Annotated in this window: 63 protein-coding genes and 1 CRISPR repeat array (1 of these 64 running past the window's edge); of the genes, 37 read left to right on the forward strand and 26 right to left on the reverse strand. The window is 57.9% G+C overall.

Features of this window, described 5'->3' with window-relative positions; genetic code table 11:
* Positions 1-401 precede the first annotated feature (401 nt).
* A complete protein-coding gene (locus tag BV034_RS10190) occupies positions 402-1,202 on the reverse strand; it encodes an LptA/OstA family protein (RefSeq protein WP_050026660.1) in 801 nt (266 codons plus the stop codon).
* 658 nt (positions 1,203-1,860) lie between these two features.
* Here BV034_RS10190 and BV034_RS35920 point away from each other — a divergent pair.
* The 7 genes from BV034_RS35920 (at position 1,861) to BV034_RS10225 (ending at position 47,707) form a co-directional block, all read left to right on the forward strand.
* Entirely contained in the window at positions 1,861-25,134 is a 23,274-nt protein-coding gene (locus tag BV034_RS35920; RefSeq protein ID WP_050026662.1) for an autotransporter-associated beta strand repeat-containing protein, read from the forward strand.
* A 272-nt stretch (positions 25,135-25,406) separates the two neighbouring features.
* Positions 25,407-30,386, forward strand: coding sequence for a Verru_Chthon cassette protein A (gene vccA, locus BV034_RS10200; protein ID WP_050026664.1), 4,980 nt, complete (start codon positions 25,407-25,409; stop codon positions 30,384-30,386).
* A 38-nt stretch (positions 30,387-30,424) separates the two neighbouring features.
* Complete coding sequence (gene vccB / locus BV034_RS10205) at positions 30,425-30,976, forward strand: Verru_Chthon cassette protein B (RefSeq protein ID WP_050026667.1); 552 nt, start codon at positions 30,425-30,427, stop codon at positions 30,974-30,976.
* A gap of 48 nt (positions 30,977-31,024) precedes the next feature.
* Positions 31,025-32,107, forward strand: a complete 1,083-nt coding sequence (gene vccC / locus BV034_RS34660) for a Verru_Chthon cassette protein C (RefSeq protein ID WP_081887707.1) — start codon at positions 31,025-31,027, stop codon at positions 32,105-32,107.
* A 33-nt stretch (positions 32,108-32,140) separates the two neighbouring features.
* Entirely contained in the window at positions 32,141-32,884 is a 744-nt protein-coding gene (gene vccD, locus BV034_RS10215) for a Verru_Chthon cassette protein D (protein ID WP_050026670.1), read from the forward strand.
* A 181-nt stretch (positions 32,885-33,065) separates the two neighbouring features.
* The gene (locus BV034_RS10220) at positions 33,066-44,390 is read left to right on the forward strand and encodes an autotransporter-associated beta strand repeat-containing protein (protein ID WP_265592841.1); all 11,325 of its coding nucleotides are present in this window, start codon (positions 33,066-33,068) and stop codon (positions 44,388-44,390) included.
* A gap of 143 nt (positions 44,391-44,533) precedes the next feature.
* Complete coding sequence (locus BV034_RS10225; RefSeq protein WP_050026675.1) at positions 44,534-47,707, forward strand: efflux RND transporter permease subunit; 3,174 nt, start codon at positions 44,534-44,536, stop codon at positions 47,705-47,707.
* A 48-nt stretch (positions 47,708-47,755) separates the two neighbouring features.
* Here the strand turns inward: BV034_RS10225 and BV034_RS10230 are convergent, their stop codons facing one another.
* Positions 47,756-50,473 carry a DUF6797 domain-containing protein gene (locus tag BV034_RS10230; protein ID WP_050026850.1) on the reverse strand — a complete coding sequence of 906 codons (2,718 nt, stop codon included), beginning with the start codon at positions 50,471-50,473 and terminating at the stop codon, positions 47,756-47,758.
* A 180-nt stretch (positions 50,474-50,653) separates the two neighbouring features.
* On the opposite strand from BV034_RS10230, the gene BV034_RS10235 reads away from it, so the two are divergent.
* Entirely contained in the window at positions 50,654-51,931 is a 1,278-nt protein-coding gene (locus BV034_RS10235; RefSeq protein ID WP_050026677.1) for a PQQ-binding-like beta-propeller repeat protein, read from the forward strand.
* 15 nt (positions 51,932-51,946) lie between these two features.
* Here BV034_RS10235 and BV034_RS10240 read toward each other — a convergent pair whose 3' ends face one another.
* From BV034_RS10240 to BV034_RS10250, 3 genes are all read right to left on the reverse strand, one after another.
* Positions 51,947-53,425 carry a hypothetical protein gene (locus tag BV034_RS10240; RefSeq protein WP_050026852.1) on the reverse strand — a complete coding sequence of 493 codons (1,479 nt, stop codon included), beginning with the start codon at positions 53,423-53,425 and terminating at the stop codon, positions 51,947-51,949.
* A gap of 213 nt (positions 53,426-53,638) precedes the next feature.
* Positions 53,639-55,648, reverse strand: coding sequence for an NAD-dependent DNA ligase LigA (gene ligA / locus BV034_RS10245; protein WP_081887709.1), 2,010 nt, complete (start codon positions 55,646-55,648; stop codon positions 53,639-53,641).
* A gap of 11 nt (positions 55,649-55,659) precedes the next feature.
* A complete protein-coding gene (locus tag BV034_RS10250) occupies positions 55,660-56,070 on the reverse strand; it encodes a VanZ family protein (protein WP_063768737.1) in 411 nt (136 codons plus the stop codon).
* Positions 56,071-56,224: 154 nt separating this feature from the next.
* Here BV034_RS10250 and BV034_RS10255 point away from each other — a divergent pair, with 154 nt between their 5' ends.
* Positions 56,225-56,719, forward strand: a complete 495-nt coding sequence (locus tag BV034_RS10255) for a RidA family protein (protein WP_050026680.1) — start codon at positions 56,225-56,227, stop codon at positions 56,717-56,719.
* 94 nt (positions 56,720-56,813) lie between these two features.
* On the opposite strand, the gene BV034_RS10260 is transcribed toward BV034_RS10255, so the two are convergent.
* The 3 genes from BV034_RS10260 to proB form a co-directional block, all read right to left on the reverse strand.
* Entirely contained in the window at positions 56,814-58,256 is a 1,443-nt protein-coding gene (locus BV034_RS10260; RefSeq protein ID WP_050026682.1) for a sulfatase, read from the reverse strand.
* A 73-nt stretch (positions 58,257-58,329) separates the two neighbouring features.
* Positions 58,330-59,598 (reverse strand): glutamate-5-semialdehyde dehydrogenase, encoded by a 1,269-nt coding sequence (locus BV034_RS10265; protein WP_050026683.1) that lies wholly within the window; start codon positions 59,596-59,598, stop codon positions 58,330-58,332.
* 81 nt (positions 59,599-59,679) lie between these two features.
* Entirely contained in the window at positions 59,680-60,462 is a 783-nt protein-coding gene (gene proB, locus BV034_RS10270) for a glutamate 5-kinase (RefSeq protein WP_038171117.1), read from the reverse strand.
* Positions 60,463-60,714: 252 nt separating this feature from the next.
* On the opposite strand from proB, the gene BV034_RS10275 reads away from it, so the two are divergent.
* The 8 genes from BV034_RS10275 to BV034_RS10310 all read left to right on the forward strand — a co-directional run bounded on the left by BV034_RS10275 (position 60,715) and on the right by BV034_RS10310 (position 71,340).
* Positions 60,715-63,729, forward strand: coding sequence for a tetratricopeptide repeat protein (locus tag BV034_RS10275; protein WP_265592842.1), 3,015 nt, complete (start codon positions 60,715-60,717; stop codon positions 63,727-63,729).
* Positions 63,730-63,744: 15 nt separating this feature from the next.
* Positions 63,745-64,647 (forward strand): hypothetical protein, encoded by a 903-nt coding sequence (locus BV034_RS10280; RefSeq protein WP_050026687.1) that lies wholly within the window; start codon positions 63,745-63,747, stop codon positions 64,645-64,647.
* A gap of 29 nt (positions 64,648-64,676) precedes the next feature.
* Positions 64,677-65,540 (forward strand): MotA/TolQ/ExbB proton channel family protein, encoded by an 864-nt coding sequence (locus BV034_RS10285; RefSeq protein ID WP_265592843.1) that lies wholly within the window; start codon positions 64,677-64,679, stop codon positions 65,538-65,540.
* Positions 65,541-65,653: 113 nt separating this feature from the next.
* Complete coding sequence (locus tag BV034_RS10290) at positions 65,654-66,067, forward strand: biopolymer transporter ExbD (protein ID WP_265592844.1); 414 nt, start codon at positions 65,654-65,656, stop codon at positions 66,065-66,067.
* A gap of 28 nt (positions 66,068-66,095) precedes the next feature.
* Positions 66,096-66,566, forward strand: coding sequence for a biopolymer transporter ExbD (locus BV034_RS10295; protein ID WP_050026693.1), 471 nt, complete (start codon positions 66,096-66,098; stop codon positions 66,564-66,566).
* A 252-nt stretch (positions 66,567-66,818) separates the two neighbouring features.
* A complete protein-coding gene (locus BV034_RS10300) occupies positions 66,819-67,277 on the forward strand; it encodes a biopolymer transporter ExbD (protein ID WP_050026695.1) in 459 nt (152 codons plus the stop codon).
* Between the two features lie 354 nt (positions 67,278-67,631).
* Positions 67,632-69,395, forward strand: a complete 1,764-nt coding sequence (locus BV034_RS10305; RefSeq protein WP_050026696.1) for a prenyltransferase/squalene oxidase repeat-containing protein — start codon at positions 67,632-67,634, stop codon at positions 69,393-69,395.
* A gap of 190 nt (positions 69,396-69,585) precedes the next feature.
* Positions 69,586-71,340 carry a prenyltransferase/squalene oxidase repeat-containing protein gene (locus BV034_RS10310; protein ID WP_081887723.1) on the forward strand — a complete coding sequence of 585 codons (1,755 nt, stop codon included), beginning with the start codon at positions 69,586-69,588 and terminating at the stop codon, positions 71,338-71,340.
* An 83-nt stretch (positions 71,341-71,423) separates the two neighbouring features.
* On the opposite strand, the gene BV034_RS10315 is transcribed toward BV034_RS10310, so the two are convergent.
* From BV034_RS10315 to BV034_RS10330, 4 genes are all read right to left on the reverse strand, one after another.
* Positions 71,424-73,193 (reverse strand): ABC transporter ATP-binding protein/permease, encoded by a 1,770-nt coding sequence (locus BV034_RS10315; protein WP_081887711.1) that lies wholly within the window; start codon positions 73,191-73,193, stop codon positions 71,424-71,426.
* A gap of 116 nt (positions 73,194-73,309) precedes the next feature.
* Positions 73,310-74,218, reverse strand: coding sequence for a shikimate dehydrogenase (gene aroE / locus BV034_RS10320; RefSeq protein ID WP_050026700.1), 909 nt, complete (start codon positions 74,216-74,218; stop codon positions 73,310-73,312).
* An 8-nt stretch (positions 74,219-74,226) separates the two neighbouring features.
* On the reverse strand, positions 74,227-75,096 hold the full coding sequence (locus tag BV034_RS10325) for a polysaccharide lyase (RefSeq protein ID WP_050026701.1): 870 nt from the start codon (positions 75,094-75,096) through the stop codon (positions 74,227-74,229).
* Positions 75,097-75,112: 16 nt separating this feature from the next.
* On the reverse strand, positions 75,113-76,429 hold the full coding sequence (locus BV034_RS10330) for a glutamate--tRNA ligase family protein (RefSeq protein ID WP_050026702.1): 1,317 nt from the start codon (positions 76,427-76,429) through the stop codon (positions 75,113-75,115).
* A 92-nt stretch (positions 76,430-76,521) separates the two neighbouring features.
* Between BV034_RS10330 and BV034_RS10335 the strand changes: the two genes are divergently transcribed.
* Entirely contained in the window at positions 76,522-77,988 is a 1,467-nt protein-coding gene (locus BV034_RS10335) for a hypothetical protein (RefSeq protein WP_050026704.1), read from the forward strand.
* Positions 77,989-78,022: 34 nt separating this feature from the next.
* On the opposite strand, the gene BV034_RS10340 is transcribed toward BV034_RS10335, so the two are convergent.
* Positions 78,023-79,126 carry a hypothetical protein gene (locus tag BV034_RS10340; protein ID WP_050026706.1) on the reverse strand — a complete coding sequence of 368 codons (1,104 nt, stop codon included), beginning with the start codon at positions 79,124-79,126 and terminating at the stop codon, positions 78,023-78,025.
* A gap of 74 nt (positions 79,127-79,200) precedes the next feature.
* Positions 79,201-80,097: a hypothetical protein gene (locus BV034_RS10345; protein ID WP_050026708.1), complete on the reverse strand. Its 897-nt coding sequence runs from the start codon at positions 80,095-80,097 to the stop codon at positions 79,201-79,203.
* 207 nt (positions 80,098-80,304) lie between these two features.
* On the opposite strand from BV034_RS10345, the gene BV034_RS10350 reads away from it, so the two are divergent.
* The 7 genes from BV034_RS10350 to rpsD all read left to right on the forward strand — a co-directional run bounded on the left by BV034_RS10350 (position 80,305) and on the right by rpsD (position 87,125).
* The gene (locus tag BV034_RS10350) at positions 80,305-81,171 is read left to right on the forward strand and encodes an alpha/beta hydrolase (RefSeq protein WP_050026710.1); all 867 of its coding nucleotides are present in this window, start codon (positions 80,305-80,307) and stop codon (positions 81,169-81,171) included.
* Between the two features lie 82 nt (positions 81,172-81,253).
* A complete protein-coding gene (locus BV034_RS10355) occupies positions 81,254-81,838 on the forward strand; it encodes a hypothetical protein (RefSeq protein WP_050026712.1) in 585 nt (194 codons plus the stop codon).
* Between the two features lie 91 nt (positions 81,839-81,929).
* Positions 81,930-84,815, forward strand: a complete 2,886-nt coding sequence (locus tag BV034_RS10360; RefSeq protein ID WP_050026714.1) for an insulinase family protein — start codon at positions 81,930-81,932, stop codon at positions 84,813-84,815.
* A 511-nt stretch (positions 84,816-85,326) separates the two neighbouring features.
* Positions 85,327-85,440, forward strand: a complete 114-nt coding sequence (gene rpmJ, locus BV034_RS34665; RefSeq protein WP_009963702.1) for a 50S ribosomal protein L36 — start codon at positions 85,327-85,329, stop codon at positions 85,438-85,440.
* A gap of 29 nt (positions 85,441-85,469) precedes the next feature.
* Positions 85,470-85,865, forward strand: coding sequence for a 30S ribosomal protein S13 (gene rpsM / locus BV034_RS10365; protein ID WP_009963700.1), 396 nt, complete (start codon positions 85,470-85,472; stop codon positions 85,863-85,865).
* 33 nt (positions 85,866-85,898) lie between these two features.
* On the forward strand, positions 85,899-86,480 hold the full coding sequence (gene rpsK, locus BV034_RS35925; RefSeq protein WP_050026716.1) for a 30S ribosomal protein S11: 582 nt from the start codon (positions 85,899-85,901) through the stop codon (positions 86,478-86,480).
* A 33-nt stretch (positions 86,481-86,513) separates the two neighbouring features.
* On the forward strand, positions 86,514-87,125 hold the full coding sequence (gene rpsD / locus BV034_RS10375) for a 30S ribosomal protein S4 (RefSeq protein ID WP_009963698.1): 612 nt from the start codon (positions 86,514-86,516) through the stop codon (positions 87,123-87,125).
* A 726-nt stretch (positions 87,126-87,851) separates the two neighbouring features.
* Here rpsD and BV034_RS10380 read toward each other — a convergent pair.
* The 3 genes from BV034_RS10380 to BV034_RS10390 form a co-directional block, all read right to left on the reverse strand.
* The gene (locus tag BV034_RS10380; protein ID WP_050026717.1) at positions 87,852-88,874 is read right to left on the reverse strand and encodes a hypothetical protein; all 1,023 of its coding nucleotides are present in this window, start codon (positions 88,872-88,874) and stop codon (positions 87,852-87,854) included.
* 98 nt (positions 88,875-88,972) lie between these two features.
* Entirely contained in the window at positions 88,973-89,440 is a 468-nt protein-coding gene (locus BV034_RS10385; protein ID WP_050026723.1) for a flavodoxin domain-containing protein, read from the reverse strand.
* A gap of 241 nt (positions 89,441-89,681) precedes the next feature.
* Positions 89,682-90,671: a zinc-dependent alcohol dehydrogenase family protein gene (locus BV034_RS10390; protein ID WP_050026724.1), complete on the reverse strand. Its 990-nt coding sequence runs from the start codon at positions 90,669-90,671 to the stop codon at positions 89,682-89,684.
* Positions 90,672-90,758: 87 nt separating this feature from the next.
* On the opposite strand from BV034_RS10390, the gene BV034_RS10395 reads away from it, so the two are divergent.
* Positions 90,759-91,130, forward strand: coding sequence for a helix-turn-helix domain-containing protein (locus tag BV034_RS10395; protein WP_081887714.1), 372 nt, complete (start codon positions 90,759-90,761; stop codon positions 91,128-91,130).
* Between the two features lie 55 nt (positions 91,131-91,185).
* Here BV034_RS10395 and BV034_RS10400 read toward each other — a convergent pair whose 3' ends face one another.
* Positions 91,186-92,079, reverse strand: a complete 894-nt coding sequence (locus BV034_RS10400; protein WP_050026726.1) for a WYL domain-containing protein — start codon at positions 92,077-92,079, stop codon at positions 91,186-91,188.
* Between the two features lie 377 nt (positions 92,080-92,456).
* Between BV034_RS10400 and BV034_RS35930 the strand changes: the two genes are divergently transcribed.
* The 8 genes from BV034_RS35930 (at position 92,457) to cas2 (ending at position 104,899) form a co-directional block, all read left to right on the forward strand.
* On the forward strand, positions 92,457-94,088 hold the full coding sequence (locus BV034_RS35930; protein WP_265592845.1) for a hypothetical protein: 1,632 nt from the start codon (positions 92,457-92,459) through the stop codon (positions 94,086-94,088).
* Positions 94,089-94,139: 51 nt separating this feature from the next.
* A complete protein-coding gene (gene cas7u, locus BV034_RS10420) occupies positions 94,140-95,372 on the forward strand; it encodes a type I-U CRISPR-associated RAMP protein Csb1/Cas7u (protein ID WP_265592846.1) in 1,233 nt (410 codons plus the stop codon).
* Positions 95,372-96,847 (forward strand): type I-U CRISPR-associated protein Csb2, encoded by a 1,476-nt coding sequence (gene csb2 / locus BV034_RS10425; protein WP_050026738.1) that lies wholly within the window; start codon positions 95,372-95,374, stop codon positions 96,845-96,847. Before cas7u ends, csb2 begins: the two co-directional genes overlap by 1 nt.
* Positions 96,844-99,924, forward strand: coding sequence for a type I-U CRISPR-associated helicase/endonuclease Cas3 (gene cas3u / locus BV034_RS10430; RefSeq protein WP_050026740.1), 3,081 nt, complete (start codon positions 96,844-96,846; stop codon positions 99,922-99,924). Before csb2 ends, cas3u begins: the two co-directional genes overlap by 4 nt.
* Positions 99,921-101,018, forward strand: coding sequence for a hypothetical protein (locus tag BV034_RS10435; protein WP_265592847.1), 1,098 nt, complete (start codon positions 99,921-99,923; stop codon positions 101,016-101,018). Before cas3u ends, BV034_RS10435 begins: the two co-directional genes overlap by 4 nt.
* Positions 101,019-101,031: 13 nt before the next feature.
* Positions 101,032-101,706 (forward strand): hypothetical protein, encoded by a 675-nt coding sequence (locus BV034_RS10440; RefSeq protein WP_050026742.1) that lies wholly within the window; start codon positions 101,032-101,034, stop codon positions 101,704-101,706.
* A 165-nt stretch (positions 101,707-101,871) separates the two neighbouring features.
* A complete protein-coding gene (gene cas1 / locus BV034_RS10445; protein ID WP_063768735.1) occupies positions 101,872-104,466 on the forward strand; it encodes a CRISPR-associated endonuclease Cas1 in 2,595 nt (864 codons plus the stop codon).
* Positions 104,467-104,578: 112 nt separating this feature from the next.
* Entirely contained in the window at positions 104,579-104,899 is a 321-nt protein-coding gene (cas2, locus tag BV034_RS10450) for a CRISPR-associated endonuclease Cas2 (protein ID WP_009963684.1), read from the forward strand.
* Between the two features lie 252 nt (positions 104,900-105,151).
* Positions 105,152-106,073: a CRISPR direct-repeat array (repeat unit 37 nt; unit sequence GGTCTCCGCTCTCGCGAGAGAGCGGCTTCGTTGAAGC).
* Between the two features lie 100 nt (positions 106,074-106,173).
* Here the strand turns inward: cas2 and BV034_RS10455 are convergent.
* The 7 genes from BV034_RS10455 to BV034_RS10485 all read right to left on the reverse strand — a co-directional run bounded on the left by BV034_RS10455 (position 106,174) and on the right by BV034_RS10485 (position 113,254).
* The gene (locus BV034_RS10455; protein ID WP_050026744.1) at positions 106,174-106,758 is read right to left on the reverse strand and encodes a hypothetical protein; all 585 of its coding nucleotides are present in this window, start codon (positions 106,756-106,758) and stop codon (positions 106,174-106,176) included.
* A gap of 86 nt (positions 106,759-106,844) precedes the next feature.
* A complete protein-coding gene (locus tag BV034_RS10460; protein WP_050026746.1) occupies positions 106,845-107,441 on the reverse strand; it encodes a dual specificity protein phosphatase family protein in 597 nt (198 codons plus the stop codon).
* 21 nt (positions 107,442-107,462) lie between these two features.
* Positions 107,463-110,156, reverse strand: coding sequence for a PQQ-dependent sugar dehydrogenase (locus tag BV034_RS10465; RefSeq protein ID WP_050026748.1), 2,694 nt, complete (start codon positions 110,154-110,156; stop codon positions 107,463-107,465).
* A 119-nt stretch (positions 110,157-110,275) separates the two neighbouring features.
* Positions 110,276-110,542: a GNAT family N-acetyltransferase gene (locus BV034_RS10470; RefSeq protein ID WP_050026749.1), complete on the reverse strand. Its 267-nt coding sequence runs from the start codon at positions 110,540-110,542 to the stop codon at positions 110,276-110,278.
* Positions 110,543-110,656: 114 nt separating this feature from the next.
* Positions 110,657-111,187 (reverse strand): TlpA disulfide reductase family protein, encoded by a 531-nt coding sequence (locus BV034_RS10475; protein ID WP_050026750.1) that lies wholly within the window; start codon positions 111,185-111,187, stop codon positions 110,657-110,659.
* A 145-nt stretch (positions 111,188-111,332) separates the two neighbouring features.
* A complete protein-coding gene (locus BV034_RS10480) occupies positions 111,333-112,259 on the reverse strand; it encodes a sugar phosphate isomerase/epimerase family protein (RefSeq protein ID WP_050026752.1) in 927 nt (308 codons plus the stop codon).
* A 68-nt stretch (positions 112,260-112,327) separates the two neighbouring features.
* Positions 112,328-113,254, reverse strand: a complete 927-nt coding sequence (locus BV034_RS10485; protein WP_050026753.1) for a LamG-like jellyroll fold domain-containing protein — start codon at positions 113,252-113,254, stop codon at positions 112,328-112,330.
* A gap of 112 nt (positions 113,255-113,366) precedes the next feature.
* Between BV034_RS10485 and BV034_RS10490 the strand changes: the two genes are divergently transcribed.
* From BV034_RS10490 to BV034_RS10500, 3 genes are all read left to right on the forward strand, one after another.
* Entirely contained in the window at positions 113,367-113,666 is a 300-nt protein-coding gene (locus BV034_RS10490) for a hypothetical protein (RefSeq protein ID WP_050026755.1), read from the forward strand.
* A 274-nt stretch (positions 113,667-113,940) separates the two neighbouring features.
* Positions 113,941-114,555 (forward strand): sigma-70 family RNA polymerase sigma factor, encoded by a 615-nt coding sequence (locus tag BV034_RS10495; RefSeq protein WP_081887724.1) that lies wholly within the window; start codon positions 113,941-113,943, stop codon positions 114,553-114,555.
* Between the two features lie 306 nt (positions 114,556-114,861).
* Positions 114,862-115,305, forward strand: a complete 444-nt coding sequence (locus BV034_RS10500; protein WP_081887715.1) for a response regulator transcription factor — start codon at positions 114,862-114,864, stop codon at positions 115,303-115,305.
* 9 nt (positions 115,306-115,314) lie between these two features.
* Here the strand turns inward: BV034_RS10500 and BV034_RS10505 are convergent, their stop codons facing one another.
* A protein-coding gene (locus BV034_RS10505; protein ID WP_265592848.1) for a hypothetical protein crosses the window boundary here: on the reverse strand, positions 115,315-115,343 show its 3' portion. The gene runs 325 nt beyond the window's last position; only the last 29 of its 354 coding nucleotides appear in the window; its start codon lies beyond the right edge, outside the window; its stop codon occupies positions 115,315-115,317.

Here is a 115,343-nt window from a genome sequence, read left to right on the forward strand (position 1 = left end):
CAACGCCCCAGGGATAGATGGCCAAACTACCCTTGAGGGCTGTAGGCCCGGTGTCATCAAGTCTGCCTATGACGAGCATCCCTGAATGACGTCGGGCCTACAGCCCTCAACATCTAAAACGAGCGCCTGCCTTGGGCGTTGCCCAAGGCTGCAATGATGCCAGACCTTCGGCCCTCAATACTTTCACAAAAGGGAGATGCTCGACCTCTCCACTTTTCCCTCATGGCATTGCCCTATAGGCTGGACTCTTTGGGCCCTTCAAGCCCTGAATCATCATTTCAAACGCGGCCAGTATGAGCCCATCAGGGGCCACGCAGTAACGCAATGGAAGGCCTGGGATTGAGCAGACTTCAAAATGGTTCGCTCGCCTGACCTTCAGGCATGGGTCGGCTATCGCTGGCCTACTGGACTGGCGTTGCCTTGGGGGGTACCCCTTCGGCCATCAATTGTCTGGCGACGCGGGTTTGTGCGCGGCCTTCGGTCAGCATTTTCCCGGTCTTGGGGAACAGGGTGACCTTGGTACCTTGTTCAGCAGCAATGAGTTCCTGCCCTTGCCCCTGGATTTTTGGCCAACCTGTGAGCAGCAATGTCCCTTGCGAAGGGGTGTAGATGGCGGAATTCGATTGTCCGCGGTACTTTTTGTCATCCGGCACCCCGGTGAGCTGGACATTCACTTCGCCCTTGGCTTCGGCAAACTTGAAGGACTTTTTGTCTTTGCCGAGGTGCACTATCAACTGAGTGGCGGAAAGGTGGAACTGCGGGCTGGTCATTTTGACCTTGCCGTTGAACACCACCCGCTCGGCCTGGATATCCATCTTGGTGGCCTCATCTGCCGTGATGTGGAATCCAGAATCGCTCGGGACGGTCTGGAAGACGGAGGTGTCTTGATCAGGAGTGGGAATGTATCCAGGGATATTCTCAAGTGTCTTCCCCGTTGCCTTGACAGTGCTTGGTCCGGTCTGATCCAGCCAGGGGACTGCCGCGCCCGATTGTCTGGAGCCCAATGGACGACGTTGGATGTTGTCTCCCAATGTCGAGCCGCCTGCTGAGGGGTCTGTCTGCTCCCAGCCATAGCGCCCATGATCCATTCTTGCTCCAACTGCGGGTTCTGCATATTCGACCTTGTCAGGCAGAGGGGCGTGTCGCGCCACCTGCTGGATGTGGGCAGTGCGCGGAGAAGCCGCGAAACTGGTGTCCTGCATCCGGACTACCCAACCTGCTGCGGCAACAATGCCCAGCGGAACGGCAATAAGGTATGACGACGGTGACACGGCGTGGGCAATTTAGGGGCAATACTAAAGATATCCCAAATATTGTCAATGGTTAGATGATGTGCCTTTCAAAGTCTTGGCAAGCAGCGAATCGCGCGAAACGATCGCTCCGGCCCATCATAAAGATATTGCTTAGTGAGACAAAGGTATGGGTTTGCTAAAAATCAGAAAACCACTGTAGGAAAAGATGCTGGAATATTGATCTCGCTAGCAAAAAATTACCTTGCTCGTCGTTTCCGCATGTTGTCTGATCGCACGAAATCAAAAATCTCAATTTGAGACACAGCGGCAATACCATGTACATCTTTGCGCCTCAGCCTTGGACCAAGGTTAGGGGAGGCATTCTTATATTGGGGAATAGTCTCTTGAGATCATTTGGGGATGGGGGATGTGCGTGTCCTCGCCCGTTGGCAAGCCTCAACACTGAAGGCCTTCTCCTCAGCATGAATGGGTTGCCTTGTGTAGACATTGTCACTCCAACGCCGGCATCGATCCAGCAGATCGGTCGACAATTTTTCGTTATACCAGGGCGGTTGAGCCTAGCCATTGCTGTTCGGCGAATGGTCAAAGATCCCTAATCCAGTTTGTCATGAAATACTCCAGCCCTCTCCTTCGCGCCATGCGTCGCAGCTTGGTGGTTCCGGTGAACGCTGCCCTGTTGGTCTGTTTTGGGACTTGGAGTGCAAAGTCAATCGGCGGCGACACCACCTGGAACCAGGTTGCTGCGGGTGTCTACGACTGGAATATGGATGGCAACTGGGTGCCTGCTCCCTTTCCAAACTCTCCAGGTTCCATCGCCCGCCTTACCACGGCCACTGGCAGCCAGACTGTCGAGCTCGAGCAATCTATTACCCTTGGCAAGCTCGTTTTGGGGACGGCTGGATTCAGCACCGTGGCACCAGCCTACACTCTGGAACAAGGGGCTGCGGGAACTCTCGCCTTCGATCATTTTGGCGTGGGTGGTACTGCGACTCTGGAGAAGTCGGGGTTCAATACAGACTTCATCAACGTTCCAGTCACCCTGGTTGATTCCTTGCTGGCAAACATCAACGGAGGGGCTGTCAAGATCTCAGGTCCGGTCAGCGGCACCTTCGGCAGCGGTGTGACGGCCATAACCAAGGTTGGCAACGGAAATCTGATTCTCTCTGGAAGCAACACCTATACCGGTACTTCGCTAGTCAACGGAGGGCTTCTGACGATCACGCATGCAAATGCCCTCGGTGCCGGTGGTGCCGGGAATGGAACGGTGGTCATCAGTGGCGGCCAGTTGAAAATCGGTGGCAACATAACCGTAGCCAATGAACTTCTTACGCTCTCCAGCGAACGATCCCTCCTTGGAACAATCGTCAATCCTGAAGTCAATGGAGGTTTTGTAAGCGTTGGGGACAACTCGTGGTTGGGGGCGATTACTCTCGGAGGGGCCAGTCGAATTTACTCGAACTTTGGGATGCTTACGTTGGGCGATTTCGCAACTGGTGGTAATCAGCTGGTCTTGCGCGGAAGCGGGAACAAGACCTTTGGAGGTGCAGTGACGGGTAGTGGCTTCATCATCCACGAATCGGGCACGTTGCTCTTCAATCCCACGTCTGCGACTGGGTGGACCGGCAGACTGCGTGCATCGGGCGGCATAATCAGGATTGGTTCGGTGGCAGCGTTACCCAACAACGCAACACCCATTGAGATGAACAACGGCACGTTTCAGGTGTACGCGGATGCGGGCTTCACCACCGCGGGCAATATCGACTTTGCGAACAACAGCGGCACCTTGTATCTCGACAGGGCCTTGGGAGGAACTGGGCTCAACCAGATTTTCACGTTTGGAGAAATCTCCAGCATGAACAGTCGCACCTTTACAGTCAATGGGCGAAACGGCTACGGAGTTTCGTTTGCCGACAACCTGGACAATGGTGGTGTAGTTGCTGCAGGTGGGGATACAATGATCTTCACCAATAATGCGCAGGGTCTGTTGACGCTCTCTGGTGACATCAACTTGAATAACGCTGCTGCCCGCGCCATCACCTTCAATACCAACAACGGTAATGTGCTGGTCCAGGCGGGGGGCGGCGGGGTCGGGATCCTTGTTCAAGGTGGAGCCGGAGCGGTCAACCTTGTGAAGGCCGGCAATGGCACCCTGTTCATGACGGGGACCTTGCTTGCGTCGTCCATCACGGGTGGCACCTCAGTGAATGGTGGCGTCCTGGAAGTAAATACGTTGAACATCCTCGGCACCGGAACGATCAACATTGGCACAGGTACGACTGCGCCGACCAGCACGTCTGCTCCGACGCTGCGTTATGTGGGCACGGGAGACACCTTCACCCATGTGATCAACCTTGCCGGCTCCACGGGCAACGGCCGAATTGACGCCAGTGGCACTGGTGCGTTGGTGCTGAACGGAAACATCACCGCCGGGACGGCTGGTGCCAAGTCACTGGTGCTCGGTGGCACCAGCACGGCTGCCAACACCATCAATGGTACCATTGTCGATAGTTCAAGTGGTGCTACCGGGGTGATGAAAGTGGGCAAAGGCACCTGGGTTCTCGCTGGCAACAACACTTACACCGGCACCACTCAGATCATGAACGGTGTGCTGCGAATCAATGCGAATGCGACGGGAACCAGTGGCCTGGGCAATACAGCTTTGACCTTCGGAGCGGTTGCGACCGCTGAAAACACCATCCTTTCTCCAGGGCAGTCTGCGGGAGGGCGCTTTGAGTACAATGCCAATGCGGCAGGTACTCCGGAGGTTCTTGGGGCGCTGAATTTCGCCGCTGGTGAAGGCACTGTGGCGCTCATCAACAACGGAGGCACGTCGACGTTGACCTTTGCTTCCCTAACTGCGCCAACGATTGGCGCCACTGGCAACTTTACGACAAGCGGGGGTGCACTTGGCACGACGATTCGCATTGCATTCACTGCGGCTCCAGGAACTGCGCTCACCAACAACAATGCAATGTTGTTCTTCAATGGGGCTGACTACGCCTTTTACGATACCACCACTGTGGGCTCGGAACACATCCGTGCTTTAAACTACGGTACGGATTCGACCACGGCGGCTGCCGACACCTTCACGGCCAATCGCCACGTTTCGGTGACAACAGATGGAAACACCGGGGGCTCGATCACGCTGAATACTGTCAAGTTGTCCAACAATGCCACAGACCTTGTCGTTACGGGCACATTGACCCTGAATCAGGCTGCTGGCACTTCGGGCGGTATCCTCTCGACGGGGGCCACCCAAACCATCTCTGGTGGAGTGGGGATTACCACTGGCGGTGCTGGAGCACTTGTGATCCGCGTGGATGAAGCTTCGGACGATCTGGCTATCTCCACGGTGCTGACCAATGGCACCACTGGCGGGCTTGTTAAGAGCGGGTTGGGGCTCCTGGAATTGTCTGGTGCCAATGCCTACACTGGTACCACTTTTGTCAACCAGGGTACGGTTCGGCTTGCGGGATCGGGCACGCTTGGAGCGGCGGCAAATGGTCTGACGGTGCGGCAGGAGGGTACAGTGGATCTCAATGGTATCGCGCTGACGATCGGTGCCTTTAATGGTGCAGGCACGGTAACGAACGGATCTGGCACGTCAGCCGTGCTCACGATCGGTACGGGGTCTGCCACCGGTTTGTACACCGGCCTCATCTCTGGCAACCTTGGGTTGTCCAAAACGGGCACTGGCACCATCCGCATTACAGGTGCCCATACATACACTGGCGTCACCACCATTGGCGGCACTGGCACCACCAGCATCCTGGATGTTGTCAATCTTGCTGATGGTGGCGCGGCAAGCAGCATCGGCCAGTCAAGCAATGCGGCTGCTAATCTCGTCTTCAATGGGGGGATTCTCAACTACATCGGCTCCACCGTAAGTACGGATCGCAGCTTCACGTTGGGCGCAGGGGCCTCTGCCGGACGAATTAACAGTAACACGGGGGCGTATCTTTTGGGGGGCTCGTCGACTTTTGCTGGGTCACTGATCTTCTCTGGACCAGGGCCGATTGCTTTTTTGAACTCGGGTGCTCGTACTCTCACGCTGGGCGGGGCGTCAACCGGGGATAATGAAATTCGCCTGCAGTTGATCGACAACGGATCGGACAAGACCAGCCTCTCCAAGGAGGAAGCTGGACTCTGGATTCTGGGCAATGCTGGCAACTCCTACTCTGGAGACACCATCATTCGTGGAGGTGCTTTGCGGGCGTTGGATGGCACGACCCTTCCAACTGCCAGCAATCTCTTCCTCAATGGAACCACAACCGCTGCTGGTGGTGTGTTGGAAACCACCGGGGTATTTGACCGGGCTCTGGGAACAGGGGCTGATCAGTTGCGCTGGGGGGCGAACGCGGGTGGCTTCGGTGCCTGGTATGGCAGTCTTACCGTCAACATCAATGGAGATGGCGGCATGTTAACTTGGGGGACGACTGCCAATTTCCTGGCCGGAAATGCTGCGTTGATCTTTCAGAGTGCCACTTCCGAAGGAACGGTGGACTTCGTCAACGCTCTGAATCTGGGAACGGGTGCTGCACGTGTGGTGACCGTCAATGACAACGGCAACACGACTTTGGACTATGCGAAGCTGTCAGGCGTGATCTCAGGAGGATTTGTTGGGGCCGCGAATGATGCCTTCATCAAGAATGGAAGTGGCACTCTGGTTCTTGGTTCCAACAACACCTATGTGGGGAACACCCGCATTGATGCTGGCACTTTGGTTGTTTCCAAGATTGGCAGTGGTGCTGATGCATCATCCAGTTTGGGGGCGGGGCCAAGCGTGGCAGATGGAGGCTTTGTTCGCTTCAATGGTGGAACTCTTTTCTACATCGGTGAAGGTGAAATAACGGATCGGCAGTTTGTCATGGCTGCCAGCGGGACGCTCACGGCTGAAGGGACCGGGGCGTTGGTTATCACGTCAAACCTGGGTTTCTCGGGCGCAACTGGAACCCGTACGCTGACGTTGGGAGGCATAGGCGCGAACATCAACACTTTTGCAGGGATCATTGCCAACAATACTGCTGGCGGAGCCACCTCAGTCACTCATAACGGGTCTGGTACTTGGTTGCTCAGTGGTGCCAATACCTTCACTGGCACCCTCACCAACCAGCAGGGGACTTTGATGATCGCCAACAATGCGGCGCTCGGTGACATGACGGTGGCGCGCTCGTTTGTCATGAACGACAACGGCATCATCCACGCCCTGACGGATCTCTCAACACCCGGCACCGTGTCCTGGACTCTGCCTGGAAACATTGTCTATTTTACCGGTCCGGGCGGGGTCACCATCAACGGAACGTTCACTGCCAACCGCGCAGGGGACAACGAGATTCGGAACCAGCTCGATTTCGGAAAAGAACTGGTGTTTTCCAGTTCATCGACGTTGACTCTGTCCAACGACGCATCGGCCCGTATCTTGTCGATTAGCGGAACGGGCACCACCCGACTCAGTGGCATCATCAATGAGGCTGGCGGCGCAGCGGGTGATCAGCTCAGAATCACTGCGACCGGCGTGGTGATCATGGACGGTGCGGCCACCAACAGCTTTACCGGGGCCACCACCATCGGCCTCACCAACAGCGGCACTTCTGGAGGGACCCTTCGTCTCAATCGCACCACCTTGAATCCCTTGGGGACGGGGGCATTGCAGTTCGGTCAGGGCGGGATTCTTGAGGCGGCTGTCGATTTGAAGGGTGCCAATGCCCTCGGCAATAGTTCTGTCTCGATCATCGGTGGTACGACCTCTGCGGTAACCAGCACTGTGACTGGAAATCAGGATATTGATTTCAACGGCGCGTTCACCAACAACGGCAACAACAACACGTTTTTCAACAACCTTGACCCTTCCAAGAGGCTTCTCCTCTCCAATACGGTCAACTTGTCGAACGATGGCACAGCACGTAGGCTGACGATTCGTGGATTTGGTGAGACACAGATTACTGGCCAAATCGTCAATGGCAGCACATCCAACAGCGCGATCACCTACAACGGGGCGCTGACTGGCAAGCTGGTGCTGGGGGGGGCGACGGCCAACACCTTTACTGGTGGTGTCATTCACACGGGGGGCACGCTGGTGCTTGCCAAGGCCGATGCATTGTCCCCGTTGGGGACAACGGCGGCATTCCAGGCCCAAGGGGGCTGGCTGCAATCCACGGTCGTAGGCGGATCCACCATTGCAACGTCATTTACCCTTGGCGGAGCAGCAGGTCCCTTCTCGTACTTTGTCAACGGTGCCCAGAACATCACGTTCTCGGGAACTTCTACGAACAGCGCGGGCAACCACACCATCAACAGTGATATCACGGGTGCTGGAGTGTTGACGTTTTCAGGAACGGTGAACTTGAGCAACGATTCGACATCGCGGATCCTGACTGTGGGTGGTGCGGGCAACACGACCTTCTCTGGTGTCATCGCCAATGGCAACGGATCCACTGCGGGGGCATTCATCAAGGCCGGTTCAGGTACGGTCACGATGATCGCGGACAATACCTATTCTGGCAGTACCACGGTACTGGGTGGTGAGTTGGCCTTGAATTTCTCTTCGGTGACAGGAACGAAACTGTCGTCGTCTGCAGCGCTGGTGTTGGGATCAAACATCTTCCCGACCGCCTCCACGAATGCTGATTCCAACAACAGTTATGCCAATCCCACGGTGCGGCTCTTGGGCCACGCCTCCACCGCTGTGACGGAGACGGTCTCGGGCGTGACGTTGAATCAGGGTGGTTCGCGGATCATCCTGACTGGCGCGGGTGGTGCGTTGACTCTGGCTGCTGGAGCGATCACCCGCACCCAGTCGGGTGCGACCCTGGACGTTGCGATTACCGGGGCGGGTGTCAACATGTCCACCACGAACACGCTGGTCAATGGTATCCTCGGTGGGTATCTGACGTTGAATGGAACAGATTTTGCCGGCCTGAGCGGCTCCAATCTTGCGGTGGCGACCTACAGTACCAATAACGCAGTCAACACCTGGACATCTGGAATCAACGTCTCCAACAACGCCGTCTATGCGGGCACCTTGGGATCCTCACTCTCCGTCAACAGCATTCGATTTGGCTTCGCAGGCGGCTCGACCATCACCATTGGCAGCAACGTGAACCTCACAGTCGCGAGCGGTGGCGTACTCGTTAGCAGTGGCGTGGGCAACAATGCCAGCACCATCACTGGTGGCACCATTGATGGCGGTGCCGGTCTGGAGCTCATCTTCCACCAGCACAATACAGCCAACACGCTCACGGTTGCGTCACGGATTCTCGACTCCAACCGGGTGGTGAAGAGTGGCGACGGCACGCTCATCTTGAGCGGTGCAAATGCTTACTACGGTGAAACCATCATCAATGAAGGTCTGGTGCAGGCCGATGGCGGATCGGCCATTGGCGACTACTCGATGGTCACCCTCCGCAATGATGCGACGGCAGCCCTGCAGATCAATGGAAACGAAACCATTGGTTCCATTCAGGGGGGAGGCGCCGTCGGTGGTCATATCACGTTTGGCTCCAACAACATCACTGTGAATCAACTGGCCGTGACCAACTACGGCGGTGTTCTCACTGGTAGCGGAAACCTCTCGTTCCAAGGCAATGGCCAGTTTCGCTACTACGGTGCTTCCTCGGCCAGCTATACGGGTGCTGTCAGTCTTGACGGAAGCATGGCGGGCCTGATCCACCTCCTCGGAGATGGGGTTCAAAACCTGACTGGGGCCAGTTCTTTCACCATCAAGAATGGCTCCTTCTTGATTGACAACAATGGCAGCCGCCCCGTCAACCGCGTCGGTGACACGGCTGGAATCAGCCTTCAAAACGCCCGTGGACTGGTGGGTGGCGTGGCGAGCGGTCTGTGGATGCGCACGGATCAGGCTTCACAGGTTTACAACTGGAACCAGACGGCAAACACTGCGGACTACGTCAATCTAATCAGCGAATCCTTTGGAGCCCTCACTCTGGCCGGAGGGGACAACTATGCCCGCCTTGAGAGCACGGGCGGCGGGTTCCTGAGGCTGACGGCCGACAGTCTCGTTCGGAATGCGGGTGCCACGTTCAATGTCCGCGGCACCAATTTGGGGCTCGGGCCAAACATTGGGATCACCACCCAGCGGACCGCGTTGACTTTTACGAACGAACCCACTTCTTACCTCGTTGGGGGCGGCGGTGCCGCCAATACCACGACCATCAGCGTCATTCCATGGGCAGTGGGGCAGTCTGTCACTGGGGCAGTGGGAATCAACGACCGGGGTAACAGCTTCCTTACCTTTGACTCCGTAACCAAGTCGCTTCGCTCTCTCAATCTCGCCACGGAATATGGAACGAACTTTGAGACGCTCCTCACAAACGTCCGGATAGCCTCTTCGACGACCGCGTTTTCCAGTGCTCCGCTGGGTGCAGTCGGTGCCAATGTGCTGGTGCTTGATTCTTCCGCCGGCGGTGCGGTGGCTGTCATGGGAGATGGTTCAGGGGCGCTGACTCTCAACGCTGGCGGGTTGCTTTCCACTTCTCAGGGGGGAAGTGCCGCCACAAGCGTAGGTGGTTTTACCGACATCCTTACCAACACCTCCGAGTACGTGATTTTCACGCAGGGAGCCCACTCGTTGACCTTGAACAGCGGGCTGAACACGGCTGCGGCTTCCCTGATCAAGTCTGGTGACGGACGCCTCATCCTTGGTGCCGCCAGCAGTGTGGCGGGCACAGTTTATGTGAATGACGGCTTTCTTCAGCTCGACAACACCATTGCTGCAGGAAACATCATTGTGAATGGCGGCAGCTTGGTATCGAATTTTGTGGAAGCGCTGAACGACACGACATCCGTGAACCTGATGGATGCCAGTGTGTCCTATGTCGTTCTCAAGAGTGATACGATCAACAACATCAACGCCGTTTCCGGTGCGCGGGTGAACATCGCGGCCCCCGCTGTATTGACAATCAATGGGGCGCTGAACGCCCTCCTCACGGGTTCTGGCTCTTACGCCAAGGGAAGTGCTGGCACACAGGTCTTCGGTGCAGGGCACGGATACACGGGGGGCACTATCGTCAAGGTGGACACACTCCAACTGGACAACAGTGTGGTGGGCCTGGGCAAGATCTCCGATTACTCCGCGGTCACTGTGGAAACCGGTGCCACACTGGACTTCAACAGTGTTACGGAAACGGTTGGCTCACTGGCTGGAGGCGGCTCAGTCCTTCTTGGAACAGCCACGCTGACAATTGGTGCGGACAACACGAATACGAATTTCTCCGGGGGCATCAGCGGCTCCGGTGGCGTTACCAAGATCGGCACCGGCACCCAGATCTTCTCGGGCAGTAACCTTTTCACGGGACCGTTGACCATTCTTGGAGGCACCATGGCGCTGGACCAGGCAAGCGGTAATGCCCTTCCGGACAACCTTGTTATTGTATTGAACCGTGGTGGACGACTGGATGTGCGCACCAACGAGACGGTGGGGCAGATCACCGCAGCGAAAAACAGCAGCATCAACATTGCGGATGCTGGCGAGGTGTTGAACATCAACTACACCACGGCTGGACCCGTGACGCATACCCTGGACAGCAACTTCACCGGACTAGGCGGCGTCACCATCACCAACACGGGTGTGGGAGCGGCAGCGAATGCCATCACCCTAAACATGGGAGGATTTGCCACGCAGCAGGGTGCAATGACGATTGCGTCATCCGCTGCTTCCACGACGGAGTTCACGGTGAATATCGGGACGACCTCGCTTCCCCATCGCCACCTGAGTTCGGTAGCATTGCTTGACCTCCAGTCGGCCGTCAACAACACGCTCACAGTCAATGTGGGCCCGAACTCCGCCATCAACTTCTCCACCTATGAGGTGCTTGGAGGGCTTTCCTCTTCTGGAGCCGGCGTGGTGCGTGTCAACTTGGTCAACAACGGCAACATCTCCTCAGTCTCCGTAGGTGGTAACAACCAGAACACGACCTTCAACGGCGCGTTCGTCGGCAATAACGCACAGGCAGCGGTTTTCAAGACCGGCACTGGTGTGTTCACCATCACCAACAGCGCGATTGGTGACAAGAACGACGGTGTTTGGCGTGTTGATGACGGGACCTTGGCGCTCGGGGGCACTGCGGGGACGGATCGCCTGGACGGTGCGACCGTAGTGGTGCTTGGCAACAAAGGAGGGGCCACCGGCTCGACATTTGACATCACGACCGGAACCGAAACCATCGCCGCCATCCGTGGCGGTGGACGCGCCACAGGATTGTCCGGTGTGGGAAGTACGAACAACACAGACGCGAGCCTCGGAGGCAACGAAATTGGTGGCACTGGTGGCAACGTAAACCTCTCCGCAGGGACGACACTCTCAATCAATGCAGCGACTGTCACCAATGTCTTTGGCGGTGTGTTTACCGGGACTGGGACATTCCAGAAGCAGGGTTCAAGCAACTTGCTCCTCCTCGCGGAAGGTACAAGCGCTATGACTTACGCAGCAAACGCCGGAGTCACCCGCCTGCACTTCGCCAATCGTTCCGTGGCATTTGGCGAGGTGGCAAGCGCTGACGTGCGAGGTGGTTTGGCGGACGCCGCAACCCTGAACATGACGGCTGGCACTTTTGAAACAAGCGGCTTGAACGAAACAATCGGAACATTGATAGGCACTTCGGGGACGGTCAACTTGGGGACTTCCGCCTCCGCGTACGGCGCTGGCACAGGAAAGCTGACCATCAATAACTCCGGGAATGGGACCATTGCGGCAGTCATCGCTCAGAGTTCGGGTGGGCTCTTCAACGCGGCGGTTTCTGGCGCGCAACACGTGGGCGGACTGGTCAAAAATGGGCTTGGCAATGTCACCTTGTCTGCAACGAACACATTTGTTGGCGACCTTGCCATCAATCAAGGGACTATCACCCTTTCTGGCGGGAATGCGATAGCCGACACTGTGCGCGTGAGTGTGTCCAATGGAGCCACTTTGGCCTTGTCGAGCACAGAAGCGATCGGGTCCCTTAGTGGAGGTGGCAGTGTCAATCTCAACCTTGGGACTGCGAGAACATTGATCCTTTCCGACAACGGCAATACGACTTTTAGCGGTGTGATTTCAGGATCTGGAGACAGTGCTCTGTCGTTGCTTGGCGGCACTTTGACGTTGAGCAACAGCCAGACATATCTTGGAATCACAACGTTGCAGAACAGCGCCAAGTTGGTGCTCAATGGTGCCAACATACTGGCCGATACTGCTGTCAATGCGTCGGCAGGGACCTTGGTGCTTGGAGGGAGCAGTATTGTTATGGGCTTGGGCGCAACCGGCCTGGAAGTTCGTGGTGATGACACCGACCTAACTAGCGGATCGAACTACATCTACCAGCACATGGGGGGTACCGGTACTTTTCAATTGAACAGCCTTCTCCGGACCGTCAATACGGGTGCCACATTAAATGTTCACTTCGGAGCTGCCACCACGGATACAGCCAATACCTCTGCTGGAATCCTCGGCGGGTGGGCTATAGCTGACAATTCAACCTGGGCGCTGAATCAGACTGGGGGCCCGGATGGTGTGATCGTGGGTCTGGCGAATTCAGGGTACTCTGCAAATGTATTTGGTGGTTCCAATTCACATGTGGATGTCACCACCAGTTTCGGTGTCTCGACGGTCGTGGCGAATACGATTCGGTTCAATTCCGGTTGGAACAACACCATAACTGTTGGTGTGGGAGGCTCGATTCTGCTTCAGAGCGGAGGGATTCTGATCACAGAAGGGGTTGGGGCAGGCACTTCGACCATCACTGGAGGAACTTTGACTGCCTCCAACCTCGATGCGCAAGAGATCATCATCCATCAACACAACCGACAAGGGGCATTTGTGCTAGACAGCATCATCACGAATGCTCCGAATCCCACAGGCTTGACCAAGGTGGGACGGGGCACGGCGATCATCACCCAAAACAATACTGCGTCGGGTAACACTCGAATCTTTGAAGGGTTGATGGTGGTCGGGGATGGTGGGACCAATGGCCGGTTGACCTCGGGCAGCATCATTCTCCAAGGTATTTTGGAGTTCAATCTCAGTAGCACACTGCAGATTAACTCGGTGTTGGATAGCAGGACTTCAAACGGTGCGCTTAACTCCAGTCTGCCCCTATTCTCATTGGGTTGGCTCCGCCAGAATAATGCTGCGGGAACTTTGGTACTTGCGGCCGACAGTTTGGCCTACACCGGCAAGATAAGTGTGCTACAAGGCACGCTGGAAGCGAGGTCTAGCAACGCTCTGGGGGCGGCCAATACCACTTCAGGCGGGGTCTTCGTCGAGCAAGGGGCAAGGCTGCGTTTTGGAGGTGGACCCATCACTCTGGCGGCTAACAAGGTGATCGCACTTGAGGGGGCAACATTCGAGGCCCGTGACGCCAGTCACACATTTAATGGCATCCTTCAGGTGACGAAAGACAGCACCATCGACGTCGGATCCGGTCTGACCCTCACCTTCAGTGGCACCAATGACAATGCGATCTATGGTCTGGTGGAAAGCGATCACACATTTGCCGACCTCGCCTTTCAGGGCGCTGGGGGAGTGACCCAGCTCTCTCAGGCTGCGGTATTTGCGAACGCATGGGGGGACACCACCATCGGAACCGGGCATACCGTCCGCTTGGGCAACAACAACAACCTGGGGAGCTTGGGATACGGCAGCATTGTGAACAATGGAACGCTGGAGTTCCTCCGCAATGACACCGTCATTATTCTCGACAATGCTATCACTGGGACAGGGGACCTGATTTTCAGCCGCCCTGGGTCTGTCTTGCTGACCGGGGGCAGTACCTCAACCGGGAACATAGCTGTCGGCAACCCTTCGGTGGATCGGGCTCTTGTACAAATCGGCAACTTCGGCTTCGACGACTCTCTCAATACGGCCTCTGGGAAGACTGTCACCGTCACGTCTGTGGGATCCGGTCTGGATTCTCACTTCAGGTTTGGCACGCAGACCAACCTCCTCAATACCGACGCAAGTTTCGTGCTCGCCGTTGGTACAGGAAGGGATGCCTATCTGGTCAAACGTGGTTCAGGCGTAGTCCAGATCAACGGCACGATTACCACTTCGGGCGGTGCCGGTGGCAACCTGGGGACGATCAACATCGATTCCGGCACGCTTCGGTTTACCAATGGCATCGGGACTTCTACAAACCCGTTTGCCGGTGAAATCAACATGAGCGGCGGCGTTTTGGAACTCACTGGTACCGCCGACACCTACCTTGGGGGGGCAACGGGAGGCCTGCTGCAAGGTACAGGGGCAGTGTTTGCCTGGCGCAGTACTGGTACGCTCCACATCACGAGCGGTGGTCATACCTACTCCAACAACCGGGACAACCTCGCGGGTCTCTATGCTTACAACGGTACCATCAACTTGAACAACTCCGGTGGGAATGCCTGGTCCAACGACGGGTACATCTACCTGATGAACGGTGCCACGCTGCAGATCAACTCTGCTGGCGGGGAAACCATCGGGTCTGTTGGGATGATGAAGGGCTCCTCCATGGTGCTGAACACGACCTTGTCCCTCAACAATGGCGCTGGCGTGAACCGCATCTCCTTCCTCGCAGGGGACATTTCTGGAAGCGGTGGATTGGTCAAGATTGGCCGCAATGGCGGAAACAACGAAACCTCCCCCTCCATCGTACTTGCCAGCACCAACAACAGTTTCAGTGGGCAGGTTGTCATTCGTGTGGGTGGCATTGAAGTCTTGAACATCGCTGATGCAGGGGTGAACAGCTCCCTGGGATCAGGCGGAACCATCGTCATGGGAGACGACGGCACGGCCACCTCGACGGATCCCCAAATTCGCGCGTTCCTTGCGATTCACAACTCGACGGTGAATTCTTCGAACCGCGGATTCCTCATCACCGGCACTGCCACGCACAGTGCGGGTGGGGTGCGCGAGATTGGCGCATTTGGCAAGCAGTTGTTGCTTTCGGGAGATGTGACGAATGACGCCGGCACCACGGCGCGGGTGTTCCAACTCACGGGGAACAGCGAAGCCAACAACACCCTCTCCGGAAACATTCTTCAGGGTGCGGGAACTGGGGGCATGATCGTGCGCAAGGAGAGCACTGGCCGGTGGATTCTGTCCGGAACCAACACCTTCTCTGGCAACCTGGAAATCAACAACGGCTTCCTCGGCATCACCAGCGTGGCGGCCACGGGGGCCGCCGGAAACGAAATCCGGCTGGGTAGCGGTGGCAACACGGCTACTCTGGAGTGGATGGGAACCTCCACGGGGACGTTTGCCAAGAATCTGAATTTCAATGGAACAACTGGTACTGCCCGCATCAACGCGAACGGCACGGCCGCTGTCGTGTTCAATTCGGTCAGTATCACGAACAACAACAACCGCACCATTGCACTGGGCGGGACTTCCGCTCCGGGCGTTATCAATATCATCGCGGGCAATCTGGTGGACACCGGTACAGCGGCGCAATCGCTGACCAAAGACGGGCGTGCCACTTGGCGCCTCAGCGGGGCGAACACGATTGACGGGAGTTTCACCATCAACGCCGGCATCCTTCAGGTGCAGGGTTCACAGGCGATTGGTGACACCCGCACAGTGAACGTTGCGAACGGCCTCGTGCCTTTTGATGAAAACGGGAATCCTGTGGCAGCTCCTGCCACTTTGGAACTGCTCTCCAATGAGTCGATCGGGATGCTTCTAGGTGCCCGTGGTGGCATCGTGAATCTCAACGGCAACACCCTCACGATTCTCGGTAACACGACGGCCCAAAGCTTTCAGGGCAAGATCACTGGAACGGGTGGGGTGACGCTTGGCTCTTCCGGAAATGCCAATGCTTTTGGTCTGAACAATGTGGAAAACGCCAGCAGCGGTCTCCAAGGGCTGGCCAACTACTCTCAGTTCCTGAGTGACTACACAGGCGCGACGACCATCGTTAGCTCCCAGTGGCACACCGCCTATCTGGCTGATGTTGGCACTGCCAGCGGTATCGGGAAGGGTGACTCCACCAGCAACACGACGAACGCGGCGAGCCTTGTCCTCAACGGTGGAAGCACGAACTCCAGCAACAGCGGACTTCTCTATCAGGGCACGGCGAACGTGACCAATACCAACCGACTGTTCCGCCTGGGAGTTGCGGGTACTGGCACGGATGCCACTGGCATCTGGAACAGTGCAGGGATTGTTCACGGTATTTCCAACGGCACACTCAATTTCACGAACACCGCTGCGATCGAGTACACTGGTAGTGGTGCAAGAACGCTCACGCTCCGCGGCACGAACATCTCCAACAACACGTTCACTCCCATCATTGGGGATGGGGCTGGCGGTGCCACCTCCTTCCGCAAGGTCGAGGGGGGGACATGGATCCTGGCCGGTGCGAACACCTACACTGGGGTCACCAGCGTGACCAACGGCAAGCTCATCCTGCGCCATAATCTTGCGTTGGGAACTTCTGCAGGCGGTACGACTGTCTCTGGTGCATCGGGAATTGGTATCGAACTTCAGAACAACATCACGATCACCGGAGAGGCTCTCACTATCACGGGTGACGGCGGGTCACTCGGTTCCGGAGGAGCGAGCTCCAACATCTGGGCTGGCAATGTGGTGATGAACCAGAACGCTCGCATTTATGCCAGAGCTGGTTCGACCCTGGAGATCAGCGGAATCGTGAGCAGCGACACCAACGGCCGCGCCTTCAACAAATATGACATGGGTACGGTCGTGCTCTCCGGATCGAATACTTACTCTGGAGCCACCAGCCTCTTGGGAGGCACACTTCGCTTGAACTACGGTGCCAACAACAATAGCAAGCTCGCTGACGGCACTTCGCTGACGCTCGGCGGTACCGGTCTTGCCACGCTAAATGGAATGGCAGAGTACAACAACGCGATCACCCATCAGGTATGGGGACAGGGGGGCGTGCTTGAACTTGCCGGCGGCTCTCACACGGAGATTGTAAGCGCCACTGCGATCAATAACGGGGCCAGCAGAATCATCCGCAGTTCAGGAACTGCACGGATCGCTCTCAACGTCATCACCCGCAGCGTGGGCGGCACTTTGGACTTTGGCGAGGACAACATCGCGACGACCGACACCAACAACACCAACGGCATTCTTGGCGGATGGGCCACCGTGGGGCGCAATACCTGGGCCGTATCCGTCAATAGCGGAGCAGCAGACACACTGATCACAGGTCTGGTGGCGTACAACAACGACGCCTACGTTCCCACCTTCAATACCAATGTCGTGAGCTTCGCCGCGGCGGCGACCGACTTCACCACCAATACGATCCGATTCAATGCGGTCTCCGGTGGTGTACTCAACATGAGTGGCGCCAACAACTTCCTGCAAAGCGGCGGCATTCTCATGACAGCGGCCTCAGGTGCGGTCACCATTGAAGGGGGAAGTGCCGTGGTGCTTCGTCATGGGACGCAAGCGACTGCTGCGAACAGCCATGACCTTGTCATTCACCAGCACAGTGCCAGTGACTTGACCATTAATGTTGTGCTGGGTGAAAACATCACGGCCGGCAGTGCGAATACGCAGGGGCTCACGAAGACTGGTGCAGGCAAAGTGATCCTTACCCAGGACAATACGTTCCGCGGGACGATCAACATCTCTGAAGGCACATTGCAGGTCGGCAATGGGGGCAGTAGCGGCTCTCTCGGTGCTGGCGGCAGCACCTTCAATCCAGTGATCATGGGGGATGGGACCACGTTGATTCTCAACACCACGAAGGCGACGGAATACAACTTCCAGACGATTTCGGGGAATGGGCACATCATTCTTGCTGACACCAACACGCAGACTTTCCTGCTGGATGATGCTAATTCCAGCTGGTTGGGTCGTATCACCATTGACGGAGGCATCCTTCGGGTTCGTGGACAGAACACTGCGCTGGGCGATCAGCGGTCCATGGTCACTGTCAACGATGGGGGCACATTGGAAGCTTCAGGGTCAGGGCAGACGTTCAATACCCGCATTGTCTTCAATGAAGGCGCGGTTCTAGCCGCGCGGTCGGCTGTGATTTCGGCCGTGCTCACCAACACCACTGCCACGTTCAGTGGAAAAATGGAGTTCAACAACGCGACCACGGCGGGCATGTCGGTGGTCGTTGACAGTGCGCAGAGCTTGACCATCTCGGGTGTGATTCAGGGTGCCAAAGGGTTCACCAAGTCCGGCAACGGCACGTTGGTGCTTTCAAGTGTCAACTGGGTGGATGGTGCAGCCACCTTGTCGGGCCAGATTGTTGTCAGTGAAGGAACACTCCAGCTGGGTGGTGATGGTCAGCAGCGCAACCTTGGCGCAGTAGGCGTCAACAACGAGACGATCATTCTCCAGAATGGCCGCATCAACCTCAACAACGCTGACTTGAACTGGGCGGATCTCTCATCCCCGCAGCGTGAGATCGTCCGTATCAGCGGCACTGGCCTTGCAAGCGGTGCCACTGCCAACACAGGTGCCTTGATCAACACCTCCGGCACAGCCACCCTTGCCTTCCTGGAGTTGGGTGCAAATGCCACGGTGGGCGGCAACAGCCGTATCGACTTGGCGACCTACGACACAGACTCCTCCAGCCTGATCTCTGCCCAGCAGCCTCAGGTGGACGGCAACAACTTTGCCCTGAGCAAGGTGGGCACCAATGAACTGGTCTTCCGCGAAACGGCCTTTACCGAACTCGCGGCCCTCAACATCCGTGAAGGCACGCTTCGACTGGAAACCAATGCGCCCTTCATACCCATCCGCAATGAGGTGGGCAGCACCACCAACCCCACCTCCTCAGTTGGAAGCGGATTGGGAGCCATGTTGGCGGCAAACGTAGGCGTGGTGAATCTGAACTACGCGGGCACTCCCACGAATGATGCGGCATCTGGAGTTCAGAACGTCATGGCCATTCCCCGTCTGGACTTCTACAGACAGCATGGCGTGGTCCATACCACACCGATTAATTTCGGACGCGGCATCATCTCGCTCAACTCAGATACGCTGCCCTACGTCTATACGACACTGGCTGGCACCATGACTTTGACTGGGGCTGCCAACGGGACCGACTCGCTCTTTGTAATTGAAGGTGGTGGTGGCGGCACCAACGTCGAGGCTGGTGTCTACCGCAATCCGTTCTCCGCGCTGATCATTGATGCAGACGTGACGGGCACAGGTGGGTTCACCAAGCTGGGCACCCGTGAGTTGATCTTTACGAAGGACACCTCCTTCACTGGAGACGCCGTGGTCAACCGGTTCTCCAACAATGATTTCTACCTGGATCCGAAATACGGCAACCAGGGGGCCATGCAGATGATTGGCGTGGCCCTTGCTGGTGCAGGGACCTTCAACAACGCCAGCCGGATGGTGCTGGAGCGGGGCGGGGTGCTCCGCCTCGTCAACAACAGCAGCTATAACGACAAGCTGGGCATCGTGAATGCCAACAACAATGACCGTTTGAACAACAACGGCCAGTTGGTCATGCGCAATGGTTACTTGGTCTTCGACCTGGGGGCGACCGCCAACTCTGAGAACATCGGGAACGTCGTCATTGGCGAGAACACCGCCACCGGGCGCACCGCGAGCTACATTGATTTTGATCTTCAGAGTGGAGCCAACGTCACTCACAATATTGGTATTCAAAGCATCACTCGCAATGTGGGTTCCGTGCTCGAATTCCGCGTCTATGATTCGGAGGCGAGGTTCGGGGGAACCACGGGTGATAGCGTCCGGCTCCAGTTGCTGGATGGTGGTACTTCAATTGCTTCGTTGCTAACCGGCAGCGCATCTGGAGTGACTCGTCATGTTGTGCAGGGGCTCTTCGGCGGCATTGCCATGATTCCCCAGGACCATGCCTACCGCTTCTCTGGCACGCAGGATGCACTGGGGCAGCAGCGGCTCATGTTCTGGCGTGCAGCCAGAGACTTCATGACGACCGAGACCATCTCGGGTCAGACGTATCTCCGGCCGCTCGACGACAGTGAATACTCCCAGAACGCTTTTGTGACCGGGGGCAACGTAAACATCAGTGAGATTTCCTTCTACCAGCGGGATTCGATGAAGATCAACACGCTGCGTCTGGGCAATCTCAATGACAACCTGGGCAACAACGCGACTTCCCTGCCTGGTACCCGGCAGGTGGAGGTTCAGGACTCCTCCATCAGCCTGTTCCTGGATGACAATGTTGTTCTCAACATTGCGTCAGGGATGGTCATGGGTGCCTCTTGGTCTGAAGGCGGCCTCGTAAACGGTCAGCAGCAAGTCATCTTGGGTGGGACCTTGCAGTTCGGCAGCAAGGAGGCCATCTTCCATGTAGTGGGCGGTGGCTATGCCACCGACTTTGGCGGAATTCGCGGAGACAACCGACTTGAAGTGCGCTCCACGATTGCAGGGACGGGTGGTCTCACCAAGTCAGGCACGACGGAACTGCGTTTGGACGGGCGGAACACGTTCTCCGGACTAACCACCGTCACCAACGGCAATCTTTACATCAGAAACGGTGAGGCATTGGGTGCAGGGAACGCTGGTGCCTTTGATGGCACTGCGGGTCCGAATGGCAACATCGTCACGGGTTGGGGACAGATCCTTCAAGGCAACGGAAGCAACATTGGCTCTGCGAACGCTCGCGAGGATCTGTATGTGGGGGTGATCAACCAGAGTGCCATTGTGCTCCGCTCGGATACTTCAGTGAACTCCTGGACAGGTAACATCATCATCGACAACGTCGACAATGCCGGCATGGTCGTGAACACGCCAGTCATTCAGACCAACTCCCAGGATACGCTGATCCTCAACGGCAGCATCGCCGGCGGCAGCACACTGGTCCTTGAAGACGGCCTTGCGACCTCGCTCGATTCCAATCCCCGCGTCGTCACTTTTAACTCGGCTGATACCGCAAACGGCGACGGCTGGATTCTGCTGAAGAAGGCAATCGGTGACCGGTATGTCGGGGGACAGGCGGTTTCAATTGCGGACACCGTGTCCACCCAGACGACCATTGCCGGCGTTCGGACCAACGAGAATCAGGCGCTGGCAGTGACGTTCAACCCAAGCAGCAACGAGGCGATCTACGAAACCTATGAGTCATGGGCGGCAGTGGGTAGGCTCACGATGAATCGCGGATGGCTGCGCTACATGGGTGACGGGGACTTCTATGCTGCAGATACTGTTGCCAAGATGGGCATCACGAGCACCAATCTCCCTTCCGGCAACGTGGGCATCCGTCTCGGCAATGGCGCTGACGGCGGTGTTGGGGCACTGCTCCTGACCAAGGCAGGTCAAAGCTTCGCTGCCAGCGGCCAGCTCAACTGGCAGCAGATCAACAACAATGCCAATGGCCTGACCATCATCGGCGGCGAAAACGAGAACGGTGTGGTCACCTTTGGTAATGGCGCCGGACGGTTCGATACCGAGCGTCTTGTGGCTTTTCACGCCTCTATGGGCGGCGAGGTGCAGGTCAAGTTCCAGATTACCACTGGGGGCGGGGCTGCGGATTTCATGAGCAAGATCGGGCGGGGCACGGTGCGGATGCTTGGCAGCACCTTGGGCGGGGGGAACATCAATGACGTCGGTATCTTTGGTGGCACGATGATCTATGACTACCGGACCAACAACACGGTGATGAATGACAACACCGCCATCCTGAAACTGGGTGGTGGCACATTGCACCTTGTTGGCAACGCTACGGCGGACACCACTCAGAATTTCCAGCGTGCCGCAGGTACGGGCAGCACCTCACAAAACACCTTCAGCGTGTTCAGTGGTGGCTCTCAGATCGTGGGTGAGGCTGCCGCAGGGCGTGCTCTCAACATCAACATCGGAGCCGATGCTTTCGGCTTGGCTCAGCCGAACCGGACGATTACCCGCAACGTGGGTGGCACGGTTGGATTTGTGGGAACAGGAGCAGGAACGGTCAACATCACCTTGGCCGGTGCCAACGTGCCCCGGAATGTCACCTTTGGTTGGGCGACTTACGGGACAAGCATTCACACCGCCTTGGACTTTGCCATGGTAGATGCCACGGATGTCGTAGCGAACAAGGTCAAGGCCATCAACCGTAATCCCGGACACAACGTGAACAACGTTGCGGCCTGGGGGGCAGGCATGGATGTCAGTGAAAATGGAGGCGCTGGCTTCACCGGCATCTTGGGGGCGAATCTTGCCATCAACACGCTGCATTTTGACGCCAGTACCGAGAGCCTCGTGAACCTGGGGAGCAATACTCTAACCGTGTCCGGCGGGGGCATCTTGGTGAGCTCGGAGGTGGGGTCGTTCAACAAGACCATCACAGGTGGTGTGCTCACGACCTCAGCTGTCGCGAGCAGCGGCATGATGACCAATGGGGAATTGATCATCCATCAGTACGGGTCGGGGATTTTGACGATCGGTTCGACTCTGGGGGATGCCAACCTGACCAGTGTGGTCATCAACGGGGTGCAAACCACCATCAATGAGGTGCTGGGTGCCTCGCCCACTCTCACTCCTGGCACGGTCCGTCTCACCGCAGCCGGCGGCAATCAGCAACGCGCCTTCTATCTGAACGGGGGAATTCTGGAAGTGAGCAATGAAAACCAGCTGGGCTTGGTGGACATTGCTTCAGTCACAAACCTTCTCTTCCTCAATGGTGGTACCTTCCGCTGGACCGGCACCGGCACCACCATCCTGGATGAACAGCGCCAGATCCAGGTGGGTGGCAACGGTGGGGTGATCGACGTGGCCAACTCCGATGCCGTCCTCGGCATACAGGGGGAGGTGTTCACGGATGTCAACACGACCAACCTGATGACCGGTGCCGGGGCCGCTTTTGGTGGCAACGACATCATCAAGAAGGGTGCGGGTACTCTGCTGATTCAAGACCTTACTGACGCCAATGTGGGCTTCGGCGGGCTTCTGGACATTCGGGAGGGCACTCTGCGAGTCAGCGGCGCCCGCTCGAACTCTGGCACCGCTGCGAACACCATTGTGGTGACAAACATGTTCGGAACGAACAGATCGTGGCTCGATGCCACCATTTTCCGCCAGGGGACAAACTTGGAATTCCGCATGGGTGACCTCCAGACCGCCAGCCATGTCTATCAGATGCGTGAGAATTTCCGCTTTGATGGCAACAACGTGATCTCCATGCAGCGTGCGGGGGCCAATGCTCACATCATCCATCTTGATGGGGTCATCGACCTCGAGGGTGCTGTAACCGTGGATATTACCACAGGTCACGTGATGCGTTGGAACAACGACGGTGGCTATCTGACGGGCTCGGGCAACCTCATCAAGACTGGTCTTGGGGAACTTCAGTTGCGCGAAAACAGCCCTGACTGGACGGGGAGCGTCTCAATTCTGCAAGGTAAGCTGCTTGCGGGAAGCCAAGGGAAACCGCTCGGAAGTGGCACGGGTGCCATCACCTTGGGCTCTGCAGAGCATACCGGGCTTGCCTGGTTGAGCCTGCACAATGAGACAGGTCTGCCCATTGCGCTGACCCTCGAAAACGACATCAACGTCATCTACAATCCGCTCCAAACCAAGCGGTTGGGGCTGACGTTGCCCGCTGCCAACGGTCAGGATCACTACCTGAACGGTGATATCACCATGGGGGACCATCTTGCCCTGTACATCGAGGACAGCACGATTCCCACAGGAGGCAAATTCGACTGGATTCACTTCAATGGACAGTTCAAAGACGACCTGGTGAACAACCGTTCCGGCAACCTGGTGCTGCGCTTTGACAATACCAGCGGTGTTGAAAACGATACAAACACCAACGGTGGTCAGAGCTTCGGCTACTTCAACTTCAACAACGACAACTCGGGCTGGAGTGGAGACGTGGTGGTGGCTACCAATGCTTCCTACTTTTACAATGAGACTACCATCTTGCGGTTGGGGCACGACAAGGCGCTGACGGAGAAGAACGAGGTAACGATGAACTTCAACTCTCGTCTCCAGGTGGCAGGCAACAATGTTACCATTGGTGGTCTGATCACCCAAGGGGGCAGTGGGCAGCCGCAAGGTTCCACTGGCAGCAGTGAATTCATTGAGAACGCTGCGGCCACGGAAGGTACGCTGACCATCAAGCAAACCACCCCAGCAGAGGTGGAAGTGCTTTGGGATGCTTACTTCCAGGACGGAACCACGGCCAGCCACTTCATTCAACCTGACAGCGGCACCACCTCATCCTCACTGAATCTTGTCAAGGACGGCCTCGGCTGGGCCACATTGACTCTGAACAACAACTATACAGGACTCACCACCGTGGCCCAGGGTACGCTCCAAGTGGGTCGCAACGGCTTCGGCGACACGGGTGCGGACTACAACACCAAGGGCACCCTGGTCAACGCCGGGGCAACATTGGCCGGTACTGGCGTGGTTCAGGGGGGCGCTTCGGTCACCCATCAGGTCAACGGGAACTTGAAGCCGGGCGACTTCGGCGGCGAGGGGAACGGGACCCTGACGTTCAACGGCAACACGGCCTTCGGCAGCACGGCGAACATCTACTTCCAGATTTCGCACGCCACCTTCAACGCCCCGGAAGTGCTCCATATCAAGGACACGGCCGCAATTGCAGCCATCCCTGCCAAGTATGCCACTACTCTTAATGACATCGTATTGACCAATCAGCACGACCACGTTGAGATCAACGGAACGCTTACAGTGGACGCCAACACCAAGTTTATCATTGTGGACAACGGCTACAACCCTGTCGCGGGTGATGTATTCAACCTTATTGACTGGGTTGGTGCTTCTTTGACCGTAAACACGGGTGGAGAAGTTCGTTTCGGTGGTTTGTTGGGGGCGCTTGATCTCCCCAACTTGGGACCTGATTATCGTTGGGACACCAGCCTGTTTAACAGCGCCGGCATCCTGGTGGTGACAAGTGTGCCAGAACCCGGGCGCATGGCCCTATTGCTTCTGGGCCTAATCGTATTGTTTGGGGGGCGTTGCCGTCGCAAAATGCCTTGATCGCCGCCGGTATTTTCAGAGTTGCGCATCGCGTGTGAAAGGCGTCCAAGACTCTTCCGGAGGTCTGCGTCCCCGGGGAGCCTGGGCCACCAGATCCAAGCCAGCCCCATCGACATTGATGGGGGGGAACGGGTAGTGTAGGGTAACTGCTTATATTGATTTAAGGGGGTTCTTTCCTTTTCTGAAAGGAAATGCGTGTTTTCACATTGACGATTCTTGGTAGTTACATTGTAATCTAGGCGATTAGAAAATTAAGCGCCTAAATTGTTCCTATGAGACTCACCCACCTCAACCTGCATCGCCTGCGGCGAAACAAAGGCGTAGCTCTGATTCTGGTAATCTCCGTGCTAGCGCTGTTGACGATATTGTCGGTGGCGCTTTTCTCGGTGTCCGAAACTGAGCGATCATCCTCGGCTGCTCAGTATGATCAGGAACACGGTCGCGAACTGGGCGACACAGCGGTGAACGTCGCAATGGGGCAGATCTGGCAAGGCACTAAGAGGAAAACCAACTCCGGCAGCGGTCCTACCGCTTTCCTGTGGGCCTCACAGCCAGGCGCGATTCGTCGCTACAATCTGGATGGCACGTTCAATGCCGGATTCCGTCTGTACTCCAGTTCCCAAATGATTGTTACCGGGAGTGAGACGGCGATGATTGGGGATGCTCCTCCACCGAATTGGAACACCATGCCAGCAAGGTATGTCGATCTTAACGATCCTGTAATTCGACCCACGCCAGGAATCGGCACAGGAGCCGCAGTTTATTTCCCCATTATTGACCCCCGGGCCTACGTAGGTGATTCCAGTGCTCAGAGTATCCGAAACATCGAGGGATTCAGCTATGGAACAAGATCGTTGATTGCTGGCGCAGGAGGCGGTTCTGACATCTATGGGGTCAAGGTGGCTGCCAACATGGATGATACCACCGCACGGTTGGCCATGCCTGTTGAGTGGTTGTATGTGTTGAAGGACGGCACTCTGGGGGCGCTAAACGGCTCCAATGAATTTGTCAAGCCCAATGGATCGGTGCTTGCCTTGGCTGAAGCAGCACAGAATCCGATCGTTGGCCGGGTCGCTTTCTGGACTGACGACGAGTCCTGCAAGATCAACATTAATACCGCCAGTGAGCCAACAGTCTGGAATACACCGCAGGTCTTCCATGAGCGGGACATCTGGTGGGCACACTATCAACCTACCACCTATGAGTATCAGCGTTATCCTGGCCACCCTGCCACGGTAGCTTTGAGCTCCGTTATGTTCCCCAACCAGGACATGGATCTGTATGGTAAAGATCCATCCAGCGCTTCCTTCAAGGCAATCCTCCGGAAGAAAGAGTCAATCTACAACTTGGCACCAAAGATCAACTTTGGTGGTTCGAAGGCTGGGAGTGAGCCCTACTGGAAATTTGTCGACAATTTCAAGACATATCAGTCGGTGATGTATGAGCAGTACGTCAGCTTGGCTCAGTCCGTCAAAGAGAGGCTGTACGCCTCTGTGGATGAGCTCTACTTCTCAAATGATCTGGTCAACAAGAAGCGTGGGTTGGTGTCGATGCTCGACGACAATGGGAGTGCAACATCGCAGAACCTTTTCTCACTGCCAGGGGAGGCGGCATCCAATGATAAAGTGATGCTAGAGCGGGCTCGGTTCTTCCTGACTGCAAACAGCCGGATGCCAGAGACCAATATGTTCGGGACACCCCGCATTGCCATTTGGCCTGTGGCGGACGAGTCCAAGGGCGCGGCTTTCCGTACTGGGTTTGATCAGCTCATCGCCTTCTGTTCGTCGATGGGGCAGCGTACCAATACCAGCACTGCCAAGAGCTACTTTTTCCGGAGGAAGAACGCCTACAGCCCTACTGAGGATATTCAGATTCAGCGCAATGCAGCGTTGCTGTCCTATCTGATGTCACTCATGCATCAAAAGATGCCCGGTGGTGCCACGTTTGCCACCAAGTATCCAGATGACTACAAGCAAATCTTGGTCGAGATTTTTGACTATGTTCGCGCAACGAATCTCTATGATGGGTTCTTGGCTCCGAAAAAAGAGGATCTTCAAAAGGCAGGCGGACCGTACGACCTGAACAATGGTACCAAATTTGGCAATGGACCTGGTGAAATCAGCGCGGATGGTCAAATTTACAGGAACCGACCCAAGAATTTTAAGACCTTCACGTATGACCGGGCAAGTGCTAGTGAGACTCGCACCGGCAGTGACTTGGGTGGTGCTGGAACTGAGCGCCAAGTGGAGCGTAACTTCCCTGGACATGGCATGGTCACACCTTCTCAGTTGGAAGGTGGCACATACATGGGGTTTGGGCGTTTCCTGACTCTCTCTGAAGTTGGATTTCAGTTCATTTGCACGGCAGATGGCACTACGGACAAGGGGAGCTATCGTACTTTGGTGCCTGGCACCGAGCCGAATACGTGGGTCAAGGGTCCAGTCGCCAGCGGCGGGCGGACAGCCGTTCGCATCATTCGTCATACCGGTGGTGGCAAAGGGAATGGATTACCGGGTGAATACGATGATTCCTTCCTTGGCAAGAGGGAGAAACTCTTCTGGTACTCCAACTATCCTCCCCGGCCGACTGCTGCAACAATGCGCAATTTTTATGGTGTGGATCCTAATGCGGGACCAGACAAGCCCAATAGCCCTTACAACCACCCTGGATGTCAGCCGGCAAACTGGAATGCTACACTTCGCAGCGGGGCGCCACCTCTTGCCGCTGGTGAGCGGCAGATCCAAGGCATGCTTGTGCTGAAGTTGACCATGCCCGCAGCTGGTTTCACTGAAATGAACGCCGACTTCACCCTTGAGATCGAAGGGCTGGGGGAGATGACCTTGAATGGCAACGAGCTTTATGGCCGGTCAAACAACAGAATGTTCTGGAAGTCGCCCCAAAACGTCTTTGACTCCACCCATTGCCGTCCGGTTGGTGGGGCCATTAGCTCCCATGCAATGACCGTGAATCGGCGAATCGGAACACAAGGGCAAGTAGGAATCAGCGCCGACGTGGGCTACGATTCCAGTGCGAATTCTGGAGGTGATCCACATCGTGGCACGAAGAATTTCGATCTCACGACTCGATTTGTCACGGTTGTGCCGGATGGCCAGGACGCTATGCAATTTGGAGGTGGTCCGCTTATCATCAAGCTCTACAGCGGCCATTTGACCACGGACGAAAACTTGGTGCAGACCTTTTCGCTCACCATGCCATCCCGGTCCATCCCTGTGCCGCAACTAGTTACCCTCAGCTCAGACCATGAACAGTGGCAAAACTCTGATGGCACCGTGGACTGGAATGAGGCTACGGATGCCCCACGTTGGTGGGCGCTCAACTTCTCTGGAGCGTTGAATCGCTTCGTGGGTGCCTGGGTCGGCGCGGCCGGCGGTTGGAATAGCGTTAGTCTGCAGAACGATCTGAATACTCCTTTGGCAACTCGGACCAAAGGTCGATTCTTCACCAATGGCGGCAAAGACCGTACTACAGCGGGGAATGCACCGCGCGGAGCCACTACACTTTGGGCATATGAACCAGGTGGTGGCAACTTCAACTCCGGCCTGATTAACCCAACCAACCCCGCCCAAGACTCGGCTTCCGATGTCCACAGTGACACTAAATACTCCGACACTAAACCCGAAGACGGTGCGGCGCGTGATTCCCGTGGGGCTGACACGCTTTTCACCATGGTGCCAGTGCACGGGGATACCCGACTAGTGGCGGCAACGAAAGAAGTCGGACCAGACATGTGGGTGGAGCATCCGCGGAATAATCTACTTGGCTTGGATAAGCCTGGAACGAACAGTTCAACCTCGTTTCGGCAGTATGTTGCTCACAATCTCAACCGGTTCTATAGCGACACCGATGCCGGATATGACCGCGGTGATGTTCGCTATCGGCTGATTGCTAATGCGGCTTACAACGGCGCGAGAATTCCAGATGTGCCCTCCTCTGTTCAGCCGACCTTCGTCAACAATGCCCGCCGCTATGGTGACTTTGACAACGGCATCGCAGGTTTGCGTGATGGACCATACATCAACAAGCCTGATGAGGGAGATGCTGCGCTGACATTCCACGCATATGGTAACAACAACTCGCAGACAGTGCGTCTTCCCAATGCGTACTTGGCGACCTACGACTATGGTTGGCTGTTCTCTGATCCGGGTGAGAGCTTCATGACGCCCAACAGAATTCTTCCTTCTCCTGGCATGTTCGGGTCATTACCGACAGGGGTGAAGTCCAGAGAGCCTTGGAAGACGTTGCTCTTCAGGCCGAACCTCAAACCTTCCACCAATGCAACCTATGGTCCCGGTATGGCCAATCATCCGGGGGCGGCCTCTTGGCAGAAGGGTGTGGATCCAGCAGACCATTACTTCATGGATCTGTTCTGGATGCCCATCGTTGAGCCATACGCCATTAGTGAGCCTTTCTCGACGGCTGGAAAAGTGAACATCAACTATCAGATTGTTCCCTTCACTCACATCCGCCGTGCTACGGGCATTCATGCGGTCATGAAAGGTGAAATCATCAGAGCCATCCCGCGGGATGACGCTGGAAACTACCTCAACATGCCTGGTACCACCAAAGATGTCACGACGACTGACAATTACATGTATCGTCAACCTTGGACGGATGTGTCAACCCGGCAGGTGCCAGGGGCGAACATGAAGCAGTGGTATCGCAGCATTGAAGTGGAGAAGCGTGCTGGTACAACAGTGACCGGAACGCTGAAGCAGTTCGAAAGTCGGTTCAATTTCACGGAAGAGAGGGACTATACACCTCCAACGGCACAGGCCGGCCTGTTCCGCACGGCAAGTCAAGTGTGCGAAATCTACTTGATGCCCAAGAGAACGTCGGCAACCGGTGACGGCAATGATGCCACCGTCTCTACGGACTACACCCCGCAAACGGTAAGTGACTTCTGGGCAATTCGCCGACTGACAGGGGACAACACCAAGGAAAAGCCTTACACCAACATCTATGGTAAAATCACCACCCAAAGCAACACCTTTAGAGTGCACTATCGTGCTCAGGTAGTGCGGAAGGCCCGCTCGGTGGAAGCTAACAGGTTTGTTCCTGGTCAGGATGCGGTGCTCACTGACTATCGCGGTTCGTCATTGATTGAACGGCGTATTGATCCCGGCAACCCGGACATTCCAGACTATGCAACGAGTACGAGCCCCACGAGTTTGAGGCCGCTCGATGACTTCTACCGGTTCCGCGTGCTGGAAGTGAAGCGGTTCATGCCCTGATTGGCGCTCATTTTTTTAACAGCCTCTCATTTGCAACTATGAGAATTCATTTTGGTATCAAGTCGTTCAAATCGTCCGCAGCATTTTCGTTGCCGGAGGTTGCCATAGCCGTCGCCATTGCCGCGCTCGGAATCATTTCCATTCTGGGGATCATTCCCACTGGCCTGGAAAATGTGAGGAAAGCGGGAAATGCTATTGCAACAGCTCGAATCTACCAACAGATGTTGGGAGAACTTCAGGCTGCGGATTGGGGCAACGAGCAGGGCGGCGGTTTGGGCTGGACGAAGCTTAGCGAATATGATGGGGCCAGGCGGTACTTCGATGGTGAGGGAACCCCTCTTGGTGTGCCGGGCGTTGGCTTGAACGATGCACTACAGATGCAGTTGGCCTACGTGGCTGAGTATGAATTTGCCGGTGGGGCGCAGGGTCCGTTGCTCTCAGGGGGAGCTAGCGCAGCCGTAGGGCAGAACAATGACCTCAAAAATGTGCGGATCCATATCGCGGTCACCCCCAACCAAGGCTATGTCTTTGAGGACAAGACGGGGGGCAAGCATGAGAAACGGGCTTTTACAGTGGCACGACAGTTTTGAGTTGTCACGTGGAACAAATTTCAAGTAAGATTACTAATTCCCCCAAATATGAGAGGTTTCAACCGAACCTTGTTGGCAAAGTCATCGAAAAATCGCATTCCAGGCTTTACCCTTGTGGAAGTTTTGGTTTCGATGACCGTTCTTGCGGTGCTTATGATGGTTGTCACCACCGTAATGAGTGATGTCCAGAAGTCGTGGAGACAAGCAAACTCAAAAGTCTCAGAGTTTCGTGAAGCAAGGCGGGCATTTGACCGAATGGTGAATTCTGTGAGCCAAGCCGAGTTGAATGCCTATCTTTGCTATCGATATGCAGGTTCGACCGATCCATTGACACCGCCTTCAAAGACTCTCAAGGATCAGCCGTCAGGCTATGTTCGATACTCTGAACTGCAGTTTGTATGCGGTCCGTCGAGTCTGAACGGTGCTGTTAAGCTCACCGGCCTTTCGGACTCGCTTTCGCCAGGGCATGCCGTGTTTTTCCAGGCTCCGATGGGGACGTCGAATCAGTACAGGCTCCCTACAGCCTTGAACGGGTGCGGGTTCTACGTCCGGTTCGGTGATGACGCAGCCTACCGCCCTCCGTTCCTCAACGGACTGAGCAAGAATCCTGTCAATCGGTATCGCTTGTTTGAGTTTCGAACTCCTGCTGAGGACAACACGGGGTATGATACCAACCAGCCTTGGTATCAGGAATTCGCGTCCTGGAGTCGTCCGATCGCAAACAATATCATTCTGCTCATCATCTCACCGCAACTCTCAAATTCAGATGCCACAGGGGCCGGTGGGCTTCCCACGTCCATTGCTCCCAATTACATCTATGACAGCAGGCCTGCAGGGGGGGTCTCGAGCGGGGATCAGACTCAGCAAGAATATCAACTTCCGCCAATGGTTGCTGTGACCATGGTTGCAATAGATGAGGCGACGGCCTCCAATCTGGAGTTGGACTCGGGTGCGAATCCACCGCTAGCGGCGGAACTGGATTCGGGCAATCTCTTCAAAAACGCCAACTCCTACCAAGCTGATCTGGAAAAGCTTGAAGGAAACCTGGTCGCCAAACGTGTGAATTTTCGAGTGTTCACTGCCACTATCCCGATCCGAGCATCAAAATGGGGCAAAGGTACTAATTCCTAGCCCATATTCCACGATCAGCGGAGTCTTCTGAATATGCAACTTCATATGCTTGTGCACCAATCACAGGGAAATAGAACTCGAAACGCCTTCACTCTCATTGAGTTGTTGGTGGTCATTGTTGTGATCGGGGTGATCATCGCAATAGCAGCTCCTGGTCTGGTGGGAACGATGGGGGGCATGAGGGTGTCGCAGGCTGGCGAAATGATCGCGGGCGAAGTTTCGGCAGCTCAAGCTGCAGCGCAGAGTATCAATCGTCCCATTGAAGTGCGTTTTTATAAGGTGCCGAGTGTTGAGGATGATCTCAACGGCACTGCAGGTGGGAGCTATCGAGGAATCCTGCTGTTGGAATACTACCACACTGGCGAGGTGGACCCGCGCACGATAATCTCTGGTGGCGGTGGCGCTCCGGTGTTCCTGAGCACTCCGCTCGCGGTCGTGCGGAAACCGATCTCAGTTCTGCCCAACGGAGTGGTGATTTCAGAGCAGCAGCAGCTGTCGAGTCTTTTTAGTGCTGGTGCGTCATCGACCTCTTCGAGCCAAGCCTCGATTCCAACTATCGTGCGTCGTGGAACGGGGTTTGAACCCTATGATTTGCCTTCCTCAGAATATCACTCGCTGGTAATCTACCCTGATTCCACCAATTTGAACTCGGCTGGACAATGGTTTGTCACGGTGGTCCCCGAAGGGGATCTCCAAAAAGCACCTGCAGATCTTGTGAACTTTTTTACTGTTCAGATTGACCCGGTCAATTCAAGATTGAGCCTCTACCGGCCCTGATTTTTCCGTCCCTCAGCACATTTTCCTACTCTCGGCGTTCTCCCCCTACTCCGTCATGCTCATGTCCACACCTTCACGTACTGACCTCCTACCTCGACTCTTGAAGAGACAGCGCTCGACATCGCTTGGGCATTCTGTCCAGCGCAAGACTCGATTTGCGAGCATTGCGACAGCGCTAGCCGTGGCTGTTTCCTCGGGCGTATCTTGGGGGCAGACCTTTAGTTGGACCAATACGACAACGGGAGATTGGAACAATTCAGCCAACTGGAGTCCATCTGGAGTGCCCAATGGTGCCAGTTCTCAGGCACAGATCACCAATGCGATCAGTGCCAATGCCATTGTTAACCTCAACTTGGCTGTCACGCTGGGAGACCTGACAATTGGGGAGAGCGATGGAACGCATGCTTTTTGGATACGCCCAACTGTTGCCAACGGGACCCTTACTTTCCTTAACAACGTAGCCGATGCGACCCTCGTAAAGAATGGCGGGGCAACCGATGTCATTGAAGCTGCGACGACCAGTCTGGACCAAAAGTGGATCATCACTGTAAATGCTGGCGCATTGAATTTGGCGGGCAAGGTTACAGGTCAAACGGGCCGGCTGGAGAAAGAAGGCGGTTCAACGTTGAACCTCATTGGTTCCCTGAACGTGCAGAACTACGGTGGTGCCACAAGGGGGGTGTTGGTCAACAATGGCACGATGAACATCCTCAACCCTGCCAACTCTATCGCCAACTTGGTGACAGTGCAGGGTGGCACTCTCAACATTGGGGGTAATGCCGCTTCACGCGCGCTGACTGCTGCTGCCTCAAGTGGAGCGACACAGTTGACCTTGGATTCCGTCACAGGTTTGAGCGTGGGGATGGCGATTCAGGGGCCTGGTATTTCTTCGGGCACCATCATCACCGGTATCGCCGGGAATGTCATAACGCTGAGCGTGCCCACTGGTAGTGCATTGAGCGTGAATTCGGAGCGCATTGTCTTTGGTGGTCCCACCTTGGGGATTGCCTCCAGCGCTGATACCACGCACGTCACGCTGAATTCTGTGGCAGGATTGGCTACAGGCATGACGGTAAGCGGCACCAACATCGCGGCTGGGACCACCATTCTCGCCATCGTTGGGAACACCGTCACCTTGAGCCAGGCATACAGCGGTTCCGTTACCGCAAATGATACGTTGTCATTTGGCACGGCATCAAGGAATGGCCTAGCTGGTGCGTACGGCGGTGGCAACGGTGCAGGATTCGCTACCGCAACGGCGAACGCTGGCGGAAGTACGATCACGCTTAATTCCACAGCCGGCCTCTCCTTGGGTATGTTGGTGACCGGTCCTGGCGTACCCGCCAACACCACCATCAGTGCTATCGCTGGGAATCAGATCACTCTCAGCAATCCTCTGTCTGGCACTGGGACGGTGGTAGCTGTAAATGCACCTTTCTACTTTGGCACCGGCCAGACGACGTTCATTGCTGGGCAGGGGGCGCTTGCCATCACAGGGGGCACAACAAACTTCGGCACGGCGGGGAACGCAGCAAATGTTACGATTGATGCTGATCTCATTTCGATTACAGGCGGTACGCTCAATCTCCAGAATGGGAATGGTGGCGGTTTCACTGATGTTCGTGCTGGTGCCACCAATAAGCTGAAACTCGATGGGGGGACAGTGGGGACTGCCGCAGGCACTGCGACGGGGTATGTGCGTTTCGCGGATGGAATGACTTTGGAGTTGAACAACAACGCCACCTTCAACATCACAGGAATCAGCCAAAACTATACCTTCGCATCCATCGGGCATGGTGTGAGCAGCACCGGTTCTCCCATCGGCAACGACACCACCATCATCTCATCAACAGGCAATTCCACGCTGACACTCGGTGGTGATGCCACGAACGATGTGTTCAATGGGGCCCTCAACATGAGTGGCTCAACGAACTCGAGAATCATCAAGATTGGCAATGAGATTCTGACCTTGGGAGGGGCTCGAGACAACGCTGCGGGACGCGTGGAAGTTCGCTCTGGAACCGTTGTCTTGGCCAAAGCGAGCAGCCCTACCGTTCATGCTCTGGGTGGCACGTCCACAGTGGGCGATGGAGTGGGTGGTGTTGGGGCGGATGTTCTCCAGATTGGTGGCACAAACGTCGGGCTAGGCGGTGTCATGATGGGGGCCAACTATCGCGACCAGATTCATCGTGGTGTAACCATCAACTTGACGGCTTCGGGTGTGTTGGACTTGGCGGGATTCAGTGAGGGCTTCAATCAGCTCAACGGCGTGGTAGGCGGTGAAGTTCGCAACAGTGCGGGCGCAACGACCCAGTCGACGCTTTTCCTCGGGGAGAACAACCCGGCCGCATTTACTTTCAGTGGCAACATCGGTGGTACGGGGGCGCTTGCCACCCGGAACATCAACTTCTGGAAAGGCAGCAGCAGCAATATTACCTTTGACCAGCTCAACACCTACACTGGGCAAACGTTGATTGGACGTGCCAGCTTGGTGCTTCAAGGGGCCAACGGCGCCATTTCTGGGACAAGCGACCTCTTCGTTACCACAGGTGGTCAGTTCGCGATTCTAGACAACAGCGCGCTCCATGCTTCCAATAATCGTGTCAATGACTCGGCAACTGTTGTGTTGGACAAAGGTGGCTTGGTGTTGCTTCGTCGCAACAACAACGTGTTGAACCTGAGCACCGAAACCTTTGGCAATCTGACGGTTCAAAACGGTTTTAGCCAAGTTCGAATTGACCATTCGGATGGTGCCAACACCACCAGCAACGTTCTGGGCAATCAAGCTACTCTCACCTTCAGCGGTTACACGCACAATCAAGGTGGCGTGGTGGCGTTCACGGAGGTCGCCAACGTTTCAGGAACAGCAGCGTTCTCCACAACCAACGCCGCGACAGCCAAATCTCGCGTTCAGTTCCTCGACTTCGCAACCAATTCCTGGTTGATTGGCGATGAAGTCAAGGTGTTAATTGGTGCATACGGTGGTACGCACAATGGAGCCGTTGACCGTTTGGTAACCTTGGATTCCAGCGGCTATGTCCGTTTGCTGGACACGGGGTCTTCGACCGACTTCCGCACCCGGTTTACCGCCAACGGAACATTTACCGCACCCAACGTGACTGCGAGCAATTTGGGGACGGCCACACGTGATGATAACGCCGCCAACACCATTGGGACCTTCATCATGAAAATTGACCCAACAGGGTCATCACCCACCAATGAACTTAAGGGTGAAGTTAGTTACAATGCCTGGGTCCAATCGGGTAGTGGGTCGGTGACGATCTCGGAGCAGAACATTTTGCACTTGGGTGGGCGGGCTGCCGATGCAACGTTCGGCTACCTTGCAACTGATGGGACAGGTATGCTGCTCGTAAACAACGGTGGCAGCGTTGTTTTCAACGGCGGCACCGTCAACTTTGGGGCTCGGGAGGCCAATATTCGGGCAAACAACACAACGACGTTCCGTTCCAAAATTACCGGCTCAAATGGTTTGGTGAAGAGCGGTGGAGCTGTTCTCATCATGCAGGGATGGAACACTTACAGTGGACTGACCACGCTGACCCAAGGCGAGATTCAGATCTTTACCGACAAGGCTTTGGGCTTGAGTGGGGCTGGCAACGGCGTGCGGGCCTCCAACGCCAGCATTACGCTCACCAGTGGCGTCAACATTGGTGAGTTCGGACAACCGTCTGGTTCGACTAATGTAACCAAAGATTTGACGATGGATATCGGCGCGAACCTCCTTCAGGCGACCGACCAAGCCAACGTCTGGAACGGTAAGATCATGATGAATAACGTTTTTGCTTATGGGCAAAATGCGAACAACATCACCTTTCGAGCAAACAATGATTCTGTCTTGGTGCTTAATGGTGCCATCACTGGCATCAGCTCGGCATTTGGTGGATTCAACATGGATCCTGCATATAACGCACAGGGTGAAGGTCGTGGTCTTATCTTTGAGAATGGCGGCTCTACCGCAAATCGCGGTGGCATAATTCGTGTCAACGGCAGCCTGACCGACGAGGATTTCGTCGGTGCGGTGGCCAACCACCAACGGTTGAACGTGTTCATGCGTGGTTACACAGGGCAGAGCAGTGCGACCAACAGCAAATTCAACGTATTCCTTAAGGACGCATCGCAGACTAACGGCGTGCTGGACGTTCGTTCTGGCTACCTGCATCTTGAGAACGGCTACGCGTCCGGTGGGGGGCCTGGTGGAGCGGGGACCAACTTTGTCGTCACTGCTGAGGCTCTGGCGGGCGATCTCACGCTGACGGTTGATTCTGTCGTAGGCCTTACAGTTGGGACGGTGATAACTGGAGCAGGCTTGGACGTGGGCACCACGATCGCTGCGATCAATGGCAACGTCATCGTTCTGAGCGTTCCCCTAGTCGGTGATGTTCCGGCGAACAGTGTCTACTCGTCAGGGGCCGGTGGTACGTTCACGATCATCCGCAACCACGATGGTGGTAACGTTGACCGGGCCGGAACCATCAGCGCCATTCTGCTGAGCAAGGCGGGGGCAGTATTCCGGTCTCCCAACATTCAGTTGGCTGAAAACGTAGGGTCGTACTCATCAAATTCGACCCATATCATGGGCGGTGAACATACCTCTGGCACGGCAATTTTTGGTAGTGGAGCCAACACAGTGGATCTCAATCCCATCACTGGAACTTCGGGTTTCTCGGTGTCGATTGGTGGAACCGCCATTAATTCCGGCGTCAATTCGTTGGCGATTTCCAGCACTTCGAATTTGCGGGTTGGCTATGGGGTTGCCGGGACGGGCATTCCAGCGGGGGCAAAAATCGGGTCAATCTCCGGCAACACGATCACAATTGTGGATGCCAATGGCAACCCGATCAACACGTCTGCTGGCATTCCTGCCAACACTTCGCTCACTTTCGGCTACCTTAGTTCGACCACCAACAAGATCACCACGGCAGCGGCGCCTGTTCTGACTCTCAATAAGACTCCGACCTTCGGATTTGGAACTGGAGAGGGGCAGATTCCGATGAATTCAGTGTCCGGTCTGGTCGTCGGCATGACCGTGACTGGGCAGGGTATTGCGCCTAACACTACCATTTCCAGCATTGACTATAATAGTGGTGTCATTTCGCTCAGCACAACCACCACCGGCAATGACAATGGAACGATTACATTTGGCATTGCGACCAACTCCAGTGTGATCATGGTCAACAACATCAGCGGACTCACCGCTGGGTCCGGCATCTCTGGTACTGGAATTCAAGGGGATACTAGGATTGCTTCTATCGACCAAGTCTCGCCCGGCTTGTACGCGCTGACGCTGACGCGTAATACCAATGCCGCTCCTGGCGCCTCACCGACCTACGAGTTCTACCAACCCACGAATACCATCCAATTGTCAGATGTGACGGGGCTTCAAGTCGGTATGGGCATTGCGGGCACTGGTATCCGTGCTGGTACGATCATCACGGGAATTGATCCGGTCACTCGTACGATCACGATGAGCGCTCCGACGAATGGTTTGGCTCCTGCCAGCCAGGCCTACACGTTCCCGCTTCCGGTGGTGAGTTATAACGTAGGATTGAATGCTCCTTCTGGAACAAGTGTGCTGAACCTCTCTTCGGTGGCCGGACTTGTAGTCGGCACAACGGTCAGCGGTACTGGTATTCAAAATGGCACTGTCATTCTCGCGATCGACACGGCCACGAACACCATCACTCTCAGCCTCCCTACCAATGCTGCGCTGACGTCGAACTCGAGCTCGATCAACATCCAAAAGAACTCGAACTATGCGGAAGCGAGATTGTACCAGCAAGAAGGTGGTACTACTGATTTCCAGCTGCGGTTCACTGAAGACGGAGGATTTGGCCTCCAGAATGAGGTCGCTGGCCTAACCAAAGTGGGGCGTGGCACGACTATTGTCAGTGGTAGCACTACGGGTGCAGGTGATCTTGATGGCGGTGTCAACGTCCATGGTGGAGCTCTTGTCTTTTCATACGGCAGCGTCAACGGCAACAACTCCCGTGTTAACGGAGCTGGTGCGGGTGCGATCTCCGCGTCCCCCTACCAGCTTACCATGGCTGGCGGTGAATTGAGACTGGAGAATCTTGGAACTGCAGGGAATGTTGTGGAGAGTCTCCGTGGTGTGCTCACTCTGCGGCCTGGTGGATCCTCAATCACAGGTAAAGCTGCACTGAGTGCGACCATTACGCTTCATTTGGGCTTGGATAACCCATTCACTCCCTTCATCACCACGCCGATAGTTAACGGCTCAATTCAGAAGGTGGTGGCCAACCCCAACTGGTACTGGCGTGATCCTGATCGCTATGCTGGCGCGACATTGAATTTTGTCATTGATCCCTCCCAACAGGGGACCACTCGCTATTACTATTCGCAGAATGCTCTGGATGGTGACGGCATCAATGGCGGCGGTGGATTGGGTTACTTTACAGCTCTGCCATACATGACAATCAAGACTGCGGCTCCAGGAGACACCGCGTATGTCGACTTTGCCTCATTCATCTCAGAGCCGACGGGTACGCAGAGCAACACGTTGATTGGTGACTCGAGCGGTGTAATGGGATCAAATCTCTATAATCTCAACAATGAAAATGGGGCAGCCAATGTCAGCAACTGGGATTTGTATGCCAGAGGCCTGATGGATGGTGACAACCCTGGAGATATTGGGGTCATCAATACCGGCTATTTCACGGACGACCTTCTTGGCGGTACGTCTGCAAAGTACTCGGGAACTCTCCAGGCCAACTACGGCAATGACTTTTACGGCGCGAAGCTGATCCGCTACGCTGCCAACCTCGCCGATAGCACCATTACCATCGCCTCTGGAACAAGGTTGGTGGTGGGTGCTCAAACCGACTACCACAGCTTCACCGCTGCTGCGGGAGACGCAACCAAGGCGGGTGGCGCGATCCTAATCTCGAACTCTGTAGGCGCTCACAATCAGTTCCTTCTTGGTGGGCAGATTACGTCCGCGCTTCTCAGCAATTATGCGGCCCCGGCACCCAAGGTGGCAAACACGGGGGCTGCGGCAACTGCCGGGGCCAACTCCGTCACCCTCACTTCAACTTCGGGTCTGACGGTAGGAATGACCGTGGTGGGAGTTGGCGTTGCTCCTGGTACCACGATCACGGGTATTTCAGGCAATGTGATCACACTTAGCACTGGGCTGACCTACTCGTTGAGTGGAAATCAGAAGCTGGAGTTCAACTCCATGTGGATGCCTGGTGCTCTGACGCGCCCCAACGACACCACTGCGCTTATTACGAATCCGTCCCCCGATGCGAGTCAGTACGTGTCTCGCGATCTGGTCATTCACAACTACAACGAGTCCGGCGTGTTCACCGTGGGGTCTCAAGTTGTGGACTACACCGGGGCTCCGTCCGGCCCTTCGAAGCTCAATTTGGTCGTGTCTGGTCCAGGGGTTACGCATCTCACGAATGCCGCAAACAGCTATACAGGTTCAACTTTTGTGAACGGAGGCGGCGTTAATGACGTCACCGGACAGCCTATTATTGGCACCTTGTGGATTGCCAACCAGAATCGCCTTGGAACAGTGCCAGCGACGACCAATCCGAGCAGCATCTACCTGAACGGCGGACGCCTTCGATTTGCCGCTGATACCAACCCCAGCACCACCAACCTTGGGAATCTGACTCTGGACGCGCGTCGTGGTATTACTTTGGGCGGTAATGGAGGTTACATCGAACTCGTTGGCTCTACGCCAGATAGTGGTACCACCCTGCAGTATGACGGGATCATCCGTTCTGAAGACAATTACCAGTCGGGTAATACCGCCGCGAATCAGTTGCTTGCCAACCCGGGTGTAGGAGACCTTATCAAAGAAGGAAATGGTCGATTGATTCTTACTAATAGTAAGACGATCTCACCTTTGATTGGCCCGATCTCGTCCTCATTTACCCTGTGGAATGCCTACTATGGACTCACTGAGGTTCGTGGTGGTGTGCTCGAACTCCGCATCAATCAGGCGGATTCTGGAATTCTTGGCAGCAATGATACGACTATCGACGGGACGGTTGTTCGGAGTGGAGCTCGCCTCGACTTCGAAATTACGGGTGGTGCAGGCAATGGTACCAAAGAATGGATCAATTTGAACGGTGGTACGTTGGGCACTACGGCCAATCACGTGGATGGCACTCTGGATGGTGTGATCAATGTGACGGCGAATAGTACCATCGATGTTGCAGGAGGTTCCGCCCTCCCCAACGGTGCGGTGCGTACACTCCGTCTTAACACCAGTGCTGGCTACCTTTCGGGAACCGGGCGGATCACGAAGACCGGAGCGGGGCGCTTGGTGTTGTTTGAAAACAACTCTGAATTCACAGGTGGTTGGGAGATCCGTGGAGGCTCGGTGATCGGTCGCTCACAAGGCCTGCCTGTGGGGCAAACCGGCAACATTTTGCTTGGTGACACCAGTTCGAATCCCGCAGTCGGCACTGCTGGTCTCTATCTTGCGAGCCGCATCATGGGCAGCAACTTTACGAGCGAATACAATGTGAAGAACGACATTGTTGTTCGGGCTCCTGCTGCCGGTTCTCAGATCAAGGAGATCGGTGCGCAAAATAGCGTTACCGACCTTGGACCCACGTTGAGCTTGGGCTCGGTGTCTTACAGCAATGGTGGAAACACCATCAATGTTGGTGTGGCCAATGCTGGCAGTTTCCATCCGGGGATGGTTGTCACCGGTGCCAACATCCATCCTGGTACAGTGGTGACCGCCGTAAACTTCGACACTGGCGTTGTCACGGTGAGTCGTAACTTCTACGGTGCTGGAACCTCGATAACGGGGACCTCGTTTGGCACATCTCTCACAGGAACGACTGTGAGCGGCAGCAACATCGTAAACGTCCCGGGCGGTGTGTCCAATCTCTTCACTGGAATGCAGGTCTCGGGGCCTGGCATCGCTGCAGGAACGGTTATCACCGCCATCAACGCGGTAACAAATCAGGTGACCCTGAGTTCTAATGCCAGCACGACAACGGGCGTGGCATTTGCAACGCTTGCAAATCAGGGGGCGTCGACAACGAGCGGCAACGCCACGATTACCATCACTGGTGCGAATGCTGCAGCGGTCATGGCGACCTTGTTCCCTGGGATGCAGGTCTCTGGTACCAACATTCCGGCCGGTGCAACCATTGTGTCGGTGAATCATTCAGCCAATCAGATCACTCTGAATACGAACGCATCCGCAACTGGGGCGATTGTTAACTTCGGGGCCCAGAAGAACTTCAATACCATTAGCGGCAGCAATGTGGTGACGGTCACTGGAAATGTCACTGGGCTCACGGTGGGACAGGTATTGAATGGCATTACTGGCATCCCCAATGGCGCGACCATTCAGTCCATTGATCCGATCACAAACAAGATCACCATCAGTCAAAATGCCACTGTCACCAATGTTTCGGTGGCTGGAGCGTCGTACACCACTGGTCAAAACAATGACATCTACAGGTATTCTGGGAGTATTACGCTCAATGACGGGTTGCAGCTTGCTTACCGGGATGTGGGCGTCAATGCCGGGTTGGTCAATTCTTCCACGGTAAATACCACAGCCACGTTGTCTGGCGGCAATACCATTGTAGTGGCGAATGCCAGCGGACTAACCGTGGGCATGGAAGTGATTGGGGCCGGTATTCCGGCTGGAGCGACGATTACAGCTATCTCCGGGACGACAATCACTTTGAATGTCCCTACCATGGGAACTGGATCGGGGTTCTTCCTGACCGCATCGAACAACATCTGGGGTGCTCAGCAGGGTGGCCCGGTTCGTAGAATCGTCGTGGATGGTCAACTCTCAGGCAGCGGTGGACTTACTACGGTGGTTGACCTTGCTGGAACGGTCGGAAATCTGGTGCGGACCTACTTTGAGATCAATCATGCCAACAACTCAGGTTGGACCGGCAGTCTCGTAACCGGGAATGCAAGCGACATTCAGACACAGCAGCATGTCGTGCGGTTTGGTAGCAGTGGTGCGATCAGTTCGTCCAATAGCGTGACCATGAAGTACAACACTTCACTCGAAGTTGGAGGCAACAATCTCACTATCGGCAATCTCACAATTGATGCTGGAGTTGTCGCAACGGGTAATGGCGCAGCAATCAAGGGCATCATCATTGAAAATGCATCGAACAATGCTGGCTCCATCCGGATTGTCCAAAATGCCAACAGCAACTGGGATGCCCTCTTCCAGAACGGGATCACTCCTGCGATCTACAGTGCAGCCTCAACCAGCACGCATGACAACAGTCTGAGTATCATCAAAGCTGGTACGGGAGTCGCAACGTTGACCCAGAACAACACCTATACTGGAACGACGACCATCGAGAATGGCACGCTCAGATCTGGGGCCAACAATGTAATCCCTGATGCTAGTGCCGTCACGGTGAATGCGACGGGGGCTGGGGTGACAGCAGTGTTGGATCTTAACGGGTTCAACGACACCATTGCCTCACTCACCCTTGGGGGAAGTACTACTACCAGTACGGCCAACGTCCAAACTGGTGCAGGAACTCTCACGGTGCTTGGCAACGTTACCTATAGCGCTGCCAACAACGCCCAGACTTCGACTGTGACTGGCAATGTGGCTCTCACTTCTGCCTCCACCACCTTTACCGTGGGGGACAGTACTACTGCGGCAACTGACCTTATGGTTACGGCAGCATTGAGTGGCTCAGTTGGTATTGTCAAGGATGGGGCAGGCCTCATGGCCCTTGGCGGCAACAACACCTATACTGGCAATACTACGGTGAATGCAGGTAACCTGCAGGTCGGTGTGGGTGGCGTGGGGCGCACCAGCGCGTTGGGTGGGACTGGGGTTACCACGGTCGCTGCAACGGCTACTATCTCAGGTACAGGTACGGTGAGTGGTACGGCTGGAGTGACAAACCACGTGGTGAATGGCACCATTCGCCCAGGGGACAGCGGGGGCTCAGGAAACGGTACGTTGACGTTTTCGGGCAATCTCAATACTGCCGCAGCCACGTCGCAGTTCGCTCTCCAGTTGGGATCGACCAACTACGTGTACTCCAATGCATCGGCGCTGGAGACGCCAGGTTCAGGTGCGTACACAGCCGCCATCGCTCAAATCACCACGGATATGAGCACGCAAGCCGCAGTGGGGTATGACAAGGTGGACGTGAAGGGTACACTCACTTTGGGCACGGACACTCGGTTCACCGTGACGTACGCAGCGGGCACAACAGACTTTGCAGTCGGCTCGGTCTTCAACCTCCTTGACTGGACGACCATCCTCACCGGTGGCAACTCAAACGGTGCCCTCGGTAACGGAACTCGCGGTGCCGGATTGCTTGGGGACATGGACCTTCCGACGCTTGGTGCTGGCAAGTTCTGGGATGTTTCCCAGTTCTATACCCATGGCATCATCTTTGTCGCCGGGGCGGTGCCTGAGCCAAGCCGTGTGGTGCTTCTTTTGATCGCATTCGGCGCGGCAGTCATGCGCCGCCGCCGTCGTTCGGCCTGCTAGGTTGTCATGTGCGTTCTCACAGGGCCAGCTGTCTGCGACAGCTGGCCCTGCTTCGTTTCCGGGCGTTTCCGGTTCACTCTAAATCTACACGGACTCTTGCCCCCGAACTCCCCCTGTGATTTGATGAAGGCCTTTATCGGCCGATGATCTCCTGGTTTGCCCGCAATCACGTCGCTGCCAACCTCCTCATGCTTGCGGTGGTGGCGGCGGGGGCTTGGACGTTGTTTTCCGGGAAGATCCCTTTGGAGGTATTTCCGGACGTGCCGTCCCGGATGCTCTCGGTAAGCGTGCCTTATCCGGGCTCCACGCCAGAGGAGGTGGAGGAGATGATTGTGCTAAAGATCGAGGAGGCGATCCAGCAGGTTCAGGGCATCAAGCACATTAACTCCACTGCGAGCTCCAGTGGCGCGAACATCAGCATCGAGGTGGAGGAGGGGAACGATCCCCGCCAGGTGCTGGAGGATGTGAAGATTCGTGTGGATGCGGTGCCTCAGTTTCCTGAGGAGGCGGAGAAGCCGGTGGTGCAACTCGATGACTGGTTCATGTCCGTGATCACCGTGGTCATCTCAGCGGAGATGGCAGACCGGGACCTCCGCAGGTTGGGAGAGCAGGTGAGGGACGAAGTGGGCGCCTTACCCGGTATTTCACACGTGTCTCTCGGCGGCATCCGGCCGCTGGAGATCAGCATGGAGATCCCCGAGGCGACATTGCGGAAGTACGGGCTCACGTTGGAATCCATCAGCCGGGCCATTCAAAGTGCCGCCATTGACCTGCCGGCCGGGGTGGTACAGACTGAGTCTGGCGATGTCGCCATCCGTACCCGCGGCCGGGCCTACAGCGGCGAGGACTACGCCAAGGTCGTGGTGGCGAGCCGGGAAGACGGCACGAAGTTGACGCTCGGTGACATCGCAATGATCGAAGACGGGTTCAATGAAAACCCGCTGATTGCCCGTTTGAATGGCAAAAAGTGCGTTGTCGTCAACGTCATGCGGGAGGGTTCGCAGAATGCGATCAAGATCGCCGACGATGTCAAAAGCTACATCAATGCTGCCCGTGCCAAACTGCCCGATGGCGTCACCATTGAGTACTGGAACGACCGCTCCAAGATCGTCAAAGGGCGCATCGACCTGCTCCTGGGCAACGCCCAGAGCTCACTGATCCTGGTGTTCCTTTGCATCGGTCTTTTTCTCCGGCTCGACTCGGTCATCTGGGTGGCGTTGGGCCTTCCTGTCGCCTTCCTGGGAGCATTCGCCCTCATGCCGTGGCTTGGAATCACCATCAATACCTCCACGCTGTTCGGGTTCATTCTCGTGCTGGGGATCGTCGTGGATGACGCCATCGTGATCAGCGAGCACGTGGACAAGCTGCAACGACAAGGTCTGCCGCCTCTACAGGCGGCCATCGAAGGCACCCGGAGAATGGCCGTGCCCATCACCTTCGGAGTGCTCACCACCGTGATGGCCTTCCTGCCCATGGTGTTTGAGAAGGGCGACTGGGCCCGGATGTTCCAACCCATCGCGCTCGTCTTCGTCACCGTCATGCTGATCGCGCTGGTCGAGACCAAGATCATCCTGCCGGCTCACCTGGCCCATCCCTTCATGGAGCCGTTGATGAAGCATCTGGCTCCGTTTTACAACTTCACCGACGGCTGCCTGCAATGGGTGATCACCCGCCTCTACCGGCCATCCATTCGTTGGAGCCTGCAGCACCGTTACACGGTGCTGGCCATCTTCTTTGGAGGGCTGTTGCTCCTTTGTGGCTTCTTCTTCGGTGGCCGCATTCTTTTCGTCAAGTTCCCCCGGATCGACAGTGAGCGCATCGAGGCACGGCTCACGATGCTAGATGGCACGCCCTTCGAGGTGACCGACCGCCACATCGCGAGGATCTATGAAATTGGCGAGCAACTCCGTCGTGAATACGTGGGGCCGGATGGCAGGCCAGTCATCCGCCACATCCTTGCCACCACGGGAACGACGCGGTTGACTGGCAGCACAGGCGGCAGCGGCGGGGTGTCGCACTTGGGTGAGGTGAACATGGAGTGCTACGGCCCCGAGGAGCGCAGCCTCAAGGTTCGGACGCCCGATATCGCCAATGAATGGCGCCGGCGCATTGGCCAGATTGTCGGAGCAGAGGAACTCAACTTCCGGGCGGAGATCCTACGCAGCGGAGATCCGATCGATGTCCAGCTTTCGGGCACCAATCCCCAGGAGCTCCTCGCCTTGTCCAGCCAGATCAAGGAGAAGCTGGGGCAGTATCGCGGGGTGTTTGATATTGCAGACTCCCTCGACTCTGGTCGAAATGAGATCCAACTCCGCCTCAAGCCCGAGGCCCGCCAGTTCGGGGTGACGGTCAACGATCTGGCTCGCCAGGTCCGGCAGGCGTTTTACGGGTTCGAGGTACAGCGCATCCAGAGAGGGCGCAATGAAGTGAAAGTCATGGTCCGCTCGCCGCGGGATGAGCGCCGCAACCTGGCCACCCTGGACACCATGCGGGTGCGTCTGCCTGATGGGCTGGAGTTGCCATTCTCCAGCGTGGCCGAGATCAAGGTGGACAAAAGCTTCACCAGCATTCGCCGCGTGGACCGCCGCCGGGCGCTGAACGTCACGGCAGATGTGGACAAATCCAGCACCGACGTAGCCGTCGTGCGGGCAGGACTCTCGGAGTATCTCACCGACCTCATGGCGGCGCATCCTCACGTGCACTGGAGTTTTGAAGGCGAGGCAAGATCGGAGAGGGAGTCCGCGTCCGCCGGTTGGATGGCTCTCATCACGGTGGGACTGGGGCTCTATGCGATGATGGCCATCCCGTTCAAGTCCTACACCCAACCGCTCATCGTGTTGCTCGTTATCCCGTTCGGCGTGGTGGGAGCAGTGCTGGGGCACCTGTTCCATGGCATGCCTGTCAGTATGATGAGTCTCTTTGGGATGCTTGCCGTGTCCGGTGTGATCGTGAATGACACGCTCGTGCTGGTGGATGAAATCAACTCCCAGCGCGACGAGACAGGGGACCTCGAACTGGCTGCGCGGGAGGGGGGCGCATCACGATTCCGCGCCATCTTGCTCACGCAGATCACCACCTTTTTCGGCCTTGTCCCGCTCATTTTCGACAACAGCCCGCAGAGCACTCACAATCAGTTCCTTCTGCCCGTGTCGGTCGCGATGGGCTATGGCAGCCTCTTCGCCACGGTGATTACTCTCTACCTGGTGCCTCTGTGCTACCTGGCGGTGGATGACCTGTTGGGGCTCTTTAGGAAACAACCCCGCAAGGCCGCGGCCATCGCTTCTCCGGATGACAATGGGGCAGTTGTGGGAGTGTGACGGGAGCGGGGCGTTTTCCGCCCCGCCCGCCGATGACCAACTGGGCTCTTACTTCAGCGTCTTGATGTAGAGGACGAGTGATTCGATCTGTGAATCGTTCAAGATCCCCGCATAAATGGGCATTCCGGCGTCGAATTTCTCAAAGCCCTTCACCACCTTGGCGCTGGGGTTGAGGATGGATTCGCGGAGATACGCTTCATCAGCGAGGGCTTTGTTGCCATCCTTGAGCATCCGGTCACTGCCAAAGAGCCCTTTCCAGCTGGGGCCAACCTTGCCCACCACGCTGCCATCCGTCGAGTGACAGGCCATGCAACCAATCATCTGGTACAGTTTGAAGCCTTCCTCCACTGTGGGTTTGGCAGCCTCCACCATTACTGCCTTCCGGGGAGTGAGGTCCACCGTGAGCGGCTCGAACCCTTCTTTCTCGGGCTCAAACTTGGTCAGCTCATAGGGGGTGTAGTAGGCGTTGTTGTGGGCCTCCAGGCCCTCGCTGCCCTTGATGCCCCAGCCCGTGCGCATCTGCATGACCGGCTTCATGTCAGGGATCCCGACGAATACCGACTTGCCGTCCTTGGAAAGGTAAGCACTGCTAGGCACCATCCATTCCTGGCCGGGGGAGCCATCCAGCTTCAGGTGCGGGGATCCGTAGTCAAAGGTGCGCTTGTAGTTCCATCGCTCCACGCTGTAGCTGGCAGGATCGGTCGCAGACTTCGGATCCAGGGCCTCGTTGAACCTGAGAAGCACGCCCTTGTCCATGGGGACGAGACCCGTTAGCAGCACCCGACGCCCACCGGTGTAGTGAATGCGGGCGAGTCCGCTGATGCGCTTGGCAGTGGTGCCCCAGATCTGGAAACCTGTTACATAGAACTGGCCGTCCGCAGGATTCACTGCGCCGTTTAGCGGTGAGAAGTCCAGGTCCTGGGTGAAGGGAACCACCGCAGCCTGAGGCTTTGGAGACCGGTCGTTCATCAACACTCGGAACAACTCCGGCCGGTTGTAGCCGATGTGGATCATCTCGTCATTCAGCGTGCCCATTTTGGCATCGACCAACCAGGTTTGCGTCACCGCGCTCGCATTGACGGGGTGGGGGATCCAGGTCAGGGGATCGGCAATCGCTGCCGGGTACTTCTCCTTCGGGGCAATGGTGGGCAGGTGACCGTAGAACTGGTCATCCTTGATGATCTGCAGGGGGGTGGAGGGCACATAGTTGCCCTGTTGGTCGCTGGCAGTGACGAGCCCCGTCTTCGGATGCACGCCGATAAACGGCTGGCGCAGCCCGTGGCCCAGCACTTCAAAGGATCGCCCGTCCGGCGAAATGCGGATCACCGTCCCGTTGTGCTTGCCATAGGTGGTGCCCTCCTGGCCGCCCTTGCTGATCACAAAGGAACCGTCCGGAGCCAGCTTCATGCTGTTGGGGAACTCACGGGTCTCCGCCGTCTGGCCGAAGAGGTCGCAGAACATCTCATACTGGTCCGCCACCTTGTCCCCATTCGTGTCGCGTAGTTTCCAGATACCATTGCGGTCGAAGACAAAGAGCTCGCCCTTTCGCACGACCAGGCTCATGGGCTCATGCAGGCCGGAGGCGTAGCGCTTCCATGTCACCGTTTTGAGATCGTCCTTGAGGCCAGAGACCAGCCACACATCGCCATCCATCGTCACCGCCGCCGCGTTCCCCTGATCGTCCAGGAAGGCCAGATCCGCCACGCGGACATTGCGCTTCCACGGGTTGGGATTCGGCAGCGGGATGTCCTCGATCGCATAGGCATCCTTGGTGCTCGGATCAACTTTGCCGGAGGTGGTGACGGCCTCGGTCCACCTGGTTGCCTTTGGGATTGCGAAGGTGACGTCAGGTGTTCCCTTCGGCGTCATCTCGTTGACGGTCATCTTTGCGCCCAAGTAGCTACGCACGAGCAACTTTACCGGGGATTGGCTTGCTGGCAGCGTGACGAAGTTTGTGCCATCCTGGTCCGAGTGTTGGACGCTGCCATTTCCCTGCACCGAAGCAAAGAGCATGGACTCCCGCCCCGAACCTGCGACGAGCGTCAAAGGTTGATCGTGTGCTGGGACATAGAAATGCCGTTCCACTTGGGTCTGGTTGCCACTGCGCCGGGAGGTGATCCACTCCTTCAGCTCCACGCCCCCTACGACGTACTTCAATACCGGACCGGGATCGCTCAGCTCGATTCCTATAAACCGGCCATGTGTCTCGTCTAGCGGACCGCGGCCCACCTCTTCGGGGGAGTTCGAGGGGGATCGGGGGTCCTTCAGTTCTGCCTTGTTCCCCACCTGCCATCCGGGGTAGATCCCGTTGGCCACCCAGGGCTTGCCAATGGGCTTGACCAGATCCTCCTGACCGTCCTTCGTCTTCTGGCCTGCGAGATGGTATGACCCTGTGGACAAGGCGTTTTGAGTCATCGGCGGCTGGCCCTCTTCGCCCTGCCAGATCAGCGCCATGCGCAGGAGGTCCGTATCGAAGCAAGCCCAGGTGTTGCCGCCGAGGTTCAACACGATGCCGCGCGGCGTGAGATTGTTCTTCGGCCAGCCTTCGCCCAGTTCTCTCGCATCCAGCACCGTGGAAAAGAACGGGAAGTCCGCCTCAACCCAATCCCCATAGCCAGATGCCGCACGAGCAGTCAGCAGGGCTTTTTCCTTCTGAGCTCTGGCCTTGGCGGCAGCTTCCGCCTTTTCCTGCTCCTTGTCCTTGGCGCAGGAGACCGACGCCAGTGACGCGAGCAGGGTGGTGAATAATGCAGTCTTCAGGATCATGGTGGCCATTGAGTACGTGTTAGCGGGAGCGCTCCTTCAGGCAACGGAGATTCTCCAGCGAGTGCAAATGTCTCCAGAGTGGAAATGGTTAAAGGTTGCACCCTTGTCCGACGTTTGATGTGATCGAATCTCCACCGTCGTTTTAGTCTGGCCTGCCTGTATTCCTTCCCCTTTGTCGCCATGAACCGTTCGTTGCTGCTCCCCCTGATCACTCTTTCTGCCGTGACCTTTGCACCCATGGGCGTCCGGGGAGAGGAATGGTCCCGTTTTCGTGGCCCCAATGGCAGTGGCGTGATCGACGCGACCAATCTCCCCGCCACCTTTGAAGGGGCCAACACGGCCTGGAAGGTTGCGGTGGGGCCTGGCTGGTCCTCTCCCGTGTTGTGGAAGGACAAGGTCATCCTCACAGCCGAGACTGGAGAAGGGAAACGAGCTGTCGAGTGCCTCAATGCCTCGGATGGCTCAGTGGCCTGGAAGTTCGAGGTTCCCTACCACCCGCATAAGCAGCACAAGTTTAATGCTTTCGCCTCTTCCACGCCGTTTGTGGATGCCGAGCGCATCTATGTGAACTGGACGAATGGTGACGCGGTGGAGGCTCTCGCACTGGATCACCAGGGGAAGCTTCTCTGGAGAAAAGAGAATCTGGCACCCTACGTTCATGAGCATGGTTCCGGGGCCTCCGCCGTCGTTGCGGAAGGGGTGATGCTGGTCCGTTGCGAATCAGAGCTTCCGGAAGGGGAGGGTGGGGGCACTAGCTACCTGCTGGGACTGGATGTCGCCACGGGCGAGACCAAGTGGAAGCTGCCACTGCCCAACAGCAAGAATCCCTACAGCACCCCCTTGGTGCGGAAGACCGCCAAAGGGAGTGAGTTCATCATGGCCGACACCACCAGCGGGTTTTTCGGCGTGGACGCCGCGACGGGCAAGATGACCTGGCAGCACAATCCTGGGTTCACCCAGCGCAGTGTGGGCTCGTTCGCGTATGCCAAGGACATCATTTTCGGCACCATGGGGTCAGGGGGCGGTGGCAAGGAATCGGCCGTGCTCAAACTCGGCGCTGACAAGCCGACGGAACTGTACCGCCTCGTCATGGGCATTCCCTATGTGCCCACCCCCTTGGTGATCGGAGATCTCATGTACCTCCTCGGCGACGGTGGCATCTTGAAATGCGTCAAGCTCGAGACGGGTGAGGAAGTGTACAACGAACGTGTCATCGGCACCCAGGGCCGCAGCACGAAGTATTTCTCCAGCCCAGTCGCGGCGGACGGAAAGATCTATTGCAGTTCCCAAACTGGAGATGTCGTGGTGGTCAAGGCGGGGCCCCAGTTTGAGATCTTGGCGACCAACAAGCTGGACGGGCCGATCAACGCCACACCCGCCATCGGGCATGGCCGGGTGTACGTGCGCACGGACACTTCCCTCTGGGCTCTCGGGGCCAAGACGGTGCCCGTGCCTTGATTGAGAGAGCTTGGATTAATTGGCGCGGGTGGTAATCCGGATCTTGTTGTCGGGACCGGCTACCACCACAAATCCCGTGGTCTGCGGGCGCTTCCCCAGCAGCCACAGCAGCCCCGCGGCCACTGCGTAAACGATGGCAAATTCCGGGGCCGCGAACCATCCGATGTGGTTCTCCACCCCGCCAGGAGTCAGCTTGTAGGCGTGCATGAGACCGATTGCGGAGAGCACCGCTGCCGCCAGCATCCATGCAGCAGCCTGGCGGTACTTCCGGTCGATGACAAAGACGATCACGGCCGAGTAGACGATGGAAGTCACGATGAAGCCCTGGCTCAAGGCAATGACACCCCGGATGTGCAGCGCAGAGCCGAACTGATCTACGGTTTCATAGAGCGTCTTGCCCGCAACACGGAGAGTTTCCTGGACCTGCACCAGCAACCATGCCGCCATGGAGGGGGCGAGACCCGCCGCCACCGCCACCGCATGGTGGCTGGGGCTAGCTTGGAACGCTTGAGCAGTGATCACCAGACCGATCCAGAGCAGGATCCCCAGGGTCACCTCCAGCGGAACAAAACGGAGCACATCACCCACCGCACCAAATAGCGCGATGGCGCAGATCACCACCCCGTTGAGCCAGGAGTAGCTCCAGCGCGCGCCCATCGCCTTCCACCCTGGGTGGCCGATGTAGAGTGTGGTCGCGAACGGACTTCCCAGGCAGGCCGCCACGATACTGCCGATCCCGTTGGCACAGAGGGACGTGGTCGTTGAGTATTGGTCACCCGCTGCTTCGGCGCTCTCCAGGCACTGGAGTGACCCGATGATGTTGAAGAGGCCCATGGGGATGATCACCGAGAGGTAGCCCCAACCGACCGGCGTCAGCAGGAACTCATAGAGCTGGTTCCCGTACCAGAGTGGTGGATGAAATCCGAGAGGGCCGCCCTCCGCGGGGAGTGGCATGGGCAGGACTCCAAACCCACGCAAAATCCAAGCCAGCGCAGTGCCGATCACCACTGCCACAAAGCCAGCCGGCAGTCCCAGAGGCAGCTTCACCTTGCCAGCATACCCTAAAAGGATGATCAGCAGGGGGAGCAGCCCCAGCGCCGGATTGGCGAAGGCTTGAAAGACAAATCCCATGGCGATGAAGGTGATGGCGATGCCTGCCAGGGTGGAGAGCAAGGCTGCCCGCGGCGTGTGTTGGCGCAACCAGCCGCCGAAGGCTGCGGCCATCAACTCCATGAGTCCGCTGACGAAGCAGGCCAGCAGGCCAGCCTTCCAGGCCAGGCTGGCGTCTTGCGTCTGCCGGTACACGGGAGCCATGATGAAGACGATATAGGCAATCAGGCTCACCGTGTTGATGCCGTAGGGCATCGCGGTCACGTCACTTCGGTTTTCCTTCTTTGCGAGCAGCCACGCCTGGATGGCAAAGAAGAAGTTTCCGACCAGAATCGAGATCGCTGCCCCCGGCAGTATTTTGGTTGTCACATCAGCAGCAGACATCCCGCAAAACAGCGGGCAAAGGGTGAAAATCAGCAGGAGCTGAAGCAGGTTGTCGATAAAAAGACCAAAAAAGCCGTCCAAATCGCCCTTTGTAATACTACCAATTGAAAACAATCTCATGCTCCTCCCAAGGGAGCAGGAATCGTGCGGGAGAAAAGAGAAACACCGTAACATTTTTGTCCATAGGTGGTATCTCCCACCCGCGGGCAAAAACTATCCGGGCAGCATGGCGCGAAAATCCGTTTCTGACAGGACCTTGACTCCCAGTTTGGCGGCCTTCTCCAGCTTGCTCCCTGCCTCTTCCCCTGCGAGCAGGTAGGTCGTCTTGCTGCTCACACTGGAAACCATCTTTCCGCCATGGGTGCGGATCAGTTCGGCAATTACCTCTCGTGATTCGCTCAGCGTTCCGGTAATCACCCACGAGGTGCCTGCAAAAGTATCGCTCGCCTGTTCCGTCTTGGGATTGTCAAACTGGAGGCCGGAATTCCGCAGGCGGTCAAGCAGCGTCAAATTCGCAGGGATTTGGAACCAACCGTGGATGCTCTGGGCGACAATCCCGCCAATGTCCTGAACCTTGAGCAAGTCTTCCACACTCGCCTTGGCCAGGGAATCAACCGCTCCAAAATGGTCCATCAAGGATCTCGCCGACGAAGCGCCGACGTGCAGAATTCCCAGGCCAAAGATCAGTCGCCAGGGAGCCTGCTTCTTGCTTTCTTCCAGCCCCTTGAGTAGGTTCTCGATGCTCTTGGCACCTTGCCGTTCCAGTTTCGAGAGCGCCTGGGTGTTCAGCTCGTAGAGGTCAGCAGGGGTGGCGGCCAGTTGGGCATCCACGAGTTGCGCCACCATTTGCTCTCCCAGGCCGCGGATGTCCATGGCTCCACGGTGGGTGAAATGTTCCAGCCGCCGCTTCACCTGCTCCGGGCAGTTCGGATTGGTGCAGCGGATGGCCACTTGTGTCTCGTCCTTTGCCACCGGGCTCTGGCACACGGGGCACTGGACGGGTACGGGGACCTCTTTCTCGTCCCCGGTTCGCTTTTCCTTGGTCACCGAGACCACTGCGGGGATGATCTCGCCCGCCTTCTCAATGACGACGTAGTCGCCGACACGGATGTCTTTGCGGACAATTTCCTCGAAATTGTGGAGAGTCGCGTTCGAGACGGTGCTGCCGCTGAGGAACACCGGCTCCAGCCGTGCTACCGGGGTGAGGGCACCCGTGCGACCGACCTGGATGTCTACCGACAGCAAACGGGTCTCCGCCTGCTCGGGCTGGTACTTGTACGCGATGGCCCACCGGGGAGCCTTGCTGGTCGCCCCGAGGTCTCGCTGCTCGGCGAAGGCGTCCACTTTCACGACGGCACCATCAGTGTCATAAGGCAGCGCCTTGCGCTTTTCGTCCAGATCGTGGATGGCGGTCAGCACCTCGTCGGCCGATTCAGCATGCCAGATGTGTGCGGCCATGGGCAGGCCGGCATCGTGCAGCAGCTTGTGGATGTCGTCCTGACTGGTGAGACGGGCCTCACCCACATCGCCCACGCCATAGAAGATCACCTGCAGCGGGCGCTTGGCCACTAGTCGTGGGTCTAGTTGTTTCAGGGACCCGGCCGTGGCGTTGCGAGGATTGGCAAAGCGTGGCTCTCCCGCCTCCTCCCGTTCCTGGTTCATCTTGTCAAAGCCGGCGCGGGTCATGTACACCTCACCGCGTACTTCAAAGGTCTGGGGTACTTTCGCGGGGAGCCGCAGGGGCAGGGCGCGAATGGTGCGGAGGTTCTGGGTGATGTCATCCCCCATGCGACCGTCGCCACGCGTGGCAGCGTATTTCAGCGCCCCATTCTCATAGCGCACCGCCACGGCCACGCCGTCCACCTTGGGTTCAATGGTGCAACGAACTTTCTCCCGTCCCAGGCCTTTTACCAGTCGCTGGAAAAAGTCCCGCATCTCCCCCTCGGAGTAGGTGTTGTCCAGGCTCATCATGGGCACTGGGTGGGCGATTTGCGTGAAACCGTCCAGAGGAGCTCCACCCACTCGCTGGGTGGGGGAGTGGGGCGTGATCAGGTCAGGATGGGCCTTTTCCAGGTCCTGCAGTTCCCGCAGCAGTGCGTCGAACGCCTGGTCTGAGATCTCCGGGGCGGCGTTCTGATAGTACAGCCGGTTGTGGTGCTCGATCTCCTCGCGGAGCTGGGCGGCACGAAGGGAGGCGGATTCAGGGGCTGATGCGGGGGGCATGGGCGGGATTTTTAGCGGCTAATCGGAGCGGCGACAAGCCTCTTTACGCCCACCCAACTGTATATCAGGGCACCAAGACCAGACGCGAGGAAACCGCCCAGGACATCCGCCATCCAGTCGTACGGATCATTGCCGGAACGGCCGGGCACGAAGTCCTGATGGAACTCATCCGACAGCCCCACCAAGGCACAGAATCCGATGGCGATGAGCGAAGCGTGCCACCAGGGGCGGTCCGGATTCCGAAGGCGAACCCCCATGTAGAGCATCGTGGATCCGAGCATGAAGTAGGTGGCATGCATGATCTTGTCCATGTGGGGGATTTCCGGACCGGGCATGTGGGGCATGGGCCGGGAGGAGAGGAAGAACAACACGGCAAACCACGCGGCAACACCGCAGAACCAGGGAAGGGGGCGTGAAAGCATCTTCCAAGAACGGCAGCAGAAGGCGGGGCGCAAATGAAGAATCCAAACCCCGGTGCTGGGTTTCACGGCGGTTCGAGGACTGTTGTGGAGCGAAATCGCATCCTGGCCCTGCGCCATGCTTTACTCAGTCCGGCATTTTTGCTTTTCTGCGGACATGTCAGCTGAAGCCAATCTATTGCAATTGAACGTCGCCCTCCCTCCCGCACCCACCCCGGTAGCTGTGTACAAGCCGCTCGTGATCGCAGGCAACAAGGCCTACGTGTCTGGCCACGGTCCGGTCCAGGAGGATGGCTCCCTGATTGTGGGACGCGTGGGTGCTGATTTGACACTGGAGGAGGGGCACGCTGCCGCCCGTCAGGTGGGGCTGGCCATCCTTGCCACGCTTCGCAAGCATTTGGGCTCATTGGATGCCGTGAAACGCGTCGTCAAGGTGCTGGGCATGGTCAATTCCGCTCCTGATTTCTACGATCATCCCAAGGTGATCAACGGCTGCAGCGAGCTCTTTGCAGAGATCTGGGGCAAGGACAACGGGGTGGGCGCACGCAGCGCCGTCGGCATGGGCCCCCTCCCGGGAAACATCGCAGTCGAAATCGAAGTCATCTTTGAAATCAACCTGACGTCGTCTGACCAGATGGTGGACGACATCTAGAACTCAGCTTCTCTTCTCTCCTCACAGGTGTGAACTAAATTCGCTGGTGGTTGGCTGGACAGCCAACCACCAGATCGACAGCTTTGATTGGCAATCAATCCGCGCCGGATTGACCGGCCTTCTTCTTGCCCTTTCCGCCGCCCCCATTGCCGGGGCGGCCATTGGCATCCGCCTGATTGACCTTGGGCAGCCACTGGGCCAGTTGCGCCTTTTGCTCCGCAAAACGGGTGTCGTCCGCCAGATTGGTATGCTCGAGCGGGTCCTTGGTTTCGTCGTAGAGCTCTTCGTCACCGTTCTCGTACCGGGTGTAGCGCCAGCCTTCACTACGCACGGTGTGGTTGCCAAACTTGTAGGTTGTCAGGGCCGGAGTGGTCCACTCGGCGGCGGGGTTTTGCAGCAGCGACTTGATGCTCTTCCCTTCCACATGTGAAGGCACGGGGATCCCGCTCAAGTCGCACAGGGTGGGGTACAGGCTCATGAAATCCACCGTGCGCTCGCAGACGCTGCCTGGCTTGGTCAGACCGGGCACGACCCACAGAAGGGGGGCGCGGGTGCTCTCTTCCCAGAGGGCGAATTTCCGCCAATGTTCTTTCTCGCCCAGATGCCAGCCGTGGTCTCCCCAGAAGACGATGATGGTGTTTTCCCGCATGGGAGATTTTTCATAGGCGTCCAGCAGACGGCCGATGTTCATGTCCGTGTAGCTGATGGCGGCCAAGTAGCCCTGGACGGCCTCCTTCCATCGCCCACTGGCTAGCATCTTGGCGTGGTCACCGTTGGGGCCAGCCATGCGCACGCCGGAAGGGGGCACGTCGGTGAGATCTCCCTCGATGTTCGGTGGCAGTTCGATCTTGTCCAGCGGGTGGAGGTCGTAGTACTTCTGCGGCACATTCCACGGCATATGAGGCTTGTGCAGACCGCAGGCGATGAACACAGGACGATCGTGTTTTTTGCCGAGCTGTTCGATCGCGTAGTCAGCGATCTGCCAGTCACTCAGGTCTTCGTCTTTGCAGTCCAGAGGAGCGAACTTGATCCCGCCCACGCCATCGTTGCCCGTGGGTTTGGGATCGTTCTTCTTCTCCGCAGGGTATTCGTTCCACTCGCTCGTCCGGTCAAAGCCGCCGTGATAGATCTTTCCTGAACCCAAGACCTCGTAGCCTGCCTTCCGGAACGTGGTGGGAAGAGTTTTTTCCTCTGGGATGACGGGCCGCCAGTCATCATCGTTGTCGTAGATGCCGGAGGTCGAGGGGCGGAGACCCGTCATGAGGGCTGCTCGCGACGGGTTGCAAGAGGGGGAGGCGCAGTAGCTCCGGGTGAAGCGGGTTCCCATGGCGGCCAGACGGTCCAGATTGGGCGTCTTGCTCTGCATGTTGCGGCCCAGATAACCGACCCAATGATTGAGGTCGTCCACCGCGATGAACAGCACATTGGGTTGTTTGGCAGCCGTATCCTGGGCCTGAAGAGGGGACAGGGACTGATTGAAAACGATGCCCCCCAGAAGCAGGGCGGCCATGGAGAGTTTCAACAAAGAAAAACGCATGCCTTCCAGACGAAAGGCATGCGTGGATGTTTCTGAGAAATTTGCTCTTGGCGGGGAGACGAATCTCCAGGAGTTAGAGCCGCACCTGGCCGTTGCCGTTGACCAGATACTTGTAGCTACACAGCTCTGCCAGCCCCATCGGGCCGCGGGCATGCAGCTTGTCCGTGCTGATGCCGATCTCGGCACCGAATCCGAACTCGCCACCGTCATTAAAACGGGTGCTCGCATTCCAAAGCACCACGGCAGAGTCCACTTCATGCTGGAACCGGGCGGCCACGGTGGCATCTTCGGAAACGATGACGTCCGTGTGGTGGGAGCCGTAGGTGTTGATGTGTTGGACGGCTTCCTCCGTACCCGAAACGGTCTTGATGGACAGAATCTGGTCCAGGTACTCCGTGCTCCAGTCTTCTTCAGTGGCGGGCTTGGCCCCGGGCCAGACGGCCAGTACTTCGGCATCTCCCCTGACTTCCACCCCACGAGGTCCCAGAATCTCCCGGAGGGTGGCATAAAAACCTTCTGCTCCCTCACGGTCCACTAGCACGGTTTCCACCGCATTGCAGGCGCTGGGCTTCTGGCACTTGCCGTTCAAAATCAGGTTGGCGGCCATCTCGTGGCTCGCCGTGTGGTGCACATAGACGTGGCAGACGCCATCATAGTGCTTGATCACGGGCATACGGGCGGCCTGCACGACGCGCTCGATCAATCCCTTCCCACCGCGGGGGATGATCAGATCCAGGTAGCGGTCCATCTTGGCAAGATGATCCACGCTCTCCCGGTCAGTGAAGGGGATGAGCTGAATGCTGTCCTGGGGTAGCCCCGCTTTTTCACCGCCAGCTTGCAATGCCGCCGCGAGGGCGGTGTTGGAGTGAATCGCCTCCGAGCCGCCCCGCAAAATGGTGGCATTGCCGGTTTTGAAGCAAAGTATGGCCGCGTCACTGGTGACGTTCGGTCGGGATTCGTAGATGATGCCGATGACGCCGATCGGCACCCGCACTTTTTGCATCTCCAGGCCGTTTGGACGTGTCCATTTACCGAGCACTTCGCCCACGGGGTCGGGGAGCTCCGCCACTTGCTCGATGGCCGCGGCGATGCCTTCCAGAGATTTCGGGTCGAGTCGCAGGCGGTCCACCATCGGTTTGCTGAGCCCTTTTTCCTCGGCCGCAGCCACATCTTTGGCGTTGGCAGCCAGGATGCTGTCGCGCTGCTCTCTCACGCCGACCGCCATGGCCCGCAGGATGTCATTCTTCTGGGCAGTGGTCAGTTTGACCAGCTCATGAGAGGCGGCCCGGGCTCTGGCCCCCATGGCGAGGATGGCGTTGGCGATGTCGGACGTTTGGGTCATTGAGCGGTGGTTGACGGAACGGGAAAGGGAGGTTGCAGGAGGACAAACGAGAGTTCGCTCCCGCGAGGGATACGCAGGGGATCAGGCTTTGGAGGCAGGCAGGGGGAAGCGGGTTCCCGTGCCATTGCCTTCCACGAGATCGGCAATTTGCTCCGGATGGCGCCCAGAGGCGATGATGCACTCCACATTGCCCGCCACGGCATCGGCCACGGCACGCAGTTTGGAAGCCATGCCACCCACGGAAAAGGCGCCCTTGTCCTCCTGAGCCAGGTGCAGGACCGAGTTCACGTCCTCGACCACTGGCACGATGTTGACTGCGCCATCGCTCTTGAGATCCATCAGACCCGGCACGCTCGTGAGCAGGATCAGCAGATCCGCACCCCAAAGCTGGGCCACGCGTGAAGAGAGCTTGTCGTTGTCGCCGAAACGCAGTTCTTCCACCGCCACTGAGTCATTCTCATTGATGATGGGGACCACGTTGGGATTCTCCAGCAGACGCAGCAGGGTGTTCTTCACCTTCTCTGCGCGTTCTTTGCTCTCCAGGTCGGCGTGGGTGAGCAAGAGTTGCGCAACGTAGAGGCCATGCCCACGCAAGTAGCTCTGATACGTGTGCATGAGATAGGTCTGGCCGACGGCCGCACAGGCCTGTAGGGTGGTGATTTCCTGCGGCCGCTCCCGGAAGCCCATGGCCTTGAGACCAGAGGCCACGGCACCGCTACTCACCACGACCACGGCATGGCCGCGGCGCTTGAGTTCCGCAATGGCCTGCACCAGTTTGCACAACTGTTCCTCATCCATCTCCGCACGATCCGTGCGTGTGAGGATGCCACTGCCGAACTTGAGGATGACTCGTCTGCCGCTCATGACTGATTTTTTGGAATCCGCAGCATGGGCGAGACAGGCTCGCTTTGCAAGCGGAGGGAGAATGAGTGACTTTCCTTAATCGGAGTCTAAAACGTTTCTAATGAAATGGCGGGCCAGCCGTTTTGGAATGCTCAAGTCCCCTGAAGGGGCGGGCGAAAAAATCGCTTTCTTTCAGGAAAAATAGCCTTGCCCATGTCCCGACCTATCTTGCAAACTACCATTTGTGATGTTCGCCCTAGCGGCCGTGTGCTTATGAGACCGTTTTTCCTGCTCGCTCTTCTATCCGTTGGTTCCGCCTCCCTTGTCTGCGGTCAAGCACCTCCTGCCACCCCTCCTGCTGCACCGGCCACCGCGCCGATGAACAAGGAGCAGGAAATGGAGGCGCTTTTCTCCGAGGCCCAGGCAGCGTTTGGCCAGGGCCGCTTTGATGTGGCATTGCAAAAAATTGGTGCCATTCACACCGCCACCAGCAACAAGGACTTTGAGGCCGTGATGTACCTTGAAGGTGCAGCTCACTTCAATCTTAAGCAGTGGGCGGAGGCCATTAAGTTTTTCGAAGACTTCATCAAGAAGTTCCCCCAGAGCAACAGTCTCAACGATGCGAAAATTGCCGTCGGCGAGGCCTATTTGAACAGCGGAAGCGCTGACAAGGGGATTGCGGCTCTCAAAGAAGCCGCTGCCGTACCGGAACTCCGCGATCGCGCAGGCTTGATGATCGCCTATCACCACAAGAAGGCTGGTCAGCCCGATGAGGCTCTCAGCATTCTCGAAGTGGTGCTTAAAGATCTACAGGGAACACCGTCTGCAGAGCAGCAGCAGGCCATCCTCATGGCCTCTGAAATTTATGTCGGCAAGGGCGACACTGACAAGGCCGGCCAGATGATGGAAAAGCTTCGCTCCGGATCCTCCGCAGATGAAAGCGTCGTTCAACTGAACGTGCTCTCCCAGCAAGTGGGTGATGCCATGCTGGAGCAGAAGCGTTATGGGGAGGCCCTCCGTGCCTATCAAAGCATGCGTCGCCAGGGCGAACTGGTGGCCATCCAGAAGGCTCGTATTTCGAAGATCGAGCAGTGGCAGACCCAGATCGCAGCTGGCGGACGAGTGCAGTTCATGGGCAAGTTGCTCAGCAAAGAAGAGGCTGTCGCCTTGCTGGACACGAACAAAAAGATCCTCGCCGACATTGAAGGAGTGAAGGACTACGATGCCTCCATTATCTACCGTCTCGGTCAGTGTTTCTATGAAATGGGCCGCATGTATGAGTCCCTTTTGGCCTTCCAGACCATCTACGAAGATTTCAAAGAGAACAAGGATCGTGATCGCTGTCTCTTTGGCATGATCGTGTGCAACGCCGGTCTGCAGCGTGCTGGCCGCGCTTATCTTCTCTGCGAGAAGTACATGAACGAGTTCCCCGAGGGGGCCAACATCGGACAGGTGACCGACATGTTCGGTTCGCTGGCCTTCGAGAGTGGCAACATTGAAGCCGCTATCAAGGCGTTTGAGCGTGCCAAGCTGGCCAAAGACGCAGACAAGGAACGCCTCAACTACCTCCTCGGAGTGGTGCTCTTCGAATCACAGCGGTTCGACGACTGCCGCCTCGCATTCCAGGAATTGATCAGCCTGAACAAGACTTCCGCCTACAAGGACGAGGCCGAGTACCGCATCGCGCTGAGCTACTTCTTCCAGAACGATTCGCAGAAGACTCGCAAAGCTCTGCGCGAATACATTGCTGGCAACGCCAAGGGACAGTATCTCGTGGATGCCAAGTATCGTCTGGCGTTCATTGACTTCCAGGGCGGGGACAAGGGAGATGCCATGGAGCAGCTTGAGAAGCTGGTGGTAGAAGCCCCGAACGATCAAAACGTGGGTCAGGTCTGGTCGCTTCTCGGCGACATCTACAGCCAGATGGTCGACGAGAGTGGCAAAATTGACTATACTGCCAAATGTCTCGAGGCCTACCGCAATGCGGTGGACAAGGCCAAGACTGAGGACGTGCTCAACTATGCGATCGACGCTGCCACCAACCTGATGGTTGACAAGAACATGTGGAAAGAGCTGGCCCAGATGTGGTCCAGCTACTACCAGGCCAACAAAGATAAACCCTCTGCTCTCAAGGCCATTTACTGGATCACCCGTGGGGTTGAGCGTGAAGCCAAGGCTCTGGAAAGCGAAGGCAAACCAGACAAGGCCAAGGAGAAACTGGACGAAGGTCGCAAACTGGTGGCCGGTGCAATGGCCCCACACCTTGGCAATCCCGCCAACGAGCAGGTGGAAGTGCTCATCCAGCAGCTTGTCACCATGATGGTGCCCAAGAAGCGTCCCCGCGCTGCGGCTCCCGCTACCAAGCCTGCAGCGGTGACGCCTGCTGACGCCACCAAGAAAGAAGGCGAAGCAGCTACCCCAGCCATGGCGGCGGATGCCAGCAAGGCAACCGACACCGCCGCTGCGGCGACCCCGGCTCCCGCCCCTGGCCCGACGTTTGAGGAAGTGGAAACCGAATTCAAAAAGCTCATGACGCCACAAGGCGATGAGAGCCTGCTGAACGGCACCGCTGCAGCCCGTATCCTCTATGGCCGCGCCCTGATTGCCCGTGGTTTCCGGGATGTGGCCAAGTATGAGAACCTCATGAGCATCATTCCTGATGCCGCAAAGATTGAGGAACTCAGCCCCCTGCTGCTGGCCGGCTTGGGCGAAATGCTGACCAAGAAGGGTGACACAGAAAAAGCCGCCGCCTGCTTCCAGCAGCTGCGTGCCAAGTATCCCAACAGTGAATTCGGTGACAAAGCCCCAGTGGGTCTGGGGGACATCGAGTTCAATAACAAGGAGTACCAGAAAGCCCTCGACCTCTACAACGAGGCCATTGAGAAGTATGCCTCCAGCTCCAGCATCCTTGAAGCAACGCTGGGCAAGGCCAAGGCTCTCCTGGCCTTGAAAAAGTACGACGAAGCCGAGAAGGTCTTCACCACGATCCAGGCCACCAAGGAATGGCGCGGTGCCCACCCCGCCGCCCTGTTGGGGTTGGGTGAAGCCGCTGAGGCGAAGAAGGATCTCAAGAAGGCGGTGAGCTTCTACCAGCGCATCATCCTTGCCTATCGTCGCGACAAGGCCGTGCTTGCCCAGGCCTACCTTCGTGCTGCCAAGTGCTTCATCGAACTCAACGACAAGGAAAGTGCCCGGACGGTCCTCCAGCAGATGCTGGCCCAGAAGGACATCACGGAGTTCCCCGAATTCAACGAAGGCAAGGCCCTCCTGAGCAAGACCAGCAACTAATTTTCCTCTCGATCCATGCTTTCATTCAAATCACTGTTGTTTCCGCTGGCTTGTATTGCTCTCGGTGCACCGGCGCTTCACGCCCAGGCGCTCGTGCTCAAGAACAACGACCGCATTCCCTTTGGCAGCTTTAGCGTCGAAGGAGGCAAGGTCAGCCGCACGATCAAGATGAGCAATGGTGCTGAGGCCAAGGCCAGCATCAACCTCACCGACATCGCCCGGCTGGAGTGGCCGGAAGTTCGCGAGGTGCTCGAAGCGCAGGCCATGCTGGGCGAAGGCAAGGCCAAGGAGGCCATTGAGGTGCTGGCGAAATCCAAGGAGTTCTTCAAACCCTTCAAGGCTATTCCCGGCAGCCCTTACAATGACATCTCGCTCGCCCACGTGGAAGCGTTGGATCAGGCAGGTGACTTTGATGCGTTGATTCGTGTGCTCCCTGAGGTGGAAGCCATGAAGTGGGATGATCAGAAGAAGCTGAAGGTGCGAATCCTGAAGCTCAACATGTCCCGCCGTACCTCGGGCGACCAGGATGCCATTCTGAGTCAGGCGGAAGACCTCTTGAAGGACACCCTTGATGCAGAAATCTCCGCCCGGCTTTGGATGACCGTCGCAGAGATCCACACCCGGAAAGAGCGTTGGGAACCTGCGTTGATGGCCTACCTGCATGTGCCAGTGTTTTACGGCAGCCAGGCAGCTCTGGTGCCTCAGGCGGAACTTGCTGCCGCCCGCACCCTCACGAAGATGGAACGGTTCAAGGATGCCGTGGGTTTCTACCAGCGCATTGCCGAAGCTTACCCCGGTTCCGAGACCGCTGAGACGGCCAAAAAAGAAATGGCCATCTACAACGGTCGTGAAAACAAGCCTGACCGGCCAGCAGCGGCTGGCGGCAAAGATTCCCCAACGAAAACTGAATCCAAGTAATGCAACGTCAAACCATGTATAATCTGCCCATGCACATCACACGCTCCCGCTTGAAACTTAGGCTTGGCCGCCTGTTGGTCTGCGCCACCCTCGCGTTCGGTGGTTTGCAGTTTGGTATCTCGGCACTTCATGCGCAGGACGCCGCAGCTCCTGCGGAAGGCGCATCGACGGCACCGATCGTGCATAAGAAGTCCATGCTCGACAAGTTCAAGGAAGGCGGCTGGGTCATGTACCCCATTCTCGGCTTCTCCGTGTTGACCATCTGGCTTTCGACCGACCTCTGGATCCGCACCGGTAAGAAGAAACTCGCTCCCGACGCTCACGTGAACGGGGCAAAGGACCTCTTCCGTATGGGGGACTACGTGGGTGCCTACCAGCACTGCAAGAACAACCCCTCCGCCTTCAGCGACACGGTGCGCGTCTCCCTGAGCTTCATTGGGGACGGCCAGCACGCCACGGAAGACGCCATGATGGGTGAACTCAACAAGTTCAACGCCGCCACGACCACCCGAATCAACTACCTTTCCGTTATCGGTGTGTGCACTCCGATGGTAGGGCTGCTTGGTACGGTGACGGGCATGGTGACCGCGTTCGAACACCTCGGTGCTGCTGGCGTGGGCGACCCCTCCGGTCTCTCCGCGGCCATCGGTGAAGTGTTGATCGCGACGGCCTCCGGTCTGGCCATCGCTATTCCTGCTTTCATGATGTTCTACGTGCTTCGCAACCGTCTTCAGGGTTCGATCCACTATTGCCAGGACATCGTGGTGAGCCTCTTCCGCAAAATGCCTTACGATGACCTTAAGGATTGCCATGTGGGTGAAGAAGAATTCTTCGCCGCCCGGCCAAACTGGGTGTCTGACGAAGATGCCGCTGCGGCAGCGCTTCCCGCGTAATGCATCATTGATACAAGCACTTGCTTCAGGGGCTTCGGCCCCTGTCATCTTCTGAGATTGTCAGTCAGTTAAACCCTTACCTTTTTAACACTATGGGCGGCGGCGGCGGCAGTATGGAGAGCGGCGAACCGGAGTTTCAAATTGCTCCGATGATCGACTGTCTTCTTGTCTTGCTCATTTTCTTCATGAGCATCACCACGGCGGAAGTGCTGCAACTGGACAAAGACATCCAGTTGCCGGCAGCTCCCGAGGCCAAGAAGAAGGAGAAAAGCAAGATGTCGGAAGGGGCTCTGAACGTGAAGTGGAATCCCAAGACCCAAAAGGGGGAGATCAACTTCGAAGGAAAGACCTACGACGACGTCAGTGCGCTTGTGGAGGTGCTGAAGGGGAAGAAGGCCAACGCGTCTGACTACCGCATCATTATTCGCGGCGATCGGCGTCTTCCCGCAGTGGAAATCCAGCGCACCATGAGTGTGTTGGGTGAAGCTGGCATGGATGATCTGGCCTTCTCGGCCTTGAACCAGTAACTTTAAGAGCCAATCTCACTCATCCATTATGAGCGGTAGTAGCAAGGGTCGAAAACAAATCGAAGTGGAGCAGATCGGGACGGGCTTCCAGATCGCTCCGATGATCGACGTGGTGTTCGTGATCATGCTTTTCTTCATGGTCATGGCGAACAGCGTGAAAGTGGAGCATGAGCTGAAAACCGCCCTGCCCGGCGCGGTGACAGCGAACAAGGTCGAGGCAGAGACGCCTCCGGATGAGATCTTGATCGCCATCTCAGAGGACGGCGCTGTTTCCATGAATGATGAGGAGTTTGATTCCGCCACGGATGCCAAGCTCCCGTCCCTTACGGACAGCCTTATCAGACTTCGCAAGGATGCAGACCTCCGTAACAACAAGGTGCTCGTCACCCTGCAAACGGAAGAGCAGACCAAGTATGAGCGCATCATCCAGGTGATGAATGCCCTGGCTGCAGCCAAGATCGCCAACGTGACCTTCACCGTCGGCTCGGAAGAGCTTTAAGGGAGTTCACGAGAGGAGACTGCTCCAAGTATTATTCAGTTCAGACCCACCCTGTCTCGATCAGGGTGGGTCTTTTTTTGGGACTTGCTCCAAGAAGGGCGATCCTGCGTTGGATTGGGCACCATTGTGACCGCCCGCTGAGTGGTTCTTTCTTGCAGGCATGGAGAAAATCTGGTGAAATCCCAGCGAAACCGAAGCGTGCCCAATCTCTTGGTCGTGCCTCAAACTTCAAAGCTTGACCCTTCGTTCACCATGAGCAGTTCCCATGGCCGCAAGCAGATAGCATCGGAGATGATGGGAACGGGCTTCCAGATCGCCCCGATGATCGATGTGGTGTTTGTGATCATGCTCTTCTTCATGGTCATGGCCAACAGCGTGAAGGTGGAGCATGAACTGAAGACCGTTCTGCCTGGGCCGCCCAGCAAGCTCATGCCCGAACCGGCAGATGAATTGCGGATCGAAATCGCTGAGGACGGGGCGGTACTGATGAACGATGAAGAGTTCGATTCGGCTTCCGATGCCAAGCTTCCAACGCTGACAGCCAATCTTATCCGGCTCAAGAAAGATGCTGATTTCCGCAACGAGCGGGTGGTCGTGACGCTTCAGTCAGAGGAGCAGGCAAAGTATGAGCGCATCATCCAGGTGATGAATGCCCTGGCTGCGGCCAAGATTGCCTCCGTGACGTTTACCATCGGATCTGAAGAGTTCTGAACGGGGTGGGGGATTTTGATCTGATTTGATGTCGAACGAGCTGCCTGAATTTCAAGTCGGCGGTGTTCCGTTCGCAGGTTCAAACCTTTGCTGGAGCTGCTACGGACGGACTGAGGCAAACTAAAGTTTGACCTACGAGCAGAGCCTGATCGGGCCTCCCCACGCATGGTCGTGCTTCAGTAGGCTCGTTTCTTCTTGTGAACAGATGCAGGTTTCGAAGTCATATTTGGACAAAATGCGTCCACATTGTTTGATGCATCTTGCGTGGATGGATAAAAATTGATCTAATTTGGGGAACGTTCTTGCTCGCGGGTGGTGCACAGAGTGCCGCGGCAGGCTCCAGCCGACTTCCTCATGAATCCTGCATCCACATCCCACCCCTTGCCTGCTCTCGAAGTCGACAAGCCGGCCCCGCTTCCATCTCCCACGACGGGCAGCGCCTCCGTGCCGTTGGTACAGATTCAATCTTTGGACCCCACGGCCCCTACAGGGTCCCAGCCGGTGCAGATCCCCCAGTACGAACAGGCGGCTCCTGCGTACCAGCATGACGTTCCCCAGCAGATCCACCAATTCGAGGCGCCGCACTTTCATGCGCCGATCGCCCCTCCGGTAAAGAAGAACATCTTTGCCCAGTATTGGCGCAAGGCGGGCGGCGGATCCTTCATGATCAGTCTGCTCATCCATGCCGGATTGCTCATCGGAGCCTACTTCCTGGTGGAGACGATCGTCACGGAGAACAAAGTGGACTTCCTTCCCGGCGGTGGCAGCAAGCAGGGGGCTGAGGCCAACCAGCAGCTGGCGCAGACCGTGCAGAACAAGAAGCGCAGCTCCCTGAACAAGAGCACCCCCATGAAAAAGGTGGTGAGCACGAGTGCCAACGCCGCGATCGCGCTCAATGACGTGCCGATGGAATCCATCGACATGCCGGAGATGGGGAGCCTGATGGGCGGTTCCATGGGCAGCGGCGGATTTGGTTCCGGCGGCGCAGGTGGCGGATTTGGCAAGGGCATCGGCATGGGTGGGCAGTCTGGCTTCGTGAGCCTGCCTCCGACGTTGAAAAGCCGTTGCAGCACGGCCGAGCGTCTCCAGAAGCTCAAGGAGAGCGGTGGGGTGGCCGAGTGTGAAAAGGCGGTCAGCACCGCCTTGGAATATCTCAAGAGCAAGCAAAAGGCGGATGGATCCTGGGGCACCAACAACAAGGGGGCCATGACCGGTTTTGCCTTGCTCTGCTACTTGGGCCGCTGTGAGACTCCAGATTCTCCCTTCTACGGGGAGAACGTCATGAAGGGTATCATGTTCCTGATCGAGACGCAGAAGAAGCATCCACAGAAACTGTTCTCCCAAGCCACTGCCGGCAATGGCCCGGTGTATGAGCATGGGATTGCGACCTACGCTCTGGGTGAGATGTACACCCTGGCTCGTATGGGCAGCAAATCGCTGCCGGGCATGCGTGAGGCTTTCGAAGAAGGCGTGAAAGTGATCATCGACAATCAGCAGAAGGGCGGGAGCTGGGTGTACGACCAGTCCACGGGATTCTATTCCCCCAGCCGCGAAGACCTCTCCGTGACAGGCTGGCAGTACCAGGCGCTCAAGGCGGCCAAACTGACCAATCTGAAAATCAACGGATTGCATTCCTCGATCGACAAGACGGTGGAGTATTTGGAAGGCAAGCAGACGAAGGATGGGGGCATCGGTGGTACCAACCGGGAATCCCACTACAATCAGTGGAATCTGACGGGTGCAGGGGCCCTCGGCCTGCAGACTCTGGGCAATGGGAAGAAATCCCAGATCAAGAAAGCCATCGACTTTTCCTACGAACTCTACAAAAAGGAGCCCCCGCTCTGGTCAGATGGGAACAGCCAGCTTCTCTATACTTGGTACTATTACCAGCAGGCCTTCTTCCAGGCTGGTGGAGAAGAGTGGGACTACTGGAACAAGGCCGTCTTGCCACAACTCCTTCAAAATCAGAACAAAGATGGAAGCTGGACACACAAAAGTGCGGCTGCGGGCGGGGACAATGTCTATTCCACTGCGCTGTGCACGTTGATGCTGGAGGTTTACTACCGCTATTTGAAGGTGGCAGATCGCGAATCATCCTCCCTCTTTGACCGCAAATAGGCATCAAGGTGAATGGGTAGATTTTGACCGGATGGCGAGATATTACTTGTCTTTGAGTCTAAGAAATGGTCGGCTCGAAGGGTTGAACTTTTGGGTGGGATAGGAATTGAGCAGCTTTTTTCTGCGAAAGACCAAGAACTGCCCGACTTGCCCGTCATCACTTGTGACAGGCAACGCCGACTCCTCTGCCATGAATCCTTCCGACTCCGAGCACCAGTCTTCCTCTGATCCCCTTCCCGTGCTGCCGCCCACCACGGGCAGCGCCTCCGTGCCGTTGGTACAGATTCAATCTTTGGACCCCACGGCCCCTACAGGGTCCCAGCCGGTGCAGATCCCTCAGTACGAACAGGCGGCTCCTGCGTACCAGCATGACGTTCCCCAGCAGATCCACCAATTCGAGGCGCCGCACTTTCATGCGCCGATCGCCCCTCCGGTAAAGAAGAACATCTTCGCCCAGTATTGGCGCAAGGCGGGCGGCGGATCCTTCATGATCAGTCTGCTCATCCATGCCGGATTGCTCATCGGAGCCTACTTCCTGGTGGAGACGATCGTCACGGAGAACAAAGTGGATTTCCTTCCCGGCGGTGGCAGCAAGCAGGGGGCTGAGGCCAACCAGCAGCTGGCGCAGACCGTGCAGAACAAGAAGCGCAGCTCCCTGAACAAGAGCACCCCCATGAAAAAGGTGGTGAGCACGAGCGCCAACGCTGCGATCGCGCTCAATGACGTGCCGATGGAATCCATCGACATGCCGGAGATGGGCAGTCTGATGGGCGGTTCCATGGGCAGCGGCGGATTTGGTTCCGGTGGTGCCGGTGGCGGATTTGGCAAGGGCATCGGCATGGGCGGCCAACAGGGCTTCGTGAGCCTGCCTCCGACGTTGAAAAGCCGTTGCAGCACGGCCGAGCGTCTCCAGAAGCTCAAGGAGAGCGGTGGGGTGGCCGAGTGTGAAAAGGCGGTCAGCACCGCCTTGGAATATCTCAAGAGCAAGCAGAAGGCTGACGGATCCTGGGGCACCCAGTATAAGGGCGCGATGACGGGTTTCGCCCTTCTCGCTTACTTGGGCCGCTGTGAGACTCCTGACTCCCCGTTCTACGGTGAGAACGTCATGAAGGGCATCATGTTCTTGGTTGAGACCCAGAAGAAGAATCCGAACAAACTGTTCTCCCAGGCCACCTCCGGCAACGCACCAGTGTATGAGCACGGGATCGCCACCTACGCTCTGGGTGAGATGTACACCCTGGCTCGTATGGGCAGTAAATCGCTGCCAGGCATGCGTGAGGCTTTCGAGTCGGGTGTGGGTGTGATCATCGACAACCAGCAGAAGAGTGGCAGCTGGGTGTACGACACGGACAAAGGCACCTACTTGCAGGGCCGCGAGGACCTTTCCGTAACGGGCTGGCAGTACCAGGCGCTCAAGGCGGCCAAGCTCACGAACTTGAAGATCAATGGGCTGCACAACGCCATCGACAACACCGTCAAGTACCTTGAGAACAAGCAGACCAAGGATGGCGGCATTGGTGGCACCAACCGTGAAACCAGCTACAACCAGTGGGAGTTGACAGGGGCCGGTGCGCTGGGCCTGCAGACGCTGGCCAATGGCCGGAAAACAGAGATCAAGAAGGCCATCGCCTTTGCCCACGAACTCTTCAAGAAAGAGCCTCCGGCTTGGGATCACGCCAACCTCTACTCCTGGTACTATTACCAGCAGGCTTTCTTCCAGTACGGTGGGGAAGAATGGAACTACTGGAACGCAGCCGTGCTGAAGGAGATCCTCAAAAACCAGCAGCCTGACGGAAGCTGGAAGTCGCCCACCAATTTCCACAATGCCAGTGCAGGCGGGGACAACATCTATCCCACCTCCCTCTGCATCCTGATGCTGGAAGTATACTATCGCTACCTCAAGGTGGCGGATCGCGAGAGCACTTCGATCTTCGACCGGAAGTGATTTCGAACTACTGAAATGGAAAAGGGGCTTCACGAACTGTGAAGCCCTTTTTTTGTGGGAGGCAGTGCGGGAAGTCGGCCTACCTATTTCTCGGCCGGTTTCTTGGCGAGTTCAGCTGCACTCTTGATTTCCCACCTGCCCGACGGATCGAGATGCAACATGTGGTCGTGGTGTCGGATGAGGGTGTTGCGATGGCCCACGCTGATGTACGCGATGCCGGATTTGCGCAGCAGTTCGTAGAGGTGCTCCTGGTTGTCCTCGTCTAGAGCGCTCGTGGCTTCATCCAGGAAGGCAAACTTCGGGCGGCGCAGGAAAAGGCGGGCAAATGCCACGCGCTGCTGCTCGCCGATGGAGAGCACATTCGTCCAGTCCACTATCCGGTTCAGGTCGTTGTCCACGCGGGCGAAGATGTCCGAGAGATTGACCTTCTCCATCACCGCGCTGATTTCCTCATCACTCAGGCCCAATTGCGGATAGGGGTAGAGCAGTTGATCACGCAAGGTGCCTTGAATCATGTACGGCCTCTGCGGCAAGAACATGAGATCATTCAGGGCGGGGCGTTCCAGCGAGCCGGATCCACTGGACCAAAGACCCGCGATGGTTCGCAGCACCGAGCTCTTTCCTGTGCCGCTGTCACCCATGATGAGGAGACTCTGTTTTCGCTTGAGCACAAAGGAAAGATCCGTCACCAGATCCCTGTCGCCATTGGGGGTCCGCACGGTGACGTCTTCCAGCTTCACCAGGCGGCTGTCGTCTTCCACTTCCAGTTGTGCCTCCTTCTCGATGCGTTCTTCCTCCGCATCGTGTTCATCAAGGTTTTCCCAGAGACCGGCAAGACGTTGCACGCCGGCCAGATAGGCGCTCAGAACTCCGAACTGGGTGACAATCAACGTGACTGCTGCCAGCACCTGGGCAAAGGCTCCAGATGCCTGGGTGATGACGCCAAACTCGACCTGCCCGCGAATGTACATAGGGGCCACAATGACCAACGGCAGAACAAGGGATGCGTAGTTGAAGGTGTTGGTGAAGAACCCCAGATTGCGATTCCAGAAGATGGTGTTCCGGGTGTTGACGACGACCCGTGCAAGTCGTTCGATCAGGTCCAGATGCTCCCGTTTTTCCCCGCGATAAAAGGCGATGGATTCGGCATTGTCTCTCACCCGTACCAGGCCATAGCGCAGGTCGGCTTCCTTCTGATATTGCATGAAGCTCAGCCTGACCAGGGGCCGACCGATGAGGATGCTGGCCAAAGTGCCCACGGCTGCGTAGGCGAAGAGGATGGTGACCAGGGTGCCTGAGATCGTCCACAACACCCCGGTGAAGGCGATCAGCGTGACCAACGAATTCAGCAGAATGAGCAGAAAGCTCAGCGTGCTGACCGTGAAGTTGCGCACGTCTTCACTGATACGTTGGTCCGGGTTGTCCACGTTGGGGGAACTCCGGAGACGGTAGTACGCCCGATTGTTGAAGTAGCGTTTGATCAGGTGCTGGGTGAGCCACTCCCGCCAGAGCAGGGCGAGCCGCTCCTCGGTCCATCGGTAGTAGGTGCCTATCGGCACCGCGAGGGCAAAGGTGGCAAGATACCACCCGAGACTGCGCCAGTAAGCTACGCCATCCTTGCGGGCGATGTCGTTCATGAAGTCCCTGCCGGCATAGCTCATCAGCACCTGGACGCCGCCAACGGCCAGCGAGAGAGTGAGTAGGACGGCCAGGAAACCCCTGGCTTTGCGCCGGCTTTTGGACCCGAAGAATGCCTTGGTGATGATCCAGAACTGCCGGAGCGTCCTTCCCAGCGGGGGCTTGGTCTGGGAATTTTCTTCAGCGCCGGAACCTTTGTCATTGGGAGTCCCCATGCCACCAAAACGGATTCGCCCCCCTCAGCGAGTGCAAAAGAGATGAGGAGGGCTCAATCAATCTTCACGATTGATTAAAAGCCTGGAATTCATGGCGTTAGCAGAACGCGCCGGGGCTAGCTTTGCGTCAACCCGGAGCGCATGGCCTCAAGCGGGACGGGTTCTCCAAACCAATGCCCAAACGAGATGGCTCCCTGGTGAAGCAGAAGCCGGAGTCCGTCGCAGGTACGGGCACCGCTTGCTTTGGCGGCGCTGATGAACGGGGTGGGGGACGCAGCACGATAGACCATGTCGTACGCCAGGTGCGAAGGTTGAATGCGCTGGTAGTCGAAGAGCGGCCCGTCGCCGTCCTTCATGCCCACTGGGGTGGCGTTGACGATGAGATCCACGTCATCAAGAATCGAGGAAATTTCCTCATCGGACCAGGTGAGCGCGGTCACCTGGGTGGTGGCCGAGAGTTGCTGGCAGTTTTTCACGAGAGGTGCGAGCTTGGCCACGGTGCGATTGGCGAGGCGCAGGCTGGGGCAGCCCTCCAGCGCACTTTGAATGGCCACGGCCTGGCCAGCGCCACCACCTGCTCCAATGATGAGCACCCGGAGATCCTTCACCGCTGCACCGAAGGCCTCCTCGACGGACCGGAGAAAGCCTGGCCCGTCGCTGTTGTAGCCGATCTTCTGACCGTCATGGAGATGGACGGTGTTCACCGCCCCCAACGCGACTGCCAGACCGTTGAGTTCATCCATGGCCTCCAGTGCCTCGAACTTGTGGGGGATCGTGCAGTTCACTCCCACGAAGCCGTGCAGAGCGAACAGGTCGAGCGCCTCCGCCACCGATCCAGGAGGAACATGCACACGTATGTATTGCGCATCAATACCCCGGGCCTTGAGGGCGGGATTGTGCATCTGCGGAGAGCGGGAGTGCGCGATGGGATCGCCAATGACAGCGAGCCGGGCAGGCGGGTCGATCTCAGCAGAAACGGAGGTCCAGTTTCGAAGGTCCTCCAGGGTGTAGCAGGCCTTGGACATGTATCGGGTTATTTCTTGGAATCTGAAGTGGCAGGGCTGAGGCCAAGTTTGAATCCGCCAAACTCCGCCCAACAGGGCCGGGTGGGGGCCCAGGTTTCATCGCTGCCGCCGTGAAAGGTTTCAAAATAGAGGGAGTCCACGCCGAAACTGGCGTCGTCCCGCCATTGCAGATCCGACTGATCCACCATGAGGCGGGATGGGGTGGATGCCGTGGTGATCCAGACGCGCAGGGTGCCGTTGCGTTGGCCCGCTGTGTTCATACCCACCTGAATTCTCACCTGGACGGGCGAGTCGGTGGGAAAACGGAAGTCGTCGGGGAAGTTGAACTGGTCTCCATAGTTCGTCGGCTGGTGCTTGTGGTACACGTAAGCCTGTCCCCGGCCATCCTTCCGCCACATGAGCCGGGCGGAGAAGCCGTTTTTGCCATTGGCCGGGCGACCTCCGCTCACGTTGTCTGGCCCTCCACACAAGCCGGGCAGCTTGCCGCCCTTCACCCAGTCAAAATCCGGGCTGAAGCGCAACATGTAGGTGAGCTCCGCGAACTCGCTTGCGCCAAAGGGGAATCTCCAGCCTGCGCCGCCTTTCTCCGGGCCGATCTGGCCCGGGGCATAGGAAACACGCAACCAGCGCTGGTGGTCGGCCTCCGTCAGGGCAACTCTGCCATCGCGGATGCCGCCTTCAAAGGCGCAACCGGGCCAGTCCTTTTTCCACTGGCCCAACGAGTAAGGCCCAGCGGGTCCGTTGAGGGGAATGAGCCGGGGAGCTTCTTCCGCAGCGTGTCCATGCGGGCTGATGATCAGGTTCATGGCCAGCCCCATCCCCAGCGCCAAGGTGGGGATCACCCGACGATGGGGCAGGATGGTGTGGCGGAACAGCATAGGGCTCCTTGAGGGATCAAGCGAGAAGGGCGGCCGCGCGGCCGAGTCGGGCGAGAGCCCGCTCCTGGCCGAGCACGACCATCATCACCTTCACATCCGGACCCCGGGTTTGACCACTCAGGGAGAAGCGCAGCAGCGGCATGAGAGCCCCGGCTTTGACGCCTTCCGTGGTGGCGACTTTGGTCACGGCCTCCCCGAGACTGGCTTCAGTCCATTCGCTGGTGGCTTGGAGTCCGGTCTGAAGGGCGGCCAACAGTTTGGGGGCTTGGGCATTGGCCTTCAGCTTGGTCATCACTTCGTCTTCGAACGCGAAGTCTTCGGTAAAGAAGAAGTGGACCCAGGAGGGGAACTCGGAGGCCAGACTCACCTTTTCCTTCACGCTGTTCAAGGTGCGGGCGATGTAAGCCTCGTCGTTGCCTGGATTGATACCGGCTTTTTCCAGCCAGGGGCGGGCATAAGCCACGAGGGCGGCATCGTCCAGCAGGCGCAGATGCTGCTGGTTTACCCAGGTGCACTTGGTCATGTCAAACCGGGCATTGCTGTGATGCACGTCGCTGATGTCGAAAAGTTCGACGGCTTGCTGCGAGGAGAAGGTTTCACCTTCAAGCTTGGGGGTCCAGCCCAGCAGGCACAGGTAGTTGAACACTGCCTGGGGAAGGAAACCGGCCTGCAGATAGCTGTCGATGCTGGCCCCTTCGTCCCGCTTGCTCATCTTCGAACCGCTCGGGTTGAGCAGGAGAGGAATATGGCCATAGACCGGAGCCTTCGCGCCAAAGGCGTTGAAGAGGTCGATGTGTTTCCAAGTGTTGGAGATGTGGTCTTCCCCGCGGATGACATGGGTCATGCCCATTTCGATGTCGTCCACCACATTGCAGAAGTGGAAGATGTAACTGCCGTCCGGGCGGCGCACGGTCATGTCGGGTTCTTCCGTGGGGGCGAAGCGAATGTCTCCGCAAACCATGTCCGGGATGGTGATGGCCTCACGGCTGAATTTGAAGCGGGCGGCTCCGTTCTCTTCAAAGTACACGCGACCGGCTTCTTCCAGTTTCTTGAAGTAGGCGTCGTAAATTCCCTGGCGCTGGCTCTGGAAGTACGGGCCGTAGTCCCCACCTTTCTGAGGGCCTTCATCCCAGTCGATGCCCAGCCAGCTCAGCCCTTCGAAAATGGCGTTCATGGCCGCCTCGGTGTTCCGCGCCTCGTCTGTGTCTTCAATGCGCAGAATGAAGGTGCCGCCGCTTTTCCGGGCGAGCAACCAGTTGAACAAGGCCGTGCGGGCGCCTCCAACGTGGAGGTAGCCAGTGGGTGAGGGGGCGAAGCGAACGCGAATGGACATCCAACGATGTAGAGGGGATTGACGGGCTTCTCAAGCGTCAATCCCCGTGGGCTCAACGAGGTTTGTCGCTTGAGGGGCTTGTATCCCACCGTATGGTCTCCGCCATGAAGAAGAAGGTGCTCATCGCGGGATCGGCTTTCGTCGTCCTCCTCGCCGGACTCGGCGTGGGAGGGTACCAGTGGTTGTTGGGGCGGTTCGACAAGGACGCGGTCATTGCCCAGATGGAGGCCTCCTGGAGCTGTCGTGCCCAGCTCGATTCCACCCAGGTGAAGATCCTCTCCTCACCTGCGAGACTGGAATTGCACGGTCTGAAGCTGGCCCCCAAGGACGATCAGTCGGCCCTGCCCGCCTCGCAACGGCAGGCGCTCTCCCCTGAAAAAGTCCTCCTTTCCACGGAGCTCGCGGTGCTGGAGGTGGAGCTCAAAGACCTGGTGGATGGCAAGATCAATGTCAAAGAACTCCACATCGGTGGAGTGTCTGTGAAGACTGAGGTGGACGAGGACGGAAGAAGCAGCCTGCAGGCTCTCTTCAAGTCGCCGGGAGCGGTGGATGCTCCCAAGGCCCCTGCCACGCCGACAGAGCAAGCCGTTACGGGCGATGCAGGAACAACGACGGCCAAGGGCGTGCAGGTCACGGAATTGAAAACCGAACCCGCCACCAAGCCAGAGGCGACCACCAAGGAAGCGAAACCCAAGAGCGTCTTCCGGGCCAGTGACATGAAGGTGGCGGTGCGAGTGGACGAGGCCAGCCTGGAACGGGGGAGCGTGGAAATCACCAATCAGAAGAATGCCTCGAAGATCCAGCTCAGCGACGTGAACCTGAAGCTCAAGGAGATCGATGTGAATGCGGCAGATCTGGCCGCGCACAATCACTGCGGCTTTGAGCTTGCCGGAGGAATCCGCGTCGAGAACCTGGAGAAGAAACAGCAGGTGGCCGATATCAAGGTGAACTCCAAGGGCACGATGGAGCCCTTTGATGTGAGTACCGGGGAATGGATGCCGGACCTGAATCTGGAGGTGACACTGGCCAAGGGAAGTCTTCTCGGCGGCATGGATCTGGGCGACCAGTTGAAGAAGAAGGATCGCGAGAAGGTCGCTGAGTACGGGCTCAATCTGGAGGGCGTGCTGCTGGGCGGCGCACTCCTGGAAGACGCCTTCGTCAAGGTCCACCAGGTGCGGGGCAAGGTGATCATGAAGGGGGAGACCCGCCTCGTGTTTCCCCAGTATGAGATCATCCTCAATGATGGCAGTTGGGTGAATGCCTCGCAGGACCTTCACAACGTGAAGGCCCGGCTGGTGCTCAATGCAGATCTCACCGCCAAAAAACTGGAGGAGGTGAAGAAGACCCTGTCAGAGAGATTCGGCAAGGACATCACCGAGGCGCTGTTCCCCCTGGCCGTGGGAACGTTGATCGACTCTCAGAACCGCCTCTCCTTGCCCTTCAAGTCCAAAGGGAGCCTGGCAAAACCTGACTTCGGTTTTGACAACATTTTTGGCGACCTGAAGGACATGGTGAAGGACTCGGCGGCCGGGTTCCTGAAGGGATTGCTCGAGAAGTAACCCATGCCGATTCCCAAGGCACTGGTCCGACGTTCTATTCGGCCGGCGCCTTGTGTTCAAAGGTGCCGGAGCTGCCCAGCACAGAGGTGAAGCCGCCTTCGTAGAGCCATTTCCTAGACTCCGCCTTGTTCTTCAAATGAGCATCCCAAAAGGCGGTGGTGCTTTTCGTGATGAGTTTTTGAAAAGCTTCGTCGGCCGCCTCCCGCTCGGGATCCCGCTGCATGCGGCCTGAGAAGATCATGTGATCGCCGTCCTTGAAGATCACCAGGCAGGTGGAGGCGTGTTGCATGCGATCATAGGGAATGCGCCGGTCCGCGGCCATGGTCTCGCCCACCGGGCTGTCGTCGAGGGTCCCGGTCATGTGGAAGACGGGGATGCGGATGTTGTCGAAGGCCTCCTGCGCGACTCTCTGTCCGCCGATGACTGGAGCGCTCATCTGGATCACCGCCTTCACCCGGGCATCCGCCAGGGCCGAGACGCCGCCACGAAATGACTGGCCAGCGATGGCCATGACGGTGAAGCCACCAAAGGAGTGGCCAGCCGCCCCAATGCGGCTCAGATCGAGTCGGCCGTAGAGAGGAGACTTGGGATCCTGGTTCTGCCGGGTCAGTTCATCGATCACGAAAGTCACGTCGGCAGGGCGTGCCAGGGCATTGGCGGGTGTGGCAGCTGCTTTCCTTACTGCCTGCATGCGCTCCGCAGGGCGGGCCTCCCTCCAGACGGCATCGTCACTGCCCAGATGCTGGACATGCACGCTGGCATAGCCAGCCTGAGACCAGTGCTGCCCCAGGTAGGAGTAGCCTTCGCGGGAGCCGCCCAGGCCATGGGAGAAGATGATCACCGGGACGGGTTCTGCCTTGATAGCTGGGCTGGCCGGCGGAAGGTAGATCAAGACCGGTACGGATCGCTGCCGGGAGGCGTCCACCCAGTCCAGCTTTAGAGGCGCGCTGGCAGGGACGGCTGGGGATGCTGTCGGTGCTGCGGGTGCTGTGGCGGGGCGTGGCCGGGGATCCGCCAGCACCTTGGAAGGTTGAAGCAGGCAAAGACTACCAGGGATAAGCAGCGCAGGAAGCAGGGCCCGGTGCAGGAATCGCAGCGAGACCGTCGTGAGATAGGCGGAAGAGGGGAGGGGCTTCATCGGTTACCCCTGCGAAGACGCCCCTGGGTTCTGTCTGGTTACGCCGAATGCTCCAAGTCGTCCTGGAGCATCGATCAAGGGCGCAACGTGAGGCGATTGACGTGAATGATCTGGTTCACAGCTTCCGGTACCGGGTGGGTCTCCGGTTTCCAGCTGTACACCTTGATGGTCGGGCGCGTTTCATTTCCGGTCAGGACCAGGGCATTGATCTGCAGCACGCGCTTTTCTCCCTCCGGGATGGGGAGCTGCTTCACAGACAGCTGCAGAGGGTTTTCACCGTCGCGAAGACCACCGATGATGATGTGCTCCTCCGCATTGTTTTCCACCGTGGCGGCATCGAAGCCATTGACCACCGCCGTGGTCTGGTAGCCGAAGGAGGCGATCTGAAGCACACCGATGCGGTCTGGCACCGGGCAGGCTTTGGGGATGGGGGGCACGACGCCGGTGGGGGCAAACTCAGGCTCGTTGAGAAAGGCTGAGCTGCCGCCGTTCTTGAGCGTGGCCCGGACATCGGGCGCGCTGGCAAGATTGACCAGACGGGTGGTGTCGAATTTCCACCCGGTGCTTTCCAGGATGAATTTCAGGATGAGGAGATTCTCCGGCACTTCAGAGGAGTCCAACAGGCCGATATCGACCTTGCCAAAGTAGGCGAGTTGCCCGGTGACGCCGTTGATGTCCATTTTGAGAAAGCGCAAGGTGGCGGTTTCTGGTGGGCGGACGGGCAGGTCGAAGAGGGCGGCGGGAAAGGCCTGCTTCTGGCTGACGATGAGATTGCGCGTCATCAACTGCCGTGAGGTCGCGGTGGCCTGCTGCCAGGAGGCGAGACTGCGGGTGACCATGGCCTCCCGCCAGCGGGAGTAGGACTGCTCCATCTGCCGGCGGGCAGCAGCGTCCTGCCCCTGGGCTTGGGGGAGGAGAGTGCAGAGGAGCACAACAGCAACGAAGAGGGGGGCTGGCACAAATCGGGTCATTTTCTGGAAGACTAGCAACATTGGCTGACTAACGCAAAACCAAGGATCTTCTGGACAGCGGGAAAGCATCCTTTATGGAGAGAAGGTTTCTTCGGAAATCTGGCAGGCCAAATGCTGTTTATCCACCTTCTCGTCTCGGGTTTGTGTCGGATTCGTAAAAGTATTTGCCGAGCCTGATATTCTCTGGAAGATCGCCGCCTGCTTTTTATGCTGCCTCACGAAGACAGTCTCACCAAACTCCCTCCGATTGATCGCAATCGCGAGCTTTTGAAGACTGCCCGGGAAGAAGTTTACAAGACGGTGGGGGGGCACGATCTGCCTGTTTACTTTTGGGAACCGACGGCCGAGAAGGCTCCTCCGTACCCAAAGAGTGTGATCGCGTTCTTCTTCAGCAGTGGCTGGGACAATGGTCAGGTGAGCCAGTTTGCCCCGCACTGTTTGTACTTCGCCTCCCGTGGCATGACGGCAATGGCTTTTGACTACCGCGTTTCGGCCAAACATGGATCCACTCCGGTGGATTCGATGGCGGATGTGCGCTCTGCGATGCGCTGGCTACGGCTGAATGCCGTGGAGCTGGGCATCAATCCCGGCAAAATTGTCGGGGCAGGCGGAAGCGGTGGTGCCCACATGATCGCTGCTGCGGCCATGGTGCAGGGTTTTGACGAACCCGGCGAGGACGAGAGCATCTCCTGTGCACCCAATGCCCTGGCGCTCTTCAACCCTGTGCTGGACACGTCCAAGAAGGGCTTTGGTCATGACCGGTTCCTTCATCCGGACGACGCCAAGAAGGCCAACCTGATGGCGGCCATTGCGCCCAACCTTCCGCCGACCCTGATTTTCCACGGCACGCACGACCGCGTAGTGCCCTTTGAGATATCAGAGGAGTTCGTCCGCAAAATGAAGAAGAAGAAGAATGTCTGCGAACTCATGGTCTATGAGGGGCAGGGGCATGGCTTCTTCAATTTCAATGTTTCCTTTGACCTCTATCAAGGGACGCTGAATGCGCTGGACGACTTCCTGGTCACCCAGGGGTTCATTGAGCACGATCCCGACATGCAGGTGGATCTGATGTGACCTGGCAGGTGTGAGGCAAACCGGTCCGACAGTGCCAGGCGTATAAAACTCCGCTCCGTCATCGTTTTCTGACACCCCTGCCATGCAATACCCTCTAAGGCTCCGTTTCAAGATCCTGGCGCTCGCGCCGCAGTGCTTTGTAGAAGACGCCTCGGGCGCGGAGGTCTGCTATGTGAAGCAGAAGCTCCTGCGTCTGAAGGAGAAGGTGGAGGTCTTCACCGACTCCTCTCGTCGTGAACTGCTCTGCACTATTTCTGCGGACCGGATGATTGATTTCAGCGCTTCCTACACCTTCCGGACGCCGGATGGCCAGGTGATGGGCGCGGTGCGCCGTCGGGGGCTGAAGTCTCTGTGGCGGGCGTCCTACGAAATTCTGGATGCCAAGGGGCAGCCGACCTTTGAGATCCACGAGGAGAATCCTTTCGCCAAGGTGCTGGATTCCGTACTGGGTGAGATCCCGGTGGTGGGGCTGCTGACGGGATTTTTTGCCCATCCCCGCTATGCGGTTCGTCAGGAAGGGCGGACGTTGTTGCGCATGACCAAGCGGCGCGCCTTCTTTGAGGGGCGCTTTGACGTTGAACAAGTGGAGCCGGTCGCGCCTCAGGACGAGCTGGGAATCGTGCTTTCCCTGCTCATGTTTGTGCTTTTGGAACGTTCTCGTGGCTAACACTTGAGCGTCAGCCTTGTCTGACGATTACGTTCCCGCAGCCATTTCATGGACCTGCCGGTTCAGGCTGGTCTGTATTTCCCGAATCATCATGACGACACGCAAACTCTCTCTGAGTCTCGTGGCGCTGCTCCTTGGTGCAGTGCCGTTTTCACCCCCCCGCCTGTCTGCGGAACCCTGGACGCACGAGGAAAGCGACCTCAAACCTGATGGCAAGGCGGTCTTTGGCCGGCTGGAGAACGGGCTGCGTTATGTCATCTATCCCAACAAGTTCCCGGTGGAGGGGCGTGCGAGCATCCGCCTCTTTGTGGATGCCGGATCCCTGATGGAGGAGGATGACCAGCAGGGGATGGCCCACTTCCTGGAGCACATGGCCTTCAACGGGTCCAAAAACTTCGCGGCTGGCACCATGGTGGAGCGCTTCCAGCGTCTCGGGATGGGCTTTGGTGCCGACACCAATGCCCACACGTCCTTCCGGGAGACGGTGTACAAGCTGGAGCTGCCCAAGGTGGATGAAAAGATGCTCACGGAGGGCCTGCACCTTTTCCGCGATGACCTCGACGGCATGCTGCTGGGTGAGGGTGAAATCGACAAGGAACGTGGCGTCATCCTGAGCGAGAAGCTGGCGCGGGACTCCGTGGAAACCCGGGTGATGGAGGCAGGCTATGAGTTTGCCATGCCGGACTCCCTCCTTCCCAAGCGATTCCCGATTGGCAAGGAAGACACCATCAAGGGCATGAAGCGGCAGCGTTTTGTGGACTTCTACCAGAAGTGGTACACGCCCAAGCGCGCGGTCGTGATCGTCGCCGGCGACGTGGACATCCCGCTCGTGGAAAAGCTGATCAAAGAGAACTTCTCGGATGCCAAGGCCCAGCTGGGAGACTCGCCCGATCAGAGCCTCGGCAAAATCACGGAGGGTCGCGGCCTGGTCGCCAAGCTCCACACGGAGCTTGAGGCCCCTGCCACAGAGATCAGCATTGAGGTGGTGAAGCCCGCTGACAAAGAGGGCGACTCCGTCAGCCGTCGTCGCGAGAAGATGATCCGCAATCTGGCGGATGGTATGGTCAACCAGCGCTTGTCTGAACTGGCAAAGAAGGAGAACTCCCCGGTGATCGAAGCCGAGGCCTACAACTTCGACATGTTCAAGTTTGTCGCCAACAGCGGCGTGTACGCCAAGTGCAAGCCGGAGAACTGGCAGCCAGCGCTGAACCTCGCCGAGCAGGAGCTTCGCCGCGCCTTGCAGCATGGCTTCGCCACCGCGGAGTTTGCCGAGGCCAAGGCCACGTATCTGAAGGGCATCCGTCTGCGTGCTGAGGGCAAGGACACTCGCAAAAACGCCGAGCTGGCCGATGGCTTCGTTCGTGCCCTCGGATCGGAACTGGTCTTCACCGACCCGGAAGATGACCTGAAGCGCGTTGAGAAGGAACTGGCGACCGTCACGGCGGAGGACTGCCTGACCTCCCTCCGCGATGCTTGGAAGGGGAATGACATCCAGATCTTTATCGGTGGGAATCTGAACCTCGACAACGCTGCGGAGACCATCTTGGCGGCCTACAAGGCGAGCGCAGCGAAGCCCGTAACGGCACCAGCTCAGGGGGCAGAGGCGGTCTTTGCGTACTCAAACTTTGGTGAAGCAGGGAAAGTGGTGACCCGCAATGAGGTGAAGGACTTGGAAATCACCCAGGTGGTCTTTGCCAACCAGGTGCGGTTGAACCTGAAGAAGACCGACTTTGAGAAGAACAGCATCCGGGTGGCGGTGAACTTCGGTGGCGGCAAGCTCGATGCACCGGCTGACAAGCCCGGCCTCGTGCCCTATGCGCAGAGTGTCTTCCGTCAGGGGGGGCTGGAAAAGCACAGCATGGACGACCTGCGGCGCATCTTCGCCAGCAAGACGGTTTCCACGGAGTTCGCCATCGGGGATGACACCTTCACCCTTGCGGGCAAGACCAATCCCCAGGATCTGGACGCCCAGCTGCAACTGCTGTGTGCGACCCTCTCCGCTCCGGGGTACCGCGAAGAGGCAGATCGCCAGTTCAAGATGAACCTCGAGGCCGTCTATCAGGAACTGCAGCACACCGCCGAAGGGGTGATGCAGGACAAAGTGGTGGGCTTCATCCACAGCGATGACTTCCGGTTTGTCTTCCCGCCCCGGGAGGAAATGGGACGTCGGAGCCTGACGGAGCTCAAGGCATGGCTCACGCCGACGCTTAAGGACTCGTACATGGAGATCACCGTACTGGGTGACATTGATGTCGAGAAGACCATCGAACTGGTGGCGGCCACATTCGGCACTCTGCCCAAGCGTGCCGACAAGCGCCCCAACTATGATGAGGCCCGCAAGATGACCTTCCCGGCGGATCCCCGCACGAAGGACATCAAGTTCACCACAGAGATCCCACGCGCCTACGCGCTGGCCTACTGGCCTACGGATGACATGCTGGATGTCAAGCGCACCCGCCGTCTGATCCTGCTGGGGCAGATCCTGGATGACCGCCTGCGTCTCAAGATCCGTGAAGAACTGGGGGAAACCTACAGCCCGACCAGCTACCATGTGGCCAGCGACACGTTCCCAGGATACGGGTACATGACCGCCATGGCCACCCTGAAGCCGGAACAGGTGGAGCAGGTGAAGCCCATGTTCCTGGAGATTGCCGAAGGCATCATCAAGGAGGGGATCTCTGATGACGAGTTCCAGCGTGCGCGTGAGCCTCAACTCCAGCAGTTGGTGCAGATGCGTCGGGACAATCGCTACTGGCTTACCCGGGTACTGCCCAATTGCCAGTCACAACCCTACCGTCTGGAATGGTGCCGCTCCCTCGTGGACGACTTCACAGGCATCAAGAAGGAGGAGCTCAATGAGCTGGCCAAGACTTACCTCGGAGGTGCCAAGAGCATCACCATCGGATTGCTGCCTGAGCTGGAGAAAGCCCCTGAGGGCTCCGGCAAGGCCGCCGCAGCCGGATCGGTGAGCAAGTAGGTCGGCGATTGAGTCGCCACAAAATTTGGGTCTTTTGTTGGATCCCGTCTCCCATCTGGGAGACGGGATTTTTTGTGCCGGAGGGGCCAGAGGGGGAGGGAGCGCGGGGCGCGTAGAGATAGTGCAGAGATGGAAGGCAGAAGGCCCTTTTGCACTCCCCCAGCAGCCCTACGTGACTGGCGGACTGAGGGGCCCGGGCGACCGGACTGAGGTCGAAATTCTGACTGTCCCGTCGCCAACTGGAAAGAGGTGCGTGAACTGCATTTAGGTGCGGGTGCCGGGGCAAAACAAAGATCCAGATCCGCTGTAACTTGTTCTAAATTCGGCTAAAATGCGGGCCCTCACCTGCTGTGAATTTGAGGTATTTAACGCACGTTAACCATCGCATTTACACGGCGAAATCGGTCAATAAAAGCAAAATCCTGCTTGCACGCGTTGATTCTCATGCTAGACATGCCGACTCCCCGCCCCGCTAACACTTGGTGCGGGACTGTTTTCACCACCCCTCAACATGCGAGTCCGTCCCTCCGTCAAACGCCTTTGTGAGTCTTGCCGTGTCATTCGGCGCAAGGGCACCGTGCGCGTTGTCTGCAAGAACCCGCGGCACAAGCAGCGGCAAGGTTAATTTCATTCACTGACACAACACGTACGAATATGGCACGTTTGCTTGGAGTAGAAATCCCTAACGAGAAGCGCATCGAAGCATCGCTTCCTTACATTTATGGCATTGGTCCCTCTCTGACGAGGAAGATCCTTGCTGAAACTGGTATCGACCCGAACATCCGTGCGGGCGAACTTTCTGACGAACAGCTTGCTGAGATCAGCCGCATCGTTGCCGCTAAGGGCATTGTGGTGGAAGGCGACCTTCGTCGTGAGTTGGGTGCGCACATGAAGCGCCTGACGAGCATCAACTGCTACCGCGCCACCCGCCACCGTCGTGGGCTTCCGGTTCGTGGTCAGCGCACCAAGACCAACTCCCGCACCCGTAAGGGCAAGCGCAAGACCGTGGGCATCCAGCGTAACCCGAATGCCAAGTCCGGCAAGGTGTAACCCTCGGGCTGATCTCAAATTTCATTGCATACCATGTCCGAAGAAAATGTGACACCCGCAGAGCCCGCTGTTGAGCCTGTGACCCCCGCACCCGCCGCTCCTGAAGCTGCGGCTCCCGTTGCAGCGACAGCAGCCGCAGCACCGACTGCAGCCGCCGCTCCTGCTGAGAAGGAGAAGGAAAAGCCGAAGACCATCAATGATGTCTTCCTGAGCCTCGAAGGCGGTGCTCCTGAAGCGCCCAAGATCATCAAGGCCAAGGGCAGCAAGAACGTCTCCAGCGGCATTGTTCACGTCACCGCGACGTTCAACAACACGCAGGTGTCCGTCACCGACCGCAATGGCAACCTTATTGGTTGGTCCAGCTCCGGCAAGATGGGCTTCAAAGGTTCCCGCAAAGGCACGGCTTACGCCGGCCAGGTGGTTTCCCAAGACGCCTGCCGTCAGGCCATGGGTCACGGTCTTCGTGAAGTGGAAGTGCGCCTCAAGGGACCTGGCTCCGGCCGTGAGTCCGCTGTGCGTGCCGTCCAGGCTCTGAACATTGAAATCACCGTCATCAAAGACGTGACCCCGGTGCCGCACAACGGTTGCCGTCCTCCCAAGGCGCGCCGCGTCTAAACTCAGCCCGTTGCTGCACCCACTTTATCCGTCATGGCTCGTTACACTGGTCCCAAAGAAAAAATCGCCCGCCGTTTTGGCGTGGCCCTCTTCGGCCCTTCCAAGGCCCTTGAGTTGCGCAACTTCCCGCCTGGTCAGCACGGCGCGCGCAACACCCGCCGCAAGCTCTCCGACTACGGCATCGCTCTTGCTGAGAAGCAGAAGCTTCGCCACACCTACGGCGTTCTTGAGAAGCAGTTCCGCCGCTTCTTCGCCGAAGCCTCCCGCCGTAAAGGCGTGACCGGTACCATCCTTCTTCAGATGCTCGAGCAGCGTCTGGACAACGTGGTGTACCGCATGGGCTTCGCCAACAGCCGCTTCGCCGCCCGTCAGATGGTGGGTCATGGTCACGTGACCGTGAATGGCAAGCGCTGCAACATCGCAAGCGCGCAGATCAAGGCTGGCGATGTCGTCGCCGTGAAGAGCACCGCTCGCTCCCAGCAGCTGGCCAACCGTTTCCTCGATCTCACCCAGGGCGTGAATTCCCCGGACTGGATGACCGTGGATCGCGACAAGCTCACGGGCACCGTCAACCGCTCCCCCGAGCGTGAAGAAATCGACGTGTTCGTCAACGAGCAGCTGGTGGTGGAACTCTACTCCCGCTAGTCGATTTGAGTTCGAGAGAACTCACTTCCTCCCTTTCAAAGAAGCACGGCCTCACCGCCGTGCTTTTTTGTTTTGTGGGGGGGGCGTTCCTCCTGACCGCGTTTTCACAAACGCAGCTACGAATACTGCTGCGCCGCAGATCAATCGTGGCTGCATTGGTGACAATGCGGAGGGCCCAAGCGGCCATGTGGTGTGCAGAAGGTCACAATTCGTCCAAGCCACCCGCTCCTGACCGCGTTTTTACAAACGCAGCTACAAATACCGCTGTGCCGCAGAACAGTCGTAGCTGCATGGGTAACAATGCGGGTGGTCCAAGTGGCCGTGTGGTGTGCAGCAGATCTCGATTCGTCCAAGCCACCCACTCCTGACCGCGTTTTCACAAACGCAGCTACAAATACCGTTGCGCCGCAGATCAGTCGTGGCTGCATTGGTGACAATGCGGGTGGTCCAAGTGGCCGTGTGGCGTGCAGAAGGTCACGATTCGTCCAAGCCACCCGCTCCTGACCGCGTTTTCACAAACGCAGCTACAAATACCGCTGCGCCGCAGATCAGTCGTGGCTGCATTGGTGACAATGCGGAGGGCCCAAGCGGCCATGTGGTGTGCGTGCACAAGCTCGCGCCTCGGCAAAGCCCGCCTCTTCAGGATCCTTACACCTTCGTGCCTTTGTGCCTTCGTGTGAGAATCCTACATTCCTCGAACTCGCGGACGATTCCTCTCCACCGCGCCTACATTTGGCGATGACTCTTCAACACAGAGTTCCAGGCGTGCACCTGGATGTCGCTGGCCTCTTGCGCCGGCGTGAGCGTGCTGCAGAGCAGGCCATCGTCATCGTAGATCTCGAGCGTCAGCCGGGATTGAATGGGCCAGGAGCTATGACGGGTGGCCCAGGCCTCCCAGGGTTCGCGGTTGTGCCGCAGCGTGAGCTGGGAAAAGGGGCTGAAGAACGTCTGCCCGGCTTCGCAGGGATGCCAGTGCGTGGGAGTGAAGGGGGCGGGCAGAAAGACGCCCTGATTGTTCACGGCGCAGCGCAAGGGGATGCTCTGGGCGGTGGCAATCTCCAGGGCGCGCATGACGACCATGCCCTGGCAGTCCCAGGCCAGATCGGCACCCACGAGGGGGAGGGCTTCCCGGCGCTTGAAGCGGGACAACCCGGGAAGATGGTCGTCTGGTCGGGAGCGGGCGGCGTCGCGCCAGAGGCGGCGTACGAGCTCGGCATCTGCCGCCTTTGCAGCCGGCTTGCAGCCTGAGCAGAGGGGCTCTTCCGGTTCCACGCCGGAATCAAAAGGCACGGCATGCTTCTTTATGAGCCGGTCGAACGCGTCCAGATCAGAGAAGTTCGTGAGCATGAGCTTGAGGCAGCCCCGGCCCTGGCGATCAAAGAACTGGATGCTGGCGGTTTGCTGGTGACCGTGATCATCCACCACGGCGATGGCGGAGGCGAGGTGGTGCCACTTGATCTCTGCGGCCGACTCCAGATCGTAGAGACATCCGGTTCCGGGAAATAAAGTGAAATCCGGGCGCTCCCAGGTATCTGCCAGGCTGATCGGGCCAGAGGCGGCGGCTCCCAGCACGACGTGCAGATGCCGCACCATCTCGAACAACCGCACCCACTGGAGGCGCAGGCCCACGTAAGTGGTGCTGCCGTCTTCGCTGGCCAGGCACAAGTTGCCCTGGGTATGTTGCAGGTCGAAGGTGCCAGCGGGAAAGCTGTAGGCCACACGGCCGCTGCGCTCAGCCTCAGAATCCATGGTCGGAAGTCCGGTTGGAAGGAAATAGGAAGGCATACCAGAACAGACGGAGTGCCTGTCCAGGCATGCGGGCTTGTTTCGTCCGGGGTTCCTCGCGCCTAGGCGGCGAGTGCCTGTTGGGGCTCAGCGAGAGCTTTGAAAACACCGGCGATCCAGCTGTCGCAGGGATCGTCGTAGTCGGTGTCACACTCGACCAGCGGATGGAACCGGGTGCCGCCAACGGCTTCCAGGGCGGCATCGTAGTCTTTGCCGCACTTGCAGAACTGGTCGTAGGACGTATCGCCAAGTGCGAGAACGGAGAAACGAAGTTCTGGCAGGGACAGGCGCTGCTTGGTCACCACCGCCTCAAAGAAGTCTTCGGTGCCATCTGGCGGCTCGCCATCACCGTAGGTGCTCACCACCAGGAGGGCGGTCTTGTGCTCAGTGAGCACTTCCGGGTGCGCATCCAGCATGCTCTCCAGCCTCACATCGAAACCCAGTGCCCGGGCCTGTTTGGCGGCCTTCTCAGCGCAGTATTCAGAGTTCCCAGTGACGGTGCCGTAGAGGATGAGGATACGTTCAGACATGATAAGCGGACAGAGGTGGTTGAACCGTTCTCGCTTAGCGCAAGATGGAATGGTCTGCTTGCCCGCAAATGCCATGGCCTGTCCCATCGTTGGTGGGTGGGCCTGGTCTCCAGACCCACCTCGGAGGCCCACTCGATGGAGCGCTCCCGCTGAATGAGACCAAGGGTGACGGATCGCCCTGGTCCCATCAGCGGGTTGATCAAGCTGTCATCCGTCTGCGTTGATCAGGGTGCCTCTACGGTCAGACGGTGACCACGACCTTGCCGATCTGCACGTTGCTCTCCAGATAGCGGTGGGCTTCCACGATCTGATCAAACGGGAAGAGCTTCGCAATCTGGGGGCGGAGAGCTCCCGAGGTTAGGCCGTCCAGGACGAACTCTTTGGCCTTGGCAAGCTTCGCGTCATCCGGTGCGATCTCAAACAGGACGTATCCGCGAATGGTCAGGCTTTTGCCGAGCACCTCGATCAGCGGCAGCGGCGTTGGATCCGGGCTGAGCGCTCCATAGATGAAGATGATGCCGCGTTCGGCCGTGGCTTGCGCCAACTTCGTGAAAGTTTGACCTCCTACGGGGTCGAAGACGACGCGAGCTCCTTTTCCATCCGTGATGCGCTGGACTTCGGCGACCAAGTCCTGTTCTTCGGTGGCAATCACGTGAGCCGCGCCAGCTTTCTTCAATTCCTCAGCCTTTGCCGAGGTGCGAGTGAGGGCCACGGGCACGGCTCCCACGCTCAGCGCCACCTGGATGGCGGCCAGGCCGACGCTGCTGGACGCGGCGGGCACCAGGACGACATCCCCTTTGCCGAGCTGTGCGATGTCGATGAGCGCACCCCAGACGGTGACGTAGGCCATCCACACTGCCGCCGCCTCATTCCAGCTCAGGCTTGCAGGGTGTTTGACGACGGCCCGGGTGGGGGCCAACACGAGTTCACCGTAGAGGCCATAGTCGTGCAGGTTGAAGGCGGGGATGACACTGACGGCATCGCCAGGGGCGAAGTCTGTCACATCCGGGCCCACGGACTCCACGATGCCCGCAGCCTCGTAGCCGAGCTGGGCGGGGAACTTGGGTTCGATGAGGTAAGCGCCGGAGCGATACATGCTCTCCGCCCGGTTCAAGCCGATGGCCTTGACCTGGATGCGGACTTCACCGGCTTTCGGTTCAGGGACCGCGACGTCTTCGATTTTGAGGACTTCGGGGCCGCCAGTTTCGTGGAATAGGACTTTGCGTGACATGGGCAAAGTCATCGCCGATGCTTCCCAAACGCGCAATACACCATCTTTGGCACATACTGAACAAAAGTATACTACCCCCGAGGAGCCATGAAACTCGACAACTACGACAAGGTGCCGGGCTGCACGATGTACGCGGCCCTCAATCTCATCAGCGGCAAATGGAAGGGGGTGATCCTCTACTATCTGCTCCAGAGCGGCACGCTGCGGTTTAACGCGCTGAACCGCAAACTGGAGAACTGCTCCCAGCGTCTGCTCATCAAACAGCTCCGCGAGCTTGAGGAAGACGGACTGGTCAGTCGCACCGTCTATGCGGTCGTGCCGCCCCGGGTTGACTACTCAATCACTGAGGAAGGTCGCACCTTGGAACCCATCTTGATGGCTCTGAGAGACTGGGGGCACGGCTGGCTGAAGCGGAGGAATCTCACCGCGCGAGACGACCATTTTGTGCTTCCCAAGTAGATCTGAAATCGCTCTCTTGAGGGTAGCTGCTCTATCAGTGTGCCTTCAGTGTCTGTCAGTTGTTCTGCTCTGGCTCCTTGTCATGCAGCACCAAGAATGGAGCAGGCTTCTTCCCATTTTGGGCAGGGAGTCGAAGGTGGGCCAGCGTGTACTCCAGCATGGCTTGACGCACTTGCAGGCTCATTCTCCCGGATTTGAGATCGTAGTCCGCCTTCACGGCCTCCTGCTGTTCCTTGGAGAGAGCCGGATTCGGCATCAGGTCCAGCGTGAGCCATGTATGCCACTCGGCATCCGGCTCCAGTCGTCCCGCCGGCAGGGTGGGCCACTCGGTTTCCTTGATCCGGCCCAGCACAAAGTCGCGGTAGGCCTTGTTTTCCTCGCACCAGGCGCGGACATGCCAGCGGTAGCCGTCATGGGCAAAGGCGTGAGGAGTGATCCAGCGCCAGCCAGGCCGGCGCTGAGTGAGCGAGAGGTAGTGGATCCGCACCCGCAGTTCCTGCAGGGTGGCCAGAAAGATGGAGCGATGCACGGCCGGCAGCGCAGTCCGTTGGGGCAGGCCCACTCCTGCCACCCGCATCCCGGCGTGGCTTGTGGGTTCAGAGGCTGGGGATTCGAGTGCTCCTCCCGCTAGGGACCCGCCCCATCCACCAGCGCCTCCCGGCGAGGCAGGTTCGAGGAACTGGCCGAGCGCTTCCTCAAGCTGAGGCTGGTGCAGCACGCATTTCATCGTTGGCGTGCCTTCGTAGCGTTTGCGTTTCAGGCTGTAGGTGAGCGCCGTGGGATTGAGCTCCAGGTACTTTTGGAGATCCGCCGAAGCCTGTGCCTGGGAGACGCCATACACCTGCTGCAGGTCATTCCGGTTCACCATGCCCCGCCACCACGCGCTGCGCTCGATGAATCGGAGCCGCTCCAGAGCGGCCCATTGGGAAGGGTTGGTGTTGTTACCCATCGTGTTAAACGATTGACAAGTTAAACTGTGCGGAATAAAAGAGCACGACACACGACCTCTTTTACGAGGGAGTGGAGATAGTTTACATGTCTTAATTAATGTTGGCAACGGGTGTCTTTGGTCCCTGCGTCAGTGCAAATGGGGATTCCTATGAGTGAGCTGTCATACCTCTCTGATCGCCGAGGCAGTAAAACTGCAATCGTGCGGCCAGTTCCCGAGAACAGCTGCTCTCCGCGCATTCTCAAGTGCAGCCCATTTTGTAATAGAGGCGCGAGATCACCTGGATTTTTTGATTGACTCAATCAGTTATTTTGACCGATAAATTTGTTAAACTGATTTCGTTTACCTGCAAAATCTGAGCTTCATTCAAACGCGGCATGTCAGCGATCCCCCATTTCAAACCCAATGTTGCCGGGGTTGACATCGATCATGTGAACTCCGTGTGCTCGCAAGCTTTGGAGGATATTTTTGGTGGCAGTCCCATTTTCACCAACCACCTACTTCGAATCTTCTTTGACCTGGAGTTTGTGGAGAAATCCACCCAGTTAGTCAGTGCTGCCCATGCTATTTTTGGCGAGGTACATTTCCGTCCTACGAATCAATTCATCATCCATGGTCGCCCGAATTTCTCCAGCGGGTCATTCTTCCGTTGTGACGATGGAGTTGGTCACCTCGGAGAGGGTAATTGCGATCAACCAAATGGGCGCGGATTTCGTCCTCATCGAGCCACTGGAGATCGGATTGGCTCCGGGAACGATGGACCTGCATATGAGCGTCGATGGTCGCAGTCGTCAGTGGAGCGTGCTTTTGCCTTTCGGTGCAGAGATTGGGACCGAGCGCGTCGCGATTACGAGAGTTGGTCGGTAGTAGCTTGGGCATGCGGCGAGAGATTCGGTCGAATGACCCAGTGCCGTGAGCTAACGGCTCAGGTTGACCATGTATCGAGTTTCGCAGTTCTAATCATCGATAGAATAGTTTCTGGTGCTGCCTCGAAGAGTGAGGAGATTTTCAAATCCTCCGCGCCCCACTCCAGACAATTCGGCAGCTTTTCCAATCGAGATCAGTCCCTTTTCATAGTAAAAAACGGCGAGGTCAGCTTTAACGACGGCGTCAACTTCAGATGCTGGAACTCCCAAGATCTCCACAATGTCCTCTGGGAAATCAATAGAAAGGGTCATTTCCTGCCAAGTATGGCAGCAACCCCAGTTCCTCGCAACTCCTTCAATGGGGCCGCGCTTTCGCAAGTGCGGATTTGCGACCGATGTGGTCGACTGAAGTGGCTTAATCGCAGCTTCAACGTAGCCTCGTTAACCCATAAGGGCGAGGGGAGGGATGGTTGCGAAGAACTGGGGAGCAAATCAGATTTCGTCTTCCTCCCGAAGGATCTTTTCAATCACCTCCAATGTAAGACGATTCCCTTTGTCGCGAAGTTGATAAAGAAGTGGTTTAACGGCGGCTATAACGCCAAGTTTTTTGCAACGGGTCAGTATACGCGCTGTGGCGATTTCCTCAACGTCCATTTTGTTCGCGAATCTCCTCGCAAGGCGGTCGTCCGTGAAGCAGCAGCCGCCCTGGGCATATGCCAGGGAAATCGCTTGGATCTCTCCCTCCCCAAGTCTAGTGGAATTGCCTTTGAGCAAAGGGATCGGATCCGTCCAGGCCAGCAGCCATTCAGCCTTGGCATATTCTTGCTGAGCTTGCCGAGCATCCTCCCAATTTGGGCCGTCATCTACGAACTCCTTGATTACCTTCGGGGCGAGCCAAACCTGCGGGAAAACGTGCTTAAGCAGGTCAAGGCGACGAATGGAAGAAAGCGCCACGATGCCAGAGGTGTCCCCAGAGATAAACATGGCGAAAATAAGAAGGGAAAATTCATGTTTGTCAACAGTGATATGAAAGAGGCAGGATTTTGGTTCCTAGGTCGACGGAAGTCACTTATTCGCATAACAGAATTCACTGAAATGAAACTTGCGGGCTGTATGCAATCGCGTTCAGTTCAACTGACATAACCTAATCTCAAAAGAGAATCATACAAAATGACTACGTCGAGTTCGAAAACTTTGAGTTTAGATACCCTTCAGCAGGCCATAGCCAACTCGGCTGTGGCGATTCGTGCCAAGGTTGAGTACCAACCTTCCGCAGGCGTCGGAACCAAAGTCTTCCCGCCCACCTATGAAGGTGGCAAATATGCTGGGGAGGGGAAACGTTTCGAGGCATCTGACGACGGCAAGGATCGCAAGGGCTCCGTCGTGGGTTATGATCGCATGCTTCTGGACTCCGTTCAGGCTCAGGCCAATGGAATGGAGGAGGCGTTGCTCGAAGCGTGGAGGCAGGGGCTGATCTCGCTGCCCGTCATTACGGTAGATTTCTCCGGAAATGAGCTTCTCAAAAATCTATCCATCACGAGCCTCGATGCCCCTCACCGCATTGCAGATGCCCTTCTGCGGGACAGCCTCCTTGATGGAGTCAAGTTTCGCGCCTCTAAAGTAGGAAAGTCACTGGACAACGTTGATGCCAGGAATGCGACGGCGCTCCTGCAGTACTGCCCCACTGCCTTGCTGCTCGGGCTTTGGGATTCTACAGGGCCAAAGGGGGGAATGGGGATCAAGTTTGCGCGCGCCCTCGTCTCCGAGATGGTGGCTTATGATGTCTCTCTCGGCGTGAAGACCAGCAGTCGACTGGACCCAGCCGAGATCAAGCTGGCTGCTGGGCCCGTCTTCCAAACGAAAGATGGGGACTGGACCCTCAACGAAAAGGAAGCCCTGCATGAGAAGGGCAAGCCTGTCAAAGTGGGCAAGGATGGCAAACCCTCGGAGACGAATCATGGCAACGTCACCCCCTCAATTTCTGACGGAGGCGTGGTATTTGAGAGGGCAGAGCAGACGGTGGTTCTTTCGCTGACGGCACTGCGGCGACTCTCCTTCCCGATCAACGGGGCAAAGCCCGACTCGAAAGTTGACGTCGCGGCTCGTACCTTGCTGGCTGCGCTGGGATTGTGTGCGGCCACCTTGGCTCGCGAACAGAACAGTGATCTTCGGTCACGGTGTCTGCTTCACGCTACCACTCCTGCTGAGTGGAAGATCCTGGACGAACCTGGCGAACCAGAGACTTCCTACTCGCTGAACCGGCTGCAAGCCATTGATCTCTTCAATGCAGCTTTGGAAGCGGCCAAGGCGGTCAAGCTTCCTTGGGAGGAAAATGAGGTGACGCTCAAGCCCTCGCCCCAGCTTGTCGAACTGGTGCGCCGTAGTCAGAACCTCGCCGCGAAACAAACTTTGGATACTGAAGCGTGATGTTTGCCATTTCAATCCGCTATCTCTTGGGGAGAGCGGTGGCAACTCATCCCAGCAGCTATGACAAGGCCGAGTGGCCGCCACATCCTGACCGCCTCTTTATGGCTCTTGTAGCCACCTGGGGCGAGACTGGGCGTGCGCCTGCCAAGGAGTCTGCGCTGCGTTGGCTTGAGTCCCAACCGCCACCTAGTCTCTACACCAGTCTGGACGACAAAGCGATTCGCCGCGATGTCACCACTGTCTTTGTTCCTGTCAATGACAACACGATGCCCAAGCTGAAAGACGAGCCTAGTGACGATCAGATTTCAGAAGGCTTGGCATTGCTTCCAGGGAGTCGGGGGAAACAGGCAAGGTTTTTTCCCGCTGTCCGTCCCATGGACGATGTGACGAAGTTTATATGGCATGCTGACCTGCCAGAGGACCACCTTGCGGCGCTGGCCGCGTTGTGCCGGGACGTGGTTCGTCTTGGGCACTCTTCCTCACTTGTCCAATGCTGGTTGGAGGGGATTGATGAAGTGCCTTCTCCTGATCAACATCGCCGTCTGCTAAGTCCTGCGCCCAATGCATTAGGAGGAGATCGGCTTCGTGTGCCGCATGATGGTCGCTTGGATGAGTTGGAGCGTCTCTTTGCGTCCAACCTCCGGCCCACTGTCGCCCGCTGGATGCACTATGAAGAAGTTACGAAGGTGTCTCCCGACGAGGTGGCTAGAACCATTTTTTCGGAACACCTGGTTGTTCTTCGACAGGTTGGAGGAAGGCGATTTGGGCTTGAGGCGACTGCACAGGTTGCCAACGCCTTGCGCGATACCCTGATGGCGTTGTGTCCTATGCAGCCTGCTCCAGAATGGCTCTCAGGGCACCGGGCTCAGGGTTTGCCCAGTGAGCAGCCTCACCTCGCCTTCCTTCCTCTGGCAAATGTAGGAAACAAAAACGCTGACGGACGGTTGTTGGGGTTTGCTCTCGCTCTTCCCAACTCTTTGGCTTCCACATCGGCGCTCCGCGAGATTCTCTATGATCCGTTGGGAGAGCCCAAGACGATCAGGTTGGTTTTTGGGAACCTTGGGGAAATGCATCTTGAGGTGGCCAATGCGGCTGCTTCTCAAATAACCTTGCAATCTCAAACTTGGACCAGGCCGAGTCGGCGGTGGGCCACGGTGACACCCATTGCTTTTGACCGCCACCCGAAAGGCAGAGATCCGTGGGCTGAAATTGAGGCGGCGATCATCCTTGGTTGCGAACGTGTGGGACTCAAGGATCTGGTGCATTCGGTCGCCGTCACTCCTGTGTCACCATTCTTGGGGGCACCCACAAATCGTGGATTCCCCAATCTCCAGCGGAAGTCTGGCGGAAACATTCACCACTCGCATGCGGTCATCACCTTCAAAGAGCCAGTGACCGGGCCGCTGATGATTGGGGCTGGCCGTTTCCGCGGTTACGGTTTTTGCCGGCCATTGAAGAAGGAGGATTGGGCATGAGCGAATTGAATCTGGAAGCGTTTCGGCAGTATTTTAAGGCAATCCACAAATGTAGCCCCTTCCCCTGGCAGGAGCGATTGTTGGAGCGATTGCTGACTGGGAGTAAGACATGGCCGGAAGCCATCACGCTGCCCACAGCAAGTGGGAAGACTTCGTGCATCGATATCGCCCTCTTTGCGTTGGCAGCCCAGGCTGATTTGCCTCAGCAGCGCCGTACCGCGCCGCGCCGCATCGCCTTTGTGGTAGATAGGCGCATCATCGTAGATGAAGCGTTTGATCGAGCTGAGCATGTCGGGAAAAACCTGCGCGAAAACAATGACGCTGTCGTGACAGAAGTCGCAGACCGATTGCGCAGGATCAGTGGCGACATGAAGGGGGATCCGCTGGCAGTCGTCAAACTGAGGGGTGGTGTCGCCAAGGATCACAGTTGGACGCGCTCGGCCACCCAGCCAATGGTGATCTGTTCCACGGTTGATCAAATTGGCTCGCGACTTCTATTTCGCGGCTATGGACTGAGTGATCGCGCCTTGCCGATCCACGCTGCCCTGTTGGGCAACGATACTTTGATCCTGCTCGACGAGGCTCATATTGCTGAGCCGTTTTTACAGACCGCAAATTCGGTCGCATTTTATCGCCGTCAGGCCGAGGTTGCCCCGTGCACGCCTTTCCAGTTCGTAGTGATGTCTGCGACCCCGCCCGCCGTTGCGGATAAGTTTCCTCGGACTTCCGAGGAATTGGAGGCAGACCGTCAGCATCCAATTTTGGGAGAGCGGTGGAAAGCACCTAAACCTGCCAAGCTGGTTGTCGCGGAAGGGATGACGAAAAAGAACTTCTGGACGAAGCTGGCGGAGAAACTGGCAGAAGAGGCCCTGGCGCTGGTGTCTGATGACAGAAAAGTCGTGGCTGTACTGGTCAATCGTGTGGCTACAGCAAGAACCGTGTATGATGTGCTCGTCAAGAAGCATCCCGGTCAGTGCCTCCTGCTCACGGGGCGCATGAGGCCTGTGGACAGCAAGCGCCTGGTTGAGTCTGCTGTAAGAAATTTCGAATTGAAGACGAGTAGTGCAGGAGAAAGGAAGCTCGAATCTCCAGTTTTTATCGTTGCCACCCAGTGCCTTGAGGTAGGGGCGGATATGGACTTCGATGCGCTGGTAACCGAGTGTGCCAGCCTTGATGCGCTTCGTCAGAGATTCGGGCGTCTCAATCGTAGCGGGCGCAAAATAGAGGCTCGAGGGACTATTGTCATTCGATCCGACCAGACCGAAGCCCCCAAAGACAGCAAGGATGAGGATCCTGTTTATGGGCAGGCATTGCCTCGCACATGGAAATGGCTTGGCGAGGTTGCGAACGATGACACGGTAGATTTTGGCATTGAAGCTCTAGTTGGAACCATGGCTTCGCTGTCGAGTGAGGCGGCGGCTCTGCTACGGGTTGAGGCTAAGGATGCTCCAGTGATGCTGCCAGCTCATGTGGACATCTGGGGGCAGACCAATCCCCAGCCTGAGCCTTCGCCGGACGTAGCGCTCTTCTTGCATGGCCGCTCCGATGCTTCCGCAGAGATATCACTCTGCTGGCGCTTGGATCTCTCTTCGGATCTGGGTTTGGAGGGAATGTTAGAGAGTCTTTCCCTGTGCCCGCCTGCATCGGCGGAATGTCTTAATGTGCCACTGTGGCAGTTTCGCCAATGGCTGGAAGCTGGAGCGCCCACTAGTACTGACAAGGAACCTTTGGCGCTGGAAGCCGATGCCCCTCAGTGCGACCCTCAAGCGATTGACCGTGGGCGGTCTGTTGAACGGTTACCCTTCATTGTATGTTGGAGGAGTGAGAAGACGGAAGAAGGTGAGCCTGGAAAGCCAAAAGAGGCTGGTAGAAAGAGGACCATTTTTGTTCTCGAAACGGCTTCGACGTCGAACAGGTTGCTTCCATCTGATACACTGATTATGCCGCCGGAAAGCGCGATCTTTTGGCTGGGCCAAGAGTGCGGCAGTACTGAAAATCTCGACGTTGGCGACCAATTGCAATTGGAGGCCAGGTCGCGACCGACGCTTCGATTGCACCCCCGACTCATCGCTACCTGGCCAGAAAGCCAGGGAAAGGCTGCTCTGCTGGAGTTGCTCGCGAACTCGGAATTTGAAGAGATTGCAGAGGATACACAAGAACTCTACACCCGAATCAAAGATGCGCTGGGAGGCGTAGCGGACCCTGTTGACGATGACGTTAAACACAAGTGGCTGAGAAACGCCGCTAAATGTCTCGTCACTGAGATGAAGAGTCTCAAGAAATTTGAGCGATTGCTTGCCATCGTGGGGTCGTCACCAAAAGAGATCGTTTTGCGATCGAGTCACAAATGGATGGAGCGGCCTTCTGGCGACGGTGGCGATGACTTGTTTCCTGAAACTGGCTTTGCGAGTTCCCGCAATTCCCGGCCGGTATCGCTGAAGGAGCATTCCGATGGAGTGGAGAATCGTGTGCGGCATGCCGTTTCGGTTTTGGATTTGCCGGAGGATGTGAAAAGCGCGATAGCTACTGCAGCAAGCTGCCACGATCTGGGCAAGGCCGATCCGCGCTTTCAGGCAATCCTGTTCAATGCAGCATCGCGTCTGTTGTCTCTAGCCCAGAATAAGAGCCTGGATCAACTGTTGGCAAAGTCGGCGCGATTGCCAGCAAGCCGTGCCGCTGCTGAGGCCCTACGTAAGGAGGCGGGGTATCCCAAGGGGGGGCGTCATGAACTGCTCTCTGTTCGGTTGGCTGAGCAATCGAATCTCCTGCCTGCCGAAGGTTGGGAACGCGACTTGGTTCTTCATTTGATAGCTGCTCATCATGGCTATTGCCGCCCTTTTGCACCTGCCATTTCTGATGACTCGGCCCCGATGGTGGAAGTCGAGTTGCAAGAAACCGTCTGCATTCACGAAGGACACACGAGCCTCGAGAGGCTCGACAGCGGTGTTGCAGAGAGGTTTTGGAGGCTGGTAAGAAGGTTCGGGCCCTGGGGGCTAGCCTATGTTGAGTGTCTATTGAGGCTGGCAGATCAGCAACAAAGTTCCGAAGAGCAAACCTCTGATCCCCAAAGTTCATGAATTCCAGTCTTTGCCCACTTCCAGGATTGGACGGCACCAATCCATTGGCGTTTCTAGCCTCGCTTGGCGTATTGCGGTTGCTCACCTTGGCCCGGCCGGAACTTGAGCCCCAGTTGAGCTGGGACAAAGGCTGTCAGCGCCCGGTACTCAAGCTGCGCAATGTGCTGACCCAAGATGAGATTAGCCAGATACTGTGGTCCTCCCTTATTGGCGGCCCTAACGATTGTGGGGCGGGCTTAAAAGCTCGAGAGGTGCTTTCATCCCGACAGAACCAGCGTGAGGCTGCCGAGAAGGAAATGAAGAAAGACAAGTCCTTGTCCTCTGCTGACAGGAAGAAGCGACTTGAAGCTTATGATGCAGAGCTGTCCGAACTCCAGAAGAGATGGCTTGGCCTGGCTGCGCCTCATCTCAACTTTGGGCCGGATACAAAATTCCAGATGACCGTCTATCGGTCCTGGGAGTTGGCCGCAAAGGATGTTTCGGCATCAGATCGGACCCAGGCTGATGTGATCGCGTCACTTTGCTCAAGTGCACATGGTGACGAGGAAGGTTTTGCTGCTGATACGGACTTCCGCACGGTCAGAGGCGCTGGGCATCAACACTTTTTGGGGATCATGGTGAACCAGCTCATTGAGTTGCAGCCTCAACATGTGCAAAAGACGCTCTTTGCCCCTTGGCAGTACGATGATCCGCTGGAGGCGCTCTCCCTCCGTTGGGATCCACTTGATGATGTGCGTTATGCTCTTCGTTGGGGTAATCCCAGTGGTGATCCGTTGCGAAAGAAACAGGGCAACATGATTGCTGCCAATACGCTTGCTGCTGCTGCCCTTCCGTGCTTCCCGGTTGTTCCAACCGACGATGGGGTTGCCACGACGGGGTTTAGCAAGATAAATCGCGCCACCTGTTGGTCCTGGCCCTTGTGGGATGGCTTCCTTAACCTTGACTGTGTACGCAGTCTTCTGGCGCACCATGAGCTGCAGAAGGATGAACCTGATCATCGGCAACTTTCGCCCATGGGTATTTTCGGAGTTTTCAGGACGGAGCGATTTACTCAGGGGAAGTTCAGGAACTTTACGCCTGCTGAAGCGGTGTAGTGGGAGGTCTATCATGCCTGCCCCAGAGCACATAGACGGACCGCCACCCCATCCCTACCCCTACCTCGAAGAAGTCCTGCCCGGCTTCCACCGGGCGCGGGACCTCATCAAGGGGGCGGGGGATCGGTTGCAGGTGTTGGGGTTGGTGGGGGAGAAGCAGGAGTTCTATCGTTTCGCCAACCGGTTGCGGTTGGCGGCGTGTTTCGGTGGGCTGCACCTGAAAGGGTTCACGGAAGAAACAGCGACGGGGTATGACGCTCTGACACAGATCTTCTTCACGTGGTCGGTCTTCGAGAGGTATGCGGATCTGGCCAATGACCGGCCGCCGTACCGGAATCTCTTCGCCCATCATCCGCGGAAGCTGGTCCACGATCTGGCCAGTGAATGCCGGGCGCAGGATCCGGAACACAAGCTCACGGAATTCCTCATCACCCAGTCGATCCTGCCGGTGCATGAGGAATTCCTGAAGCGTTACCGGGAAGGCCATGACTTCTCCGTGCTCACGCTGGGGGCCTGCATTCGCCACATCTTTGTGCACGGGCACCTGACCGCGAATCCGTATCGACTGTCGGCACACAACCTGGCGTTGGTATGTTGCTCCCTGAATTCCTTCCTCATGAACTTCATGCGCAGCGACCTGCTGAGGCGGGTGCAACTCGCTGAGGCGCAAACGGCAGTGAAGTCGTGAACGAGGCTCGCAGGTGCTAACGGCTGTTGCTGCGTGGAGGTAGAAGTGCTGGCGCCAATAGGCGGGTGAGCATGGCGACCTGGCGTTTGTTGCAAGGTGTTACATATTTTTTGCTTTGCTATTGCGGATAAGGACGCATATTGGCATCCCTGCTGATCTGTCGCGATGGACTCACCCACGCCACCCCGCATTCGCACTGCCCGTGCGCCGGCTCCGCTGACTACGGGGGAGGCGGGCGCAGAGGTTCTCTTGCCGTTTCCCGGCCTGCAGCCTCCCGCAGGGCATCCAGAGCTGGAGCTCTTCGCAGAGACGAAGGGGAAGGCGGAACCGGCACAGAGCGCACCAGACGTGGGGGAAGCGGAATCGCTGCCGACCTCGGTGCCAGCGTCTGCCGAGCTGGGCAGCGTCACTGGGAAGACCGAAGAAGAACCTGGTCAGCTTGCAGATGGAGCCACGGTGCCCGGCGGGCAGGGCCCTCTGCGGGCGGCTCCTCGACGGTTGGCGGTGCCGCAGCTGGAGCTGGATTGGGGAACCTCAGCACCGAAAATTGAGGCTGAGGAGAAAGGGGCGGTGGCGAGGGAGCTTGATGATGAAGGAGCTCTGGATCAGGGCCTTGAGGCAAGGGCCGACAAGGTCTTGCCTGAGATGCCCGGTGAATGGGAGCCGGGGATGGAGACCTCACCGGAGATCGTCGCAAAGGCCACCCCAGGCCTGGAGCCGGAGACGCTGCCGCAACAGGAAGTGCTGCCCTCCCGGATGCTCAATGAGTTTGTCTATTGCCCCCGGCTCTTCTACTACGAGTACGTGGAGGGCGTGTTCGTGGCCAATGCGGACACGGAACGGGGCAGTGCACTGCATGCCAAAGTGGACAAGGGCAAGGGAGACTTGCCGCAGGCGAAAAAAGCAGCGGGCGGAAAGAAAGGTGCTTCAAACGCACCCAAGGAGGGGGATGACGGAGATTGGTTCGCCGAAGGGGCCAAGGCGGCGGCCGATCCTGACGAGGTGCCTGACGAAAGGGGAGCCATTTCCCAAAGTGATGCCGCTGCAGAAGAGGTGGAGGTTGAGCCGAATGATGAAGGAGAGGCTGCTGCTGGTGTGAGGGAAGCGGATCGTATCATTCACTCCCGCTCGGCCACTCTGAGTTCAGAGCGGCTGGGCGTGCTGGCAAAGATGGATTTGATCGAGGTCCGAATGGGCATGGTGGCGGGTGAGAACGGAGCCCGGTCACGTGAGATCAAGACGGTGACGCCAGTGGACTACAAGGCGGGTGCCCCGAAAAAGGGCGCGGATGCCAACGAGCTCTGGGACGCTGACAAAATGCAACTGGGGCTGCAGATCCTGATCCTGCGGGACAATGGCTACCAGTGTGAAGAAGGGGTGATCTACTACCGTGCGACAAAACAGCGCGTGCGCCTGCCGATGACCGAAGGGCTGGAGAGGTGGATCCTCGCCCAGATCGCGAAGGCGAGAGAGACGGCCCGCGGACCCATGCCGCTGCCGTTGGTGGGTTCGCCCAAATGTGTGCGGTGCTCACTGGCGCCCGTCTGCCTGCCGGATGAGACGTGGATGCTGGCGGGACGGAGGACGGAAGGGGATGTCGGATTACCGGAGGATGAGCTCACGAGCGAAGCGGGATTAGGATCGCCTCCTGCCGTTGCCAACGGGGCGCCTCGTCGGCTGATGGCCGCCCGGGACGATGCTCGGGCATTGTATCTGTCCACTCCTGGTTATCATGTGGGTCGCAGCGGGGAGCTGCTGGTGGTGAAAGACGGATCCGCCGTGGTGGAGGAGTTCCGCCTCAGTGATCTGACGCATGTGGCGCTCTTTGGGAACGTGCAGATCACCACCCAGGCGGTGCAGGTGCTGTGCGAAAAGGAGATTCCCCTGGCCTACTTCTCCACCGGCGGGTGGTTCTATGGTTTAACACGTGGTCATGTGACCAAAAACGTGTTCACGCGGATCGAGCAGTTTCGTGCGGCCGATGATCCGATGCGGTGCCTGGCGGTGTCGCGGAGGTTTGTGGCGGGCAAGATCCGCAATCACAGGACCTTGTTGATGCGGCTGCATGTAGAGCCGCCCGCTGCAGTGCTGGCCAGGCTGAAGCAGGCGAGTCTGGACGCGCTGGGCGCGAGGTCTCTGGAAACGCTGTTGGGCACTGAAGGGGCGGCTGCGGCATTGTATTTGCAGCACTTTGCCGGGATGATCAAGGTGGGGGCGGCGGATGACGATGATGAGATCCCGGGGCTGGAGTCGGCCTCCGCTGCGCGTGCCCCGGAGGAGAGTGTCTTCACGTTTGACTTTACCAAGCGCAGCCGGCGGCCACCCACTGACCCGGTGAATGCTTTGCTCTCGCTGGCCTACAGTCTGCTGGCCAAGGATTGCACGATCGCGGCTCATGCGGTGGGGTTCGATCCCTATGTGGGCTTTTACCACCAGCCGCGCTACGGTCGCCCGGCGCTGGCGCTGGATCTAATGGAGGAATTTCGGCCCCTGGTGGCAGAGAGCGTGGTGCTCACCGCCATCAACAATCGCATGCTGGTGCCGGACCACTTTGTCAGGGCCGGGGAGGGCGTCAATCTGACGTCCACGGGACGCAAGGTTTTCTTCCAGGCGTACGAACAACGCATGGGAAGCATCATCACGCATCCGGTGTTCGACTACAAGGTCAGCTACCGTCGGGTGCTGGAACTGCAGGCGCGGATCTTGGCCCGGTATCTCACGGGTGAAATCAAAGAGTACATCCCCATGGTGACGCGCTAGGGAGGGGGAAAGGGAAGAGGCGTTAGAGGTTAAGGGTTAAGAGGTCCTGGTTCACAGCACATAACGTCTAACATCTAGCTTCTAACCCCTAACCCCTAACTCCCTCCTCCCCATGTCCCGCCATTCCTCCTCGGTGATCTCCAGCCGGATCACGTATCTGGTTTGCTACGACATCGCAGACGACAAGCGGTTGAGAAAGGTGTTTAAGGTCTGCAAAAACCATGGTACTCATTTGCAGTACTCGGTGTTCGAGTGTGATCTGAACCCGAGAGAGAGAACCCGGCTGGAGCGCGAACTGAGGGATGTGATCAAACACGATGAGGACCAGGTTTTGTTTGTCTCTCTGGGCCCTAGTGAGGGTCGGGGAGACCGTGTCATCGCGTCCGTGGGATTGCCCTACGCACGCTTTGACGCCCCCTGCTACGTGGTGTGAAGCACCGCAGGGGAAAGGGGAACAGGGAAGGAGGCGATCTTTGACATTCACCAATACAGTAATAGGGAGACCGCCCGCCATGAATCGCGAGCGGTCAGGTGCTGCGGGCAAACCCCGGAGGCGCTCGCGTGTTGGGAGTGAGGAGGTTGCGGCGGGAAGGAGGCGCTGGATCGTCACTTCGCGGGTTGATTCAAGGTGCCGCTCGCAGACGAGCTTCTTGCATTTTGATACTGAATGGCCTACATGGAGGCTGGTCTCCGCTCTCGCGAGAGAGCGGCTTCGTTGAAGCTCCTTCCAGGCTTTGGCCAGGGCATTGGGGTTGGCACGGTCTCCGCTCTCGCGAGAGAGCGGCTTCGTTGAAGCTTTCAGCGATGTGCCGGTGCTCCTGGAGCGGGAGGGAGGTCTCCGCTCTCGCGAGAGAGCGGCTTCGTTGAAGCAGTCTTGATGGTGGTGACAGCCTGGAGGACGGCCGCGGTCTCCGCTCTCGCGAGAGAGCGGCTTCGTTGAAGCGATCTGGCTCCGGACTGGCTGGATCAAGACGACAGCAGGTCTCCGCTCTCGCGAGAGAGCGGCTTCGTTGAAGCGCCACTGCCATCATCGCCATACATTGCGGCAGACCAGGTCTCCGCTCTCGCGAGAGAGCGGCTTCGTTGAAGCTTGTGTTCGATGGTGAATCCACGCTTTCTCAAATCGCGGTCTCCGCTCTCGCGAGAGAGCGGCTTCGTTGAAGCCCAGCATCCTGACGTTGCGCTGGACTTGGCGAGTGGAGGTCTCCGCTCTCGCGAGAGAGCGGCTTCGTTGAAGCAGCTGATGGCAGGGGAGGAGCCGCAGAGTGTAAAGCAGGTCTCCGCTCTCGCGAGAGAGCGGCTTCGTTGAAGCACATAGCCCTTCGCCTCCTGCTGCATCGTCTTGTCCCGGTCTCCGCTCTCGCGAGAGAGCGGCTTCGTTGAAGCCCTGCGCTGGCTTTGTTCCCCGTGCCGGGGAGGCGGGGGTCTCCGCTCTCGCGAGAGAGCGGCTTCGTTGAAGCAGAGGCATTGGCCAGGGTGGCGATCAAGGTGGCCGCTGTCTCCGCTCTCGCGAGAGAGCGGCTTCGGTGAAGCGGCACCCACTGGGCCTGTTCATCATCGAGGAAACCATCGTCTCCGCTCTCGCGAGAGCGCAGTCTCGTCGAAGCCGACTGAGGCAAGCGGTGCGCTTGCCCTACAAGGGCAGCTCTCCATTTCCCCACTCGAAGGAGCTTCAAGCGCACATCACCTGCTTGCCTGCATGGGTACTTATGGCGACCCCTGTGAAGCCACCACAGCTTTTGGATCGCGGGCAGGGAGGGCTGGGGGATCGAGCTCGGCGACGCGGGTGGCGATCGAAAGGCAGCGGGGGCGGATGGAGGGGAGGGCCTTGGCGAGGTCTTGGCGAAACGAGGCCAGACGTTCTTGAAGCACTTCGCGCAAGTCGGGTTCGGTTGCCAACCGCTTCTCGTAAGTGTGGATCTTCTGCCTGAGCTGGCCTGCGTCGTGAAGAACTTCCCGGGCCTCGCGGGCAAGTTGCGCAAGCCGTTCGTCTTTAGGAAATAACCTCAACTGGGTCTGGAGCGAATCCCATTGAGTGTCCAGGTTGGCGGGCTCCATGCGGGCCGCGATTTGAAGGGCCTGCAGCAACATCTCCTTGTCCTTCCAGAAGCGTTGCACGTCTTGACGGTGGCGTTTGACGGCGGCAGCAGCGTCAGCCGCTGCCGCTTCTTTGTGCTGAATCTGCTCCCGGTGCACCCTTTCGGCCTCGGTGAGGTAGAAATAACCCAACCAGGCGAACAATGCGAGCATCAGCGCTGTCAGGAACAGGACGGCGGGCCTGGTAAACAACATCGGCAAGGGAGGGGCTGTTTGCTGCCTGGGACGTTGCCAGAAATGTCCGAAGACGTCCAGATGGAAAAAAGGGGGGCTGGAGCTAGCTAGGTGAGGGACGGCAACTCACCCGCATCCCGCCAGGTCTCCACTTCAAAAAGAAACTCCACCTGACGACGGGTTTCGACCGCGCCGGGGCGGACGCTGCGCACGGCGAGCACCGCGGACTGAGGGGCCTGACCTTGGGCAACGAGATAGGCGGCGAGGAGGACGCCAGTGCGTCCCAGGCCTGCCACGCAATGGGCGGCAACGAGGTGTCGGGAGGCGGCCTGCCTGCGCATGAAGCGGAGAAACTCATCAAACTGCTCACGCGTGGGAATGCCTCCATCCACAATGGGGAGCCAGCAGTAGTCGAAACCGGCGCTCCGAAAAGTTTCAGGGGCGCCGGGAATGTTTAACAGACCGACGATGGCGCGAATGCCGGAGTGCCAGAGCACAGGGAGTTCATCGTCGAAATCCGTGAGCGCCGCGGTCTCCACATCATAGCGAAAGGGATGGACATACGGCATGGACATGCCAGCGAGCAGGTCGGGCACAGCCCACCAGAGATCGATACACACAGGTTTGAAGGGGGCGGGGGCGGGGAGGGAGTCTCCGTTGGCGTGGGTGGCAGGAGAGCGGCCATGACCTGTGTTGAGGGGCATGGCCGCAACGTACTGGCGGAATCAGCGCGGATCAAACTGGACCCAGTCCAAGTTCATGAGGCCTCCCTTGCCGGGATTCACGAAGACGGCGAACACATCGGTGCGGCCCTCCAGCGGACTGGCAAAACGGGTGGTGGGCTCGATCCACTTGTCCCAGCCACCTGTGTTGGGCACTTCCACCTTCCCCAAAAGCTGCCCGTCCGGGCTCCCGGCACGGAGTTCCACCACACCACCGATATTGCCTGACGAGGCACGGACCGTGAATCCGCCGACCTGCGCGAGATTGACGTGTTCGAAGCGGACGGTCTGCTTGTCATTGATGGATCCGATGACCTTCTTGCCACTGGCGCTGCCGTTGCCACTGACCCGGGGGCCATTGACGTCGCCGTCCTCCGCCTCCCAGCGGCGGGTCCGGAGGGCGACGCTGGCCTTGCCAGTGAGCGTACCGGCCGGAGCCCGGCCCGCGTCCGTATAGGCGGCTTCCAGGACGAACTGGCCCGGCGTGCCTGCCTTGGGGGCAGTGGCGGTGCCGCTCAAGCCACGGGTGAGGGTGGGGCCGCCCTTGCCCTTCTCCAGGCCAAAGACCCAGCGCAGCATGATCGTGACTTCATCCGTGGTGTGCTGAGGGTGGGGCAGCATGGGAAGCGGCCCCCAGACGCTGGTGCTGCCTTGCCGGACACGATTCACCGCTGTCTCCAACGCGGCGGGCTGGCCGCGATACCGTTCCGCTATTTCCAACAACCCCGGGCCGACAATCTTCTGCTCCACGCCGTGGCAGTTGAAGCAGTCGCTGCTCTTCATGAGGGCCAGGCCGGGATCAGAAGCCTGCTTCTTGCCCGAGGCGTCCAGAAACAGGCTGCTGACCAGCGTGCGGATTCCGAACTCGTCTGGCTTGGCAGAAGAAGTGCCGTCCTCAACATCTGAAGCACTGACCTGATAGCTGACGGGCTTGCCGGGATCAAAAAAATCACCCGACTGCGGGGAGTCAAACTGCACGGTGGGCTGGGTGTTCCCAACGAGGAAGGAGACGGTGGCGGATCCTGTGGCGCCGTGAGAGTCTGTGACGCGGAGTTCAGCCTGATAGTTGCCGGGCTGGTCGATTCGGATTTCAGCGTCGGGGTTGGATGAAATCACCCTGGCTTCGGGAAGCAGCCGCCATTCATGCTTCAGCGCGTCCCCTTCGTGGTCTTTGGATCCGGCGCTGCTCAGGCGGACAGTGAGGGGTTCCCTTCCCGATGAGGGGGCGGCGGAGGCCCGGGCGAGCGGAGGCAGGTTGCCACGGAGGTAGCTGATCTTCAGCATGCGGGAATCCTTGTTGGCTCCCCAGGTCTCACCATAGTCCATGATGTAGAGGCAGCCATCGGCACCGAAGACGGCATCCACGGGGCGTTTCATCAGTGTGGCTCCACCAGCGATCTGTGGTTGTACCTTGTCGATGGCCTCCGGTTTGTTGGCGGTGACGACGGCTCCGGTAAAGGGCTCGATCCCGAGGAAGTTGGAGTCCTTGTCCAGGCGCGCCCAGCGGATGGTGGGGCGCTCCCAGTCCCAGAAGAGCAGCCACCCGTCAAAGTGCTTGGGGAAACCGGCGGTCTTCTCAAATGCTGGCTGCCAGTGGAAGACCGGGCCGGCGCAGGCTGTGCGGCCTCCTTCTCCCATCTCGACAAATTCCCGGGGCTCGCGGTACGGCCAGTAGATCATGGCTGGCTGGGCGGGTGGGAGATCGCGCAGCCCCGTGTTGTTCACTCCTGCATTCACCGGGCGGGCGGGATCGAAGGGCGCGCCCACCGTCTTGGTGGTGTAGTCGTAGTGTTGGTAGGGGAAGTTGTTGGCGATGAAGTAGGGCCAGCCGAAGTTGCCGGCACGGCGCGCCTGGTTGATTTCATCGTACCCGCGGGGCCCCCGCGGCCCGTCGTTGCCAGCGTCGGGGCCGACCTCGCCCCAGTAAACAAAGCCTGACTGGTCATCAATCGACATGCGCCAGGGGTTGCGACACCCCATGACATAGATTTCCGGGCGGGTGTTCGGAGTGCCGGGCTGGAAGAGATTGCCCTGCGGAATCTCGTAGGTGCCATCCGGCTTCACGCGAATGCGGTTGATCTTGCCATTGAGCACATTGGTGTTGGCCGCAGACTTTTGCGCATCCCACGGGGAGCGGTCCGGACGCTCATCCAGCGGGGCGTAGCCTTGGGAGTCGCCATGGGGGTGAGTGTTGTCACCGGTGGAGAAATAGAGGCAGCCATCCGGGCCAAACTCGACCGAGCCTGCATGGTGGCAGCACTCCTTGCGTTGTTCCGCGAACCTCAGAATGACCTTTTCACTCGCGAGGTCCAGGGCATCACCCGTGAGGGTGAAGCGGCTGAGCTGCTGGCCGTCAAAGTCCTTGGGCGAGTACAGGCAGTAGATCCAGCCGTTTTCCGCGAACTTGGGGTCCAGCGCGAATCCCAGAAAGCCGTTCTCCTGCCCGTTGAAAACCTGCAGGGCACCGGCCTGGGTGAGCTGTCGGGTGGCGGGAGAGTAGATCTTGAGCGTGCCTTTGTACTCGTTGAAGAACAGCCTGCCGTCCGGGGCCAGCTCGATCTCCATGGGCTGGGCGATGTCTTCAAACAGGGTCTCCACCTTGAAGCGGTAGTCGGGCGGGGCCGCGTGGACAGGCCCAGGCAGTAGGGCGGGGCAGAGTGAAGCGAGCAGGACGGCTGGAAGCAACGGGGAGCGCATGGAGGATGGAGCAACGAATCAGGGCAGTCTCCCGATACGGACCACGCGGGCGTGATTGTGCAAAGGGACGGCTCCAGCTCACCCCCGACTTTTCGGGGGGCGAGAATCCTCTCTGTCTCTCAGAGAAGGTCGCTGTACTCCTTGTGCCGGGCCATGTAGGCCGCGACATAGCTGCACTGCGGAACCACGGTCCACCCCTGCTCACGGGCATGCTCCAGGGCCTCCTGCACCAGCTCGGCGGCAATGCCCCGGCCACGCAGCTCACCGGGGACGTAGGTGTGGGTGATCGTCATCTGGCGGCCATCCAGCTCATAGTCCAGCACGGAGGTATGGCCGGATTCTTCCAGGGAGAACCGGTGGGATGCGGAGTCGTGATCGATGTCCATGACGTGACGGAGGATGCGTGCAGGACCGTGGGTCCCACCAGAAGGATACGGCTTCACGCAAAGATTGGCTGGACGAATTGTCCTCCGGCCATCGCTCCCATCAAGGCATGATGACTACTTCTTCAGCAGGATCTCCAGGGCTTCTTCCACCTTGGAGTTCGAGCAATCGGCCACCACCAGTTTGCCAGTGCGGTCGATGATGTAGTAGTCGGGGTAGCCGTTGACGGCATAGTCTTTGCCAGCCTTGCCGCCGGTATCGACGGCCACAGGATAGAGGATGCCCTTCTCCTTCACGGTCTCGCGCATTTTCTCAGCCCCTTCCGGGTGGCACACGCCGATGAAGACCACGTCGTTGGCGTACTTCTTATGGATCTCATTCGCGTGCGGAATACTGGAAATGCAGGGGCCGCACCAAGTGGCCCAGAAGTCGAGAACGATGATCTTGCCCTTCAGATCCGCCAGCGTCAGGGGCTTGGAGTTCTCCCAGCTCTTGAGCTTGATCTCCGGCGGCGTGGCGCTGTCCTGAAGGTCTTTCAACCTGGCTCGCTTGGGGGCGTCTCCCTCAAAGACGGAGGAAAGATCTGCGGCATGGGCAACGAACGGAAGGGTCAGTGCGGAGAGAAGCGTAAGGAACGGAAGTTTCATCGCTGGGATCGGGTCAGGGTTGTTTGAGACGGGGATTCCGTGGCCGTTTTACTCTTTTGGCTTGCAGAGTACAAGACAATGTTTGGCTTGCGGAATCTCCGGCAGAAGGCTGACAACGAAGCGATGCGGCTTCGCTTGAGCTTCGTCAGGCCCGCAGCCCGAACGCCGTGTCCATCTCATCGGACACGCCTTTGAGGTAGGCTTGATCGCCCCCTGCCACTTCGGCTGCGAGCCAGCCATAGAAGTTGATCTCGAGGAGGGCCTTGCGCACGTCCGCGTAGTCGATGTCACCCTGGCCGATGGGGGTGAATTTGTTCTGGGCGCGGGAGAAGCCTTTGACATCGAGTTTGTAAACCCGCTTGCCCAGGGTGCGAATCCAGCCGCCCATGCTGCCGTATTTCCAGTGGTTGCCGATGTCGAACTGCATGCCCACCCAGGGTGAGCTGAAGGCATCGACATACTTGGCCCACTTGTCGGCGGTCTGATCGGACCCACCATTGTGGTCGTAGAGGAACTGGTTCCAGACGTTTTCCAGGACGATGGTGACGCCTTCCTCCGCGGCAATGGGAATGGCTTTGGCGATGTTTTCGACCGAGCGGGCCCAGATCTCATTCTCGGGGCCGTCCTCGCCTTTGCCAGCGACGAGCAGCACGGAGTGTCCGCCCACGGCGCGGGTGTCACGGAGGGCGGTCTTCAGATCCTCCAGGGCCTTGGACCGTGTGGCCGCATCAGCGCTGGTATGGCGGATGGCCCAGTGGCTGCCGCAAACGGTGCCATCCACAACGAGGCCGGATTCCGCGATGGCCTTTTTGGTTTCCGCCACGTCCATGCCGGGGGCGTTCATCTCCACGCCCTTGAAGCCTGCGGCAAGGGCGGTCTTGAACTTGTCCGTAAGGCTTCCGTTTGCCTTGATCATGCCGATCTTGAGCGTCTTGTAGAGCCGGCCTGCCAGAGCGTCTGGGGTGCCTGCGGCGGGGGCGGTCTGACCCCAGGCGGGAAGTGCAGCGGCTCCCGCGAGGGCAGCAGTGTGGCGGAGAAACTGGCGGCGGTTCGAGGAAGTAATAGGGCTCATGGTCGTGTCGGAATTGGAGGCTGGATACTTACGGGGTGGTCGGGCGGTGCTGACGATGAAAATGTCCCTTACTCTGGTGCTTTTGTGAGCGCGGTGGCGGCATGGAGGGTGGCGATCTCATCCGCGCCCAAGGCGCGCTGGAAGACAGCGAGACCTCCCAGCCGGCCGCCGAAGAAATTCCCCGGCTTGCCCCGCACGGACACGCTGCCGACGGTGAACTCGGCACCATCCTCTCCGCCGTCGAAGAGACCCTCCGCATAGGGGAAGGGGTTGCTGCCTTCGGAGGCGTCAAACTTGCCGTCCAGGTACAGGCGCACCTCTTTGGCATCATAGGTGAGGGTGAGGCTGTGCCACCCCTCCATGGGGACCACGGACCCGCTGGAAGCGTAGGTGATGCAGAACTCCTCTCCGGGCGTAGGTCCGCCCACACTGGACACATGGCCCTGGAAGAGGTCTTTGCACGGTTTGCGTTTCATGGTCCGGTGGTCAGTACGGGAGGCGGCATTGAGAAAGAGGCAGTACTGCCGCTTCTTGCGGGACTCGTCCCACACTCCAGCGATGGCCTGCCAGGCGTGAGGTCGCTCCCGCCTTACCCATGCCATGACCGTGACCTGCGCTCTGGGACCATGTATGTTCAACGAACCAAGCTGTTCTCTCGGGATGCGCAGCCACTGGCCGGACTTGATGTGAAGCGCGGTGCCGAAAGGTCCGTCCGCCTCCCGGGCCACGGGGCCGGCCATCTCCTCCAGGGCATGCGCACCGGGGGCCAGGGAGATGCGTTTGTTTCCTTGATCCTCGCGAAAATCCCAGAAGGCCGCGATCCCTGCCGTCTCCAGGACGGCGCGCTGCGGGTTCTTTGCCGGAAGTTTTGACGCTTTCCCCTTCTCAGGCACCGCAGCGGTTGGCGCAGCCTTGTCTGGCTCTGCGCCAGTGACGTTTGCCTGGAGAAAGCTGAGGTTGAAAACGGCAACAAGGGCAAGTCGATGCAGGCTCATGGAGGCTATCACGTGAAAAGAACGGCCTCTGCCCAAGGGCGGGAAAAGCATCCGTCCAGGAAGTGTCAGGCGAATCCATAGAAGAGAGGGCCACTTCAACAAGCGGTTTTGCATGAGAAAGAAAAGCCTTCACCGGTACGATGCGACCCAAGCTGGGCATGATTCCCTGATGGTTCTGCTGACGGCCCCGCAGGCTCTGGCGGTGGCGTCCCGGTTGTTGCAGCATCTGCGCACCGGTTCACCCGTGGTGGAGATTCACCTCGCAGGAGCCCAGATGAGTCTGCGCCCTCCCGCAGAGGCTCCGCCCACTGCACCCATGGTGCGACGACCTCGCCTGCGGAAGAAAGATCCCGCATTGACGGCAGTGAGCGCAATTGCACCCACGCAACTGACGGGTGGCCTGCGATCTTGAAATGTTACCCCCCCCAAATAGCCGCCGACCTTTAAGCCCCGAGTTCATGCCGTGCATCTTGCATGGTGAGATAGGCGAATGCGTGCTTTTTGCATGATTTTCAGGCCGGGGAGGGGATTTGTTGTTCCATGATGGAATTGCTTAACATGTTCATAATGAGCGTGTTAACTCTTTGAGTGGGCAGGTGGTATGCAGAATGCAAGGGAGATGGATAACCATGGCAGGGCACATCCAGTCCTGCCGCGAATCTCTCAAACACCTCTCCATCTCACTCATGAACACCATCCTTTTTCCCTCCCCGCTGGCAGAGAATCTCGTTGCGCTGACTGACGAGGAACTCATGGACCGGATCGTCAACGGGGAGTCCCAGCAGGCACTGGAAGAGCTGTATCGCCGCCATCGTGGGGTGCTGCGCGGAGTGATCACCCGGGTGCTGGGCGTGGAAGCTGATTCCGATGACGTCCTGCAGGATGTCTTTATCCAGGTCTGGAAACACGCGGGCACCTTCTCCTCCCACAAGGGCAAACTCTTGGGCTGGCTGATCACCATTGCCCGTCGTCGCGCCCTCGACCGCGTGCGCCAGCTCTCAGCCTATCAGCGCGCCACCAGCCGCTATGAAGCCGCCTCACGCCCGGAAGTGCACCGTCTGGAGTCCACCTCGGTGGTGGATCAGGAAGTGCGTCAGAATGAGCTTCAAGACGTGCTCAACCGTCTGATTCAGGACCTGCCCAAAGAGCAGGGCGTGGCCGTGCGTCTGACCTTCTTCAAGGGGCTGAGCCAGCGGGAAATCGCTGCGAGGCTCTCCCTGCCGCTCGGCACGGTGAAGACGAGAATTGAGCTCGCCGTGCGCAAGTTGGGTCGCTCCTACGTCTGCCAGGAGGCTGCCTAAGGGGTTGTGCTGTGCCCCGGCGTTGGTACCGATGCATCTCACCCTTCCCGGTTAAGGCGACGTCCTGGCTGTGAAGGGTGGATTGTTTGACAGGGCAGGATGGCGATTCCTTGCATTCTGCCCGGCATTGCCCGGAACTCCCGCGCACCGTGATTTTCGCACGCGGGCCAATCCTCACAGACGTATCCGGAAGCAAAAAGGCGTATGGAGATCGCATCTCATGTGCGAAGATCTCCGCCCAGCCACTTTCGCTTTTATCCTCATTTGTCGCGACTCTGATCTTTCGCCGCCCCCACGAACTTGAACATGCCCGTCACATCGTTTCCCCCGTTAGACCAGCACGTTGTTTCCATTGCTGTGGTGGATGACCATTCCATCATTTGTGCTGTGTTCCGCAGCATTGCCGAGGACACCCCCGGCCTTACCTTTGCCTGGAGTGCGCCGGACGTACGCCAGGGTGCGGCTGCCTTGCAACGGGAGCTGCCAGACCTTCTGGTGGTGGATGTGAATCTGCCGGACGGCAGCGGCTATGAACTGGCGCGTCAGGCGCTGCAGGAACACCGCAGTCTGAAGGTGCTGGTTGTTTCCACGAACGAAGGCAGGGTCTATTCCGAGCAGGCCCACAAGGCCGGGGCGCGCGGTTTTGTGAACAAGAACACCTCGCCAGATGAGCTGCTTCACGCCATCAACACCATCCGGAGTGGAGGCACGTACTTCAATCCGGCGTTGAAAGAGCCCGGGTTGGCCTGATCGCCCGGCTCACTCGAGCTCGCGTTCTATTTCCTCGT

Origin of the sequence: Verrucomicrobium sp. BvORR034, from assembly GCF_000739635.1 — a bacterium.
GTDB lineage: Bacteria > Verrucomicrobiota > Verrucomicrobiia > Verrucomicrobiales > Verrucomicrobiaceae > Verrucomicrobium.

Coding starts and splice junctions, on each gene's coding strand:
- BV034_RS10190 (WP_050026660.1), bottom strand. CDS start 1,202: ATGCAGGACACCAGTTTCGCGGCTTCTCCGCGCACTGCCCACATCCAG.
- BV034_RS35920 (WP_050026662.1), top strand. CDS start 1,861: ATGAAATACTCCAGCCCTCTCCTTCGCGCCATGCGTCGCAGCTTGGTG.
- vccA (WP_050026664.1), top strand. CDS start 25,407: ATGAGACTCACCCACCTCAACCTGCATCGCCTGCGGCGAAACAAAGGC.
- vccB (WP_050026667.1), top strand. CDS start 30,425: ATGAGAATTCATTTTGGTATCAAGTCGTTCAAATCGTCCGCAGCATTT.
- vccC (WP_081887707.1), top strand. CDS start 31,025: ATGAGAGGTTTCAACCGAACCTTGTTGGCAAAGTCATCGAAAAATCGC.
- vccD (WP_050026670.1), top strand. CDS start 32,141: ATGCAACTTCATATGCTTGTGCACCAATCACAGGGAAATAGAACTCGA.
- BV034_RS10225 (WP_050026675.1), top strand. CDS start 44,534: ATGATCTCCTGGTTTGCCCGCAATCACGTCGCTGCCAACCTCCTCATG.
- BV034_RS10230 (WP_050026850.1), bottom strand. CDS start 50,473: ATGATCCTGAAGACTGCATTATTCACCACCCTGCTCGCGTCACTGGCG.
- BV034_RS10235 (WP_050026677.1), top strand. CDS start 50,654: ATGAACCGTTCGTTGCTGCTCCCCCTGATCACTCTTTCTGCCGTGACC.
- BV034_RS10240 (WP_050026852.1), bottom strand. CDS start 53,425: ATGTCTGCTGCTGATGTGACAACCAAAATACTGCCGGGGGCAGCGATC.
- ligA (WP_081887709.1), bottom strand. CDS start 55,648: ATGCCCCCCGCATCAGCCCCTGAATCCGCCTCCCTTCGTGCCGCCCAG.
- BV034_RS10250 (WP_063768737.1), bottom strand. CDS start 56,070: ATGCTTTCACGCCCCCTTCCCTGGTTCTGCGGTGTTGCCGCGTGGTTT.
- BV034_RS10255 (WP_050026680.1), top strand. CDS start 56,225: ATGTCAGCTGAAGCCAATCTATTGCAATTGAACGTCGCCCTCCCTCCC.
- BV034_RS10260 (WP_050026682.1), bottom strand. CDS start 58,256: ATGCGTTTTTCTTTGTTGAAACTCTCCATGGCCGCCCTGCTTCTGGGG.
- BV034_RS10265 (WP_050026683.1), bottom strand. CDS start 59,598: ATGACCCAAACGTCCGACATCGCCAACGCCATCCTCGCCATGGGGGCC.
- proB (WP_038171117.1), bottom strand. CDS start 60,462: ATGAGCGGCAGACGAGTCATCCTCAAGTTCGGCAGTGGCATCCTCACA.
- BV034_RS10275 (WP_265592842.1), top strand. CDS start 60,715: ATGAGACCGTTTTTCCTGCTCGCTCTTCTATCCGTTGGTTCCGCCTCC.
- BV034_RS10280 (WP_050026687.1), top strand. CDS start 63,745: ATGCTTTCATTCAAATCACTGTTGTTTCCGCTGGCTTGTATTGCTCTC.
- BV034_RS10285 (WP_265592843.1), top strand. CDS start 64,677: ATGCACATCACACGCTCCCGCTTGAAACTTAGGCTTGGCCGCCTGTTG.
- BV034_RS10290 (WP_265592844.1), top strand. CDS start 65,654: ATGGAGAGCGGCGAACCGGAGTTTCAAATTGCTCCGATGATCGACTGT.
- BV034_RS10295 (WP_050026693.1), top strand. CDS start 66,096: ATGAGCGGTAGTAGCAAGGGTCGAAAACAAATCGAAGTGGAGCAGATC.
- BV034_RS10300 (WP_050026695.1), top strand. CDS start 66,819: ATGAGCAGTTCCCATGGCCGCAAGCAGATAGCATCGGAGATGATGGGA.
- BV034_RS10305 (WP_050026696.1), top strand. CDS start 67,632: ATGAATCCTGCATCCACATCCCACCCCTTGCCTGCTCTCGAAGTCGAC.
- BV034_RS10310 (WP_081887723.1), top strand. CDS start 69,586: ATGAATCCTTCCGACTCCGAGCACCAGTCTTCCTCTGATCCCCTTCCC.
- BV034_RS10315 (WP_081887711.1), bottom strand. CDS start 73,193: ATGGGGACTCCCAATGACAAAGGTTCCGGCGCTGAAGAAAATTCCCAG.
- aroE (WP_050026700.1), bottom strand. CDS start 74,218: ATGTCCAAGGCCTGCTACACCCTGGAGGACCTTCGAAACTGGACCTCC.
- BV034_RS10325 (WP_050026701.1), bottom strand. CDS start 75,096: ATGCTGTTCCGCCACACCATCCTGCCCCATCGTCGGGTGATCCCCACC.
- BV034_RS10330 (WP_050026702.1), bottom strand. CDS start 76,429: ATGTCCATTCGCGTTCGCTTCGCCCCCTCACCCACTGGCTACCTCCAC.
- BV034_RS10335 (WP_050026704.1), top strand. CDS start 76,522: ATGGTCTCCGCCATGAAGAAGAAGGTGCTCATCGCGGGATCGGCTTTC.
- BV034_RS10340 (WP_050026706.1), bottom strand. CDS start 79,126: ATGAAGCCCCTCCCCTCTTCCGCCTATCTCACGACGGTCTCGCTGCGA.
- BV034_RS10345 (WP_050026708.1), bottom strand. CDS start 80,097: ATGACCCGATTTGTGCCAGCCCCCCTCTTCGTTGCTGTTGTGCTCCTC.
- BV034_RS10350 (WP_050026710.1), top strand. CDS start 80,305: ATGCTGCCTCACGAAGACAGTCTCACCAAACTCCCTCCGATTGATCGC.
- BV034_RS10355 (WP_050026712.1), top strand. CDS start 81,254: ATGCAATACCCTCTAAGGCTCCGTTTCAAGATCCTGGCGCTCGCGCCG.
- BV034_RS10360 (WP_050026714.1), top strand. CDS start 81,930: ATGACGACACGCAAACTCTCTCTGAGTCTCGTGGCGCTGCTCCTTGGT.
- rpmJ (WP_009963702.1), top strand. CDS start 85,327: ATGCGAGTCCGTCCCTCCGTCAAACGCCTTTGTGAGTCTTGCCGTGTC.
- rpsM (WP_009963700.1), top strand. CDS start 85,470: ATGGCACGTTTGCTTGGAGTAGAAATCCCTAACGAGAAGCGCATCGAA.
- rpsK (WP_050026716.1), top strand. CDS start 85,899: ATGTCCGAAGAAAATGTGACACCCGCAGAGCCCGCTGTTGAGCCTGTG.
- rpsD (WP_009963698.1), top strand. CDS start 86,514: ATGGCTCGTTACACTGGTCCCAAAGAAAAAATCGCCCGCCGTTTTGGC.
- BV034_RS10380 (WP_050026717.1), bottom strand. CDS start 88,874: ATGGATTCTGAGGCTGAGCGCAGCGGCCGTGTGGCCTACAGCTTTCCC.
- BV034_RS10385 (WP_050026723.1), bottom strand. CDS start 89,440: ATGTCTGAACGTATCCTCATCCTCTACGGCACCGTCACTGGGAACTCT.
- BV034_RS10390 (WP_050026724.1), bottom strand. CDS start 90,671: ATGTCACGCAAAGTCCTATTCCACGAAACTGGCGGCCCCGAAGTCCTC.
- BV034_RS10395 (WP_081887714.1), top strand. CDS start 90,759: ATGAAACTCGACAACTACGACAAGGTGCCGGGCTGCACGATGTACGCG.
- BV034_RS10400 (WP_050026726.1), bottom strand. CDS start 92,079: ATGGGTAACAACACCAACCCTTCCCAATGGGCCGCTCTGGAGCGGCTC.
- BV034_RS35930 (WP_265592845.1), top strand. CDS start 92,457: ATGTCAGCGATCCCCCATTTCAAACCCAATGTTGCCGGGGTTGACATC.
- csb2 (WP_050026738.1), top strand. CDS start 95,372: ATGTTTGCCATTTCAATCCGCTATCTCTTGGGGAGAGCGGTGGCAACT.
- cas3u (WP_050026740.1), top strand. CDS start 96,844: ATGAGCGAATTGAATCTGGAAGCGTTTCGGCAGTATTTTAAGGCAATC.
- BV034_RS10435 (WP_265592847.1), top strand. CDS start 99,921: ATGAATTCCAGTCTTTGCCCACTTCCAGGATTGGACGGCACCAATCCA.
- BV034_RS10440 (WP_050026742.1), top strand. CDS start 101,032: ATGCCTGCCCCAGAGCACATAGACGGACCGCCACCCCATCCCTACCCC.
- cas1 (WP_063768735.1), top strand. CDS start 101,872: ATGGACTCACCCACGCCACCCCGCATTCGCACTGCCCGTGCGCCGGCT.
- cas2 (WP_009963684.1), top strand. CDS start 104,579: ATGTCCCGCCATTCCTCCTCGGTGATCTCCAGCCGGATCACGTATCTG.
- BV034_RS10455 (WP_050026744.1), bottom strand. CDS start 106,758: ATGTTGTTTACCAGGCCCGCCGTCCTGTTCCTGACAGCGCTGATGCTC.
- BV034_RS10460 (WP_050026746.1), bottom strand. CDS start 107,441: ATGCCCCTCAACACAGGTCATGGCCGCTCTCCTGCCACCCACGCCAAC.
- BV034_RS10465 (WP_050026748.1), bottom strand. CDS start 110,156: ATGCGCTCCCCGTTGCTTCCAGCCGTCCTGCTCGCTTCACTCTGCCCC.
- BV034_RS10470 (WP_050026749.1), bottom strand. CDS start 110,542: ATGGACATCGATCACGACTCCGCATCCCACCGGTTCTCCCTGGAAGAA.
- BV034_RS10475 (WP_050026750.1), bottom strand. CDS start 111,187: ATGAAACTTCCGTTCCTTACGCTTCTCTCCGCACTGACCCTTCCGTTC.
- BV034_RS10480 (WP_050026752.1), bottom strand. CDS start 112,259: ATGAGCCCTATTACTTCCTCGAACCGCCGCCAGTTTCTCCGCCACACT.
- BV034_RS10485 (WP_050026753.1), bottom strand. CDS start 113,254: ATGAGCCTGCATCGACTTGCCCTTGTTGCCGTTTTCAACCTCAGCTTT.
- BV034_RS10490 (WP_050026755.1), top strand. CDS start 113,367: ATGAGAAAGAAAAGCCTTCACCGGTACGATGCGACCCAAGCTGGGCAT.
- BV034_RS10495 (WP_081887724.1), top strand. CDS start 113,941: ATGAACACCATCCTTTTTCCCTCCCCGCTGGCAGAGAATCTCGTTGCG.
- BV034_RS10500 (WP_081887715.1), top strand. CDS start 114,862: ATGCCCGTCACATCGTTTCCCCCGTTAGACCAGCACGTTGTTTCCATT.